Origin of the sequence: Nonomuraea thailandensis (genome assembly GCF_024172165.1) — a bacterium.
GTDB classification, from domain to species: domain Bacteria; phylum Actinomycetota; class Actinomycetes; order Streptosporangiales; family Streptosporangiaceae; genus Nonomuraea; species Nonomuraea thailandensis.
In genome coordinates this window covers 12641193-12754013 of the sequence record NZ_JAMZEB010000002.1, presented here as the reverse complement: position 1 = coordinate 12754013, position 112821 = coordinate 12641193, and the positions used below count along the sequence as shown (strand labels likewise).

The window sequence follows — 112821 nt, the reverse complement described above, 5'->3', positions numbered from 1 at the left end:
CGGGGGCGACACGGCGGCCGGTCTGGGCGGGGTGGGCGCTGAGCAGGCGGATGCCGCGAGGACGGCCAGCCCGGCGAGCGCCACCGCTATGGGTCTCATGTTCCCTCACTCGTGCAGCAGGGTCAGGGCCTGGGCCAGGGCTGGGTCGCGCCCCGCCGCCGCGTCGCGCGGGGTGGGGGCCACGTGGTGGTCGGGCGGCACGCCGATCCGGTCGACCAGCTCGCGGTTCGGGCCGAGGTGGTGCTTGGCGGGGAAGCTCAGCACGGTGTTGTTGGCCAGCAGGTACGGCTGAGACGGCCCGGAGATGACGCCGGCCGTCCTGGTGCCGACCAGGTGGCCGATCCGCAGGTCCTTCACCGCGGAGCCGACGTGCTCGCACGCCGAGGCGCAGCTGCGGTCGATCAGTACGGCCAGCGGCAGCCCCACCAGCTCGACGGTGTCGTCGGTGCGGAAGGCCTCGCACGTGCCGTCCGCGGCGCACTGGTAACCGGTGACCTTGCCGTGGGCGAACGCGCTCACCAGCCGCACCGCCTCCGTGGGGATGCCGCCGCCGTTGCCGCGCAGGTCCAGCACGACGCCGGTGAGCGTCCTGCCCTCGCGCAGCCGGGCGATGGCGGCCAGCGTGCGCTTGGCGGAGTCGGGGGCGAACCCGGCCAGCCGCACGTAGGCGACGCCGCCGTCCAGCAGCTTCGACCGCACCACCTGGAGGGCGGCGAGGTCCCGCTGGAAGAGGCCCGGTTTGAGCGTCACCGTCCAGCGGCGCCCGGTGCTCTCCCGCAGCAGCCGGAGCCGGACCGGGCGCGCCTCCGGGTAGCCGGGGTAGAGGGCGGCGATCGCGGGGGTGGGCTCGCCGTCGATGAAGGGCGCCGAGTCGTTGATCGCCTCGATGACGTCGCCGGGCCGCACCCCGGCGGCCTGCGCCGCGCCGCCCTGGACTGCGGTGACGAACAGCGGCGGGACGGCGGCCCCCGGGTTGCCCTCCACCTGGGGGCCGTTGACGTTCGCCTGGAGGCCCAGGCCGTAGCCGTCGCCGTCGTAGTAGTCGGGGTGCAGCCTGGCGTCGTGCACCCAGCGGGCGTGGTTGTCGCCGAGGGCGGCCACGACGGCTTCGAGGGTGACGACCGCCAGCCTGTCGCGCAGGTCGGGCACCTGGTCGGTGATCTTCCTGTAGACGGCCTCGAAGGCGGCCCAGTCGGCCTTCCTGTCTCCGTTCAGCGCGGGCATGGTGGCCTCGGGCACGTCGCGGCCGTTGCGGTTGAGCTCCTGGGTCAGGGCGACGAATCCCGAGGTGAGCAGCGTGCGGGCATCGAGCGTGGCGGCGCTGTAGTAGTGGGTGAGAATGCAGAGGTAGGCCTGCTCGATGACGTCGACCGTGGTGGCCGTCTCCGCTCCGGGAGCCGCTTGGGGGCTCGCGCAGACCGTCCCGGCGGCGGTGCTCGCCTGGGGGCGCGGCGGCGACGGCACGGTGCAGGCCGCCGCCAGGAGGAGGGCGAGCCCGGCTGTCACCGTCCTGATGACGGTCATGACAGGCGCCTCCTGATCCACCAGAAGGACGCCCAGGTGAGGCCGAGGGTGAGCAGGGCGTAGATCCCGGTCTCGATCCACTGCAGCGGCCAGAACCGTTCGAGGGGCTGGTAGGTCGCCTGCTGGCGGTAGCCGAGCCGGTTGATCTCGACCATGCACGCGTTGCCGCCCTGCGGCCCGGCTCCCGACAACGCGCAGGGCCCCGACGTGGTGGAGACGGGGACGACGCCCATCTCGCCGCTGGCGGCGACCGTGCGCCCTGACGGGTCGACGAGATGGCTGGACAGGACCCAGGAGCCCGTGCGCCCGGGGATCGCCGCTGTGAGGTTCACCGAGAAGACGCCCTCGCGGCTGATGCCCAGCCCGTCGATGTTCTCCCTGCCGAGCTCGAAGGTGGCCGTGACCGGCGGCATCAGGTAGGGCCTGGCCAGGAGGGGCACGGCGATCTGGACGGCGGCGAAGACGGCCAGGGTCAGTGCCATCGCGGGCAGGGTGCGGCGCACCAGCATGCCCACGGTCACACCGAGGGCGAAGGCGAAGGCCGCGTACCCGAGGGGGGCGATCCCCCGCGCGCTGAACACCAGGGGGTCCATGAGCGCGAACCCCTCGGGGGCGGACTGGTCCAGCGGCCCTGACCACCAGGTGACCGCCAGGCCGCTGATGCCGGCGGCGGCCGTGGCGACCAGGCCGGTGAACCCGAGCTTGATCATCAGCCATCGGGTCCTGGTGATGCTCTGGTTCCACACCAGCAGGTGCGTGCCCGACTCCAGCTCGCGGGTGATCAGCGGCGCTCCCCAGAAGAGCCCGACCAGGGCGGGCAGGATCAGCACGACGAGGGTGCTCGCCAGGAACGGGATCTGGTAGTCCTCGAAGAAGCGGTTGTAGAAGTTGCCGCAGTCGTCGCCCGGCGTGCAGGAGGCGATCCCGGCGGTGTAGTCGGCGGCGAGCCGCGAGCCGGTCATGAGCAGGACGGCGGCGAGCAGCACGAGCAGGGCTGCCGTCATCGTGGCCGCGGCGCGGAACTGCCGCCAGGTCAGCCAGATCATCGTGCGGCCTCCAGGTCGGCGGCGACGGAGTGGTCCATGTAGGCCAGGACGAGGTCTTCCATGCCGAGCCGGCCGACCGTCCAGGCGGGGTCGGCGGCCGGGGCGTCGCCGTGCACGACGAAGGTGCTCTGCCGGTCGGTGTGCCGGGCAGAGACGACCTGCCCGCCGGTGGGCGGGGTGCCGTCGGCGCGGCGCGGGCCGGTGAGCCGGTGGTGGGCGGCCAGCAGGTCCTCGGCCCTGCCGGCGATCCGGACGCGCGAGTCGACGAGCACGATCAGGTAGTCGCAGGTGCGTTCCAGGTCGGAGACCAGGTGGGAGGAGAGCAGCACGCTGAACCGGTGCTCGGCGGTGGCCTCCATCAGGCCCTGCAGGAAGTCGCGGCGGGCCAGCGGGTCGAGCGAGGCGACCGGCTCGTCCAGGATCAGCAGGTCCGGCCGTTTGGCCAGGCCGAGGGTGAGGGCGAGCTGGGCGCGCTGGCCGCCGGACAGCTTGCCCGCGCGGTGCGCGGGGTCGAGGCCGAGGCGCGCGATCCGCTCCCGCGCCAGCCCGGCGTCCCAGCCGGGGTTGAGCCGGGCGCCCAGCCGGAGGTGGTCGCCGACGGTCAGGGCGGCGTAGACGGGGGTGTCCTGGGCCACGAAGCCGACCCTGGCCAGCTGCTCGTGCCCGGCGGCGGGACGGCCGCCCAGCACGCCGATGCCGCCCGTGGTGGGCTCCAGCACGCCGGTGGCCAGCTTCAGCAGCGTGGTCTTGCCGGCGCCGTTGGGGCCCACCAGGCCGACGACGTGGCCCTGGGGGATGTCGATGGTGCAGTCGCGCAGGGCCCAGCGCCTGCCGTACCTCTTGCCCAGCCCCTGTGCCTCTAAGACAGAAGTCACGCGATGTCCTCCTGATCAGGCTTTATTACTTTATCTAGTGTCCTAGTACTTTAGGCAGGCAGATGTATGGGGCCGGTAAAGACGCTAGAACGGCAGCGGCGGGGCTGACGGCGGCTGCGGCGGGACCGGCAGCCGGGAGCGGGCGGGGAGCAGCGACTCGCAGGCCCGCAACGCCGCCCCGTACTTCCCGGACAGGACGTCCACGCGCTCGCCCTCGATCTCGAGGTTGATCAGGCCCTCGGAGGAGAACGTGACCTCGGGGAAGCCTGGCAGGCCGTGCGTGCGCATGCAGGCCGTGAACGCCCTGCCGTCACCGGCGGGCGCCGCTTCGGCGGTGGGGAGCGGGCTCAGCCCGGCGACGAGAATGACGCCGGCCAGGACCAACTTTCTGATCATCATGCCTCCGTTCGTTCGGGTGGCCTCAGCCAAGCCGGGCGGGGGTTACACGGCGGTGACGGCGATGGTTACCCCGCTGTGACCCCGGTGGCAGGCATCCCGGGGATCATGAGGGTGTTGGTGGTCGAGGACCACGAGGAACTGGCCCTGACGGTCGCCGCGGGGCTGCGCCGCGAGGGCATGGCCGTGGACGTGGTGCTGGACGGACCGGACGCGCTCGAACGCGCCGGCGTCCACCACTACGACGTGGTCGTGCTCGACCGGGACCTGCCCGGCCTGCACGGTGACGAGGTGTGCCGGTCGCTGGCCGCCTCGGGCAACCCCGCACGGATGTTGATGCTGACCGCCGCGGGCACGATCGACGACAGGGTGAGCGGGCTCGGCATCGGCGCCGACGACTACCTGCCCAAGCCGTTCGCCTTCGCCGAGCTGGTCGCGCGGGTCCGGGCGCTGGCCAGGCGGTCACAGCAGGCCCTGCCCACGGTGCTCGTCCACGGCGGCCTGCGGCTGGACCCGGCCACCCGGATCGCCACCCGCGACGGGCGCCGGCTGCCGCTGAGCCCCAAGGAGTTCGCCGTGCTGGAGCTGCTGCTGGCCGCGCAGGGCGCGGTGGTCTCCGCCGAGCGGCTGCTGGAGCGCGGCTGGGACGAGTTCGCCGACCCGTTCACGCACACCGTGAAGGTGACGATCAGCCGCTTACGCCGCAAGCTCGGCGACCCGCCGCTGATCGAGACGGTCCCGCAGGCCGGATACCGGATATGAGGCGGACCGTGCGCCTGCGCCTGACCGCGCTCTACGGCGGCCTGTTCCTGCTGGCCGGAGTGGTGCTGGTCGCGCTCATCCACTTCCTGGTCAGGTACTCCCCCTTCCCCGCGCCGCCCGCCGCCCCCGCGCCGTTCGGCGGCCTCGCCGTGGCCGTCCCCGCGCCTCGCGCGGCCCAGGCGGACACCCTGAGCAGGCTGCTGGTCAACTCCCTGATCGCACTGGCCGTCATGGCGTGCGCGGCGATGGCGCTGGGCTGGCTCGTGGCCGGGCGGGTGCTGCGGCCGCTGGGCGAGATGGCGGCGACCGTACGGCGCATCACGGCCGACCGGCTCGACCGGCGGCTGGCGGCGTCGGGGCCCGACGACGAGCTGAAGGGGCTGGCGGACACGTTCGACGAGCTGCTGGACCGGCTGGAGGCGGCCTTCACCGCCCAGCGGCGCTTCGTGGCCAACGCCTCGCACGAGATGCGTACGCCCCTGACGCTGCAGCGTGCCATGGCCGAGGTCGCGCTCGCCGACCCTGACGCCGACGCGGCGGCGCTGCGGGGCGTGCTGGAACGGGTCGTCGCCGCGGGCAAGCACCAGGAGCGCCTCATCGAGGCCCTGCTCGTGCTGGCCCGCAGCCAGCAGGGCCTGACCCAGCGGGAGCCCCTCGACCTGGCGGTGATCGCCGAACAGGCCCTCGACGAGCATCCGGGGATCGGCGTCTCACGCGATCTCGGCCCGGCGCCCGCGTCCGGCGACCGCGCCCTCATCGAGCGCCTGGTCACGAACCTGCTCGACAACGCCGTGCGCTACAACGTGCCCGGCGGCCGGATCGAGGTGACGACGGCCACGCGCGCCGGCCGCTCCGCGCTGAGGATCGCCAACAGCGGCCCCGTGATCACACCCGACCAGGTGCACCTGCTCGTGCAGCCGTTCCAGCGCCTGGAGGGCGGCAAGAAGGCCAGTGGCGACGGGCTGGGGCTGGGCCTGTCGATCGTGGCCGCCATCGTCGAGGCCCACCACGGCACGATGGAGGCCCGGCCCCTGCCGGGCGGCGGGCTCGGCGTCACCGTCGTCCTGGAGCAGGGGTGAGACGCCCGCCGCGGGCTCAGTTCGTGAGCGTGAGCGGGTTGACGAGGTCGGCGTAGACGAGCAGGCCCGCCATGATCATCATCACGATCGCGATCGCGTACGTCAGTGGCAGCACCTTGGCGATGTCGACGTACTTCGGCTCCGGCCGCCGCAGCATCCTGGCGAAGGCGCGCTTGACGCCCTCCCACAGGCCGCCGGCGATGTGACCGCCGTCGAGCGGCAGCAGCGGGATGAGGTTGAACATGCCGATCGCCAGGTTGAAGCCGGCCAGCAGGTTGACGAAGATGGCGATCTTCTTCTCGGTGGACAGGTCGGAGGCCAGGATCTCGCCGCCCATGCGGCCCGCGCCGACCACGCCGACCGGGCCCTCGGGGTCGCGTTCCTCGCCCGAGAAGGCGGCGTGCCAGACGCCGACCATCTTCTCCGGCAGGTTGAGCAGCGAGCTCGCCACCCGGCCCGTCAGCTCGCCCATGTAGCCGATGACCTGGCCGATGCTCTGCTGCTGCATGACCTCGGTGGGCAGCACGCCGAGGAAGCCGACGTTCTTGTCGATCTTCTGGGGGTCCTCGAGGTTGGGGCGGTCCTGGGCGATGAGCGTGACGGCGAGCGTCATCGGCTTGCCGTCGCGGACGATGCCGAGCTGCACCGGGCCGGCGCCGTGGGTGCGGATCAGCCGGGTGGCGTCCTCCCACGAGCCGATCTGCTTGCCGTTGAAGCTGACCATCCGGTCGCCGGGCTTCATGCCCGCCTGCGCGGCCGGGGTGGGCTTGTCGGTCGCCGTGCACTGGGTGCGCTGCTCCGAGATCGGGATCACGCACGTGTTGGTGTCGGGCGAGACGATCGGCGCCCAGGTCGGCAGGCCGATGCCGACCAGCAGGATGGTGAAGAAGATGAAGGCGAGCACGAAGTTCATCGCCGGGCCGCCGGACATGATGATGACCTTCTGCCACCACTTCTTGCGGTAGAAGACGCGATCCTCGTCACCCGGCCGCACCTCTTCCTGCGCGGCGTCGCGGGCCGACTCGATCAGGCCCTGCCACGGGCCGGTCGCCGTGCTCCTGAGCGTGCCCGGCTCGTCGCCGGGACGCGGCGGCAGCATGCCGATCATGCGGATGTAGCCGCCGAACGGGATCCACTTGATGCCGTACTCGGTCTCGCCCTTGCGCCGCGACCACGCCGTGGAGCCGAAGCCCACCATGTACTGGGTCACCCTGACGCCGAAGAGCTTGGCCGGCACCAGATGGCCGAGCTCGTGCAGCGCGATGGAGACCATCAGGCCGAGGAGGAACAGGATGATCCCCACGACGTAGAGCCAGTTCATCTAGGCGCGCTCCCCGGCAGACGACAAGGACAGACGAAAGGACCGACAGCCCCAGAGTAGTCGAACTCCCCACGCGTCATGGCGTACCGCTTTTCCTTGGCATTGACAGTCCGCGATCGCACGATCACCCTGGGAGACGACGGAGGGGGACGTCTTGATCCGCATACTGATCGCCGAGCATCTGCCGTTGGTGCGCCGTGGCCTGCACGCCACCCTCGGGGCCGAGCCCGACCTGCGGGTGGTCGCCGAGGCCGTACGCGCGGAGGAGGTGGTGCGCGCCGCGCTGTCGTCCGAGGCCGACGTGGCCGTGGTCGATCTCGACCTGCCGGGGCCCGCCGTGACCGGCGCCCTGGCCGAGCACGTGCCCCGGTGCGGGGTGCTGATCCTGTCGGCCACGCCCAATCCCGGGCAGGTGCGCGAGGCGCTGGCCGGGCCCGCGCTCGGGTTCATGAGCCTGTGCGTGCCGCCGGAGCGGCTGGCCGAGGGGGTGCGGCAGGTCGCGGCGGGCCGGCAGGCCATCGAGGCGGAGCTGGCCGTGGCCGCGCTGCAGTGCGCGTCCAACCCGCTGACCAGGCGGGAGCTGGACGTGCTGCGGATCGCGGCGGGCGGGGCGCGGTCGACGGAGATCGCCGACGAGTTGTTCCTGTCGGTGGGCACGGTGCGCAACCACCTGTCGCGCATCATGTGCAAGACGGGCGCGCGCAACCGGCTGGACGCCGTACGCATCGCCAGCGACTGCGGCTGGTTGTGAGGAGGATCCGGCGCTGGTGACGGGACCCGGTGGAGCCGCGCCGCTCCGCCGGGGCCCGAACACCTAGAGGATCTCAGCCGGGCCGGGCCGCTGCCAGTGACCGCCATCACGACCGGCCCATGTGAAACGTCACGGGTCCGCGGTCACTGCACGGGCTCCTGCACGCGCGCCCTCACGGGCACTTTCCCGGGCACTTTCACAGGCTCGTTCACGGGCGAATTCAAAGGCGCATTCACTGGCACCTTCAGGGGCACCTTCACGGGCGCCAGATGAGCACCAGCGCGCAGTCGTCGTTGTGGCCGGAGGCCATGGCGTTGACCAGCGCCCTGGCGCCGTCGCGGAAGCCGGAGGGCAGCAGCCGCTCCGCCTCGCCCAGCAGCCGGTCGAGGCCGGCGTCGATGTCGCGCCCCGGCTGCTCGATCAGCCCGTCGGTGAACAGCAGCAGCGCGTCGCCCTTGCGCAGGGTGCCGCTGTCGGGCTCGCAGTGCAGGTCGGGCACCACGCCGAGCACCACGCCCTTGGCCGAGGCGACCTGCCAGTTGCCGGTGCCCGCGTCGAACTTGACCACCGGCGGATGCCCGGCCGAGGTGATCGTGTAGTCGCCCGTCGCCAGGTCGAGCCGTACGTGCACCGCGGTCACGAACCCCTCGTCGCCCCGCTGCCTGTGCAGGTAGGCGTTGCACGCGGGCAGGAAGTCGTCGACCGAGCCCAGCAGCCCGCCGAACGTGCCCGACAGCAGCAGCGCCCTGGTGCCCGCGTCGACGCCCTTGCCCGACACGTCGACCAGGGCGATCTCGACGGAGTCGCCGTCGCGCATGGACACCAGGAAGTCGCCGCCGAACGACGAGCCGCCCGCCTGCTTGAGCACCACCTTGCCGCCCCAGTCCTTGGGCAGCGCGGGCAGCTCTCCCTGGCTCCTGAGCCGGTCGCGCAGCTCCAGCAGCATGGCGTCGCCGCGCAGGCCCTGCACGCCCAGCTTGCCCCTGGTACGGGCCATGAGCACGGCGAGCACGGCGGTGAAAGCGATGGTCACGGTCAGGCCCAGCCCGACCCGGCCCGCGCCGAGGTTGGCGGCGACGTAGGCGAGCGCGACCCCGACCCCCACGAGCAGCTTGACCAGGCTGGCCAGCCTGAGCTGCAGCCCGCCGACGAGCGTGACCAGGATGAGCAGGGAGGGCGAGAACCACTCGTTGGAGACCTCGGCCGCCAGGAACCCGATGACGAGCGCCACCACGACCAGCGTGCCGAGCAGGTTGCGGTCGCGGGCCAGCGCGCGCCGGACGAACCGCACGACAGGCACCAGACCAGGCACCCGCACCAGGGCCGCGCGGACCCGTGGCGGGATCAGCGGCGCCGGTCGGGAACTCATGATGCGCCTGACTGTATCGGTCTGACCCGTGTTTGGGCAGCCCACTTGACCAACGCCTTGATCATTAAGGCCGTATATTGGGTGGCCGTCCCCCTTTGCCCGCTCATACCGTGGACGGATGACGTATCCCATCCGCCCGATTGACGAGTCCGAGTGGCCGGCCTTCGCCAGGGTGAACGAAGAGGCGTTCGGCTGGACACCCCATCCCAAGCAGGCCGAGCGGTTCAAGGCGCAGACCGAGTTCGACCGGACCCTCGCCGCCTTCGACGGCGAGCAGATCGTGGGAGTCACCGGCGTCTTCAGCCTCACGATGACCGTGCCCGGCAGGCAGCTCCCCGTCGCGGGCGTGACCGCCGTCAGCGTGCTGGCCTCTCACCGGCGCCGCGGCGTGCTGTCGTCGCTGATGCGCAGGCAGCTCGCCGACATCCGCGAGCGCGGCGAGTCCGTGGCCGCCCTCTACGCCTCCGAGGCGCTCATCTACGGCCGGTACGGCTACGGCAGGGCCGCCGCGGAGCTGTCCTTCAAGGTCGACACGCACCGCTCCGCGTTCGTCCCCGGCGCGCCGCAGGACCCCTCGCTCAGGCTCAGGGTCGCCAAGCCCGCGGACGTCCGCCCGGAGCTGGAGACGCTGTTCGCCGCCGTCGTCGCACGCCGGCCCGGCCGCTACGAGCGCAAGCCCGAGTTCTGGACCTCGGTGCTGGCCGACGAGGAGTACGACCAGCACGGCGCCGGGTCGCTGCGCACGGTCCTGGCCGAGGACGACGGCGGCGTGCGCGGCTACGCCCTGTTCCGCATCAAGTCGTCCTGGGACGAGACGGGCGTCCCCGACGGGACCCTGAAGCTGCAGGAGCTGGAGGCCGCCGACCCCGCGGCCTACGCCCTGCTCTGGCGCAGCGTGCTCGACCGCGACCTGGTCTCCACGGTCGAGGCCGGCAGGCCGGTGGACGACCCGGTGATCGCGCTGCTGGCCGACCAGCGCCGGCTGCGCGCGCGGTGGGCCGACGAGCTGTGGGTACGCCTGGTCGAGGTCGACAAGGCGCTGACCGAGCGGGCGTACGCGGCGCCGGTGGACGTGGTGATCGAGGTCGAGGACGACGTGTGCCCGTGGAACGCCCGCCGCTGGCGGCTCACCGCCGACCTGACGGGCGCCGAGTGCAAGCCGGTGGAGGAGGAGCCGGACGTGACGCTGCCGGTGGCCGCGCTCGGGTCCGCGTACCTGGGTGACGGCATGCTGGGCGAGCGGCTCGACGCGGGCCTGCTGCGCGAGCACTCATCCGGCGCCGTGCGCAGGCTGGCCACCGCCATGTCGTGGAGCCCGAAGCCGTGGGCCGGGCTGACGTTCTGACGTAGGCTCGACGGTATGGCGCTGCAGAGTTTGCAGATCACGGCGGTCGTCGCCATGCGCGCCCGCGACGTGTCGAGGCCGTCGAAGGAACAGCAGGAGGCCGCCGACCGGCGGCCCCTGCGCGATGAGATGCCCAGGCGCGACTCCAAGCGCAAGGGCTGAGGGCCGGAGGGGCCCGCACCGCACGCCGGCGGGCCCTCCGGGCGCCTACTGGGGCAGCGAGGGCAGCTGGCCGATCGTCTCGTACGTGGTCAGCTGCGCGATGCGCCTGCTGTGACGCTCGCTGCCGGAGAACGACGTGCCCAGGAAGACCTCCACGAACCGGGTGGCCTCGTCGAGGGAGTGCATGCGGGCTCCGACGCTGACGACGTTGGCGTTGTTGTGCTCGCGGGCCAGGCTCGCCGTCTCCTCGCTCCACGCCAGGGCCGAGCGGATGCCGCGCACCTTGTTGGCGGCGATCTGCTCGCCGTTGCCCGACCCTCCGATGACCACCCCGAGGCTGCCGGGGTCGCCGGCGACGCCCTCGGCCGCCCGCAGGACGAACGCCGGATAGTCGTCCTCGGCGTCGTAGACGAAGGGACCGCAGTCGGTCACCTCGTGCCCGTGGTCCTTCAGCCAGGACACCAGGTGGTTCTTGAGCTCATAGCCGGCATGGTCGGCACCGATGTAGACACGCACCCGACCAGTCTTCCACAGCCCCGCCGATCAGGCTCGCCCGCTAGAGTAAGGGCCTCCAACCCAGTCCAGTCCTTACATCGCGAAAGCAGAGAGCCATGCGAGAGATCCGCGTCATCGGCGATCCCGTCCTGCGCACGCCCGCAGAGCCAGTGACGGACTTCGACCGGGAGCTGCGCCGGCTGATCGACGAGATGTTCCAGGCCATGTACGCGGTCAACGGCGTCGGTCTCGCGGGCCCGCAGATCGGCGTGTCGCGTCGGCTGTTCGTCTACGACATCGCCGGGCGCAAGGGTCACGTGATCAACCCGCTGCTGACCGTGGACGACCCCGAGGACGTGCCCGACGAGGAGGGCTGCCTGTCCGTGCCCGACCGCCGGACCCGCCAGCCGATCTACGCCACGGTCGCCCGCGCCGCCGGCGTGACCGTCGAGGGCCTGGACCGGCTGCAGCGTCCCGTACGCGTCAAGGCCCGCGGCTCGCTGGCCCGGTGCTTCCAGCACGAGACCGAGCACCTCGACGGCAAGCTGTACGTCGATCGCCTGCCGCGCGACGAGGCCCGGGAGATCATGCTCAAGGCATAGATTGACGGCATGAGCGTACTTTCCGGAAAGGGCGCAGTGGTCACCGGAGGCTCCCGGGGCATCGGCAAGGCCATCGTGGAGCGACTGACCAGCGACGGCGCGGAAGTCGTCTTCTGCTACCAGAGCTCGGCCGGGGCCGCCGAGCAGGTGGCCAAGGAGACCGGCGCGCACGCCGTGCGGGCCGACCTCGGCAGCAGGCAGGACCTGGAGCGGCTGTTCGCCGAGGCGGAGGCGCGGCTGCCCGGGGTGGACATCCTGGTCAACAACGCCGCCACCGACAAGCCGAAGAAGCTCATCACCGACCTCACCGACGAGGAGTACGAGCGGGTGTTCGCGGTGAACACCAGGGCCGTCTTCCTGTCCCTGCAGTGGGCCGGCCGGGTGATGCGCGACGGCGGGCGCATCGTCAACATCTCGTCGCTGAACACGCAGGTCCCCGCGCCGGCCCTGGCGCTCTACTGCGGCTCCAAGGGCGCGATGGAGCAGTTCACGAAGGTGGCGGCGCGGGAGCTGGGCCCGCGCGGGATCACCGTCAACACCGTCTCGTCGGGGGCCACCGACACCGACATGCTGCGGGCTGCCAACCCGCCCGAGGTGCTGGAGCGGACGCCCGCCATGACCGCGCTGCAGCGGCTGGGCAGGCCCGACGACCTCGCCGCGGTGGTGGCGTTCCTGGCCGGGCCCGACGGGCGGTGGGTCACCGGGCAGAACGTGCTGGCGACCGGCGGCCTGTTCCTCTAGGCATCGCTCCGGGGGGCCGGCCGCCCCCCGGAGGACCGGCTAGAGCTGCAGTGACTTGACCTCGAGGTACTCCTCCAGCCCGTGCTCGCCCAGCTCGCGGCCCACGCCCGACTGCTTGTAGCCGCCGAACGGGGCCAGCGGGTTGAACCGGCCGCCGTTGATCGACACCTGGCCCGTGCGCAGCCGGCGGGCGACCCCGACCGCGTGCTCCTCGGTGCCCGCCCACACGGCGCCGGCCAGGCCGTACCTGGTGTTGTTGGCGATCTCGACGGCGTTGTCCTCGGACGTGTACGGGATCAGCGACAGCACCGGGCCGAAGATCTCCTCCTGCTCGATCGTCATGCCCGGCTCCACGGCGGCGAACACCGTGGGCTCGACGTAGTAGCCGCGCTCGTGCGGCCGCTCGGTGCCGCCCGCCACGAGCCGGGCGCCCTCCTCCTGCCCGCGGTTGACGTAGCGGATCACGCGCTCGCGCTGCGTCGCGGAGACCAGGGGGCCGATCTTGGTGGACTCGTCGAAGGGGTCGCCGACCCGGTAGCCGCGCGCGGCCTCGACGGCCAGGTGCACGGCCTCGTCGTACTGGTCGCGCTGGACGATCATGCGACTCCACGCCGAGCAGGTCTGGCCGGCGTTGACGAAGCAGTTGGCCACGCCCACCTTGACGGCCAGCGCCAGGTCGGCGTCGGGCAGGATGACGTTGGCGGACTTGCCGCCCAGCTCCAGCGCCACCCGCTTGACGGACTCGGCGGCCAGCGCGGCCACCCTGCGGCCCGCGGCGGTGGAGCCGGTGAAGGAGACCATGTCCACCTCGGGGTGGGTCGCCATGGCCTCGCCCACCACCGGGCCCCTCCCGCTGACCAGGTTGAACACGCCCGGCGGCAGGCCCACCTCGGCGAAGATCCCGGCCAGCGCGTACGCGGCCAGCGGCGCCACTTCACTCGGCTTGAGCACCACGGTGCACCCGGCGGCGAGCGCGGGGGCGACCTTGCACACGATCTGGTGCAGCGGGTAGTTCCACGGCGTGATCGCGGCGACCACGCCGATGGGCTCCTTGACCACCAGGGAGTTGCCCACGCGGGCCTCGCGCGGGTGGCTCTCGGCGAGCTGGGCGAAGGAAGCCAGCACGGTCGCCGGCATGAGCGTCTGCACCTTGAGCGCGAAGCCGAGCGGCGCCCCCATGTCGGTGGCGATCGTCCTGGCTATCTCGTCGGAGCGCTGTTTCAGCAGGTCGGCCGCGCGGGCGAGGAGCTTGCCGCGCTCACCGGCGGCCGCCCGCGACCACTCGGGGAAGGCCCTTCTGGCCGCTGCCGCGGCCGCCTCGACGTCATCGGGAGAGCCCGCGGGCACCCGGTCGATGATCTCTTCGGTTGCCGGGTTGACGACCTCGATGGGCTCGTCCGATGCCGAAGCGGTCCAGGAGCCGCCGATGTACAGCTGACGCATAGGGCCATCTTGACAGTGACTCACGCCACATGCGAGGGCTCATCCTGACTGCGGGATAAGCCCTTTCCACCTTCACCGGCTTTCTTACTCCGGCGTATCAGTCGAACTGCGGACGCTTGGTACGCGTGCGCTTCAGCTCGAAGAAGTCGTCGTACTGGGTGACCATGAGCACGCCGTCCCAGAGCCTGCCCGCGTCCTCGCCCCGGAGGATCTTGGTGATCACGGGCCCGAAGAAGGCGTTCTCGCCGACGCGGATGATCGGGGTGCCGACCTCCTGGCCGACGAGGCCGATGCCCTCGTCGTGGGAGGCGCGGATGACGGCGTCGTACTCTTCGGAGTGCATGGCGTCGGCCAGGCCGCGCTCGAGGCCCGCGTCGTCCAGGGCGCCCTCGATGACCTCGCGCAGGCGCTCGGGGTCCTTGATGCCCTGGTTGTGCAGGCGGGTGCCGAGACCGGTGTAGAGCGGGCCGACGACCTGCTCGCCGTGCTTGGCGGCGGCGGCGGCGACCGTCCTGATGGACCCCATGGCCCTGGCGGCCCGTTCGAGGTAGTCCGCGGGGACGTCCTTCTCCTGGTTGAGGAAGTAGAGCGACATCATGCGCCAGCGAGGCTCGATGGGGCGGACCTGCTGCACCTCCAGCAGCCAGCGCGAGGTCACCCACGCGAACGGACAGGAGGGGTCGAACCACAGGTCCACGGGAATCTTCTCTGTCATGTCTGCCCGTAACCTGAGGTGGTTCGGGTCCTATTCCCGGCATGGCAGGATACGGACAACCCCGACGAAGTGGTGAAAAGGAGCGCAACTTGGCAGGCAACCTGACCCGGGAAGAGGCTCGTGAGCGCGCCCGGCTGTTGAAGGTCGAGTCGTACGAAGTGGCACTCGACCTGACGGAGGGAGAAGAGCGCTTCGAGAGCGTCACCAAGGTCCGCTTCACCAGCACCACGCCCGGAGCGTCGACCTTCATCGACCTCCACGGGGCGAACGTCCGCAAGGTCACGCTCAACGGCGGCGACCTCGACGTGTCGGCCTACGACGCCGACAGGGGCCGCTTCCCGCTCCCCTCGCTCGCCGCGTCCAACGAGCTGGTCGTGGACGCCGACTGCACGTACATGCGCACCGGCGAGGGGCTGCACCGCTTCGTCGACCCGGTGGACCAGAAGGTCTACCTGCACAGCCAGTTCGAGACGGCCGACGCGCACCGCATGTACGCGTGCTTCGACCAGCCCGACCTCAAGGCCACCTTCCAGCTCACGGTGCTGGCGCCGGCCGACTGGGAGGTCGTCTCCAACTCCGCCGCCACCGGCGTCGAGGAGCTCGCGGAGCAGCCCGGCAAGCACGGCACGATCCAGGCGGCCAAGCGGTGGGAGTTCGCCCCCACTCCGGTCATCTCCACGTACATCACCGCGCTGGTGGCAGGTCACTACCACAAGGTGACCTCCGAGCACGACGGCATCCCGCTGGGCATCTACTGCCGCTCCTCGCTGGCCGAGCACCTCGACGCCGACAACATCCTCGAGGTCACCCGCCAGGGCTTCGACTTCTTCCACCGCGTGTTCGGCGTGCGCTACCCGTTCGGCAAGTACGACCAGCTCTTCGTGCCCGAGTTCAACGCCGGCGCGATGGAGAACGCGGGCTGCGTCACCTTCCTGGAGGACTACGTCTTCCGCTCCCGCGTCACCGACGCCGTCGTCGAGCGCCGCGCGGAGACGATCCTGCACGAGATGGCGCACATGTGGTTCGGCGACCTCGTCACCATGCGGTGGTGGGACGACCTGTGGCTGAACGAGTCGTTCGCCACCTACATGTCCGTGCTCGCCCAGGCCGAGGCCACCCGGTGGAACAAGGCGTGGACCACGTTCGCGAACGTGGAGAAGTCCTGGGCCTACCGCCAGGACCAGCTCCCCTCCACCCACCCCATCGCCGCCGACATCCCCGACATGCAGGCGGTCGAGGTCAACTTCGACGGCATCACGTACGCCAAGGGCGCCTCGGTGCTCAAGCAGCTCGTGGCCTACGTCGGCCTCGACAACTTCCTGGCAGGCGTGCGCGACTACTTCGCCGAGCACGCCTGGGGCAACACCGAGCTCGAAGACCTGCTCAACGCTCTGGAGCGGACCTCGGGCCGCGACCTGTCCTCCTGGTCGAAGGAGTGGCTGGAGACCTCCTGGGTCAACACGCTGCGCCCCGAGTTCGAGGTGTCGGGGGGCCGCTTCACCAGCTTCGACGTGCTGCAGGAGGCGCCGGTCGAGCACCCGACGCTGCGCTCCCACCGGATCGCGATCGGCCTCTACTCGCTGGCCGACGGCAAGCTGACCCGCACCAAGCGGGTGGAGCTGGACGTCGTCGGCGCCCGTACGAGCGTGAGCCGGCTCATCGGCGAGGAGCAGCCCGACCTGGTGCTGCTCAACGACGACGACCTCACCTACGCCAAGGTCCGCCTCGACGAGGACTCGCTGCGGACCCTGGTGAACGGCGGCATCGCCGCGTTCACCGAGTCCCTGCCGCGCGCCCTGTGCTGGGCGTCGGCCTGGGACATGACCCGCGACGGCGAGATGTCCACCCGCGACTACGTCAAGCTGGTCGTCTCCGGCGTGGCCACGGTCAGCGACATCACGGTCCTGCAGACCGTGCTGCGGCAGGCGCGCCTGGCCGTCCAGCAGTACGCCGACCCCGCCTGGCGGGCCGAGGGCCTGTCCGTGCTGGCCACCGAGCTGCGCGCGCTGCTCGGCTCGGCCGAGCCGGGCTCCGACCAGCAGCTGTCGTTCCTGCAGGCGTTCGCGGCCGTGGCCACCTCCGAGCAGGAGCTGGACCTGCTGCAGGCCGTCCTCGACGGCACCTCGGTGCCCGAAGGGGTGAGCGTGGACGCCGACCTGCGCTGGACGCTCGTCCAGGCGCTCGTCTCCTGCGGCCGCCTGGCCGAGGACGGCATCCGGGCCGAGCTGGAGCGGGACCCTACGGCGAAGGGTGAGCGCTCGGCCGCGCAGTGCCGGGCCTCGATCCCGACCGCCGAGGCCAAGCAGGCGGCGTGGGCGCAGATCGTCAGCGGCACGCTGGCCAACGCCGTCGCCCGCGCCATGATCGGCGGCTTCCAGGACCCGCACCACCCCGAGCTGATGGGGCCGTACCGGGAGAAGTACTTCGCCGAGGTCGGGCGGATCTACCAGGAGTGGACGTTCGACCAGGCCTCGACGTTCGCCGTCGGGTGCTTCCCCGCGCTGCTCATCGAGCCCACCACGGTGCGGTCGGCGCACGACTTCCTGTCCACCGCGCAGCCGCCGCAGGCGCTGCGCCGGCTCATCCTGGAGGGCGCCGACGGCGTCCGCCGCGCCCTGCGCAACAGGGAGACGGACGCCGCCTCCGCCTGACGGCCCGGCCGGCCCCCGCCACGACGGCGGGGGCCGGCTGCGCCGACTTGACGCTGGCATCCGGGGCGCGGTGTTAGCCTCGAAACGTGCTAGGCCCGGGGTCCTCCCTCAACGACCGCTACGTGCTCGGCGCCCGCATCGGTGGCGGGGGCATGGGCGAGGTGTGGCGTGCCGACGACACGGTCCTCGGGCGCACGGTCGCGGTCAAGGTGCTGATGCCCGCGCTCAGCGAGGACCCCACGTTCGCCCAGCGCTTCCAGAACGAGGCCAGGGCCATGGCCACGCTCGCCCATCCCGGCGTGGTCGACGTCTACGACTACGGCATCTGCGACGTCGGGGGCCGGCGGGTGAGCTTCCTGGTCATGGAGCACATCCAGGGCGAGTCGCTCGACCGCGTGCTGCGGCGCGGGCCGCTCGGCGTCGCGACCACGATGCGGCTGGTCGCCGAGGTCGCCGACGCGCTGGCCGCCGCGCACGCGCAGGGCATCGTGCACCGCGACGTCAAGCCGGCCAACCTCATGGTCAGGCCCGGCGGCGGCGTCGTGCTCACCGACTTCGGCATCGCCCACTCGGCCTCGGCCGGCCAGCTCACGGCCACGGGGACGATGCTCTGCTCGGCCGGTTACTGCGCGCCCGAGATGGCCACCTCCAACGAGGTGACGCCCGCGGTCGACGTGTACGCACTGGGGGTGGTGGCCTACGAATGCCTGAGCGGGCGGCTGCCGTTCCAGGGCGACACTCCCATCCAGATCATCTTCAAGCACCTCAACGCACCCGCTCCTCGGCTGCCCGAGGACGTGCCCGCCGGGGTGCGGCAGGTGGTCGAGCGGGCGCTGGAGAAGGCGCCCGACGCGCGGTGGCTGACGGCCCCGCAGATGGCCGAGGCGGCGCGCGCGGCCCTGGCCGCGCCCGGCTCGCCCGTTCCCGCCTTCGACGAGACCCGGCCGGCGTCCGTGGCCGGCGCCCACGAGCCGGCGGACGCCCCTGCGGGCCCGTCGTCCATGGCCGGCGCGGCGGGGACCGCTCCCGCGAGCGGAGTGACCGGCGTGCCGCTGACCACCCCGGGCACGACGGCGACGTCGCGGCGGCGGACGCTGCGGGTGGTGGCGACCATGTCGGCCGCCGTCATCGTGTCGGCGGCCGTGGCCGGGTTCGTGTGGTTCCGGCCCACCCCGCAGGCGGTCCGCGACGAGGTGCCCCTTCCCCCGGTCAGCGTCAGCAGCCCGGCCGAGCTCGTGCCCACCACGCCGTCGGCCGTCGGCGGCAGGAGGCACACGACGGAGCCGACCAAGCGTCAGCCCACGCCGCGGGCGACGCGGGCGACGCCCGTGCCCTCCCCCAGCCCGACGGTCACCACGTCCAGCCCGGTGACCGAGAGCCCCACGGCCACGCCCACCACGTCCGAGCCGGAAGAGCCGACGCAGGAGCCGACCACGCCGGGCCCCGAGGAGCCGACGTCCGAGCCCACGATCACCGGCGAGCCCGGCGAGATCCAGTGCATCCGCTCCCCTTGCCCGTGACCACCCGCCCGCCCGCGCCCGCAGCCGCGACCCTGGCCGCGGGCGCCCTGGCCTGGGCATGACCGTGCCGCTCGCCCCGGGCCGGTCGCGCTCCGGAGGGCTCGGCCGGGTGGCGACACCCATGGGCCTCATGTCCGTAATCGCTCGCTGATCGTGAGAAAGTCATCGCGTGGACTCGACTCGTGACCTGTTCGTCGCCCTTGCCCGCCGTTACGCCTTCGCCGACCTCGGCGCGCTCGCGCCCGCCGCGGAGATCGCGGAGGTGTGCGAGTTCGGGCAGCGGCTGCTCTCGCTCGACGCCGAGGACTTCGCGGCCGAGGCTCGGGTGGTGCCCGCCGACCTGCGGCGGCGCGCCAGGGCCTGCCACATGCCGCAGACCCCGCGCGAGCAGCCACGGGGGGCGCTGGAGTCGCTGCGTCCGGCGTACGGGCTGCTGCTGGAGGTCATCGCCGTACGGTGGCACCGGCGCGAGCTGAGCCCCATGATCGCCGCGGTCCACATCGCCAGCGAGTACCTGCCGCTGCTGGCCTTCGAGCCGCAGCTCGGTCACGCCGGCGATCCGGCGAGGTGGCCGGTGGGGCTGAGCGCGGCGGGGAGCCGGTTCGGCGTGATCGGCGACCGGGAGTGCGACCACACCAAGTCCGAGCAGTCCGCCACGAACCGGACACTGCGGGTCTCGGCCGAGCCGAGCGAGGGCTGGCGGGCGTACTTCGACCGCCAGCACAGCCAGGTGGCCGGGGCGATGGGCGTCTGCGTGGCCACCTGCCGCAACCCGTGCACGGCCATGGACTGGATCGAGCCGGAGCCGCGTGCCGACCTGCAGTCGCGCGCCCGCACGGCGCTGGCCTTCGCCGAGACCCCGCTCGTCCGGCTGCGCCACGCGGCTCCGGTGGGGCACGGGTTCGGGGTGCCGTCGCCCGAGGAGGTGCTCGACGCCTGGGAACGCAGCCGTGCGGTGCTCGACAAGAACCCGATCGGCACCGCGGCGCTGAAGGAGGACGGTTTTCCGCTTCCCGGGCTGCCCTCGCTCTTCTCGGCCATCGCCGACGCGCCCATCGAGCCGGCGACCCTTCTGAACGGCGTCAGCGAGCACGTCGTCACCCTGCTCGAACGCCGGCCCTGACCGCACCCCGCCGCCCATCGCGGGTGACGGGCCCTCGGGAGAAGCGGTCGCGTGCCGGCCGGAGGACTCGCGCCATGTGCGACTCACCGCATGGCGAGGGCGCACCCCATCGCCGTCGCAGGCGACTCGCCGTGGCACACCGCATCGCCGTGGCAGGCGACTCGCCATGGCGAGCGACTCGCCGGTGGGGCCGGGGTCAGCGGCGGGCGGTGGCCTGTTCGCCGAGGGCGCCGATCCCGTACAGCAGGCCGCCGATCAGGTCGCCCACGCTGAACGCCGTGGCCATCGACATGGCCGTCAGCCGGCACGCGCTGTCGCTCAGCCGCCTGCGCGCGTTCTCGCCCGTCACGATCTCGATCGCCCGCCCGTCCGGGTCCACGAACACCACCACGGCGTCGCCGGCCTCCTCGCCCAGGGCGGCGTGCAGGCGTTCGGCGAAGTGCCTTCGCCCGCCCACCGGGTCACCGAGGAACACGCCGAACCGCAGCCCGCTGCGCCGCTCCGCGGTGTGCAGGGCCTTGCGGACGTCGTCGCCCTGGGCGGCGGTCAGTCCCTTCATGGTCACCTCACCATCCCGCCGAGGCGCCGCCGACGTGCCTGCCGGGCTCCGCCGTCTCGGCGGCGGCCACCCAGTCGTGCTCGGGCACCTCGGCCCAGTGCGCCACCCTGTCGGCCAGTACGAGGCCCGACGTGCTCACCCCACGCTCGCTCCTGGAAGGCCCTCCGAGCCACACGGGGCCCGCTTCGACGCGGCGCTGCGTCCCGCGCCCCGGCACCATGACGAGCAGGGTGATCAGCACGAACAGCCCCATGGACACGCCGATGAGAAAGAGCAGAATCTCCGCCGCGCTGTTCACACCAAGACCGTAATCCTCGTCAGCGGGCTCGGCCAGACCCGCCGCGGGTGTCGTGCTCTCACCGGGTTAAGATCTTTTACAGAGCGGGGCATCTCTAGAGAAGAACAGTAGACATACCCCGAAAACATGAGTGGAACACGATGAGCTGGGCCATAAAACTATGGACACGGCAACACTAGGAATCGATCGAATCCCCGGGCTACGGTGAGTTACGTGGACTCCGACAACCAGCGAGAAGACGGTCACAACGCGTCACCGATCTGGGTGAGCGATCGACCAGAGAGCGAGCAGACCGCCGCCGCGAAGCCTTCGGCGCCCACCTCCACGTACGCGCCGGTCGAGCGCGCGTCCGTGCGTAGCCTGCTGCAACAGCCCCGTTTCCGCCGCCTGCGCAACCGCGCGATCCTGGCGGTGGTCGTCGGCCTGGTGGTGGGCTTCCTCGTGCACGAATGGCGGATCGGCGTGACCGCGGGCGTGATCGCGGCCATCCTGGAGGCGGTCTACCGCGCCCGCTCCAACTCGTCCGTGCCGGCATGGCGGCGGACGTCCGTGGCGGAGCGCCGCACGGAGGCGCAGTTGCGCAGGTTGGAGCGCAGCGGCTACCGCACGCTGCATGCCAGGGCGATCCCGGGCAGCGAGGCCCAGATCGACCACCTCGTGGTGGGCCCGACCGGCGTGTACGCGGTCGACTCCGAGAAGTGGGACCGCAGGCTGCCCGTCCGCGTGCAGATGGGCAAGAAGCTGTTCCACGGCCCGTTCGACATGAAGCCTCGGCTGACCGAGGCCAAGTGGGAGGCGACGCAGGCCAGCGAGCTGATCAGCAAGTCGTTCGGCCGCGAGATCTCCGTCGTGCCCTCCCTGGCGATCTACGGCCCGCCGGTGCCATGGAAGATCATGAACATCCGGGGCGTGGACGTCTACCAGGGCGATCGGGCCCGCAAGTGGATCACCAAGCGGGAGCGCGCGCTGACGACCGCCGAGATCGACCGGATCTACGACATCGCCGCGCAGGTGCTGCCCGCCCGCTACGGCGAGGGCTGATCCTCCTTTCCCCAGGCCGCCAGCCTCGTGCCGAAGTCGTCGAGGCGGGCGGCCAGCTCCGTGCTCGGCGGCAGCCGGCGCGGCAGCCGCGAGTACATCGCCGCGCCGAACCCGGCCTGCCGGACGACGTGGTCGAGCAGTGCCTCCCTGTCGCGCGGCCACGGGAACGACGGTTGCGCGATGAGCAGGGAGACGCAGCCGTGCACGGCCGACCAGAGGCCGAGCGCGAGCTCCTCGGGGTCGCCTTCGAGCACCCTGGTCCGCACGCAGGCCGACACGGCGCTCACCATGTGGCGGAAGGCCTCGGCCGCGGCCGGCGGCACGCCAGGGGCCGCTGACGGCCGCATCATGAGCACCCTGTACTGCACGGGGTGGTCGAGCGCGAAGCGGGCGTAGGCGCGGGCGCACCTGCCCAGGGCGAGGAACGGGTCGCCGCCCAGGTTGGCGGTGAACAGGCGGCCCAGCTCGCCCCACACCCGCATGCAGACCGCCTCGACGAGCGCCTCCTTGTCGGCGAAGTGCAGGTAGACCGAGGGCGTGGACACGCCTGCCCGCAGCGCGACCGCGCGGACCGTCAGCGCGTCCTCGGTGCCCGACTCGGCCAGCAGCTCCTCGGCCGCGCGCAGGATCTCCTCGCGCAGCAGCGCGCCCTCTCCGCGCCTGGCGCGTACGCGTCTGGTGCTCATCCCCTCAGGTTGACGTCGTCAAGTTAACGGTGTCAAGCTGACCTTCTTGGGGAAGGGATGGCGAAAAATGGGGACTTTTCGGGAAGCGACGGCCGTGACCGCGTACGGCGAGGGCGAGTTCGGCGTCACGCTGGACCCCCAGTGGAGCGTCGGCACCCGGCTGCACGGCGGGTACCTGCTGGCGGTGCTGGCCAGGGCCGCCTGCGAGAGCCCCGCGGGCGCCGCGCACCCGCACGTGACGGCCGTCAGCGGCACGTTCGTCGAGCCTCCCGAGCCGGGCGCGGCGGTCGCGCGCGTCGAGCCGCTGCGGGTGGGCCGCAGCGTGGCGCAGGTCAGGGCCGCGCTGGTGCAGGAGGGCCGCACGCGCGTCGAGGCGCACGTCACGCTGGGCCTCCTGGACGACTCCGACCCGTGGTGGTCGGCCCACGAGCCGGTCGCCCTCCCGCCCGAGCAGGACTGCTTCCTGGCGCCCGTCGACCCGCCCGGCGCGGGCATGCACGTGCCGCTGATGGCGGTGATCGAGGAGCGCGTCGACCCCGAGCACCTGGCCTTCGCCTTCGGCGCCCCCTCCAGGCGCGGCACGATCGCCTCCTGGCAGCGGCTGGCCGACGGCTCCGACTGGGACCCGCTGAGCCTGCTGGTGGCGCTCGACCCGGTGCCGCCGGTCTCGTTCGACCTGGGCCTGTCGGGGTGGGTGCCGACGATCCAGCTCTCGGCCTACATCCGCCGCCTGCCCGCCCCCGGGCCGATCCGGGTGCGGCTGTCGGCGACGGACGTCGGCGGCGACCGGATGGACGAGGTGGCCCACGTCTGGGACGACAAGGGCCGTCTGGTGGGCCAGGCCACCCAGCTCGCCGCCGTCCGGTTGCCGAACCAGCCGTGACGCTGCGGATCGAGCCGCACCGGCCGGGCCGGCGGTAACGCTCCGGGAGCGCACGGGCCGGGCTAGCGGTAACGCTCCGGGATCGAGTCGCACCAGGGGAAGAGCTCCTCCTCGGTGGCGCCCGTGATGTTGCCGCAGGCGCCGATCTGGGTGGGCCGTTCCGCGCCCTTGACGTGCAGGATCAGCACGGCCTTGTCCAGCGGGTACTGCCGGGGGGAGTGCTCCCCGAAGTCCAGCCCGCCCGTGGCGCCCTCGATGGCGTGGCCGGCCGGGTCCGCGTTGTAGAGGGTGCTGAGCTGGCGCCAGACGGTGTAGGAGTTCACGGGCACCCGGTGACGCATGCCGCCCAGCCTGCGGATGGCGGTGATCATCGTCTCGGTGGCGTCGTACGACAGCGCGGCGTGCCCGTCCAGGGTGCGGCCGGGGCCGGGCTCCTTGCACTCGAAGGGGAACGTGGCGAAGAGCTCGGCGTAGAAGTCGTGCCGCTGCGGCTCGCCGCACTTGCTGGGCGCGACGGCGAACGACTCGTAGTAGTAGGCGATGCCGCCGACGGCCGACCTGATCTGCACGTCGGCGACGTACCGGGTGACGTCGTCGCCCCCGAGGATGACCGGCGGCGACGACGCGCACTTGTCGGCCACCCCCTTCACGAACTCGGCGAAGTCGGGGATGCCGCGGCCGGCGAAGTACACGAGCCCGTCGAAGCCGCAGGCCGACACCCCGGCGTCACGCGGGTCGCCCGCGTACGGGTCCTGGCTGCGGTCCCCCGCGCCCGGCTTGGCCGTGCCGATGGGCGTGAAGCGGTGCGCCTCGACGGCGAAGCCCTCGTCGCCCCGGAGGCTGGCCACGACGCGGGCCTTGAGGTTGGAGGCGTAGTAGTCGGTCTCGTCGTGGGAGTAGTAGACGCGGGCCCGGCGGGTCACCTCGCCCTTGCGGGCCAGCGAGTCGGCGAAGGCCGCGGCCATCCACGCCTGCCTGGAGTTCTGCGGCGCCACCTGGAAGTAGAACGGCGACTCGCCGACGAGGCGGTCGGCCGACAGCGTGGAGGCCACCATGGGCAGCCCGGCCTTGCCCAGCTCCTGGATGGCCGCGACCGTCTCCTGCCGGCTCTGGTCCAGGCCCACGACGCCCACGATGGGCGCCTGCCCATCCTGGTAGCGCAGCAGCAGCCGGGCGATGCGGGAGCCGTGCTGCATGCGCCCGCCGGCGTTGGCCAGCAGGATGCGGACGAGCGGCTCGCTGGGGCCCGCCGCGCTGTTCTGCCGCTTCTGGGCGATGGCCACGCCCGCCAGGCCCTCACGGGCGGCGGCCAGCGTGTCGTTGTCGGAGGAGGTCAGCGCCGCCAGGTAGACGATCGTCACGTACGGCCGGCCGCTGCTCTCGCTCAGCCGGGCGGCCCGCTCGTTCTCCTGCTGGAGCACCGCCTGGACCTGCCGCATCTCGGCGTTGCCCGGCGTGAACAGGTAGCCGGGCTCGGCCACGCCCACGCACTCGGTGCCGGCGAGCTGCCTGCCGCTCTCCGTCCAGGGGGTCCACAGGCCGGTCGCGCAGGCGCTGCGGTGCCAGGCGGCGGTCTGGCCCGCGTACGCGCCCACGGCGCCCGCCAGGGCCATCCAGAACAGCGTGATGGCGATCCAGGACGACCACCAGGGCGCCACGCGGGCGGGCGGCACCCAGGTGAGGTCGGCGACGTCGTACCGGGACAGGTCGGGCGGCAGCGGCGGCGCGCTGATGGCCAGCGGGTTGCGCAGCACCTGGTGCCAGGTCGCCGCGTCATCGGCGGTGACGAGCTCCCTGCGCCAGCGGATGAGCGTCCACAGCGGCTCCTCGTCGTCCTCGATCCGGACGGCGTCCTGCGTGTAGGAGACCACCACGACCGGGTCGAACCTGTCGAGGTCCGCGCGCCGTTCCGCCATCAGGTCCACGAGCTCGCCGGCGTGCTCGTTGAGCAGCAGGAGGGGGTAGAAGACGTGGGCGGCGCCGCGCACGTGGGCCGGCGAGCGCCTGTACTGGCGGGTGAGGTCGTCCATGAACGCCCGCAGCAGCAACCGCGAGACGCGCTCCTCGTCGGCCGGATCGAGGCCGGCCAGGAGGGCGGGCACGCCGGGCGCCGTGCGGTCGTCCTGCGACAGGGCCGCCCGCAACCAGCGGAACCTGCCGCCGAGGCCCGGCACGCGCCCGCTCAGCCGCAGGTCGTGCAGGAAGCCGGGCACCAGCCGCAGCATCAGGTTGAGCGGGAACGGCACGCTCTCGGCGCCCGTGTTCGCCGTGTCCACGCCCCAGCCCCAGTTGCGGTCGGCCTCGCGCAGGATGCGGCGGGCGTGCTCCTCGCTGCCGTGCGTCTCGGCGAGCTGCTCCACCAGCAGCGCGGCCAGCCGGTAGCGCGGGAAGCGGAGCCGGTTGCTGCGCAGCTCGGCCACGATGCGGGCGAGCATCCTGGGCACCGGCTCGCCGGGCTGGATGTCCGGGTGGGCGCGCGGGATGTCGGGCGAGATGACGTGCGTGACGGCCCTGTCCCGGGGATCCCTGGGGGCCAGCGCCCGCGGCCAGGAGCCGGCCTCGCTGAGCCGGACGAGCGGGATCCCCCTGCGATCCGTGTGCTGCCTGGCCTCCGCCCCCTCGCGCCATCCGGTCAGCAGCGGCCGCCTGGCGACGTGCGGGGAGTCCTGCACGCCCTCGCCCCTGGCAGGTCTGCGGCATAAGCGGTCTATCGTATGAATGAAGTTGCCGACCCTTGCGGGGTCGTCCAGCATGGCTGCCCCGTGACTCATTTGATCTCTGTAACACGAGTTCAGGTGTCAGCGGCCGCGGATTCCGGCACGATCCGGTAACCAACCGTCCGAGGCATGGACAGTCGTCTCATTTACCGGGCGGTGGCCGTAACATGTGAAGACTCGCCAACGATGGGAGATGCCCAATGCCCGCCCTCAGGTCACGCACAGTCACCCACGGCAGGAACATGGCCGGTGCCCGGGCCCTGCTCCGGGCGACCGGCGTAGCCGGGAGCGATTTCGGCAAGCCCATCATCGCGGTGGCCAACAGCTTCACCCAGTTCGTGCCGGGTCACGTGCATCTGCGCGAGGTCGGCGACGTGGTGTCCGCGGCGATCAGGGAGGCCGGGGCCATCCCCCGCGAGTTCAACACGATCGCGGTCGACGACGGCATCGCGATGGGCCACGGCGGCATGCTCTACTCGCTGCCGTCGCGCGAGCTGATCGCCGACGCCGTCGAGTACATGGTCAACGCCCACTGCGCGGACGCGCTGATCTGCGTGTCCAACTGTGACAAGATCACTCCGGGCATGCTGCTGGCCGCGTTCCGGCTGAACATCCCGACGATCTTCGTCTCCGGCGGCCCCATGGAGGCCGGCAAGACCCCGGGCAAGAAGCTCGACCTGATCGACCCGATGATCGCCGCCGCCGACGACTCCGTCTCCGACGCCGAGCTGCTGGAGATGGAGGAGAGCGCCTGCCCGACCTGCGGCTCCTGCTCCGGCATGTTCACCGCCAACTCGATGAACTGCCTGGCCGAGGCCATCGGCCTGGCGCTGCCGGGCAACGGCACGATCCTGGCCACGCACAAGGCGCGCAAGCAGCTCTTCGAGGACGCCGGCCGCCAGCTCGTCGAGATCACCCGCCGCTACTACGAGGACGGCGACGAGTCGGTGCTGCCGCGCTCGATCGCCACCCGCGAGGCGTTCGAGAACGCGATGACGCTCGACGTGGCGATGGGCGGCTCCACCAACACGATCCTGCACATCCTGGCCGCCGCCCGCGAGGCGCAGGTCGACTTCGGCCTCAAGGAGATCAACGAGATCTCGCTGCGGGTGCCCTGCCTGTGCAAGGTCGCCCCGGCCACGGCCAAGTACCACATCGAGGACGTGCACCGCGCCGGCGGCATCCCGGCCATCCTGGGCGAGCTCGACCGCGCCGGGCTGCTGCACCGCGACGTGCCCACCGTGAACGGCGGCACGCTGGCCGACCTGCTGGCCCAGTGGGACGCCATGTCCCCCACGGTCAAGCCCGAGGCCGTGGAGCTGTGGCACGCCGCGCCCGGCAACGTGCGCACGGTCAAGGCGTACTCGCAGGACAACCGCTGGGACGACCTCGACCTCGACCGCGAGGCGGGCTGCATCCGCGACCGCGAGCACGCCTACACCGCCGACGGCGGACTGGCCGTGCTCTACGGCAACATCTCGCGTGACGGCGCGGTCGTGAAGACGGCCGGCGTGGACGAGTCGATCTGGAAGTTCAGCGGGCCCGCGGTGGTGTTCGAGTCGCAGGAGCAGGCGGTCGAGGGCATCCTCGGCGGCAAGGTCAAGGCCGGCGACGTGGTCGTCATCCGCTACGAGGGCCCCAAGGGCGGCCCCGGCATGCAGGAGATGCTGTACCCGACGTCCTTCCTGAAGGGCAAGGGCCTGGGCAAGGTGTGCGCGCTGGTCACCGACGGGCGCTTCTCCGGCGGCACCTCCGGGCTGTCGATCGGCCACGCCTCCCCCGAGGCCGCCGAGGGCGGCACGATCGCGCTGGTCGAGGACGGCGACATCATCGACATCGACATCCCCGGCCGGTCGATGGAGCTGCGGGTGCCCGAGGCCGAGCTGGCCGCGCGGCGCGAGCGGCTGCTGGCCGAGCTGGGCGGGTACCGGCCGCGTGACCGCGACCGGCAGGTGAGCGTGGCGCTGCAGGCGTACGCGGCCATGACGACGTCGGCCTCGACGGGCGCCTCGCGCGACCTGTCGCAGTTGTCGCGATAGTCACCGTTCCCTGTGCGGTGGGCGAGTGGGTTCTCGCCTGCCGCACAGCCATCTGTCTTCCCGGACAGACTTTCGAAAATTGTCGGTGCTCATCCCTATTCTTGGGGTATGACGACAGTCGTGAAGCACGATACTCGCCCGCTGACGACCGCCGAGATCGCCGCACTCGCCCTCTCCCTCGCTCACCTCGGAGCGGGCCCCCAGGCCGTCACCGCCAGGCGTGGCCTGCAGCACGCATTCGAGCACCTCGACCTCGACGACGACGTCATCGCCACCACGCTCACGACCCTCACCGAGCCGCTGCCCGTCGACGTCGCCTCCCGCGCCCGGCTGATGGCCGACGCCATCACCAGCCGGCTCATGGTCCGCCTGCACTACCGCGACGCCTCGGGCGTCATCACCTCTCGCGACGTCGAGCCGGTGACGTGCCTGGTGCACCGCGAGTTCTGGTATCTGGTCGGCGTGTGCAAGCTGCGCCGGGGGATCAGGGCGTTCAGGTTCGACCGGATCATCGCGGTCGAGCCCACGCTCACGCCGTCCCGTCCGCATCTGGCCGACCGGTTCCTGCCGTTCCAGCGCCGCAAGCGCCGGGCCGTCACGGCGGCCGAGACCGGTCAGCGCAGGCTGACCGCCTAGCCACGCCGGAACTGACCGCTGTTTGACCATCGGCCCCCCGGCCGATGGCCTGGCGGATGGCAGGCTCCCGCACATGCGCGTACGGGAGTTCTCGCTCTTCGCCGTCCTGCTGCTCGCCTCGGCCGGCTCCGCGGCGCCTTCCGGCGGGGCGCCGCGCCCGGCTCCGCCCGCCAGGCGGACGCCGCCGGCCGTGAGCGTGCTGCCGGCGGCCGAGCGGCAGGCCCTCGACCGGGCGCTGGAGGCCTACCTGCGCGAGCGTCCTGGACGGGCGGCGCTGGCCGTCCACGACCGCACCACCGGCGCCAGGTACGCCTTCCGCGAGCACACCCCGTTCATGCTGGCCAGCGTGGCGAAGGTGGACATCCTGCTGGCGTTCCTGCTCGGCGAGCACGGCCGGCGGCTCAGCGCGTACGAGCGCAGGCTCACCTCGCGCATGATCCGCTACAGCGACAACGACTGCGCGCACGAGCTGTACGTGACGATCGGCGGCCGGGACGGCCTGGACCGGGCACTGCGGCGGCTGGGCGTGCACCACACGCGGCCGGGCTCCGGGCTGTCGTGGGGCGCCACCCACAGCAGGCCGTCCGACCAGGTGAAGGTCCTGGAGCGGCTCACCGACCCCGGAGGGCCGCTGCCCGCCCGCAGCCGGCGCTACGCGCTCGGCCTCATGTCGTCGGTGGCGCCGTCGCAGGCGTGGGGCGTCAGCGCGGCCGCCTCAGGGGGCGACGTGGCGCTCAAGAACGGCTGGCTGCCCGCCGAGGCGCACGACGGGCTGTGGACGGTCAACAGCGTGGGGCGGCTCGTCGTACGCGGGCACGAGCTGCTGATCGCCGTGCTGTCGGAGCGCAACCCCGCCATGGACGACGGCGTGGCCACCGTGGAGCGGATGGCCCGGCTCGTGGTCAGGACGCTGACCCGCGACGGCGCCGCCGTCGGGGTCTAGGAGCAGCACCCGCCGCCGCAGCACCCGCCGCCACCGGCGGCGGCCCTGGGGGCGGCGGCGCCGCCCGTCATGGCGACCGTGGACAGCAGCTTGACCGTGTCGCCGTGACCTTCGGGGCAGGTCGCCGGGTCGTCGGAGGCCGACATGGGGCGGGACACCTCGAAGGTGGAACCGCAGGCGCGGCACCGGAAGTCGTAACGCGGCATGGGCCAATCCTACGAGACGGGACCGGCAGGCACAGCCCGTCAGCCGTAGGTGATGTGCGCGTAGTCGGCCACGGGCTCGTAGCCGATCGCCTGGTAGATGGCGTTGCTGGTGGGGTTGGCCAGGTCGGTGAAGAGCACGACCTGCTCGCAGCGCTCGGCCAGGCCGGTCGCGGTGGCGTACGCGGTGACGGCGGCGCCGTAGCCGCGCCTGCGGCGGGACGGCGGCGTGTAGACGGGGCCGATGCGGCACACCCCGCCGGCCGCCGGGGAGAGCGCGGCCAGCGAGACCGGCGCGTCCTGCGCCTCCCACACGAACAGCTCCCGGCCCTCCAGCCGCCGCACGACCCGGTCGACGACGTCGCCCTCGCCCATGCCCGTCTCGTCGCCGAACGCCTGATACCAGCTCACCAGCAGCGGGAGGTCGCCGGGCACGGCGAGCCTGCCCCTGCCGGGCACGTCGGGGACGTCGAGCGTGCCGAGCCGGAAGAGCCGCTCGGACACGACCCGCGCCGGGGTGCCCAGCAGCCGCACGGCCTCGCCGGTCACCTCCAGCGGGCCCACGAACATGGGCAACCGGCCGTCGAGCGCCTTCACCAGCGGCGCGACGGCCTCGACGGGGACGGCGAACAGCCCGGCGGGATACGGCGGCGTCTGGAAGACCGCCCCGCGAACCTCGCCGTCCACCGTCCACCAGCCGAACACAGGGTCCTGGACGGGCATGCCCTCCCGGAGGTTGGCCAGGACGGTCAGTGGCACGGTGTTGCGCACCGGGTCGCCGAGCAGGAACGGCTCGGCGACCGCGGCGTACTCCTCGACGGATGAGGTGAAGGTCCACATGCCTGCTCATGGTGTCAGGCCCGCGGCCTCGCCCTCAACGCGGCATCAGGCTGCGGCTTCCAGGTAGGGCGCCCATTGCGGGTCACCGACGAGGGAGGCGCCGATGAGCCGCCAGTGGGCGCCCCGTGGCACCGCCGGGCTGACGCTGAGCGTCCATCCCAGCTCCTCCAGGTACTTGTCGGCCTTCCTGTGGTTGCAGGTGGTGCAGGAGGCGACGCAGTTCTCCCAGGTGTGCGTGCCGCCCCTGGACCGGGGGATGACGTGGTCGATGGTCTCGGCCTTCTGCCCGCAGTAGGCGCAGCGATAGTCGTCGCGCCGCATGAGGGCGGCCCTGGTCAGGGGGATGCGGGACCGGTAGGGGATGCGGACATATCTGCGGAGCCTGATCACCGAGGGCACGTCGAGCGTGCGGCTGGCGGACCGCAGCACAGCGCCCCGGCCGTCGCGGTGGACGACGTCGGCCTTCTCCCGCAGCACGAGCACGACGGCGCGGTGCAGCGAGAGGGTGGTCAGTGGCTCGTAAGTGGCATTCAGCAGCAGGACTTGGCGCATCATCGGGCCTCTCCCCGCTGCGCGCGTATCAAAGGGGACATGCCGCGGCATGTCCCTGCTGTCGGCCCCTCCTGGGGCACTCGTGCTTCCGTCACGTGGACCTCCGCCGGACGGTCCAGCGGATGGTCACCACGGCACCGTCCTGTCACCAAGTCTGGCGTTTGCACCGTGGTCCCCGCCACCCCAAAAACCTTCTGCCGGAATGACCAGAGGGACGCACGGTACGTTTTATGCCCGCTCTACCAGCGCTTTACGCATGCCCTTTGGCAGTAGGGTTCCTGGCATGACGCGAGAGCCGTACCCGACAGCACGTCGCGAAGACATCGTCGACATCCTGCACGAAACGCCCGTCCCCGACCCCTACCGGTGGCTGGAGGACCCTGACAGCCCCGAGACCAAGGGATGGCTGCTCGCGCAGGCCGAGTTGTTCGGCAAGGAGCAGGGCGAGCAGCGGTTCAAGGGCCGCATCGCCGAGCTGCTCAGGTCCGGCTCGGTGGGGGCTCCGGCCTGGCGCGGTGAGCGGTACTTCTTCGCGCGGCGCACCCCCGACCAGGAGCACGCGGTCTACTACGCGGTCGAGCCCGACGGCACCGAGCGGGCGCTGGTCGACCCGATGGCCATCGACCCGTCGGGGCTGACCACGCTCGACGCGGTGCAGCCCGACAAGGAGGGGCGCCTGCTGGCGTACCAGATCTCCGTGGGCGGCGACGAGGAGTCGATCCTCTACCTCATCGACGTGGCCACGGGCGAGCGGATCGAGGGGCCGATCGACCGCTGCCGCTACTCGCCGGTGGCGTGGCTGCCCGGCGGCGAGGCGTTCTACTACGTGCGCAGGCTGCCGAGCACCGAGGTGCCGGAGAACGAGAGGCAGTTCCACCGCCGCGTCTACCTGCACCGCGTCGGCACCTCCACCGAGGACGACGTGATGATCTTCGGTGACGGCCTGAAGATGACCAACTACTACGGCGTCTCGGTCTCGCGTGACGGCCGCTGGCTGCAGGTGTCGGCCCACGAGGGCACCGCGCCGCGCAACGACGTCTGGGTGGCCGACCTGACCGCCTCGCCGATCGACCAGCCGGCGCTGAAGGTCGTCCAGGAGGGCGTGGACGCGCAGGTCGGGCTGTCCTTCGGCCGCGACGGCAGGCTCTACGTGCACACCGACCGCGACGCGCCGAGGGGCCGGGTGTGCGTCACCGACCCGGCGGAGCCGGGCTACGACACCTGGCGCGAGCTGATCCCCGAGGACGCCGAGGCCGTGCTGAGCGACTTCGCGATCCTCGACGACCTGGAGCGCCCGGTCATGCTGGTGGGCTGGACCCGCCACGCGATCAGCGAGATCTCCGTGCACGACCTGGCGACCGGCGAGCGCGTCGGCGAGGTGCCGGCCCCCGGGCTCGGCTCGATCGGCGGCATCGCCGAGCGCCCCGAGGGCGGCCACGAGGCGTGGTTCGGCTACACCGACAACACCACGCCGCCCACCATCCAGCGCTACGACGCCCGCACGGGCGAGACCACGCTCTGGGCGGCCTCCCCCGGCGCGGTCGAGGTGCCCCCGGTGCGCACCGAGCAGGTGGTCTACCGCTCCAAGGACGGCACCGACGTCCGCATGCTGGTCATCTCCCCCGTCGGCGAGTCGCCGGGCCCGCGCCCGACCATCCTGTACGGCTACGGCGGCTTCGGCGTGTCCATGACCCCCGGCTACTCCGCCTCGATCCTGGCCTGGGTAGAGGCGGGCGGCGTCTACGCCATCGCCAACCTGCGCGGCGGCGGCGAGGAGGGCGAGGACTGGCACCGCGCGGGCATGCTGGCCAACAAGCAGAACGTCTTCGACGACTTCCACGCCGCGGCCGAGCACCTCATCGCCACCGGCGTGACCACGCCGCAGCAGCTCGGCATCTCCGGCGGCTCCAACGGCGGCCTGCTGGTGGGGGCCGCGCTGACGCAGCGCCCCGAGCTGTACGCGGCCGTGGTCTGCTCCGCGCCGCTGCTCGACATGATCAGGTACGAGCAGTTCGGGCTCGGCGCCACCTGGAACGTCGAGTACGGCTCGGCCGAGGACCCCGAGCAGTTCGGCTGGTTGTGGGGCTACTCGCCCTACCACCACGTCTCGGAGTCGGTGGCGTACCCGGCGACGCTGTTCACGGTCTTCCAGTCCGACACGCGGGTGCACCCGCTGCACGCGTGGAAGATGTGCGCGGCGCTGCAGCACGCCTCGACGGCCGACCGGCCGGTGCTGCTGCGCAACGAGACCGAGGTGGGCCACGGCGCCCGCTCGGTGAGCAGGTCGGTGGACCTGTCGGCCGACACGCTGACCTTCCTGGCGGCGCACACCGGTCTGTAGTCTCGACGGCATGGGCACGACGCCGGGTCTGGCCATGGTCGAGGCCGCTCCCAGCGCTGCCCTGCGCCCCTACGTGACCCGCCTGTGCGCCTACCGCGAGCACTACGCCGCGCCGGTGACCAGGTCGGAGATGGCGATGCCCGGCTCCGTGCTCATCCTGGCCTTCGGCACGCCGATGGAGGCGGGCGGGCAGCGGGTCACGGCGTTCGGCGGCGGCCTCGGCGACCGCTTCACCGTCACCCGCGTCGCCGGGCCGTCGGAGGGTGTGGAGGTGTTCCTCACGCCCTTCGGCGCCCGCCGCCTGTACGGCATGCCGATGCGGCACCTGACGAACCGGGTGGTGCCCGTCGCCGACCTGCTCGGCCCGTGGGCGGGCCTGCTGGTGGAGCGGCTGGCGGCGACCTCGTCCTGGCGGGCCAGGCTGGCGCTGGCCGACCGGCTGCTGTGCGAGCGGATCGCGGCGGGCCCCGCGCTGGGGCCCGAGCTGCCGTGGGCGTGGGCACGGCTGGTGGAGTCGGGCGGCCGGCTGGGCGTGTCGTCGCTGGCCGAGTCGCTGGGCTGGAGCCACCGCCATCTCGTCGCCCGCTTCCACGACCAGGTGGGGCTGGCGCCGAAGGCGGCGGCCCGCGTCATCCGGTTCGGGCGGGCGCTGCGGCTGCTGCGCGCGGGCACGGCCCCGGCCGAGGCGGCGGCCGAGTGCGGCTTCTACGACCAGGCGCACATGAACCGCGAGTTCCGGGTGCTGGGCGACACCACGCCGGGTCAGATTCGTCCAAGACCCGGCGGCGCGGCCGGGGCATCGTGGGCCTCATGACACGCACCGTTTACGCACTGGCCCGCTACTCCGACTGTCAGGCCGCGATCGGCTTCCTGACCGGCGCCTTCGGCTTCGGCGTGCACGAGGCCACCAAGAACGACGAGGGCGTCGTCCACCACGCCGAGCTGCTCGCCGGGGACGACCTGATCATGATCGGCCAGGGCGGGCCCGGCGGCCCCGGCATCTACGTCGCGGTCGACGACGTCGACGCCCACCACGACCGCGCGAAGGCCGCGGGCGCCACGATCACCATGGAGCTGACGGACCAGCCGTACGGCTCACGCGAGTACGCCTGCCACGACCCGGAGGGCAACCCGTGGTTCTTCGGCACCTACCGGCCGTGACGATCACCTCGGGAAGATGATGGTCTTGTGGCCGTCGAGCAGCACCCGCTGCTCGGCGTGCCACCTGACCGCCCTGGCCAGCGCCAGGCACTCGACGTCGCGCCCCATGGCCACCAGGTCCTCGGGGGAGTGGCTGTGGTTGACCCTGGCCACCTCCTGCTCGATGATCGGCCCCTCGTCGAGGTCGGCGGTCACGTAGTGGGCCGTGGCGCCGATGAGCTTGACCCCTCGGTTGTGGGCCTGGTGGTAGGGCTTGGCGCCCTTGAACGACGGCAGGAACGAGTGGTGGATGTTGATCGCCCGCCCCGCCAGCTTCTCGCACAGGTCCTCCGAGAGCACCTGCATGTAGCGGGCCAGCACGACCAGGTCGACCTGGTAGTGCTCGACCAGCGCCAGCACCTCGGCCTCCTGCTTCGGCTTGGTCTCCGGGGTGACCGGCAGGTGGTGGTAGTCGATGCCGTTGGACTGGGTGAGCGGCCGCAGGTCGGGGTGGTTGGACACGACGGCGGCGATCTCGATGTCGAGGGCCTTGGAGCGCACGCGGTAGAGCAGGTCGTTCAGGCAGTGGTCGAACTTGCTCACCATGATCAGCACGCGCGGCTTCCTGGCCACGTCGCGCAGCTTGAACTCCATGGCGAAGTCGGGCGCGAGCGCGGCGAAGGCGGCGTTGAGCTCGTCCTCCCCCAGCGCTCCCGCGAACTGCACGCGCATGAAGAAGCGCTGCCCCACCCTGTCGCCGAACTGCTGGCTCTCGATGATGTTGCATCCGTGCCCGGCGAGCAGGCCGGAGACGGCGGCCACCACACCGGGCCGGTCGGGACAGGACAGCGTCAGGATGTATTCGGCGGGGCTGGTCATGCCTTCACTCTCGCGGACGTCGACGTGCTCGAACGTTGTGGTGCTCGAAGCTTGAGACGAGAGTACCGGCGACGGGGGGCGGCGGGCGCGTGACCGAGATCGCAGACACCTTTCGTCCTTTTTGGGTAGTTATTCGGAGTCAACCCCTGAAACGCCTGTGTCCCGCCGAGACGGGGCGGGATGGAGTGCATGCCGTTGGACGCCTTCGTGCTGATCCTGGTGGCCGGCCTGTTCGCCGTCGTGGCCGGGATCAACGACGGGGGCGCGCTGCTGGCGACCGGGCTCAAGCTCCCCGCGGTGCGCCCGGTGACCGGGATCGTGGTGCTGACGGTGTTCGTGGCGGTCGTGCCGCTGGTCACGCACCAGGTGGCGCTGACGTTCGTGACCCGGCTGGGCTCCTTCCAGGGCTCCGGCGGCCGGTTCGCGATGGTCATCGCGGTGCTCTCGGCGCTCGTCGTGGTGAGCGTGCTCAGCGCGAAGGGCCGCCCGACCAGCCTGACGCTGGCCGTGGTGGGCGGGCTCACCGGGGCGGGGCTGGGCTGGGGGCTCCAGGTCTCGCCCGAGTGGGTCGCGCTGGTGCTGGCGTTCGGGCTGGCCGCGCCGTTCGCCGGCGGGCTGCTGGCTTGGGTGCTCATCCGGCTGCTGGTGGCCACGACCACGGCGCGGGGGTTGTGGCGCTGGCACTGGGCGGGCTTCCTGCTCCAGACGCTGGCGTACGCGGCCAACGACGCGCAGAAGATGCTGGCCGTGTTCATGATCGCGCTGGGCTTCACCGGAGCGCCGGTCGAGTACACGGTGCTGGCGGCCGTGCTGTTCGCGTTCGGCACCCTGTACGGGCTGCCCAAGGCGGGCCGCACGCTGAGCCGCGAGATCATCGTCTCCCGGCCCCCGCACGGCGTCGCGGCCGAGCTGGCCGCGGGCGCCGCGGTGATCGGGTGCGCGGCGGCCGGCATGCCGGTGAGCATGACGCAGGCCATCGCCGGCGGCCTCATCGGCGCGGGCGTGGCGCAGGGCGGCGGCCGGGTCCGCTGGTACGCGGCCGGCCGGATCGCCGCCGCCTGGCTGCTGACGCTGCCCGCCAGCGGCCTGCTGGGCTGGGGGCTGGCCCTGCTGGTGAAGGGGTTCGCGAGCGTGAAGGTGTCATGAAGGGAGCCGGGGTGAAGCGGCTGCGGCGGATCAGGGATCTCATGACGGGGCGCATGGACGGCGCGCTCACGGAGGCTCTGCTCGGCCAGCTCGAAGCCACCAAGGAGGGAGCGTGGCTGGCCATGGCCATGATCGGCGGCGAGGTCGGCAGGACGGGCGCGCACGAGCAGATGCGCGCGATCGAGCACCTCGGCGACGAGGAGCGCGCCCGGCTCATCGACGAGCTGAGGACCGCGCTCGTCACGCCCATCGACCGGGAGGACCTGTTCCGGCTGTCGCGCTCGATCGACGACGTGCTCGACTCGTTGCGGGACTTCGTCCGCGAGTCCCATCTGTACCGGGTGCCGGACCAGATCCGCTTCACCCCGATGCTCGACCAGGTGATCGTGGGCATCGAGGCGCTGGAGGAGGCCGTGCGCAGCCTGGCCTCGCGGCCGTCCGTGGTCTCCCACGACGCGCTGGAGGCGAAGAAGGCGGGCGGTGCCATCCGGCGGATGTACCAGTACGAGATCTCCCGCATCTTCTCCGGCGAGATCACCACGAACGCGATGAAGGAGCGGGAGCTGGTACGCCGGCTGGAGATCGTGGGCGTGGCCATCGGCGAGGCCGCGGACGCCATCGCCGACGGGGCGATGAAGCGCTGAGCTCGCGGCCGCCAAATGATCTCCTCGGGCTTGGTTGCCTGCCCGGCCTCCGTCAGGCTGCAATGGGAAGGGTGATCAACGAACCCGGGACGGCGGAGGAACAGGCGGTGCACCCCCGGGTGGCCGTCTCGGCCTGCCTCCTGGGCGAGCCGGTGAGGTACAACGGCGGGCACAGCCGCGACCGGTTCCTGACCGACGCGCTCGGCCCGTACGTCGACTGGGTCCCGGTCTGCCCCGAGATGGAGGCGGGCCTCGGCACCCCGCGCGAGACCCTGCGGCAGGAGCGCTCCGAGGACGGCCCCCGCCTGATGACGCGCACGACGCGGGTGGACCTGACCGACCGCATGACCGGCCTGGCCGCCCGCCGCGCCGCCGAGCTCGCGGAGCTCGACGTGGACGGGTACGTGTTCAAGGCCAAGAGCCCCACCTGCGGCATCCACGGCGTGCCCGTCTACCGCCCCGACGGCGCGCCGGCGGACCGGCGCAACAGGGGGCTGTTCAGCGGGGTCGTCATGGAGCGGCACCCGCTGCTGCCGGTGGAGGACGAGGGCCGCCTGCACGACCCGCTGCTGCGGGAGAGCTTCGTGGAGCGGGTGTTCGCGCACGCCAGGCTGCGGGTCCTGCTCGACGGCGACTGGCGGCCGCGCGACCTGGTCGCCTTCCACGCCCGGCACAAGATGCAGTTGCTCGCCCACGACCCCGGGCTCTACCGGGAGGCGGGCCGCGTGGTGGCCGCCGCGGGCGGAAGGCCGCGCGAGGAGGTGGCCGCCCGCTACACGGAGGCGTTCCGGCGCGCGCTGGCCACGAAGGCCACCACCGGCAAGAACGTCAACGTGCTGCAGCACTGCCTGGGCATGCTGGACCTGGACCCGGTCAGGCGGGCCGACGTGGTGGACGTCATCGACGCCTACCAGGGGGGCCTGGTGCCGCTGAGCGTGCCCACGACGCTGCTGCGCCATCACGCCCGTGGAGAGGCCGCCGCGTACGTGCGCGACCAGACCTACTTCTCCCCCTACCCCGACGCCCTGCGCCTGCGCCACCACGTCCCGAGGTAGCCTCTGCGAGCGTGACGGGCTTGGACGAACGCCCCGCCGCGCGCGTGGTCTGCCTCGACCGCGACGGGCGGGTGCTGCTGATGCACTGGTACGACCCGGTCGATGACGTGGAGGTCTGGGAGCCGCCGGGCGGCAGGCTGGAGCCCGGCGAGACCCCCTTGGAGGCCGCCAGGCGGGAGCTGACCGAGGAGACCGGGCTGCCGGGCGCGGCGGTGCTGGACCGCCGCGTCGAGGTCGATCGCGACTTCCGCTGGCTGGGCACGCGGTTCATGAAGCGGGAGCTGTTCTACCTGGCGAGGTTCGCCGGGGCACGGCCCGAGGTGGCGCCGGGGGCGCTGACGGAGGAGGAGCGCGCGGCCTTCCGCGGCTACGTGTGGGCCGAGGAACTGCCGGAGGGGGTCGAGCCGCCCGAGCTGGCGAAGGTCGTCGAGCGGCTCACCCGAGATCCACGGTGACGCCGGCCGTGGCGACCGACAGCTCGCCCGCGTACGACGCCTCCGCGGCGGCGAGCGCGGGCTCGGCGGAGGTGTCCGGCCACAGGTGGGTGAGCAGCAGGCGGGCCGCTCCCGCCGATGCCGCGGTGTGCCCGGCGTCGCGCGCGCTGGACAGGTAGGGGGCGTCCTCCTCCGGGACGCGCTCCGGATAGGTCGCCTCGGCCAGCAGCAGGTCGGCGTCCTTGGCCAGGGAGACCAGCTCGGTCGACGGGCCGGTGTCGCCGGTGTAGGCGATCACCCGGCCGGCCGCGCCCGTCAGCCGCAGCCCGGCGTTCGGCACGTGGTGGGGCAGGTCGAAGACGTCCAGGCGGAAGGGGCCGAGCTCGCACGCCAGGCCGGGCCGCAGGTCGTGGCGCGTCAGGGCGGCGGCCAGCATGCGCGGCTTGTCCAGCGCCATGACGGCGTCGAGCGCGCCGGGCGGGGCGTGGACGGGCAGCGGCGGCGCCGGCTCGCCGGCCAGCGCGCGGGCCCGCAGCAGCGGGTTGAGGTCGGCGCAGTGGTCGGGGTGGCCGTGGGTGACCAGGACCGCGTCCACCTCGGCGGCGCCCATGAGCGCCAGCAGCCTGGGCAGGGTGGCGTATCCGGGGTCGAGGAGGACGCGGAAGCCTTCATCCTCCACGAGGTAGCCACTGCACGCCTGACCGGCGCCCGGCCACGCCCCGCAACCGCCCAGCACGGTCAGCCTCACGAGCCCAGCTCCTCGCAGGTCGTCGTCATCAACCCGCGCAGCAGCGTGCCGGACACCTTCTCGTGCTCCGCCTCCACGGGCAGGCCCTTGCCCACGTGCTCGCGGTAGGCCTCGCGCTCGTGCGGGTCGGTGTAGGGCAGCGCGGTCATCGCGACGATCACGCTCACCCTGGTGCCGCCGCGCGGCTGGACGGCCACGGCGTGCGTGCGCAGGACGGTCTCGTCGGGCGCGCCGTACCAGCCGCACTTGACCGCGGACTGCGGCCAGCCCAGCGCCTCGCGCGCGCCGAACGCCTGCGGCTCGGCCACCTGCCCCATCCACTGCAGCACGGTGCCGGCCACCGGGTCGCCCGCGACGGCCGACTGGGCGAGCACGGCGTAGGCGGCGCACACCTCGCCGGCCGTGACCTCGACGGAGCCGAACCTGGACGGGTCGCCGTTCGGCAGCGCCCAGGCCACGCCCGTACGGTCGCGCAGGTCGTCGAGGATGACGCGGGGGCCGACGGCGAGCCACAGGTTGAGCGTGTCGGAGTTGGAGGAGACCACGACGGCGGGCTCCGCGTGGCGGCGCCACCGGTCGGCGTCGGGGATGCGGGCCGCGCTCACCCACGCGTACAGGGGCTTGAGCAGGGAGGCGCAGCGCAGCCGGGTCATGCCCGCGGTGAAGCTCACCGCGCGCGCGGGCGGCCCGCCATAGCCGCGTCTGATGCCCGCCGCCTGGGCGGTGGCGCTGTGATCAAGGTCGTCTAGCAGCTCGTTGAAGCCCACGCACCCCACCGTAGACCTACGGAGGGGTCCCCCAGCGCCGTTCGTACCACTCCATGGCCGGCGCCTGACCCGGCAGCTCCGTCAGGCCGGGCGCGCGCAGGCCGTCGAGGGCGATGGCCAGCAGGCGCTGCTTGACCTGCTCGTGCTCCGGGTGGGCCGGCCCGGCCGCCGGGCGGCTGAACTGCTCCATGAGCAGCGAGATGTCCAGCATGCTCACGTCGCTCCTGAGCACGCCGGCCTCGTGCGCGCGGGCCACCAGCCGCTCGGCGGCCTCGTCGGCCAGGCGGGAGGTGCGCCACATCTCGTCGGTGACCTCGATCGTGCCCGCGACCGGCGCCAGCGCGCCCGACCTGTTGGCCACGCAGGTGCGCACGTAGAGCGCCAGGCCCTGCCACGGATCGGGCTCCGCCAGCCCCGCCTGCGCCGCCTCCACCACCCGCTCCATGGCGATCAGGCACAGGCGCTGGAGCAGCTCCTCCTTGGTGCGGTAGCGGCGGTAGAGGCTGCCCATGCCGACGCCCGCCTGCTTGGCGATGGCCGACACGGGCGCGTCGAAGCCCTGCGTGGTGAACACCTCGTGCGCCGCGCGCAGCAGCCGCAGATCGTTGCGCGCCGCCTCGGCCTGCCTGCCGCGTGTGCCCATGCGGTACAGGATATTCAGGCCAGCGCGGCCTCGAACCTGGCGCGCAGCCCGGCCAGGCGCTCGACCGGCTCGTTGCTGAAGACCAGGCGGACGAAGCGCGGCGCCACCGTCTCGCCCCACGCCGTCATGGGGGTGGCGGCGACGCGCCCCCGGTCGAGCAGGCGGGCCGACAGGTCAGCGGCCGTCAGCCCCATGGCCTCGGCGTCCACCAGGCACGACCAGCCACCGCCCGCCCGCACCAGCGGCAGGCCGTCGAGCTGGGCGGCCACCGTCTCATGGCGGGCCTGGTACTCGGCCACCGCCTCCGCCACGCCCGACGGGCCGCTGAGCGCGGCCGCCGCGCCGAGCTGGTGGAAGCCGCTGGCCACGGTGGTGTTGTAGACGGTCGCCACCATGACGCGGGACATGACGTCGGCGGGGCCGGCGACCCAGCCGATCCGCCAGCCGATCATCCGGTACTCCTTGGACATCGAGCCGATGACGATCGTGCGCCCGGCCAGGCCCTCGACCTGGCACGGGTTGATCCGCGGGTGACCGTCGAAGACGATGCGCTCCATGGCGGCGTCGTAGATCAGGTACGCGCCGGTGCGCTCGCACACCTCGGCGACCTGCGCCCAGTCCTCCCGGTCCAGGACGACGCCCGACGGCATCGAAGGGCTCATCAGCAGCAGGGCCGCGGCCCGGCTCACCCCGGCGAGCGCCTCGCGGTCCAGCCGCCAGTGCCCGCCGTCCACGCGCAGCGGCACGAGGTGCGGGCGGGCGCCCGAGAGCCGTACGCGCTGGAGCAGCCCCGCGTACGTGGGGTCGGTGAGCACCACCGGGTCCCCCGGCTCCGTGGTGGCCAGCAGCACGGGCATGACGGCCGACGTGCCGCCCGAGGTGATGGCGATCTGGCGCGCCGGGTCGTAGTCGTGCCCGGTGCGGACGCGCAGGTCGGCGGCCACCGCCGCGCACAGCTCGGGCAGACCCGTGAACGGCAGCCAGCTGTTGCCCGTGCCCTCCTCCAGCGAGCGTCTGGTGGCCTCGACGGCCGCGGGCGGGGGTGGCACGTCGGTGTCGAGGTTCTCCATGCGCAGCACGTCGGGGTCGGCTCCGGCCGCGGCGGCCACCCTGTCGATGTCGAACGGCTGGACGTGCGCGAAGCGGGAGTTGGGTCGCATGACAGCACCTCCGGGCAGTGTTCCGTATATGGAACAGTCCGCCGCCGCGCCGCCGCTGTCAAGAGAGCACTGCCGCCGAGGATCCTGTGGAGAGCTGAGGCTCAGATCGTGCCTGGTGAGGGCGGTGACTCAGAGGCCGTGCCTGGTGAGGGCGGTGACGAGCGCGACCGGCAGCAGAGCGGCGACGGCGAGCGCGGTCCACATGCGCCGCCGGCGGGACGCCCCGGCCTCCGTCACGAAGGCTGCCAGCGCCCCGGCGCCCGCGAAGGCCGCCCCGGCCACGGCCGCGTCGGCGAGGGACGACGTCCAGGAGGGCAGCGACTCCCCGGCCAGCCGGAACACGACCAGCACCCCGGCCGCCGTCAGTGCCACCCGCCGCCCCGGCCGCACCGCCACCCGCTCCAGCGCGAGCGCGGACCCGGCGAGCAGGGCCAGGCTGATCACCACGACGACGCCGACGGCCGGCACCAGGCAGCCCCAGTCCTCGCAGCCGACGCCCGCCCAGGCCAGCCGTACCGTGGCCCACCACAACACGCCGAGAGCGGCGCACACCGCGGCCGCTCGCCCTGTTCGCCCCTTCATACACCAATGGTCCCATCAGCCGCCCCCGCCGCCCGATGGTCGTCCGCCTCCGCCTCGGCGTGACGGCCCAGGGCCCGCAGGGCGATCGCGCGGTTGGCGTACAGGTCGGGCTGGGGGGACAGCGCGATGGCGTGCGTCAAGTCGCCGACCGCGCCTTCCAGGTCGCCGGTCGCGTACCGGAGCACCCCCCTGCTCCCCCAGGCCGACACCAGCTCCGGCGCCCGCTCCACGGCCCGCTCCAGCGCCGCCTCGGCCTCGGCGTAGCGGCCCGCCGCCGTCTCGATCTGGCCCAGCACCGTCAGCAGGTACGGGTTCCCCGGCGCCAGCCGCAGCCCCGTCTCGACGTCGGCCCTGGCCTCCTCGTCCCGCTCGCATCCGGCCAGCAGCCCGGCGCGGTTGATGTAGGCGTCCACGTAGCCGGGGTCGAGCTCGATCACCCGCCCCAGGTCCGCCAGCGCCGCCTCGACCTCCCCCTGCACGGCGCACAGCTCCGCCCGGTTGTAGAACGCCTCGGGCAGCGGCGGCCCGGCCCGCATGGCCTGCTCGAAGTCCGCCATCGCCTCCTCGTGGCGGCCCAGCTTGAACAGCAGGTTGCCGCGTTCCACGTACTGGTCGGGAAAGCCGGGATCGATCGCGATCGCCGCCCCGTAGTCCTCCAGCGCCTCCTTGGTCCTGCCCAGCCCGGCCAGGAGCTGGGCCCGGTTGGCCAGCAGCACCATCCGGTGCGGACGGTGACGCTCTCCCAGCTCGCGCGCCAGCTCGATGGCCGACTCCACCAGCTCCAGCGCGGCGTCCAGCCGGCCCTGCCGCAGCTCGATCAGCGCCAGCCCGTTGCGGTCGAAGCCGAGCTTGAAGGCCCGTTCGGCGGGGTCGGGCAGGATGGTGGAGATCGCGATGGCCTCGTTGATCCAGGCTCTGGCCCGGGTCAGGTCGCGCCGGGCGGGGTCGGGGTGGCGGGCGTCGAGCATGGCCGTGCCGTACGCGGCGGCCGCGTGCATCGCCGGATCCTGGCTGGCCAGGCGCACCCGGTCCCAGATGGCGCGGGCGTCGTCGGTGCGCCCGAGGCCGCCGAGCGCGGTCGCGGTGCGCTGGGCGAAGCGCCACCAGCTCTGGCCGCCCGGGGCCGAGGCCGCCATGCCGAGCTCCCCCAGCTCCGCCACGGCGTGCAGGAAGCCCTCGCGGGTGCAGCGGTCGACGACGGCCCACAGCCCGTCGGCGTCACGGGTGTCGGGCGGGGGCTCGGGGCCTCCGGAGTACGTCATGATCGTCAGAGTGCCGGGAGGGATGCGCCGCATCATGACGTCCAGCAGTTCGGTGTCCGTGGGGTCGGCCGCGTCGGCGTTGCACACGACGAGCGCCCGCCCGGGCCGTACGGCGTCGCGCACGAACTCCGCGATCCCGTTGGCCAGCCGCAGCGTGCGGCGGGGCGCGGGCACGAGGATGCGCTCCTCGTCGGGCAGCTCCGCGTCGACGGCGACCCGCCTGGCGGGCACGGTCCCGGCCAGCTCGGGGGCGGCCGCCAGGATCTCGATGTCGTGCGCGGCCACCAGCTCAGGGGAGCGCCGCAGCACGGGCGGCACCAGCCGGCGCAGCAGGGCGGCGGCGAAGGTGTAGGGGCCGTGCGGCCGGCGATGCGCGTCGATCAACGGCGTCAGCAGCCGCACGGCCCCCCATCGGGCGGGTGGTTCGCCCTGGACCCTGAGGTGGGACCTCTCCTCAGTCACCCCTTGTGAATGACACTGGAGGTCCCTGCCAGCCGCGCGGTTCCGGGCTTGCGGACGACGATGCGCTTCATGACATGCCTCTCCACTTGGGGTTGAACACCCATTATTGGGTCACCCCACCGAATATCAAGGTTTATCGCGAATAAGTGGGAGACTAATGGATAAAATGCACTTGCCTTTTGTGGGGCATGTCTAACCTATTAGGACCGAAACCAACGCTGCAATCGTGTGGTATGCACCTGCTCGGATTCCTCCATCAAGTCGCACAGGCACCTGCCCAGCAGCGTGACCGACTGGCAGCAGCCGGGCCCCGGGAGGTTCTTCGCCCGCACGATGTGAGTGGCCCGCTCTATCAGCCGCTCCAGGCTCGGCTCGGCCCCTCCCTTGAGCGAGCGGGTCTGCCATGGACAGGACGCCGAGTTCGAACAGGCGCTCTTGGCGATGTACGGCGCCGCACCGCGCTGGAGGCGCAACGGGTCCTCACGCTTGACCCGGTGGCCGGCGAGCACCAGCGAGGCCCGGTGGGCGGCGAACAGCAACCGGCGCCGCTCTTTTCCCCTGGTCTCACGTCTGGTGGGCAACGCGAGCAACATCGCCCCGGCCATCAGCACCCCGCCCACGACCATGCCCCACCCCAGCCGCTCCTGGAACCAGATCACCGCGATCGCGGCCACCCAGAGCGGCTGGGACGACATGAGGATCTGGCTGGGCACCGCCGGCAGGTGCGCCTGGGCGTGGGAACGTGCCAGGAAGCCCAGCGCGCACGAGATCACGGAAAGGTGCAACAGGATCACCCAATCGGACGGCCCGACCGGAACGGAGATCCCGTCGCGTACGGCGAAGCCACCCGTGAGCACCCCGATGGTGAAGAGCTGGATCACGGTCAGCGCGTACGCGGGGAAACCGGTCGGACGCTCGGACAGCCGGCCGAGCAGGAGGGTATGGCCGGAGTAGAGCGCGGCGGCGGTGAGCGTGACCCCGAGGGCGAGCAGCGAGATGCCGTGTTCCTCCACCCCGCGCACCAGCGTGAAGACGGCCATGCCCGCCACCGCGAGCGCGACCCCGGCCCAGATGCGCCGCCGCACCGGCTCCCTGAACAGCATCAGCGACAGGATCGGCGTGATCATCACGCTGCACCCGACGGCGAACCCGGACACCGCCGACGGCAGGCTGCCGAGCGCCATGGCCTGCCCCACCTGCCCCGCCCCGAACATCACACCCAGCAGCGCCCCGTTGAGCCAGGTGTCGCGCGACAACCCCCGCAGGCAGCCGGGCTTGATGAGGAACAGCGTCAGCGCGGCCAGCAGGTAACGCTCGGCGAGCAGGTCCTCCACCGGTAACCGGTGGATGAGATCTTTCATCAGCGGGAAGGCCGACCCCCAAGCGGCGCTGACGAACAACAGAAGCACGGCTCCCAGAAGGGGGCGGGGAGCGGCCACGACTGCCATAGGAAAAGCATGGCACTACTATTCGCAGCCTTAGATGTACAGGGAGCAGCCGGTGATGGTTGCTTACACCTGGGTGGTAAGAGCCTCACCCGCGGGTTCGTACATCCTTATCCGGCGACGCCGCTTTACGGCGTCTCCGACATATCGCTCACGAGAATTTCGCGGAAGATGTCGGGTTCGGTGGCCGGGGAAGCGTCACCTACCGTGACGGCGAAGGCTCGGCGGCTACCTCACGCCGAGCGTGCCCGGGACCAGGTCACCGGGCGGCCCCAGGAGGGGGAAGGGTGGGGCGCCCCTGCTTCGATGCGCGCTCTAGTGCTCCAGAACTGCCGGCGGGACCAGGCGTTTCTCACCGTAGACGACCGTCAGGCCGCCCACCCGCTCCCTTGACAGCTCGCGCCAGCCCTGGCGTTCGTACAGCGCCAGCGCGGCTTCCTGGTTGAGTGTCGTGTCACCTCTGACGCTGTGGAATCCGAGCTCCACCGCACGCCGTTCGAGCGCGATGAGCATGGCCGCGCCGTAGCCGCGCCGCTGGAACTCGGGATGGACCCTTAACCGGCAGATCTCCGCCGTGCCCGTGTCGACGGGTCTCAGCCCGCCCATGGCCACGACCCGCGAGCCGGTCACCCCCACGAGGAAGTCGCCGCCGCAGGCCAGGTAGATCTCCTGGATGCGTGGGAAGTCGTCGTCGTAGTAGACCCCGTCACCGGGCACCAGACCCACCTCCGCGAGGCAGATCCGGTGGAGTGCGAGGATGGTGTCGAGATCCGACCACCGATAGCGCCTGATCCTCAGGCTCATCCACCGCCCCCTTTCAACTCGGGCTGCTTGGACCGCCGCAGGACGGCCGCATAGGCGTCCAGCCCTGGAGCACCGGCGTCCCGCGCGAGGATCGCCCGTTCGAGCTGGAAGGCGGGCCGCATGATGAGGTCCGTCCGGTATTCGTCGCTGACCAGGCTGAGCGCCCTCGTGGCGATGGACACCGCCTCCTGGACGTCACCGTCGATCAGCCGGCACTGGGCCTGGTCGAGCCTGATCAGCGTCTGGTCGAGGATGTGGTCCTCGTACTTCTCCAGCGCCTGGTCGAGCACGACCTCGGCCTCGATCGTCTGGCCCAGCTTGGTGAGCACGTCACCCTGGTAGAAGTAGAGCTGCTTCTCGGTGTAGCCGAAGGCGACGTCCTCCTGGTCCTCGGGGCGCATGTGCGCGAAGGCGTTCCTGGCCCGGGCCAGCGCGCGCTTGGCCTGGTCGACGATCTCCTTCTTGCTCTCGCCGTTCGACATCATGGCCAGCGCCCTGGCCTCGACGACCGGCGCCATGGCCTGGGCGGCGCACGGCATGGAACCGGCCATGTCGCGGCTCTTCTTGGCCAGGGTGAGCGCCTCGCGGGCGTCGCCGAAGTAGAGGGGCACCAGCGACTCGCGAGCCGCGATCCACGCGCGCAGCGCCCGGTCGCCGGTCTCGTCGGCGGCCGTGCGGCCCGTGCGGAAGAACGACCGGGCCAGCCGGTGATCGCCCAGGTTGATCATGATCATGCCGGCCAGCCCCGCGAGCTGGGCGGCCATCCTGCACAGGCGTTCCTGCAGGTCGATGGGCTGACGCCGGGCCATCGCGGTGCGTACGGCGCTGAGCTCCAGCAGCACGTCGCACAGCAGCCGCAGCGGGGCCGCCGTGGTGTACTGGCGGCCGAAGCTGACCGTCGACTCCTCCCACTGGTCGAGCATCGCGGCGGACACGGAGGCCGAGACCAGCGTCTCGTCCATCCGACGCCTGATCCCCTCGCACGCCCCGAGCACGGGGCCCTCCAGATCGGCGAGGTTGGCGTCGGCCTGGAGTGAGTTTAAAAGGGTGCGGCGGAGGATGTTCTCGTTCTCCTCGTCCTCCGGCTCGGTCTCCATCGGCTGGATCACCAGCTCGCGCTCCGGTGGCCGCTGCGTCCGCTCCTTGGCCTCCACCGCGCCGAGCACCCCCGGCATCCGGTGGCCGTGGCCGCAGATGCAGGGCGAGTCGTAGCCGAGCGCCACGGGCTCGACCCGATAGACCGTGCACAGGTAGTGCAGGTATTCGGGCCCGGGGCGCTTGAGCCCGCTCTCGTACGCGGACAGGAGCGTCTCGCCGATGCCGGGCATCGCCTTGCCGTCGCGCTCGAACAGGGCGCGGACCTGCTCGATGACGTCCGCCAGCGCGATGCCGTAGGCCAGCCGATGGGCTTTGATGCGACTCGTGCTGAAACCCGCGCACGCCTCGTGGATCTCGTCAGCTATCTGAGCAGACGTGCGCCCGGCGGCCAGGCCCTTGGCCCTGATCCGCCGGGCGATCTCCGTCTCCCTGTGCTGTCTGCCGGACATCCCGGCCCCTCTCACGCATGTCTCGACCGGTCCGCAACTGGTGACTCAGCGTAGCCCTCAAGTTGCCCTGCGCCTACCCATGACTATGAAGCAATGCCGAGTTGATTGGAACGCCCATGACCAACCTACGGTTAAGGAACATCCTCCCCGGGACTGTTTCTTACAACCCATGAGGAAGAAGCGACTCCCCGTGAGCGAATCCGCTCGTTGCGCGAACTCTTGACTTGGGCCATCTTTGGCCCACCAGCAACGATTCCCGAGGGAGGAACGAACGGTGGGGGACGACAACTTCGAGCACCTTGAGCGTCTCGTGGCCGAACTGGACGCGCGCGGGTTGCTCGCACGAGTGGTCCGGACCCAGAGCGGACGCACGTTCGTACGGGTCATCAACCCGAGCGCGACGAGCCTGTCCGAGAACGTCACCTGCCGGTCGGCAGCCGTCTCCGACATGCGCGACTGGTGGTACTGCTGGTCCTGGGGCGAGCGCATGCACACGGCCGACGACCCGGCCGGCGCCGCGACGAAGGTCGCCCGCGTGCTCGCCGTCGTGGGGGAGTGACGACCCGGTGAACCGGGTGGAGCGCAGCCACCGCGGCTCACCGCACCCACGACGGCCACTGGGAGCCGGCGGAGTGGCCGGTGCGGAGGGTTATCCGCACGTCGGAGCCCTGGTCACTCCGCCGGTTCCGGCCCATCGGCACACCATGCGGCGCCGCGCGCCGCGTCCACAAGCCGCCCGCCCGGATCAGCCTGGCGGGTGTTCGGGGGATCCCTCCCGGAACCGGTACGGGACACGCTTCCGGGTGCGTGTCCCGTTCCGAGCCGTCCGTCATCGGAGCGTCTGCTCTCTCCCTCCGCGGCCCAGAGAGCCGGCGACCCCGTCTTCCCCGGCGTGATGTGACGGCGGGCGGTTCGGTCAGCGGTATTTTTGGATCGAAACGGTCCAAGAACGTTGATCGAACCGCTTCCGGAGGGGGATCCACCATAGTGTTACTGCTAGGGCCATCGCCATCGCCGTCGTCCTCGTCGTCATCGGTGTTGCCCGATCCCGACAAGGTGATTTCGGATGTGGCCGTGACCTGCCAAAACGATCCGGTGTGCTCTACGCTTGCCGGGATGTTTTACAACGCGTGGTGGTCACCACTGGCGGCGAGCGCTGTCGTCGTCGTCCTGATCGTCCTGCTCGCCTTCGTGCTGCGCAACATCGCGCACCGGGTGATCACACGGGTGGTCAACCGGGCGGCCACGGGCGGCGCCATCACCAGCCGCTTCCGGAAGGGGGCGGCGACCGACGGCATCGACGCGTTGCTGCACGAGCGGCGCAAGCAGCGGGCCGAGACGATGGGGTCGGTGCTGAAGCACATCGCCTCGATCGTCATCCTCGGCACCGCCGTGCTGACCGTGCTCGACAGGCTGACGATCCCCATCGCGCCGTTGCTGACCAGCGTCGGCATCCTGGGCGTGGCGATCGGCTTCGGCGCGCAGGAGCTGGTGAAGGACTTCATCGCGGGCATGTTCATGCTGCTGGAGGACCAGTACGGCGTGGGCGACGTGATCGACGCCGGCCCGGCGGTCGGCACGGTCGAGGCGGTCACCCTGCGCGTCACGAGGCTGCGCGACGTGGACGGCCGCGTCTGGTACGTCCGCAACGGCACGATCACCCGGGTCGGCAACGAGTCGCAGGGCTGGTCGCGCGCGTTCATGGACGTGCCGGTGGCCTACGACGCCGACGTGGTCAGCGTGCGGGTGCTGCTGGAGCACGTCGCCGAGGAGACCTGGGCCGACCCCGAGCTGCGCGAGTCCAAGATCGTGGAGCCGCCGCAGGTGTTCGGCGTCGAGCAGCTCTCCGACAGCTCGCTGGTGTTCCGCATCACGGCCAAGACGCTGCCCTCCGCGCAGGCGGAGGTTTCGCGGGAGCTGAGGCTCCGGGTCAAGACGGCACTCGACAACGCGGGCATCCCCATGGTCGCCACCGCCTAAGCTAGGAAACGTGACAGAGACCTCCTTTTACGACGCCGTCGGAGGCGAGGAGACCTTCCGGCGCCTCGTGCACCGCTTCTACGAGGGGGTCGCGGAAGACCCGACCCTGCGGCCGCTCTATCCGGAGTCCGATCTGACGGGCGCCGAGGACCGGCTGCGGGGCTTCCTGATCCAGTACTGGGGCGGGCCCAACACCTACAGCCAGCAGCGCGGCCATCCCCGGCTGCGCATGCGGCACATGCCGTTCGTGATCGGCAAGCCCGAGCGGGACGCCTGGCTGAAGCACATGCGTGACGCGGTCGATTCGCTCGATCTGCCCGACGAGCTGGAGACCAGGCTTTGGGACTATCTGGTCTACGCTGCCCACAGCCTGGTGAACTCGCCCACATAACGGGGCATGACACGCCACATGGATATCCCCTGGTGGCGTGACGCAGTCGTTTACGAGATCTATGTCCGCAGCTTCGCCGACGCCTCGGGAGACGGCGTCGGCGATCTGGCAGGGGTGCGCGAGCGCCTGCCGTACCTGCGCGGGCTGGGTGTCGACGCGATCTGGCTCACCCCGTTCTACCGCTCCCCCATGGCCGACGGCGGCTACGACGTGGCCGACTACCGCGACGTGGACCCGCTGTTCGGCACGCTCGGCGACTTCGAGGCGCTGGTCGCCGACGCGCACGAGCACGATCTGCGGGTGATCGTGGACATCGTGCCCAACCACAGCTCCTCCGAGCATCCCTGGTTCCAGGCGGCGCTGCGGGGCGAGGGACGCGACCGGTACATCTTCCGCGACACCGTCAACAACTGGCAGTCCACGTTCGGCGGCCCGGCGTGGACGCGGACGCCCGACGGGCAGTACTACCTGCACCTGTTCGCGCCCGGGCAGCCCGACTTCAACTGGCGCAACCCCGAGGTGCACGCGGAGTTCCTCGACGTCCTGCGGTTCTGGCTGGACCGCGGCGTCGACGGCTTCCGCATCGACGTGGCGATGGGCCTGTACAAGGCGGAGGGACTGCCCGACGTGGGCGACCAGTCGTTCAAGTCGGTCTCGCCGGTGTGGGGGCAGCCGGAGGTGCACAACGTCTACCGCGACTGGCGGCGCGTGCTGGACGCCTATCCGGGCGAGCGGATGGCCGTGGGCGAGGTGTGGACCGACAGCCCCGAGGACCTCGCCCTGTACCTGCGGCCCGACGAGCTGCACCAGAGCTTCAACTTCGCCTGGCTGCAGGCGCCGTGGTCGCCGACGGCGTTCAAGAAGGTGATCGACGACACGGTGTCCACGGTGCCGTTCGCCACCTGGGTGCTGTCCAACCACGACGTCGTACGGCACCGCACCCGCTACGGCACGGCCGACCCGGGCACGGGCCTGGCGCGGGCCAGGGCGGCGCTGCTGGCGATGCTGGCCCTGCCCGGTTCCGCCTACCTCTACCAGGGCGAGGAGCTGGGGCTGCCCGAGGTGACGGACCTGCCGGACGAGGCCAGGCAGGACCCGGTGTTCTTCCAGTCCAAGGGCAAGCTGCCGGGGCGCGACGGGTGCCGGGTGCCGATCCCGTGGACGGTGGACCCGCCCTCCCACGGCTTCTCGCCCGGCGGGGCCGAGCCGTGGCTGCCGCAGCCGGAGTCGTTCGCGGAGCTGAGCGTCGAGAAGCAGGAGGGGGTCGCGGACTCGACGCTGGAGTTCTACCGCCGGGCCTTGGCCTGCCGCCGCGAGCTGGTGCGGAGCATTCCTTACACGCTGGAGTGGCTGAAGTCTCCCGAGGGGGCGCTGTTCTTCGCCCGGGGACCGCTGATCTGCGCGATCAACTGCGGCACCCGGCCGGTACGCCTGCCGAAGCACGAGGAGGTGCTGCTGTCGAGCGCTCCGCTGCGGCGCGGGCTGCTGCCGCCCGACACGGCGGTGTGGCTCAGGAGCGCCTCGACCGCTCCCAGCGCCGAGGAATGACGGGCAGCGAGGCCACGGCACAGGCCAGGCCCGCCGCGAAGCCGGCCCAGTAGCCGGCGCCGACGATCAGGACGCCGGCCACCGGCGTGACGGCCAGGGAGACGGTGTTCTGGATCGTGTTGTGGGTGCCGAGCACCTTGCCCGCCCAGCCGGGCCCGGCCAGCTCGCCCGCCGCGAGGTAGGCCAGCCCGTTGCCGGACACCGTCATCACCGAGGCCAGCACGAGCGCCGCCACCCCGAGCCGGGTGGCGGTGAGCGTGCCCGCGACCAGCAGCGCCAGCACCGTGAGGTTGCCGAGGGTGAGGATCAGCAGGGGCCGCATGCGCAGGCCGGTGCGGTCGGACCAGCGGCCGGCCACGACGCGGATCGCGGCCCCGCCGATCGCGGCCACGCCGAAGAGCCGGCCGGCCGCGACGTCGTCCCAGCCGTAGGTCGTGACCAGGCAGTCCACGCCGTACGTGCTGACCACGACCTGCGGCACCACGTGCAGGGCGCTGGTGGCGTGCACCCGCCACAGAGCGGGCTGCCGGTACGGCGAGCCCGCCCGCTCCGCGCCCGGCCCGGAGAGCGCGCGCGGCGGCTCGGCCATGAGCAGCGCGGCCAGCACGGCGGCCAGCAGGCTCACCCCGGAGCAGAGCAGCAGCACGCCCGGTAACCCGTGCGCCCGCGCCATGGGCGGCAGCGCGAAGGCGGCCAGGGCCATGCCGAGGGTGAAGGAGACCTGGCGCACCCCCATGGCGACACCGCGCTCCGCCGGCTCGAACCAGCGCAGCACGATGCGCCCGCCGCCCACCATCGCGGCCGAGCCGGCGGCGCCCGCCAGCGCGAGCAGCGTGATCACCGCCCAGGTGCTCCCGGCGAAGGCCGTGGCGGCCATCAGTAGGGCGGCCAGCCCCACGCCGGCGCCCAGGATCACCCGCTCGCCGTACCGGTCGGCCAGGGCGCCCCAGGCGACGAGGGCGAACATGACACCGATGGCCGGGGCGTTGGCGATGAGGCCGCCCACGGGGAGTGAGACGTTGAAATATCGCAAGATTTCGGGCATGACCAGCGGCAGGCCGAACAGGCCCAGGGTGACGCCGGCGTGCGCGTTGACGCCCAGCGCCAGCATCCACCAGCGTTTCATTCCGCCGCGTAGCGCTTCAGGTAGGCCCGTTCGTTCTCGGTCAGCCTGCGCGGCGCGGCCCGCTCGACGTCGTAGGCCGCCATGACGGACTTGGCGGTGACGTAGAGCCCCTCGTCGTCGCGGATCTCGTACTGCAGCGTGAAACGCACCGCCCTGATCTCCGTCACCCAGGTCTCGACCCGCACGGGCTGCGCCCGGAAGCCCAGCGGGCGGCGGTAGTCGATCTCGTGCCGGGTCACGACCAGGCCCTTGAACGGCTCGTCGCCCGCGACGTACGGGTCGATGCTCAGCATGCCGAAGCGGGCGTCCTCCAGGTAGTCGAGGAAGCGCACGTTGTTCACATGCCCTTGGGAGTCGATGTCGCCGAATCTCACCACTCGGGGATAGACGTGCCGTTCGGCCGGGGTGCTTTCGGACGGGGTGCGTTCAACCACGTCCGCCACCGTACCCGCCCCGGTCAGGTGGCCCTGCGCCGGGCCAGGCAGGACAGCACGGTCAGCACCGAGATGGCGGCCATGGAGCCCAGCGCCCAGCGGTAGCCGGTGACGAGCTGCTCGACCGCCCCGCCCGGCAGGTGCGCGAGCGTGCCGGCGAACACGCTCTGGTGCAGGGCGGCGGGGAGCGGCGCGGTGATGATCGACAGGACCAGGCCGGTGCCGACGACGTTGCCGGTGTTCTGCAGCATGAGGCGCATGGCGTTGACGATGCCGAGCCGGTTGGAGGGCAGGCCGTCCAGGATGGCGGTGGTGTTGGAGGGCAGGAACGCGCCCGAGCCGAGCCCGATGAGCACGAGCCCCGCCGCCACGGCCGGGTACGGCATGTCCGCCGACATCACCGAGAGCATGACGACCAGCCCGCACGTGGTCGTCGCCGCGCCGGCCACGGCGAGCGTGCGCGCGCTGGTCAGGCGCTGCAGGAAGCCCGAGCTCACCGAGCCGATCATGGCGGCGACGGCCAGCGGCAGCACCTTCAGCCCCGCCTGCACGGGGTCGTCGCCGCGCACGGCCTGGAAGTAGAGCGCCACCAGGAAGACCATGCCCATGCGCGCCACGGCGTTGAGGAACGAGGCCAGCGTGCCGAACGCGAAGGCCCGCTCCCTGAACAGGCTCAGGTCCACGACCGGATGAGCCGCCCGCGACTCCCTGAGCAGGAACAGCGGCAGCCCCGCCACGAACGCCCCCAGCCCGCCCAGCACCACCGGATGGTCCCAGCCGAGCCGGGTGAACTCCGACAGCGCCAGCAGCAGCCCACCGAGGGTGACCAGGACCAGGACGTTGCCCGGCCCGTCGAGCCCGCTCTCCCGCTCGGCCCTGGGCGGCCTGGGCAGCACGAGCACGCCCCACAGCAGGCAGAGCAGGCCGATGGGCACGTTGAACCAGAACACCCACCGCCAGCCCAGGCTCTCGGCCAGCAGCCCGCCCAGCGTCGGCCCGATCAACCCGGCGATCGAGAACGAGGCCACGTACACGCCCATGCCCTCGCCCAGCCGCTCGCGCGGGAAGGCGTCGCTGATCAGGGCGGCGCTGTTGGTGAGCAACATCGCGCCGCCCACGGCCTGCAGCACCCGCATGAACACGATCATCCAGGCGTTCGGCGCCAGGCCCGCCAGCAGGGCCGCCAGCGTGTACGTGGCCAGCCCCAGCAGGTACATCCTGCGCCTGCCGAACAAATCGGCCAGCCGGCCGAATACCACCATGAGCACGGTCGTGGTCAACTGGTAGCCCAGGAGGATCCAGCTCGCGGCCGTGGCGCCGGCCCCGGTGTGCCTGGCGATCTCGGGCAGCGCGACGTTGATGGCGCTGCCGCTGAGGCCGGTCAGCACGCTCGCCAGGCTCACGACCGACAACGTTCGCCAGGCGTCGCGGGTGGGGGTGGTCGTCGCCAGCAAGGGCCCTGTCCTTTCTAGATTTTAATACTAGAATCCAATTCAAATCGTCAGCCGGTCAAGGATCGAGGTGTCGGATGAGCGGGATCGTCGAAGGCCGCGTGGTGATCGTCACCGGTGCGGCCAGGGGCATCGGACGGGGACACGCACTGGAATTCGCCAGGCAGGGGGCCAAGGTGGTGGTCAACGACCTGGGCGCGGAGGTGGACGGCACCGGCTCGTCCGGCGCGGCCGCCGAGGTGGTGGCGGAGATCGAGGCCATGGGCGGGCAGGCCATCGTCAACGGCGAGGACGTCTCCGACTTCGACGGCGCCGAGCGGCTCGTCCGCGCCGCCATCGACCACTTCGGCGACCTGCACGTGCTGGTCAACAACGCCGGCATCCTGCGCGACCGGATGCTCGTCAACATGACCGCCGACGAGTGGGACGCCGTCATCAAGGTGCACCTGCGCGGCACCTTCGCCCCGCTGCGCCACGCCGCGGCCTACTGGCGGAACAAGGCCAAGGCGGGCGAGCCGGTGGACGCCCGGATCATCAACACCACCTCGTCCTCGGGCATCTACGGCAACCCGGGGCAGGGCAACTACGGCGCCGCCAAGGCCGGCATCGCGAGCCTGACGATCATCGCGGCCAAGGAGCTGGAGCGGTACGGCGTCACCGTGAACGCCGTCGCCCCCGCCGCGCTCACCCGCATGACGGAGAACCTCATGCCCGCCGGCGCCACCGGCGCCGACCCCGACGACATCGCGCCGCTGGTCGTCTGGCTCTCCAGCGCGGAGGCGCGCGGGATCACCGGGCGCGTCTTCAACGTGCGGGCCGGCAAGATCAGCGTGGCCGAGGGCTGGCACGCCGGGCCGGAGGCCGACAAGGGCAGCCGGTGGGACCCGGCCGAGCTGGGCTCGGTCATCCCCGCCCTGGTCGAGAAGGCCGCGCCCAACGCGCTGACGAACGGCCGCATCCCCGGACGGGAGGACTGATCCGCCATGGCACTCGACCACTCGCTGATCGGGATCGACGGGCCCGCGTACGAGCGCACGTGGAGCGAGAAGGACACCATGCTGTACGCGCTCGGCGTCGGCGCGGGCACCTCTGAGCTGGAGTTCACCACCGAGAAGGGGCAGCGCGTGCTGCCCACCTTCGCCGTCCTGGCCGCCCAGGCCCCGGGGCGGCGGCTCGGCGACTACGACCCTGCCCTGCTCGTCCACGCCGAACAGGGCTTCGAGCTGCACCGCGAGCTGCCCGCGGCCGGTGGCGTGCGGACCACGTCACGGGTGACCGGGATCTACGACAAGGGCTCGGGCGCGCTGGTCACCTCGGAGGCGCGCGCCGTCGACCTGGCCACCGGGGAGCTCGTCATCGCCTCGCGGAGCTCGGTGTTCATCCGGGGCGAAGGCGGCTTCGGCGGGGACCGGGGGCCGCGCGACACGTGGACGCCGCCCGACCGGGCGCCCGACCACAAGGTCACCTACTCGACGCTGCCCGAGCAGGCGCTGATCTACCGGCTGTCGGGCGACTACAACCCGCTGCACAGCGACCCGTCGTTCGCGGCCAGGGCCGGGTTCGACCGGCCCATCCTGCACGGGCTGTGCACGTACGGGGTGACGGGGCGGGCGCTGCTGCACACGGTCGCGGGCTCCGACCCGGGGCGGTTCAAGGCCATGTCGGGGCGGTTCTCCAGCCCGGTGTTCCCCGGCGAGTCGCTCACGGTGTCGATCTGGGTGGACGGCGCCGACGTGCTGTTCAGGACGGCCAAGGACGACGGGACCGTGGTGATCGACCGGGGACGCGCCACCATCACCTGACCCTCCGCCTCCCCGCGGGCCGGTGACCCCTCCCCCGCCACCGGCCCGCCGGTGTGCCTCACCACGGGTCACGGCCGGCGGGGGCGCGCCCGTGTGCGGCGTGCCCGCCCCACTGCCGCGCTGCTCGCCATCCCCGCAACGCGCTGCTCGCCATCCCCCCGCGCCGTCCACCAGCGCCCTACGTCCGGCGTCCCGGCGTCCCGGTGTCTCGGCGTCCCGGTGTCTCGGCGCCCGTAAGGCGGGGAGGTGCGGGAAGGGGTCAGGTTTCGTCGAGGGCGCGGAGGGGGTCGAGGCGGTGGATCAGGGTCATGGCGGCCTCGATGACCTCCCGGGCCTCCTCCTCGGTGTCGGAGGTGGCGACCTCCCGGGCGGCCTCGCCGATGATGCTGGTCAGCACGGCCACGGTGAAGCGGTCGAGAGGGTCGCCCCCCGCGCCCAGCAGCACCGCGTTCTGGCGGACCCACTCGCGCCCCCGCGTGCGGCGGATGAGCTCGAAGCCCGGCGGGCCGTCGCCGTCGATGAAGAGCCGAACCAGATCGCGCCGCTCCCACGCCCCCGCGAGGTACGCCCGCGCCCCCGCGATCAGCAGCTCCACCGGATCGGAGACCCCCGCCTTCCTGGCCTTGGCCACGCTGGAGGCGGACGCCTGCTCGTGGGCGGCCTGGTGGTCCTCGTACAGGGCGAGGAAGAGCTCGGTCTTGCCGCCGAAGTGGTGGTAGAGGCTGCCGACGCTGGAGCCGGCGCGGGCGACGACCTCCGAGACGTTGGCCTCGGCGAAGCCGTGCTCGCTGAAGACCTCGCGCGCCGCCTGCAACATGCTCTGGCGGGTCTGCGCCGTACGGCTCCACTCCCACGAGGACTTGCGTGCCATGCCGACATCCTAGCCGCCGAAATTCTAGAATCAGATTCTTGACACAGAGCCGTAACGGTTGGAATGTCTTCCTAGAGAAAGATTCTAGAAATAGCACCAGGGAGACGGCTGTGGACTTCTCGCTCACCCCGGAGGAACGCCAGATCCGCGACACCGTCCGCGCCTTCATCGAGAAGGAGGTCATGCCGCTGGAGCCCGAGGTCCTGCGCAACGAGCGCGAGGGCCGCCCGGGCTTGGAGCCCGACATCCTGCGCGACCTGCGCGCCAAGGCCAGGAAGTCCGGCTTCTGGGGGATCAACACCCCCGAGGAGTACGGCGGAGCCGCCCTCGGCCCGATCATGTCCGCGATCATCGCCATGGAGATCGGCCGCACGTTCGTGCCGTTCTCGTTCGGCGGCAGCGCCGACAACATCCTCTACGCAGGCACCGAGGAGCAGCAGCAGCGCTACCTGCTCCCCACCATCGAGGGCGAGCGGCGCTCCTGCTTCGCGATCACCGAGCCCGGCGCCGGCTCCGACGCCCGCAACATCCGCACCAAGGCCGTGCGTGACGGCTCCGAGTGGGTGATCAGCGGCGAGAAGACGTTCATCACGGGCGGGAACGAGGCGGACTTCGTCATGGTCTTCGCCGTGGCCGAGGAGCACGGCGTCACCTGCTTCCTGGTGGACCGCGAGATGGGCTGGAAGTCCGAGCCCATCCCCACCATGGGCCAGTGGGGCCCGGCCTCGCTCGTGTTCGAGGACGTGCGGGTGCCGGAGGAGAACATCCTCGGCGAGCTCGGCAAGGGCTTCGAGCTGGCCATGCAGTGGATCGGCCAGGGCCGCTACATGATCCCGGCGCGCGCCATCGGGTCGGCCGAGCGCATGGTGCAGATGGCCATCGACTACGCCAAGATCCGCAAGTCCATGGGCCAGACCATCTCCAACTACCAGGCCATCCAGTGGATGATCGCCGACTCGCAGGTGGAGATCGAGGCGGCCAAGTGGCTGACGCTGTACGCGGCCTGGCGGGTGGGGCAGGGCCTGGACGCCCGGCACGCCTCCTCGATCGCCAAGCTGAACGGCGCCGTCATGGCCAACCAGGTCGTGGACCGGGTGCTGCAGATCCACGGGGGCATGGGCTACACCAAGGAACTGCCGATCGAGCGGTGGTACCGCGAGCTGCGCCTGCTGCGCATCTTCGAGGGGACCGACGAGATCCAGCGCCGTACGATCGCCCGCAACCTCATCAAGGGTCACGCGCGGCTCGGACTCATCGGGGAATGACGCACATGTCGGTTGGGGAGCTGTTCAACCCGCGCTCGATCGCCCTGGTCGGGGCCACCGACAAGTCGGGGTGGTCGATCAGCACGCTGGCCAACCTGCGTGCGCACGGCTTCCCCGGGCCCGTTCACCTGGTCAATCCGCGGGGTGGCGTGGTGCACGGCCAGGCCGCCCACCGGAGCCTGACGGAGATCCCCGAGCGGGTGGACCTGGCGTACGTGATGGTGCCGACCGCCGCCGTGCTCGGTGTGCTGCGGGAGGGGGCCAAGCTGGGGATCCGGTGTTACGTGATCCTCACGGCCGGGTTCGGGGAGGCCGGCGAGGAGGGCGCGCGGCTGGAGGCCGAGATCACGGCCTTCGCCGCGGAGCACGGGCTGACGATCCTCGGGCCGAACGGCAACGGTTACATCAACGCGGCCGCCGGCGTGACACCGTACGGGCTGCCCATCCCCTCGCCGTTGCTGCGCGGCGCGGTCGGCGTGGTGTTGCAGAGCGGGGCGCTGGCCAGCTCCGTGCTGGGGTTCGCGCAGGCCCGCAACGTGGGGATCAGCCTGCTGACGTCGATGGGCAACGAGTCGGTCGTGACCGTCACGGACGTCATCGACCATCTGGTGGACGATCCGGCGACCAGGGTCGTGGCGCTCTTCCTGGAGACGATCAGGAACCCGGCCGAGTTCTCGCGCGTGGCGCGGCGGGCGCTGGAGGCGGGCAAGCCGATCGTGGCGCTCAAGATCGGCCGTAGCAGGCTGGCCTCGCACACCGCGCAGGCGCACACGGGCGCGCTGGTGGGCGACGACGACGTCATCGACGCGGCGCTGCGGCAGCTCGGCGTGATCAGGGTGCGTTCGCTGGAGGATCTGATCATCACGGCGGGGCTGCTCGCGTCCTCGGGGCCGCTGCCGGGGCGGCGGGTCGGGGTCGTCACCCCGTCCGGCGGCGCCTCGGAGATCATCGCGGACCGGGCCGAGGACGAAGGGCTGGAGCTGCCGCCGTTCGCGCCGGAGACGGTGGCGCGGCTGGCGGAGATCGTCCCGTCCTTCGGCACCGTGCAGAACCCGCTCGACGTCACCGGGTACGTGCTCATCGACCGGACCCTGCTCGGCCGGGCGCTGGAGGCGGTGTCCGCGGACCCCGGGATCGACCTGATCATGCTGCTGTCGGAGCCGCCCAAGGTGGCACCGCCCGATCCGGCTCCGGTGCTGGCCATGTACACGGCCAGCGCCGGGCGGATCGCCTCCTCGCCGGTGCCGGTCGTGGTGGTGAGCAACGTGCTGACCGACGTGACCGAGTTCGGGCGGCGGGTGCAGGCGGAGACCGGGTTCCCGTACGTGGCGGGCGGCATCGAGCACGGGCTGCAGGCCATCGGGGCGGCCGTGCGCTGGTCGGAGCAGCGCGAGCGGGCCCTGTCCCGGACCGCCCCGCTCCCCCGCGCCGTCGCGCCGCCCGAGGGGGCGAGCGGGATGTGGGCCGAGCACCGGGCCGCCGGGCTGCTGGCCTCCGCCGGGCTGCCGGTGGTGCCGTCGGAGATGGCCGCCGACGAGTCAGGGGCGGTCGCGGCGGCTGAGCGGTTCGGCCATCCCGTGGTGCTCAAGGCGGCGGCCGAGGGCCTCGGGCACAAGAGCGACGTCGGCGGGGTGCGGCTCGGGCTCGGCGGGGCGGAGGAGGTGCGGCAGGCGTACCGGGAGATCGTCGCCGCGGTGCCGTCGCTGGACGGCGTGCTCGTCCAGCCGCAGCGCCGTGGCGGGATCGAGCTGCTGGTCGGCGTCGTACGGGATCCGGCCTGGGGCCTGACGCTGGCCGTGGGGCTGGGCGGGGTGTGGGTGGAGGTGCTGCGCGACACGGCGCTGCGCGTGCTGCCGGTGGACGCCGGCGAGGTGCGTACGGCGCTCACGGAGCTGCGCGGGGCGGCACTGCTGGACGGGGTCAGGGGCGGCGAGCCCGCCGACCTGGACGCGGTGGCGGACGTGGTGGCGCGGGTCGCGGCGTTCGCCGAGTCGCTGGGTGACGGGCTGGAGTCCCTGGAGATCAACCCGCTGCTGGTCAGCGGCTCCCGCGTCGAGGCCCTCGACGCGCTGATCACTTGGCGCTGAGCCGATTCGAGCGGGACCGATCGGTGCGGAACGGGCGGCTCTGGGGCCGCCCGTTCCCCTTTCCGGTGACTACTCCACCTCGATCGGCAGCTCGTAGATCTCCGTCGTCGGGTGCCCGGCCTTCTCGTGCACCCGCAGCACCGCCTCCTTCGACGGCCCCGACGACAGGCAGAACACCTTCCCCGAATCCGGGTCGAGCCAGGCACGCTCGAAGTGCACGCCCTCCGCCTCCTCGATCGCGAGGTCACGCTCGTGCGCGGCGCGAAGCTGCTCCTCGGTGGCGCCGACGAATCCACTGTGCACGTCCATGAACTTCGGCATGGCGCATCCCTCCTCCGGGTCAGAGTGTCCCTCTACCCAGGAAGGCGTTCCATCCCGTGCCACCGGCTCAGGGCAGGCGGTTGGCCAGCACCAGGGTCGCGGCCGAGGCGAACATGCCGCCGTTGCCCAGCACCACGCTCACCTCCACGTCCGGCACCTGGGCCGCCGCCTCGCCGCGGAGCTGGCGTACCGACTCCTGGATGGCGAACATGCCGTACATGCCGGTGTGCGTGTACGACAGGCCGCCGCCGTTGGTGTTCAGCGGCAACCGGCCGCCGGGCGAGGTGTGCCCCTCCGCGATGAACGCGCCGGCCTCGCCCCGGCCGACGAAGCCCAGGTCCTCCAGGCCGTAGATGGGCACGTGGGCGAAGGCGTCGTACACCATGAGGTGGTCGACGTCCTCGTGCGTGATCTTGGCCTCGGCGAACGCGGCCTCGCCCGACAGGCGGAAGCCCTTGGAGGTGGTGAAGTCCTCCATCTGCGAGATGATCGGCGACTCGGCGGCCTCGCCCGAGCCGAGCAGGTGGACCGGGGAGCGGCGGGCGCGTTCGGCGGAGGTGACGATCAGCGCGCCGCCGCCGTCGGTCACCAGGCAGCACTCCAGCAGGTGGAACGGGTAGGCGACCAGCCGTGACGCGAGCACGTCCTCGACGGTGACGAGGTCGCGGTACATGGCCCGCGGGTTGCGGTGCGCCCACCGCCGCTGCGCCACCGCGACCTCGGCGAGCTGCTCGTGCGTGAGGCCGGTCTCCTTCATGTAGCGCAGCGCCGTGATGGTGAACGAGGTGGGCGGCCCGACCACCCCGTACGGCAGCTCGAACTGCCCCAGCAGCGAGTCGGCCCCCAGTCCGAACCGCCCGGCCCCGACCCGCGACCGCCCCGACTCCCCATGGGTGATCAGCACGGTGTGACACAGCCCCGCCTTGACGGCGGCGGCCGCGTGGCGGACGTGGAAGAGGAACGACGAGCCGCCCACTCCCGTGCCGTCCAGCCACGCGGGCGTGATGCCGAGGGCGTGGGCGATCTGGATCGGGCCGGGGGTGCCGACCGTGGCGACTCCGTCGATGTCGTGGATGGTCATGCCGGCGTCGGCCAGGGCGTTCCTGGCGGCCTCCAGGTGCAGTTGCATCGTGGAGTGACCGGGCAGGCGGCCCACCTCGTCGGTCTCGGCGGCGCCGGCGATCACGATGTTCATGCTGCGCCTCCGGCGGGCTCGAAGAGCGGCACGCTGACGTCCCCGCGCCGCTCGAACACCACCTGGAGCTCCATGTCCAGCTCCAGGTGTTCGGGGGTGTTCGGCACGCCGACGAGGTTCGTCATCATGCGCACGCCTTCCTCCAGCTCGACGACGGCGATGGCGTACGGGGCCTCGTCCTCGAAGCCGGGCGCCGGACGGTGGTTGATCACGTAGGAGTACAGGGTGGCGCGACCGCTGGCGCGCACCCATTCGACCTCGTCGCCGCCGCAGCGGGGGCAGCTCGGCCGCGGGTAGAAGTAGTGCCGCGCGCACGGTTTGCAGCGCTGGATCCCGAGCTCGCCCGCGGCCGTGCCGTCCCAGAACGGCTGGGTCTCCGGTGTGGGCTTAGGTGCCGGCTTCATCGGCCTCCCCAATCCTAGTTCTAGAATCACACTCTAGATCTAGGTTCTGCCGGGGCTCAAGGGCTGGGGATGCCGTTGCCGTTCCTGCCTCGCCCGGCCAGCACCTCCTCCAGGCTCGGACGCGGCTCCCCCGGGTCGCGCGACCCCGGCTGGGCGAGCTGGATCAGCACGCCGTGCGCCTCCTTGGGGTGCAGGAACACCTCCTGCCAGCGCACGTCGGAGCGGTTGAGGCCGTGCAGGCGGAAGCCGCGCCCGGTCAGCCTGGCCACGGCCGCGCCCAGGTCGTCGACGTGGAAGTTCAGGTGGTGCACGCCGCCGCGGCCCCTCGTGAGCTCGAAGAAGCTGTCGAAGAACGTGGATCCGGCCAGCGGCTCCATGAGCTCGACCTTGTTGCCGTTGCCGTAGGTGAGCTGGAAGGTCCGGTAGCCGGCGATCCGGTTGTCGCCACCGCCGCCCAGGTGACGGCCGCCGAGCAGGTCACGGTAGATCGGCAGCAGATCCCTGATCCGGGGCGCGGCCACCGCCGTGTGGTCGAAGTGCACTTCCAGCCCGTCCAGTTCCAGGTCCACGCGGGGGCTCCTCACACATTCGGAATCCTAGAATTTCATTCTAGCCACTCACCCTGACGGGTACTCGATGTGAGGAGCAGCGTCGCAGAAAGGAATTCTAGAGTGCACTTCTAGAACGTAGGGGGCCCGGCCCGAGCGGAAAGGTTGGCCATGAGGCTGTCCTACGTCCGCGAGCTCGACGAGCACCCGACCGGCGCCCGCCGCATGAAGATCCTCGCGATGGCCGTGCCGGCCATCCTCATCGGCTTCTACGAGGGGCAGATCGCGCCCGTCGTCCCCCTGCTCCTCAAGGACCTCGACATGACGCTGACCACGTACGGCGCCGTGTCAGGCACCGCCGCCGTGGCCGGCGCGATCGCCTCCGTCCTCGGCGGCCGGCTCACCGACCGGCTCGGCCGGGTCCGGCTGCTCATTCCGCTCATGGCGCTGACGGCCGTCTGCTGCTTCGCCATGACGCTCGTGCACAGCCCCCGCGACCTGCTGATCGCCAGGATCGTGCTGGCGTTCGTGGACGGCGTGGCCATGGCCAGCACCGCACCACTGATCCGCGACTTCTCCCCGCGCCTGGGACGGGCCCAGGCGTTCGGCTTCTGGACCTGGGGCCCCGTCGGAGCGAACTTCCTGGCCGCCGCCGTCGCCGGATGGACGCTGCCGATCTTCAACGACTCGTGGCGCTCGCAGTTCGTCATCATGGGCTGCTTCTCGCTGGTCATCTCGGCGGTCATCGCGTTCAACATCGCCGACCTCTCCCCCGAGCTGCGCGCCAGGATCCAGCACACCGAGCGGGCCGGCGCCGACGTGGTGGACCTGACGCAGCCGGCCCGCGTGCGCTCGCTGTTCGTGCCCGTCGTGGGGTACTACATCGCGCTGCTCGTCCTCACGCTCGGGTCCGTGGTCGCGCTCGCTCGCCGCACCGGGCACGATCAGCACCCTGCCGCAGCGCAGCCCGCTCTGACCAATCCCTGAACAGCCATTTCAGCCCACCCACCAGCAACCCAGCCGTTCAGGTTCGCAGCCGTCCAGTCTGCACAGCCCACGCAGCACGCACCGCCACCGTCCAACCGCACAGCTCTCTGCGCTGTCATCCAGCAGCACAGCCGTACATGCGGACAACCCGTGGACCATGCCGCCGAGGGCATGATCCACGGGTTGTCAGCCGGCCTCAGCCGATCAGTCGCGGTGCAGCTTCCGGTAGGTCACCCGGTGCGGACGCGCCGCGTCGGCACCCAGCCGCTCGATCTTGTTCTTCTCGTAGTCCGCGTAGTTGCCCTCGAACCAGAACCAGTTCGACCCTTCCTCCCAGGCCAGGATGTGGGTCGCGATGCGGTCGAGGAACCACCGGTCGTGCGAGGTGATCACGGCGCAGCCCGGGAAGTCGAGCAGCGCGTTCTCCAGCGACGACAGGGTCTCGGTGTCGAGGTCGTTGGTGGGCTCGTCCAGCAGCAGCACGTTGCCGCCCTGCTTGAGCGTGAGCGCCAGGTTGAGGCGGTTGCGCTCGCCGCCGGACAGCACGCCGGCCTTCTTCTGCTGGTCGGGGCCCTTGAACCCGAACGCCGCGATGTACGCCCGCGACGGCATCTCCACGTTGCCGACCTTGATGTGGTCGAGCCCGTCGGAGACGACCTCCCAGACGTTCTTGGTCGGGTCGATGCCGCCCCGGCTCTGGTCGGCGTAGGAGATCTTCACGGTGTCGCCGATGACGATCGAGCCCGTGTCGGGGGTCTCCCCGCCGGTGATCATGCGGAACAGCGTGGTCTTGCCGACGCCGTTCGGGCCGATGACGCCGACGATGCCGTTACGCGGCAGGTCGAACGTCAGGTTCTCCATGAGCAGCCGCTCGCCGAAGCCCTTGGTGAGATCGTCGGCCTTGATCACCGTGGTGCCCAGGCGCGGGCCCGGCGGGATCTGGATCTCCTCGAAGTCCAGCTTGCGGAACTTGTCGGCCTCGGCCGCCATCTCCTCGTACCGCTGGAGTCGGGCCTTGCTCTTGGTCTGGCGAGCCTTCGGGTTCGACCGGACCCACTCCAGCTCCTCCTCCAGGCGCTTCTTGCGCTTGGCGTCCTTCTGGCCCTCGACCTTGAGCCGCTGCGCCTTCATGTCGAGGTAGGTGGAGTAGTTGCCCTCGTACGGGTAGCACCGGCCCCGGTCGAGCTCGAGGATCCAGGTGGCGACGTTGTCGAGGAAGTACCGGTCGTGGGTGACGGCCAGCACCGTGCCCGCGTACTTCTCCAGGTGCGACTCCAGCCACTGCACGCTCTCGGCGTCGAGGTGGTTGGTGGGCTCGTCGAGCAGCAGCAGGTCGGGCGCCTCCAGCAGCAGCTTGCACAGCGCGACCCGGCGGCGCTCACCACCGGACAGCTTGCTCACCTCGGCGTCGGGCGGCGGGCAGCGCAGCGCGTCCATGGCCTGCTCGAGCTGGCTGTCGAGATCCCACGCGTTGCGGTGCTCGAGCTGCTCCTGCAGCTTGCCCATCTCGTTCAGCAACTCGTCGCTGTAGTCGGTGGCCATCTGCTCGGCGATGTCGTTGTAGCGCTGGAGCATCGCCATCGTCTCGGCGACGCCCTCCTGCACGTTGCCGAGGACGGTCTTCTCCTCGTTGAGCGGCGGCTCCTGCTGGAGCATGCCCACCGTGAAGCCAGGCATGAGCTTGGCATCACCGTTGGACGGCTGCTCCAGGCCGGCCATCATCCGGAGCAGCGTCGACTTTCCGGTGCCGTTCGGCCCCAGGACACCGATCTTGGCCCCGGGCAGGAACGACAGCGTCACGTTGTCAAGCACAACCTTGTCGCCGTGCGCCTTGCGCACGCGCTGCAGCGTGTAGATGTACTCCGGCATGCCCTCTAGCTTAGGGGCTCACAACCCAGGCTTCCGCCGCTCCTCCCCGGTCGCCCCCCATCCACGTCGGCGAGACCCCGCTCCCACCGCAGAAGCACTCTCTGCGACTCGCCGCGTCGAAGAACCGGCCAGCATACGGATCCGCCGCATCGACCATGCCGGGCAGGCGGTGGCACGAACAGGGGCTGCCTGCGACGTAGCGAGCGATGGAACGATGCCGCCGGTCCAGCCAGACGGCACACACCGGCGAAGCGGCGGCGGCAACCCTGGGGGTCAACAGGGCGCAGGCGTCGAAGCGAAGGACGCCGAGACGCGGCTCCGGGACAGAGCATCGCCGAGAAGGGGCATGAAAGGCAGCTACGGGGTGGAGGGGTCGTTGGGGAGGGGGCGGGGTGGGGGTTGGACGGCGGGGATGCAGACGCGGTCCCGGCCCAGCTCCTTGGCACGGTAGAGAGCCAGGTCGGCTGCCGTCAGCAGGTCGATGAGGTCGTCACCGTGGACGCTCATCAGCGCCACCCCGGCCGAGATCGTGACCCTGACCAGGGTGTCGTCCACGGGGATGGCCATGTGGCCGATGCGGACGCGCAGGCGTTCGGCCACCTGGCAGGCCTCGTCGATGTCGGCCCCCGGCAGCAGGACCACGAACTCCTCACCGCCGAACCGGCCCACCACGTCATAGTCACGCAGTTGGCTGCGCAGCATGGAGGCCACCCCGACCAGCACCTGATCGCCGACGAGGTGGCCGTAGGCGTCGTTGACGCGTTTGAAGTGGTCGATGTCGATGATCAGGAGGGCCAGGGTGTCGCCGGTGCGGCGGGCCCGGACGATCTCGGTGTCGGCCTCGCGCTGCCAGGCCGCCGCGTTGAGCAGCCCGGTCTTGGCGTCGGTACGGGCCGCGGCCTGGAGCTGCGCGTGCAGGAGGCTGCGCTGCAGCAGCACCACCGGCGGCAGCGCGAGAATGAGCAGGCCCAGGTTGAGGCCGCAGCCGATGGAGACGATGACACCCAGGCAGAGCTCCACGACGTCGAGCATCACGCTCTCCCTGTCCCACAACACCTCCCGCCAGGCGGTGTCGGGGTTGGCGATGTACGCGGCGATGGCGATCAGCGCGATGTTGAGCAGGGAGAACAGCACGGCGGCCAGCACCGCGTAGAGGATCGGCGGCCCGCTGCCCTGCGACAGCACCCATGGATCCTCCACGAGCCCGTGGAACACGATGGATGCCGTACACCCGGCCAGCCCGATGGCCGCGGAGCTGAACACCCGGCGGTAGAGCACCGTCGCCCGCACGCGCACCTGAAGCAGTATCTGCAGCACGACAGGCGCGAACAGGGCATACATCGGAGGCAGGAGCAGCGCCACCGGCAACCACCAAGCCGACAACAGGTCACGCGACACACCGGCGGGCATGCCCAGCCGCCTGCTCGCCTCGATGCACACCGCGCCGCAGCCCATGAGCGCGGCGAACGTGAGCACGTCGCGCCACTGGAAGACGGTGGACAGCGAGAGCGCCACGATCGCCACAAGATCGAGAGCGACAATCGCGCACAAATAGACAACAAGTGGCCGACGTTGCCCTAGCAACGGAAAGCGGTCGGCCAGAGTTGACACACCGTCGCGAGACTTGATCGATGCGTGACTGGTCACCGCCATCTTGTCCCCTCTCCGACTAACGATGTGTAACACAATAATTGCGGAGTGTGCGATGTGCGATGGGAACCGATACGTTGGCAGTGACCACACCTGCTCGCTTTTATGAGCGGGCCGTGACAAGGAGCCGTGCTGGAAAGGAGCAGCCATGGTGCGGGGCGTGACCTGGACCTGACAGATGCTCTAGCCATCTGACGCGGGCAACACCCATCGGCCGCCCCTCGGGGTGTCATCGGGACCCGGCCGGTGCCCCCCTCCCCCCTCCATCCCAACTGTTCCCCGCGCCCCTCCTCTACAGCTTCCCTGCGCTCTCTCCCGCTTCCCCGCTTCCCCGCTTCTCCCCGTGCCCGCTTCTCCCCGTGCCCGCTTCTCCCCGTGCCCGCTTCTCCCCGTGCCCGCTTCCCCGCTTCTCCGACGTGCTCCCTTCTCGTCTCTCCCGCGCGGCCCTTCCCGCTTCTCCCTGCCTCCTCTTCCAGCGTCTCCCGCGCGCCTCTCCCACTTCTTCGTCGCGACCTGCCGGTTTCTCCGCATCCCCCTCACCAACCCGCAACGCGGCGGACCACCCAACGGCTCAGCACCGCACTGGCCTGCTGCCTCGCTGATGGCCGCCCAACGCGTGGAGGCACCTCACTGGCGGAGGCGCCCACTGGCGCATGGGGCACCTCACCGAGGAAGGCGCTCACTGACGGAGGCGGCCACTGAGGGAGGCGCCTACCGGCGTGGGGGCACCGCGGTGGCGGGCGGTGCCCCCTGTGCGTGCTCGCTGCTAAGCCGCTGCCTTCTCCGGCATCGTCAGCTGCTTGCCATCCCTGCCGGACTTCCTGCCTCCCGCATCGCGTCCCTTCCCGCCCGCGTCGCTGCCCAGGTTGCGGGCCGTGCCGCCCTCCGCGCCCGCTGCTCGGACAGCTGCGCCCTTCGGCCCCCGCTTCCGTACCGGGCTGCCCTCGGAGTGCAGAGCTCGGGTCGCCTCTGCGTTCGGGCTCAGCGCTCGCCTCATCTCGCCGTCGGAGGTCGGCGCCGGCGTGGCCTGGTCATTCGGGCCCACCGTCTGGTTGGTGTTGTCGTCCGGGTCGAGCGCCCGCACGGCATTCTCGGCCGATGCCGATGCCGATGCCGAGGCCGGTGACGGCGCTCGCACGCCCACGTCGCCGTCAGCCGACCGCAGCTCGCGTGCGGCCTCCTCGCCCGATCGACCGGTGCCTTCCTCCTGCGTGAGCGATCGCACGGTGCCGCCAGCCGAGGCCGGCACACGGGTTGTGTCGTCACCCGGCCCCAACGGACGGGCCGGGTCCCCACCCGGTCCCAGCGGGCGCGCCGGGCCGGAGCCCGAGGCCGAGGCGTGGGACATGTCGGCGCCCGAGACTGAGAAGTGAGGGGTGTCGGCGCCCGGAGCCGAGAGGTGGGGTGTGTCGGCGCCCGGGGCCGAGGCGGGGGCGGTTGCCGGGTTGAGTGTGCTCGCCGTTCCGTCGAACGGCTCAGGGGCGAGTGCGGAGCCGTCGTTGGGGAGGAACGTGGGAGGCAGGCCGTCGTCGGCGGTCGCAGGACGCATCCTGTCCGCACCGGCGTCGGTGGTGTGGAACGGGTTGGGCTCTTCGCGGGAGCCGGAGCGGGTCAGGGAGCGCTGGGCGCGGGGGCCCATGGCCCAGTCGCGGGTCTCCTCGTCCAGGCGGTCACGCATCTCCTTGCTCACCGACCCGCCCCCGGCCCGCTCCGGCTTGGTGAAGGCGCCGGTACCCCAGCGCAGGTCGTGGCCTACCGCGCTCGCCTCGATCTCCGGCATGAAGCGGCGGTCCCCCTCGGCGCCGAACTCACGGATGCGCAGCTTGCCCGACACCACCACGGGCTGGCCCGCCCGTACGGATGCCGCGACGTTCTCCCCCAGCGCGCGCCAGCAGCGGACCGCGAAGCAGACCTTCTCCCCGTCCACCCACTGGCCTGTCTTCCTGTCGAAGTAGCGGTGTGTGGTGAGCACCCTCAGCGAAGTGACCTTGACGCCCTCGTCGAAGCTGTACTGCCTCGGCTCTGCCGCGACGTTGCCGGTGAGCGTGATGTAGATGTCGTTCATCCCGTGCCTCCCATGTGGCGGGCCGGCTGCCCGCGGTCTGGGGAACACGGTGCCGCGGAGGGAGGGGGACGGGGACGGCCGAACGCGGTTCTGTGGATGAGGGGGCGAGGGGTGGTGGCGGCTGTGGGTGGCCTCGCGAGGGGGCGGTCGAGGTTGTGGAAAAGGCGCCCCCACTGCCGCGATCGCGGATCACGGGGCGACGGGGCTCCCGCGTCCGACGAGGTCGACTTCCTGGTGGTCGACACGGTGCCACGTCGTCGAGTGCGCGATCGACCGGCTCAAGGGCTCAAGCGTCACCGCGGTGCGGCCACGCGCCATGACGGCATCGCCTCCGACCTGGACCGCGCCGATGTCGACGCCACCGTTCGGACCGCTCAGACATCTCGAACACACGAGAGCTCCCAGCCGAGACGACCGAAGCAGGTCCGCGGGGAGGTGGCGGCGCGTTGCGCCGCCCCCACGTCATCTCAGACCGAGAGGTCCCGCATGGCCGTGTAGAAGGCGTGGTGACGGGTCAGCTCCCGCTCCACCGGCTCCACCACCATCGTGCCCGCCACCGCCGCGACCCTGCGGCGCATCTCGCGTTCCAGCCGCTCCCGCTCCCGGGACGCACCGAGCTCCACGAAGTTGCGGGACGCGATGCCGGACAGCGCGCCGAGCCCGAGCACCGAGGCCATCATCAGCCCCACCCACGGCAGCGTGGCCGTGTCGCCCAGGAGCTCCAGGGACGGCGGGAGCTGGCCGGGCATGAGGAGGCCGACCGCCAGCCAGGCCAGCCCGGCCACGAACGCCACCACCAGGAAGTACTGCCACACCTTGAGCGCCCGCCACCAGCCCGGCACGCGGTCGAGCTGCGGCGCGACCTCCGCGAGGTCCTCCGTGAGAGCCTGCGGGAGCTGGGCGGCGCGGGATCTGGCCGCCTGGTGCACGGACGTGCGCCACACCGGGTGCATGCCCATGGACAGGCCGTCGGCCAGCGCCTGGACCGCGTTGGTGACCTCGGCCGACTGGGCGCTCACCGAGGTGGTGGAGATGCCGCGGATCTCGTCGCTCACGTCGTCGAGCCGCAGGCTCTTCAGCGGGTCGCCGCGCAGCTTGCCGATCCAGCGCGGGTACGGCCAGCCGACCCACCGGCTCGACCGCTCCGCGTACACGTTCTCCATGGCCTCGCCCACGGCCGGCACGCCGACCGCGTCGCACAGCGCGTCCGTCAGCCCCATCCTGCGGGCCTCGTCGACCGCCGAGGGCGCCGACAGCGCCTCCCCCAGGGGCATGGCCTGGCTGAGCTTCTGCTCCAGCCGCTGCAGGTCGGCCTCCAGCTTCTGGAGGGCGGCGCGCCGCCGGGCGACCGAGGTGGCGATGACGCTCTTGAGGCTCTCGATGCCGCGGCCGGTGACCGCGGAGGTCGGTACGACGCTCGGATGCTCGACGCCCTCCCTGCGCAGGAGGTCGTTGAGGTCGATGACCAGCTCGGCCAGCTCCTCGGTGGTCAGCCTGTCGGCCTGGTTGAGCGCGAACACGGTGACCGCCTCGTGCCCGGCCAGCTCCGTCACGTAGCGCCGGTGCGTGGAGGCGTCGGCGTACTTCTGCGGGTCCAGCACCCACACCACCAGGTCGGCCAGCCCGATGAGCCGGTCGGCCTCCGTGTCGGTGAGCGCCCTGATCGAGTCGTGGTCGGGCAGGTCGAGCAGGATCAGCCCGTGGAGCTGGCTGTCGGCCTTGTCGAGCGCGCTGGCGCGGGAGAAACGGTGACGCCATTGGATCTGCAGCCAGTCGAGCAGCGGGGCCGCGCCCTCCAGACCCCACACGCAGGCGTGGGTACGGGCGGTGGTCGGCCTGCGTACGCCGGTCGGCGACAGCTCCAGCCCCGACAGGGCGTTGAACAGCGACGACTTGCCGCTGCCGGTGCCGCCCGCGAGGGCGACGACGGTGTGCTCGGAGGAGAGCTTGAGCCGGTTGCCTGCCCGCTGGAGCAGCGCGCCGGCCTCGGTGAGCAGCTTCTTGTCCAGCCGCCCGGGGCCCAGCTCCACCACCTTGGTGAGCGCGGTCAGCCGCGGGGCGAGCCCCGGCCTGGTGGTCGTGGTGGTCATCGCGCGACCTCGAGGTTGTACGTTGCCTGGTAGAGCCGGGTCGCGACGGACTCGTCGGGAATGCCGGCGGAGTCGAGCGCGTGCACGTAACGCATGGCCTCCTCGTCGAACAGCATGCCGATCCTGGCCCGCAGATCGCTGAGCGCCTTGGCCCCGATGCCGCGCAGCGACTCGGCGCCGAGCAGGGCGTTGACCAGCCGGTGCGGCACCCCTTCGCCGTTGCCGCCGCTGAACATGGCGACCATGAAGATCAGGGCGAGCGACTCGGGATCGAACGAGACCAGCTTCGACACCGACCGCTTGGCCACGCCTTCCGTGCGTACGAGCTCGCCCAGGTGCTCCTGCCAGGACGCGATGGCCCGCCCGGTGTGCCGGATGAGGTCGTCGGACGGCCGGTCGAGGTCCTCCCCGAGCTTGGCGCCCAGCTCCGCGCGGTGCCGCCAGCGCGCCACCACCTCCTCGGAGGCGCGGTTCGCGGCGGCGACGATGACCGACTCCAGGCCGGTGCGGATCGCCGCCTTGAACGCCAGCACCCGCTCCGGGGCCTGCTTGGCGGCCCGGCCGCGCTTGCGCAGCTGCAGCGAGCGTACGAGGTCGCCGGACCCGGCGAAGTCCTGCCACCGGGCGAGCACCTCGCCGTGCAGCAGAGAGCCGTTCCTGGAGGCCTTGTCGATCTCGCTGAGCGCGCTCAGGAAGGCCGCCTCCACGTCGCTGCGCAGCTCGGCCCTGAACGCGACCTGCGTCTCCAGGTGCTTGGCCAGCGCGGGCACGCGGGTGCGGAAGCTGTTGAGCACGCCGTTGAGCGTCTCGCGCACGGCCTGCGCCCGGCGCTCCTCGTCCACCGACAGCTCGGCCAGCCAGAGCCGCAGGTCGGTCACCTCGGCGTCGGGGAGCCTGCCGTCGGTCACCTTCGCCTCGTGGACGACGAACCGGTCGATGTCGCCCAGGCCGTACTCGGTGAGCATGCGGACGAAGTGCTTGAGCACCACGTCCGCGGAACGCTGCTGCACCCGCGACAGGACGATGGCCAGGCGGGCGCCGCGCTCCTTGGCCAGGCGCAGCAGGTTCCACGCGGGGGCGTCGGCGTAGCGGGCGGCCGTGGTCACGAAGATCCACAGGTCGGCGGCGTCGAGCATGCGGTGGGCGATCTCGTGGTGCTCCTCGACCACCGAGTCGATGTCGGGGGTGTCGAGCAGCGCGACGCCCTGCGGGAGCTTCTCGGTCGCGACGATGACCAGGCTGCCCATCCCGGCCTCGGGGGACGGCTTGTCGAGGCGCTGGAGGCCGCCGAGCAGCTCGCCGTCCGCGAACCACTCGCGGTCCTCCGGGTGGCAGACCAGGACGGGGGTGCCGGTCGTCGGGCGGCGTACGCCGGTGCGCGAGACGTTCTTCTCGGCGAGGCTGTTGACCAGGGTGGACTTGCCCGCGCCCGTTGAGCCTGCGATCACGATGAGGGCCGGGGCCGTGCGGGTGCGTACGCGGGGCAGGACGTAGTTCTCGAGCTGGGCCAGCAGGTCGGCCTTGGCCTGTCTCGCCTCCTCTGAGCCGGGCAGGTCGAGGCCGAAGCGCAGGTCGGCGACGCTTTCGCGGAGGGCGTCGAGGGCCGCCATGAGCGCCTCCGCGGCCTCGGCCGGCAGCTCCTCCAGGCTCTCCCCCGGCTGGGCCTGCTCCTCGCCCTGCTGCCGCTGCTCCTCGCCCTGCTCTGCCCGCTCCTCGCCCTGTTCTTCGGCTTCGGGCTCCGGCTCGGAGGTCGGGCCGAGGTCGGCCGCGTGGGCGCTGTCTGACTCCGCCTCCGGGTCGGGACTGGGGTCGCTGTCGAACCGCGACTCGGGATCGGTGTCGGGGTGGCCGCCGGTGCCGGACCGCGGCTCCAGGTCGGTGTCGGGGTGGCCGTCGGTGTCGGATCGCGGCTCGGGGTCGGTGTCGAGCTCCGGATCGCGGACGGTGTCCGGCTCCGACTCGGGGTCGGACGCGAGCTCCACCCCGGAGACGAGGTCAGGCGTGGGCCCCGGCTGGAAGGCGGAATCGGACTCGCCGGTGAAGTCGGAGTCGCCGAAGGCGTCGGGCTCGGGCTCGGGCTCGGGCTCGGGCTCGGGCTCGGGCTCGGCCGCAGTCTCCGGCTCAGATGCGGCTTCGGCGCCGGAGGTGGCCTTGGCATCGGAGGTGGCTTCGGCGCGAAACATGGCTTCAGCGTCGGAAGCGGCCTCAGCGTCGGACGTGGCCTTGGGGCTGGACGCGGCGTCGGGATCGAGATGGGGTCGGGGGCCGGGATCGGCTGTGGTCTCCGGCTCGGACGCGGCCTCGTCACGGACGTCCGGTGACGGTGCGGCCTCTGCCTCCTTCGCGACCTGCGCCGCGCCGGGCCCACCCAGCGCGGCCGGCTTCACGAAGAGAGAGGGCCGCTCGGGTGAGGGCCGCTCGGGTGAGGACTCGTCGGAGGCGGGCCGCGACGGCTGGAACATCGAGGACGGCCGCTCGCCGGACGGGGGCTGCCGCAGGATCGCCGGCTTCTCGAAGAGTGAGGGCCGGCGAGCGGGCGGCTCCTCGCGGGTGTCCCGGCCTCCCCGCGGATCTCCGGCCTCGTCGCGCACGCCCCACACCGACGTTCCGTCTCCGGGGTCGCCGCCGAGGCGTTCAGAGCCGCCGTGGAGGCCGTCGGGGCCGCCGCCGGAAGGCATGTCGGAGTGGCCACCGGGAGCCGCGTCGGCGGCGGTCTCTGAACGACCGCCCGGAGCGGCGTCGGATCGGCCGCCGGGGGCGGTGTCGGCGGCGGTGTCGGAGTGGCCGCCGGGGGCGGCGTCGAGGACGCCGTCAGGCCCGTCGTCGCCCCGGGCCTCGGCGTCGAGGTCCTCGTCCGTCACCGCCCGGAAGCTCAACGTCTGCTCCCCGGGTGACTCCTGCCGCCCGTCATCCATGGCCGTGTTCACGGCAAGCGCTCCGCTCGTACCATCTCGACCTCCTGGCCGACCCGCACGACGTCTCCGACGATGACGATCGCCGGCGGCCGTATCCCAGCCGCGGACACGCGGTCGGCCACGGTGGAAAGCGAAGCGATGACCGCCCGCTGGGTCGGAAGGGTACCGTCCTGTACCACCATTACGGGAGTCTCCGGCGAACGTCCGTCGCGTACGAGGGTCTCGGCCACCTTCGCCAGGCGCTCGACGGCCATCATGAGCACCAGCGTGCCCTGGGAACGGGCCAGGCCGGGCCAGTCGACGGTGGACTTGGGGTCGTCGGGGGCCACGTGCACGGAGATGACGTGGAACTCCTGGCTGACGCCCCGGTGGGTCACCGGCACCCCGGCCGCGGCGGGCACCGCGACGGCGCTGGTGATGCCGGGCACGACCAGCACGGGGATGCCGGCCTCCGCGCAGGCGATCATCTCCTCGCCGCCCCGCCCGAACACGAACGAGTCTCCGCCCTTGAGCCGGACCACGAACTTGCCCTGCCTGGCGCGGTCCACGAGCAGCTCGTTGATCGTCTCCTGGGACAGGGACCGGCCGTAGGGCACCTTGGCGGCGTCGATGAGCTCGACGTCGGGGGCCAGCTCGTCGAGCAGGGCGCGGGGCGCGAGGCGGTCGGCGACGACCACGTCGGCCTGGGCGAGGAGCTGGCGCCCGCGCACGGTGATGAGGCCGGGGTCGCCGGGGCCGCCGCCGACGAGGGCGACGCCGACCGGCTTGGTGCGGTTGCGCCGGGCGTCGACGGTGCCGTCGCGCAGGGCCTCGACCACGGCGTCCCTGATGCCGGCGGCCCGGCGTGGGTCGCCGCCGGCGGTGACGGCCACGCTGATCTCGTCGACGCGCCCGGTGGCGGGTGTCCAGGCGGCCGAGGCGTCCTTGTCGTCGGCGCGCACGCACCACACGCGCTTGGCCTCCGCCTCGGCGGCGACCGCGGTGTTGACGGCCCTGTCGTCGGTGCAGGCCTGTACGAGCCAGGCCCCGTCGCAGTCGCCGACCTCGTAAGGCCGGGCGTGCCACGTGACCCTTCCGGCGGCGATCAGATCGTCGAGGGCCGGCGTGACCGACGGCGACACGACGGTGACCTCCGCACCGGCCTCTAGCAGCGCGGGCACCCGTCGCTGCGCGACGCGGCCGCCGCCCACGACGAGGACCCGGCGGCCGGAAAGCCGCAGGCCGAGGAGGTAGGGACCCATGGGGGGAATCTCCCGTTCGCGAAGGTTGTGTTAGGAGGTAAACCTACCGGCTCCGCATGTGTCATTTGCTGCGCACGGGTCAACGCCCGTCAAGAAGGGGCTGCCGCGGATCCCAGCGAGGCCCGCCCTCATCGTCCTTGCGGCGTCTGGCCATCGCTGACAAGGCTTCAAGGATAACCCGGTTGCCGAGGAACGCGGTGATGTCCGCGTGGTCGTACGGCGGCGCCACCTCGACCACCTCCATGCCGGCCACCGGCATCTCGTAGCAGATCCGGCGCACCGCATCCAGGAGCTGCCGGGCTGTCAGGCCGCCCGGCTCGGGTGTGCCGGTGCCGGGGGCGTGGCCGGGGTCGCAGACGTCGATGTCCACGGACAGGAAGATCTGGTCGCACTCGTCGAGCGCGATCCGGAACGACTCGGTCAGGCATTCGTCCAGCCCGCGAGCCACGATTTCCGTCATCTCATAGGAACGCATGTTTTGCTGAGCCATCCAGCCGAGCGTCTCCGGCTCGGGCCAGTAGCCGCGCAGGCCGATCTGCAGGAACCGATCGCCCCTGATGGCGCCGGACTCGATGAGCCGCCGCATGGGCTGGCCGTGCCCGTACAGGTGGCCGAAGGTGATGTCGCCCGTGTCGGCGTGCGCGTCGAAGTGGATCATCGAGGTGCGCCCGGCCGCGTACGCCCTGGCGGTCCCCCGCGCGTCCGGCAGCGCCACCGTGTGGTCGCCCCCGAGCACCAGCGGGATCGCCCCGGACGAGGCCACCCGGTGCACCGCCTCCTCGATGGCCGCCAGCGAGCCCTCGACGTCCCCGGAGTAGCACTCCACGTCACCGGCGTCCAGGACCCGCAGGTCGCGCAGGGCGTCCACGCGCAGCGCGAGGCTGGGCCTGGAGCCGTCGTGCGGCAGGTAGCAGGCCTGGCGCAGCGCCATGGGCCCGAACCTCGCGCCGGGCCGGTTGGACGTGCCGCCGTCGAACGGGGCGCCGATGATCACCACGTCGGCGCCCGCGTAGCTGGCGGAGTCGTTCACGTCGCAGCGGTCCACCCCGAGGAACGTGATGTCGGGGCCGAACATGGGTCCATAACGAGACACTGTGCCTTACCTCCAGTGCCCCATCATCACACGGGCTTTTCCGTCACTCCTGCCCAGTCGGGGCATCGCCACGTCCATCGCACAGGCCCTGTCGGGCCGGACGTCGTCACGTCTGTCACACGGGCTTCTCGGTTACTCCCGCCGAGTCGAACGTCGCCACGTCGTGCATCACGCGTACCGCCGCGCACACCATCGGGTGCGCCAGCAGGCCGCCCGTGCCCTCGCCGAGCCGGAGCTCCAGCTCCACGAGCGGGCGCAGCCCCAGGTGGGCCAGCGCGGCGGCGTGGCCGGGCTCGGCGGAGCGGTGGCCCGCCACGCAGTGGTCGAGCGCGGCCGGGTCGAGCGCGGCGGCCACCAGGGCGGCGGCTCCGGCGATGACGCCGTCGAGGATCACCGGCACGCGCAGCGCCGCACCGGCCAGGATGAAGCCGGCGATGGCCGCGTGCTCGAACCCGCCGACGGCCGCCAGCGCCCGCAACGCCTCGCTGGGCGAGGAGGAGGCGTCGGTCACCGCGTTCGCGCGCAGGGCCGCGCGCACGATGCCGACCTTGTGCGCGTGCGTGTCGTCGTCGATGCCCGTGCCCCGGCCGGTCACCTCGGCCGGGTCCCTGCCGGTGAAGGCGGAGACGAGGGCGGCGGAGGCGGTGGTGTTGGCGATGCCCATGTCGCCGGTGATCAGGCAGCGCGCGCCCTTGGCGACCAGGTCCCTGGCCACGACGATGCCGGCCTCCAGCGCCTGGACGGCCTGGTCGACGGTCATGGCGGGGCCCTGCGAGAGGTCGGCGGTGCCGTACGCGATCTTGTGGTTGACCAGGTTCGGGGCGTCGGGCAGGTCGGCGGCGACGCCCACGTCCACCACGGTCACGGACGCCCCGGCCTGGGCGGCGAAGGCGTTGGCGACGGCGCCGCCGGACAGGAAGTTGGCCACCATCTGCACCGTGACCTCCTGCGGCCACGGGCTGACGCCGCGCGCGTGCACGCCGTGGTCGGCGGCGAAGATGGCCAGCGCCGCCGGCTCGGGCATGGGCGGCGGGCTGACGCCGGCCGCGCCCGCCAGGCGGACCGCGACCTCCTCCAGCACGCCCAGCGAGCCGCGCGGCTTGGTGAGGCGGTCCTGGTGGGCGCGGGCCTCGGCGAGCGCCTCCGGGTCGGCGGGACGGATCGCCGCCAGCGTCTCAGCGAACACGGAACCTCCAAGAGCCAAGCGTCACGATCCGAACCTCCAAGAGCCGAGCGTCACGATCCGAACATCCAAGGGCCGAACGATCACGGTCCGAACCTCCAAGAGCCGCACGACCAAGAGCCGCACGAGCCGTAGACGTCAGTGGACGAGCTGGAGCGCTTCCTCGTACCGGTCGATCACGACGTCGGCCAGGGTCTCGCAGTCGCCGATCACCTCGGCGCAGCGGATGTCGAGGTCGGGGTGGCCGGCGCCGTACGCCAGCGCCTGCGCCCACACCCGCTCCAGCAGGCCCCCCGCGAACAGCAGGTACGGCACCACGATCACCCGCTTGGCCCCCAGCCGGCGGCAGCGCTCCAGCCCGCCGGGCACCCCGGGCGGGGTGACGGAGACGAACGCGGTCTCGACGGTCATGAAGTCGTAGGCGTGCGTCTCCCAGAACAGCCGGGAGACGCGGTGGACCTCGGCGTTGGCGGTGGCGTCGGTGGAGCCCTCGCCGACCAGCACGACGGCGGTCTCCCCCGGCTCGATGTGCTGGTGGAGGTCCTCGGCCGGCGGGGAGTCGACGGCGCGCAGCCGGGGCCTGGCGCCCGCCAGCTCCAGCGCGCGCGGCCTGGCCAGCTCGGTGGCGGCCTCGTTGAGCCGCTCGGCCAGCAGCGCCAGCACCCGCGGGTCGGGGCCGAGCGGGCGGCCGTAGTCGTACATCAGCGTGGGGTGGCGCTGCTGCTCCAGCGCCATCGCGGCGGGGAACTCCTCGCCCAGCCTGCTCAGGCTGAGCGGCAGCGCCACGAGCCGGTGATGCCCGCGCGCGACCAGGGAGGCGACGGACTCGCTCAGCCGCGGCGTGGCCCGCTCCAGGTAACCCCCCGAGACGTCGGCGCCGGACTGGTCGAGTCGGCAGCGCAGGCGGTGTACGAACCTGCCGAACTCGGCTGCGTAGGCGTCATCCTGGGAGCCCTGCCCGATCAGCAGGAGCGGCGGCTTCATCGTGAGGGTTCTCCGGTGCGGTGGACAAAGACACGCGAGGATAACCGATGCGCCCCTGTGCGGAACAGGTCACCCTGTGTGCGCGGGCGTCGCGTGCACCACGAAGACCGGGTCGCGGGCGGCCAGGCTGTGGGTGCCGTCGGGGTCGAGCACCAGCTTGGAGACCAGGATCTGGGTGCCCTCGCCGCGGTACCCCTGCTCGCGCAGCCGCCCGAGCACGGCGGCGACCTGCTCGACCTTGCGCAGCGCGCACACGAGCACGCGCGGGCCCCTGGCGGCGCACGCGACGATCACGTCGAGGCCGCCGCCGCCCACGAAGACGGCGTCGGGGTCGGGCAGCGGCTCCAGCGCGGGCGGCGCCTGCCCCCTGGTCAGGGCCACTTTGACGCCGTGTTCGAGCACGTTGGCACGCAGCTTCGCGCAGCGTTCCTCGTCGCGCTCGACGGCCACGACGGCCGCGCCGAGCCGGGCGCACTCGACGGCGATCTGGCCGGTGCCCGCGCCGACGTCCCACACCAGGTCGCCGAGGCGGGGCCCCAGCTTGGCCAGCACGTACGCCCGCGCCTCCGGCGGCATCCCGCCCTCGAACGGCAGCGCCCACTCCGACGGGCCCGGCTGCGCCCCGGCGACCCAGCCCGGCTCCTTGGGCTGGTGCAGCGGGTCGATGACGAGCACCACGTCGGGGTCCTTCCACGGCCTGGTCGTGGCCTCGCCCATGCGGCTGTGCGTGACGCGCTCGTCGGGCCCGCCGAGGTCCTCGCAGACGATCAGCGCGCGCGGCGTGGTGGGCGCCAGCTCCCTGGCGAGCTCGCCGGGGCCGACGCCGGGCGCGACCAGCAGCGCGACCTTGGGGTGGGCGCGGCAGGCGTTGACCGCCCTGTTGAGCTGGCGCGGGCCGGACGGGGCGACGACGAGCGCGTCCTCCCAGTTGAGCCCGGCGCAGGCGAAGGCGCGGGTGACGAGCGAGGTGGCGGGCAGCACCTCGGGCTTGAGCCCGTGCGCGCGCAGCCTGCGCACGGCGCCGAAGAAGCCGGGATCGCCGTCCGCGAGCACGACGGCGGGGCCCTCACCGTGCTCCAAGTGGTCGTCGAGCGCCTCCAGCAGCGCCCCGTCGGCCGCGGTCGCCGCGGTCAGCTGGAGCTGCCCGAGAACGGCGTCGGGGCCCACGACGAGCCTGGCCTCCCGCAGCCTGCCCACCGCCTTGGCCGAGAGCTCGGATCCGTCCCAGCCGACAACCGTGATCATTGCGCCTCACCGTCCTCACCTCAAGGGTGACGGCTGCGGGGTGGTTTCACAAAGGGTGCCGGGGTCAGTCCGGTGTCCCCTCAGGCCAGGTCCGAGGGGATGAGGCTGTAGACGACCAGGTCCTGGCCGCCGAGCGAGGCGCGGGCGACGCCCTCGCGGACGAATCCGGCCTTCTCCGCCACCCGCTGGGAGGCGGTGTTGGCGGGGGCGGCGCGGAGCTGGAGCCGGCTGAAGCCGTGCTGCTCGAACAGCCAGCGTGCGATCTTCCGCACGGCCTCGCCCGCGTACCCGTTGCCCCTGGCCCAGGGGGCGGTCATGTAGCCGACCTCGGCGGTCCTGCTGCTCCAGTTGACGTCGCGCAGGTCCACGTTGAGCGCGAAGCGGCCGGTGGCCAGCTCCTCGCCCGTCCAGGCGGCGCCCAGGCCCCTCAGTTGCGTGCGCTCGGCGTGGGCGACGTAGCCGCGCGCGTGCTCCTCGTCGTAGCCGCGCGGCACCCCCGTGTACGCCTGGGTCAGCGGGTCCGCCCCGGTGACGGCCAGGTCGGGGACGTCCGCGAGCGTCTGCGGGCGCAGGAGCAGCCGCTGGGTACGCAGCTCCGTCCTCGGCAGGGTGACGGCGGGCAGGCGCCTGTCATGGCGCAGCAGGCCGAGGATGACGAGGTCGTGCGCCCCGTCCTCGTCCAGCACCGCGTCACGCAGCACGCCTTCCCAGGTGAAGCCCGCCTTGGCGGCGACGCGGAGCGAGGCGAGGTTGTCCAGCCTGGCGGTCAGGTCGATCCTGCGCAGCCCCATGGTGTCGAGTGCCCAGGCCGTCAGGCCGCGCACCGCCTCGGTGGCGAAGCCGCGGCTCCGGTAGAGGGGGTGGACGCCGTACCCGACCTCGGTCGTGCCCGCGCTCCACGAGGTCCTGAACAGGCTGATCGCTCCCACGATGATCCCCTCGGCGTCCGTCATGGCCAGGTGGACGCCCTGGCCCGAGCGGCGCAGCTCGTGCACGCCGTGCATCAGCCAGGGGGCGATCCCCGAGACCCTGTCGGGCGCGCCCGGCGGGAGGAAGCGGGCGCCGGACTGCACGATGGAGCGGATGCGGAGGGTGTCCTTGGGGCCGAACGGCCGGAGCGTAAGCCGTTCCGTGGCGATGCTCACGTCGGGATCGAACACGCTGTGGAGGGTACACAGTCGCGATGTTTGCCCACGAAAGCGGGGGTAGGGGCGCATTGAGGGGAGTGAGGCTGATTATGGAACGTGGGAGCGACAAGCACGGGCCCCGCCTGGACGACGAGCAGAAGCACGAGACCGAGGGCATGGTCCGCGGCGGCGGCACGACGCATGCCGAGGAGTGGAAGGAACCCGAGGCCATGCCGGCGCCCGGTGAGGAAACGCGTAGCTCCTACCCGCCGGGACACGAGCCAGGCGTGCCCGAAGGCATGACGCAGCGGGACGTCAACGTCCGCAGCGACCTCGCCAAGTGGCTGAGCGACACCCACTGGCCCTCGTCCAAGCGCGAGCTGCTGGCCCGCGCCCGCCGCGAGGGCGCGCCCGACCCGGTGATCGACATGGTCGAGTCCCTGCCCGAGCGCGACTACACGAACATGGCCGACGTCGCCAAGGCGCTCGGCATCGGCGTGGAGAAGCGGAGGTGGTGACCGGTGCGGCTCGACTTCATCAGGCCGCTGTACGAGCGGCGCGGCCCGTACGCCTCGGTGTACCTGGGCGCGCTCACCGGGCCCGAGCGCCGCAGCCACTGGCGCGGCGTGCGCGACCGGCTCAACGGGCACTCCGGCCAGGCCGACAAGGCGACGCTGGACGCCCTGGAGGACGAGGCGCTGAGCGCCGCCGCCGGGCGGGCGCTGTTCGCCACGCACGGTGACGTGGTGCTGGCCGAGTCGCTGCGCGAGGCGCCGTACGAGCTGGCCACCTGGACGACGCTGCCGCACGTCACGCCCCTGCTCATGCGGCGCGGCGAGAACGTGCCGCACATCAGGGTCATCGTGGACCACGCGGGGGCGGAGCTCACGGTGTTCGGCGGCGGCTCGCCGCGCAAGGCGACCGTCGAGGCCGCCTCGTGGCCGCTGCAGAAGACCGCCCAGGGCGGCTGGTCGCAGAAGCGGTACGAGCGCGCCGTGGACGAGGTCTGGGAGAAGAACGCCCAGGCCGTGGCCCGGGAGATCGACGAGCAGGTACGCAGGATCGGCGCCGAGCTCGTCCTGGTCGCGGGCGAGCCGAAGTCACGCTCGTACCTGCTGCACCACCTCGGCACCAAGTCGGCCGACCGGGTGACGATGGTGGAGCACGGCAGCCGCGACGACCACGGCCAGTTCGAGCAGGACGTGGAGCAGGCGCTCGACGAATGGCTCGACCGCAGGCGCGCCGAGCTGCTCGAACGCCACCAGGAGGCCTCGGGCCCCACCGGGATGGCGCGGGTGTCGCAGGCGCTGCGCGAGGGCCGGGTGCACGCGGTGCTGCTGCCCGGCGAGCGGCCCGGCCCCGTGTGGATCGGCGAGGGCGGCACGCAGCTCGCCACCGACCGGGGCGAGCTGCAGCGGTGGGGCGTGGACGAGCCCGTTCAGGAGCGCTCGGACTCCGCGCTGGCCAGGGCGGCCGCGATGACGGACGCCGAGCTGTGGTTCACCGACTCGGTGACGGACGTCGCCGCGGTGCTCAGGTACTGATGATCACTTCGAGGGTGCGGGGGCCGTGCACGCCCTCGACCCGGTTCAGCTCGATGTCGCTGGTGGCCGAGGGGCCGCTGATCCAGGTGAGGGGTCGGGCCGGGTCGAGCCGGGCGACGGCCTCCGGCACGCCCGGCACGATCTGGTCGGCCCGCACCACGCACAGGTGGTAGTCGGGGACCAGCGTCTGCGCCCTCGTGCCCTGGCCGGGGCCGTGGTCGAGGACGATGGTGCCGGTCTCGGCGATGGCCACGGCGCAGTTCGTGACCACGCCGTCGGCGGTGTTCACGTCGTCCCAGCCGCCCGCCCGGTCGAAGCCGTCGGGGACGATCATGCGACGCTCGCCGAGGCATTCGTCGATCTTGCCGGGGACCTCGGCCGCCGGGACGACGTGCACGATCGCCCGGTAGTCGTCCACCCGCTCGGCGAACAGCCCGACGATGTCGTCGAGCCGCCGTTCCGTCCGGTAGGCGCGGGGGATCTCGACGTCCTCCGCCCCGGCGACGGCCTTGCGGACCCTGGCGAGGATCTCCTCACGCGCGCTCATTCCGCTCCCACCAGTCTCTGAAGGATTCTTCGGGAATCTCGGGCAGGTCCCGGGTGTCCGTCCAGGCCGCCAGCGGCCCGGGCAGCCGCTTCGGGACCAGCTTGCGTACGCGGGTGGCCGCGCGCTGCGCCTTGGCCAGCCGCTCGTGGTCGTTGAGTATCCAGCCGGCCACCTTCATGCCGGCCTTCTCCGCCGCCGCGTGCGGCGCCTTGGCCCGCAGGTCCACCAGGACCTCGGGGATGTCGATGGCCACCGGGCAGGCCTCGTAGCAGGCGCCGCAGAGGCTGGAGGCGAACGGCAGCGAGGCGTCCAGCTCGGAGGACATGCCTCTGAGCTGCGGGGTGAGGATCGCGCCGATGGGGCCCGGATAGACCGAGCCGTACGCGTGGCCGCCCGCCCGCTCGTACACGGGGCACACGTTCAGGCAGGCCGAGCAGCGGATGCAGCGCAGCGCCTGGCGGCCCACCTCGTCGGCGAGCACGTCGGTGCGGCCGTTGTCGAGCAGCACCAGGTGGAACTCCTGGCCCTCGACGGCGCCGGTCCACATGCTGGTGTAGGGGTTCATCCGCTCGCCCGTGGAGCTTCTCGGCAGGAGCTGGAGGAACACCTCCAGATCCCGCCAGGAGGGCAGCAGCTTCTCGATCCCGACGACGCTGATGAGGGTCTCGGGCAGGGTCAGGCACATGCGGCCGTTGCCCTCGGACTCCAGCACCACCAGCGTGCCGGTCTCGGCCACCATGAAGTTGGCGCCGGAGATCGCGACCTTGCTCCTGAGGAACCGTTCGCGCAGGTGAAGCCGGGCGGCCTCGGTGAGGGCGGGCGGATCGTCGCTCAGGTCGGGGGTGACGTGCGGCATCTTGTCGAGGAAGATCTCGCGGATCTCCGACCGGTTGCGGTGGATCGCGGGGACCAGGATGTGGCTGGGGAAGTCGTCGCCGAGCTGCACGATGAGCTCGGCCAGGTCCGTCTCGTACGCGGTGATGCCGTGCGCGGCCAGCGCCTGGTTGAGCTCGATCTCCTGGGTGGCCATCGACTTGACCTTGACCACCTCGGTCTCGCCGGTGGCCTTGACCAGGTCCGTCACGATGCGGTTGGCCTCGGCGGCGTCCCTGGCCCAGTGGACGGTGCCGCCCGCCCGCGTCACGGCCGCTTCGAGCTGGAGCAGGTAGCGATCGAGGTTGCGCAGGGTGTGGTCCTTGATGGCCTTGCCCGCCGCGCGCAGCTCCGGCCAGTCGGGCAGCTCGCCGACGACGCCCGCCCGCTTGCCGCGGATGGTGTGGGTGGCCTTGCGGAGGTTGAAGCGAAGCTGCGAGTTCTGTACGGCCTCCCGGGAGTTCTCCGGGAAGCTCCCCGGCATGCCGAGGAACGTCGCGCTCATTGGGCCTCCTCCGTCGATGCGAGGATCTCCGCCAGGTGCATGGTCCTGACGCCGGTCTGCTGGCGGCTCAGCGTGCCGCCGATGTGCATGAGGCAGGAGTTGTCGGCCGCGCACAGCACCTCGGCGCCCGTGTCCATGATGTTGCGGGTCTTGTCGGCGCCCATCGCGGCGGAGACGGCCGGGTTCTTGACCGCGAACGTGCCGCCGAAGCCGCAGCACTCCTCGGCGCCCGGCAGCGGCACGAGCTCCAGGCCGCGTACGCTCCGCAGCAGCCTGGTGGGCCGGTCTCCGAGGTGGAGGCCGCGCAGCGAGTGGCACGTCGGGTGATATGTCACCCGGTGCGGGAAATATGCGCCGACGTCCTCGACCTTCAGCACGTCGATCAGGAACTCCGACAGCTCGTACACCCTGGGCGCGACCTCCGCGATCGCCACCGCTCCCCTGCTGCCCGGCTTGGCCAGCTTCGGGTACTGCTCGCGCACCATGGCCGCGCACGACCCCGACGGCGCGACGACCGCGTCGTACCCGGCGAACACCTCCGTGAAGTGCCGGGCCAGCCGCACGCCCTCCTCCCGGTAGCCGGTGTTGACGTGCATCTGCCCGCAGCACGTCTGGGCGGCGGGGAAGTCCACGTCACAGCCGAGCCTGCGCAGGAGCGACACCACGGCCTTGCCGGTGCCCGGGAAGAGCGTGTCGTTCACGCACGTGATGAACAGGGCGACTCGCACGCCTCTCCTTCCGAAGTATGGTCCGACCACAGTATGGTCAGACCATATCGAACCACAACGTTTCCGGCCAGCATGAGGAGGCTCCGGGTGGAGGACACCGGCTGGCGTCCCGTCAAGCGGACGCGGACGTTCGAGGACGTGCTCGCCCAGATCGAGCGGCGCATCACCGAGGACGGCCTCACCGTGGGCGACCGCCTGCCCGCCGAGCGCCAGCTCGCCGAGCAGCTCGGCGTCAGCCGCTCCTCGGTACGCGAGGCGATGCGCGTGCTGGAGACCCTCGGCGTGGTCTCCTCCCAGGTCGGCCGGGGCCCCGACGCGGGCGCGGTGCTCACCTCGCGCCCCGACTCCGCGCTGACCGACCTGCTGCGCCTCCACCTCGGCCTGGCCAGCCTGGAGATGCGCGAGGTCATCGACACCCGGCACATGATCGAGCAGTGGGCCGCCGCGCAGGCCGCCACGGCCGGCGCCGACACCTCCGCCCTGGCCGCCGCCCTGGCGGGGATGGACGGGGCGCGGACGGCCGAGGAGTTCGTCGAGCACGACACGGCCTTCCACTGCGCGATCGCGGACGCCTCGGGCAACCGGCTCATCGCCGCCATCATGCGCTCGCTGCGCGACTCGATGCGCAGGTACTCGGTCGAAGCGGTGCAACGCCTCGGGGACACGTCCGTCCTGCGCGCGGACCACGTACGGATCCTGGAGGCCATCGGACGCGGCGAGGCGGGCGAGGCGACCCGGGCCGTGTCGGAGCATCTCGCGCACGCCTACCCGTCACTGTTCCGCTAGCCCTGCCTGTCGGCCTGGCGGCAGGCCGCTCCCGCGCACCCGGCCATCGCCGCCAGCCGCTGGTCCAGCCGCGCCACCAGCGCCGGGTCGGCGGTCTCCGCCAGGTTGGTGAGCTGGTAGGGGTCGGTGTTCAGGTCGTAGAGCTGCCGCTCCCCCGTCTCGTACCGGACGTAGGTGTACTGCTCGGTGCGCAACGCCCGGTAGGCGGGCACGGGCGTCTGGGCCGCCGACGAACGGTCGGCGGGCCGGGTGAACTCCACCAGCACGTGCTTGCGCCATTCGGCGGGCGGCGTGCCGCGCAGCAGCGGCACCAGCGAGCGGCCCTCCGCGAACGACGGCACCGTGGCCCCGCCCAGCTCGGCGAAGGTCGGGGCGAGGTCGATCGTCGCGCCCATGTGGGTGATCGTCGAGCCGGCCGCGATGCCGGGGCCGCGCACGACGAGCGGGATCCTGATCGCCTCCTCGAACGGGGTGGTCTTGCCCTGCTTGAGGCGATGCGTGCCGAGGTGGAAGCCGTTGTCCGAGGTGAAGAAGATGTAGGTGTCGTCCAGCTTCCCGGCCTCGCGCAGGGCGTCGACCACCGAGCCGACGAGGTCGTCCACGCCGAGCATGGCCCGCAGCCGCCTGCGGTAGTTCTCGTCCACGTCGGCCTGGGCCTCCAGCGTGAGCGGGGGCCTGTCGCGCAGCCAGAGCGGCTCGGCGCTCACGTCCTCCTGGTTGAACGAAGGCGTGCGCGGCGCCATGGCCAGCGGGAAGGCGTGCGCGTGCCGGTGGGCGGGGTTGGCCGGGTTGTGCGGGCCGATCGGGGACAGGTGGAGGAAGAACGGCTGGTCCGCGCCGGCGATGAAGTCGCGGGCCTTGCGGGCCAGCACGTCGGACAGGTAGTCCTGCTCCTCCCAGCCGTAGTCGCGCGGCACGCCGTTCTCGTTGAGCCGGTAGCCGTACTCCTCGTAGAGCTTGCGCACCGGCACGTCCCACTCGTTCCAGCCCGGCGGCACGTACGCGCCCCCGGCCGTCGCGCCGGGATAGTGGTTGAGGAACTTGCCCATCAGGCCGGTGCGGTAGCCGGCCTGCTGCATCCAGGTGCCGATCGTGGAGCGTTCCAGACCCAGGGTGTGGAAGCGGTCGAAGCCCCCTTCCGGGGCGGTGTTGGTCAGCACGCCGTGGCTGTGGACGTGCTGGGAGCGCAGGATCGACGCCCTGGAGGGGCAGCACCAGGAGTTCGTCACGAAGAAGCGGTCGAACGAGGCGCCCTGGTGGACGAGATGCCGCGTGATGTTCGGGAAGAGCGGCAGGGTGCCGGCCTCGAGGTCGTCGGCCAGGATGAGGACGACGTTGGGCCGCGAGTCGCCCGCCGCGATCGTCGGCTCGGCTGCCGGCAGGAGCAGCAGCAGCAGGCAGGCGAGTCGACAGAGAGCCTTGAGCACAGATGGTGACTACCCCGGGAGATCCTCCATTGACACTTGGGACATCCCCGGCCGTAATAGAACTTAATTCCGGAGGTGGTCTCATGAAGCTCGGCTTGAACCTCGGTTACTGGCAGCGCGACGCCGACGACGCGACCGAATCGGTCCTGGCGGCCGAGCGGCTCGGCTACGACTCGGTGTGGACGGCGGAGGCGTACGGGAGCGACGTCTTCACGCCGCTGGCCTGGTACGGCGCGCGGACGTCCCGCATCAAGCTGGGCACCTCGATCGCCCAGATCTCCGCCAGACCCCCCGTCACGACCGCGATGACCGCCATGACCCTCGACCATCTCACGGGCGGCAGGCTGCTGCTGGGCGTGGGCGCCTCGGGGCCGCAGGTGGTGGAGGGCTGGTACGGCCAGCCGTTCGCCAGGCCGCTGGCCAGGACCCGCGAGTACGTCGAGATCATGCGCAAGGTGTGGCGCCGCGAGGAGCCGGTGACCGGCGACGGCGAGCACTACCCGCTGCCGCTGCCCGGCGGCCTGGGCAAACCGCTCAAGTCCATCACCCATCCGCTCCGCCCCGACATCCCCCTCTACCTCGGGGCGGAGGGGCCGAAGAACGTGGCGCTGGCCGCCGAGGTGGCGCAGGGGTGGCTGCCGCTGTTCGCCTTCCCCGAGAAGATCGAGGAGATGTACGGCGAGGCGCTGTCGGGCGCCGAGCCGGGCTTCGACGTGGCCGCCATGGTGATGGTGCTGATCTCCGACGACCTGCGGGGCGCGCTCGACGTGGTCAAGACGATGCTGACGCTCTACATCGGCGGCATGGGCGCCAGGCAGCGCAACTTCCACGCCGACATCATCGGCCGGATGGGCTACGCCGAGGCGGCCGAGCACATCCAGGCGCTGTACCTGGCGGGGCGCAAGGACGAGGCTTTCCGGGCGATCCCGGACGAGCTGGCCGACGGCATCTCGCTCGTCGGCCCGCCCGGCCGGATCAAGGAGCGGCTGGAGCTGTGGCACCGCAGCCCGGTCACGAGCCTGCTCGTCATGGGGGTGCGGGACGAGCCCTCGCTGAAGCTCGTCCGCGACCTCGTGCTCGGTTAGTCGGGGCGGGGCGCCGGGTCGGCGGTGACCGAGCGGAGCAGCGGGCGGCTCAGCGCGCCCGCCGCGATCACCCCGGCGAAGCCCGCCACGACGCAGCCCGCCAGCGTGAGCGTGCCGACCACGTTCATGCCGCCGATCATGAACGGCACCGCGCAGAACGCCCCCACGAGGATCGCCCCGCCGCCCATGACCGTCAGCGGGACGAGCGTCTCGGTGCGGCGGGCCCGGTCGAGCACCTCCAGCGGCGTGCCCGCCAGGCGCAGCAGCCCGTACGTCTGCCGCCGGTCCAGGATCGACGACGTGGCCGTGATCCCCGAGCTGGCGATGGCCACCAGGAACGACACCGACAGCACCACGATCGTGCCCACCCGGACGTCGGCCAGGATGTCGATGCCGAAGCGCCGGTCGTCACGCTCGGTGGTCGGCGTGCGGCCGGGCACGAGGCCGGCCAGCGCGGTGCGGGCCCGGTCCAGGGTGGCCGCGTCGGCGGAGCTGCCCAGGGCCGTGACCACGACGTCCTCGACGGGCTTCACCGTGGCCGTCACCCCCGCCGCGCGCAGCCGTTCGCGGGCCTGCGTGGCCACCTGCGCGGCCTGTCCCGCCGGGGCGGTGACGCGGAGCTGGGGCGGGCCGGTCACCTCGGCGCCGAACCCCGTCGGGCTGAGCAGGCCGAGGAAGCCCGCCACGAATCCGGTCAGCGCCACGCCGCTCACCGTGCGCCAGGCGGAGCGCGGGTCGTCCACGAGCCGGCGGCCGGCCAGCAGCCGGGCGGGACCCCGTGCGGTCGCCGCCGTGATCCGGCCGATCAGGCCGACCACCCACGGCCCGGCCAGGTTGATGCACAGGAACGCCAGGGCCAGCGCCACCGCCACGACCGCCACGCTGGTGCCCCTGGTGACGATCGGGAACGCGACCAGCACCGCCAGCAGGGCGAGCACCCTGACGAACCGCATGGCGGGCGGCGTCTCCCGCTTGGCCACGCCGAGCGGGCTCACCACGACCCGGCGCAGGCCGGCCACCGCCGACAGCCCCACCAGCAGCGGCACCGCGACCAGCACCCCCGCCAGCACGAGCGGCCCGGGGAACAGGTCGGCGGCGAACCACGGCCCGCCCTGCATCTCGATCCCGGCCAGCAGCGGCACGGCCAGGGCGAAGACGACGGCCCCCGCCAGCGCGCCCGCCAGCGCGACGATCACCGCCTCCGCCACGGTCATCGCGACGACCTGCCCGGGCGTGGCCCCGATCAGCCGCAGCGCCGCCAGCCGCTGGTCACGCCTGGCCACCGTGAGCCGGGCCGCCGCGCCCCCGAACACCAGCAGCGGCACGACCATGAGCACGCTGGCGACGAGCGAGAGCGCCTGGTACGCCTCCGCGTCCTCGCTCGGCTCGCCCGCCAGGTTCGCGACCTTGACGGGCGGCTTGGCGATGATCCAGTCGCCGGACCGCTGGGCGGTCATGGCCGGGGCGTCCGCCTCCTGGCCGACGACCGCGACCAGCTCGTCCGGATGGACGAGGGCCTCGTCGCCGAGCACGCCCTTCAGCCCCGGATAACGCTCGGCCAGCTCGCCGGCGGGCAGCTCCTCGGCCAGCTCCGCCAGGGCGGGTGACAGCCACACCTCGCCGGGCGCGGGGAAGCGGGGCAGGCCCGGCGGCGGCTCCGGCGCCTTGCCGGGAAGCGCGGCCAGGTCGACGACGGTGATGGTCCGGTCGCGGACGAAGTCGAAGCGCGACGCCTCGACGGCCACGGCGGCGCCGGACGCGGCCGGCACCGGGTTGCGCCAGGCGCCGCGCTCGGCCCTGGCCTGGAAGGCGGAGTTCGCGGCCACGGCGAACAGCAGCAGCGCCGTGGCCACCGCGACGGCGCCCAGCGTGAGCCAGGTGCCCAGCATGCCCTTGCGCCCGCCGCCCCTGAGCAGCCGCCAGGTCAGGTCGAGGTTCACGCGTAGGCTCCGCTCACCAGCAGCCGGCCGTCGCGGACCTCGACCGTGCGGTCGCACCAGGCGGCCACGTTCGGGTCGTGGGTGACGACGATGAGGCTGGCGTCGTTGTGCTTGGTGGCCTCCACCAGCAGCCGCATCGTCTCCTGCCCCGTCTGCTGGTCGAGCGCCCCCGTGGGCTCGTCGGCGAAGACCACGGCCGGCCTGGTGACCAGCGCCCTGGCGATGGCCACCCGCTGCGCCTGGCCGCCGGACAGCTCGCCCGGCCGCCTGGACTCCATGGAGTGCAGGCCGAGCGGGCCGAACCACTCGCGGGCCTGCCGTACGGCCTGGGTCCTCGGCACGCCGCCCAGCATGAGCGGGAGCGCCACGTTCTCCTCGGCGGGCAGCTCGGGCAGGAGCTGGCCGAACTGGAAGACGAAGCCGAAGCGGGTGCGGCGCAGCGCGCTGCGCTTGCGCTCGCCCAGCGCGTCGATGCGCCGGCCGAGCAGGTGCACCTCGCCACCGTCCGGCTTCATGATGCCGGCCAGGCAGTGCAGCAGCGTCGACTTGCCGGAACCGCTCGGCCCCATGATCGCCACGGCCTCGCCCGCCCGTACCGCGATGTCCACGCCGCCCAGGGCGACCGTCTGCCCGAACCGCTTGGCCAGGGCTCGTCCAACAAGCACGTCGTTCATGCCGTCCAGGCTCCCGCCGGAGGGGGTGCCGGCGGATCGGCCGTGCGACCATATCCGCCTCGGCCGAACGGCTGATCCCTAGAGTTGAGGCCGTGACTATTCGGGTTCTCATCGCAGACGACCAGCAACTGGTGCGCACCGGCTTCCAGATGATTCTGGACGCCCAACCGGACATGGAGGTCGTGGCCGCCGTCTCCGACGGGGCCGAGGCCGTCTCGGAGGCCAGGCGGCTGCGTCCGGACGTGTGCCTGCTCGACATCAGGATGCCCAAGCTAGACGGGCTCGAGGTGACCCGCGTGCTGGCGGGCCCGGGCGTGGAGAACCCGATGCGGGTCGTCATCGTCACCACCTTCGACCTGGACGAGTACGTGTACGGAGCCCTGCGCTCCGGCGCCACCGGCTTCCTGCTCAAGGACAGCGGGCCCACGCTGCTGATCGAGGCGGTCAGGGCCGCGGCGGCGGGCGACGCGCTGGTGTCGCCGTCGATCACGGTGCGGCTGCTGCAGCACCTGGCCCAGCCCCGCCGCCGGGCCGCGCCGCCGTCGAACGACCCGCTGACGGACCGCGAGCTGGACGTCGTGCGCCTGGTGGCCAGGGGGCGGACGAACCAGGAGGTGGCCGGAGAGCTGTTCGTCTCCCTGTCGACGGTGAAGACGCACCTGGGCAGCATCCAGGCCAAGCTCGGTGTCCGCAATCGGGTTGAAATCGCAGCTTGGGCGTGGGAATCCGGCGTGGTGAGCTGATTAACAGCGGGGCTGCCGGGATACAAGTGAATCAGAACCTCAGCGCATGGCCCGGGGGGAGATCAACGTGCGCTACACCCAGGCATCGCCCGCCAGAGCCGCCTCTGCCGTCTACGTGACGCTCACCGCCCAGATCCTCTCCCTCGGCGCTCTCGTGAGCTTCGAGCTGTCGCGCGGGCGCCGGCTCGCCGCCGAGCTGGCCGCCTTCGGCGGACGTCCGCAGGGCGCCGACGCCGAGGCCGTGGTGGGGGCGGTGACGATGTTCGCGGTGCTGATGATGCTGGTGGCGGGCACCACGATCGCCGCCGCTGCCGCCTACGCGACCTGGCTCGTACGCGCCAGGCAGGCCAACGACCGCTCGGCCGCGACCGGCCCCGTCGCGGCGGCCTGGCTGCTTCCCGGCGTCAACCTGCTCGCGCCGGCCGTGCTGGTCGACGAGGTCTGGCGCGGCACCCGCCCGCCTGCCGGACGCCGCGGGCGGTGGCTGGCGCTGCTGGCGGGGTGGTGGGCGGCCTGGCTGGCCACGCTCGCCCTGGTGACGATCCGGCTCCCGCTCGACGCGTCCGCGGGCGACCTGACGGGGGTGGGGGTGCCGGAGCTGGCCTGCGCCTCGGTGGCCGCTCTGCTGTGCGCCTGCACCGTACGGGAGCTGACCCGGCTGCAGCGGGCGGCCCGCTCGGCCCGCACCGCCGAGCCCGGCACCATGCGCACGTTCTCGCCCCAGCCGCCGCAGCCCGCCCCGGGCTCCACGGCGGTGGGGCGCACCGGCTGACCCGGCGCTAGGCCGCCGTGGGGCCGGAGCTGCCCGGGCTGGCGTGCCAGAGCTGCCTGGGCGGGTTGGCGGTGATGGCCGGGCCGAGGTCGGAGTAGGGCGACAGGCGGAAGCCGTTGGCGTACTCGATCTTGCGCCCGCCGACCCCCGCCAGCTCCTCCGGCGCCCGCTCGATGACGGCGCGCACCGCCTCGATGCCCCGCGACCGCCACAGCGCGTCGAGGTCGGCGAGGTTCCAGCAGTCGACCGCCCGCAGCGACACCGCCCGGGTCCCCGTGCGCCGGACCACCCCCCTGGCCAGCATGAGCCACGAGCCGAACACGATCGACGCGCACCGCCCCTGCACCGACTCGAAGAACGTCAGGTCGACCGGCCCCGTCGAGTCGTCGAGCGTGGTGAAGATGACGCGCTGGCCCGAGCGCACGGCCGGTGTCTGGGTGGCCACCTTGACCCCGGCGACCAGGATCTCCGCCCCGTTGCGCTGGGCGAGCAGGTCTCTGGAACGCACCACCCCCAGCGCGTCGAGCAGCTCGTCGTGGAAGCTGATGACGTGCCGGCTGACGTCGATGCCGAGGATCTCCAGCTCGGCCTCGACCATCTCCGTCTCCGTCATCTCGGGCAGCTCCCCCGGCGACAGCCTCTCGCCGAACCCGAGCGGAAGCTGGACCGCCGGGGGAGCCGCGTTCCTGGAGAGATCCATGTGGGAGTGGTAGCGCTTGGACTTGCGCGGGCCCGCCTGCACGCCGATCGCCGAGGCCCGGTCGAGCACGCCGACCTGGGCGATCAGGTCGCGCCTGGTCAGCTCGCCCGGACGCCAGCGCCGGCGCCCGCCCGGGTGCAGGTCGTGCAGCGCGTCGAGGCCGCCGACCTGGACGATCCGCTCGATCGTGGGCCGCGAGGGCCTGGCGCGGTCCCAGAAGTCGGCCAGCGACGTGTACGGCTGCCCCGCCACCATCCGCTCGACCTCGGCCTCGCTCACGCCCTTGATCGCCGAGAACGGCACCCGCAGTGCGTACCCCTTGCCGATGTCGCCGGCCTTGAAGTCCCTGACCCGCCGCCGCGCGTCGTCGGGAGAGCCCAGCTCAGCAGGCCGCACGCGGAGCTGGACGCGCGGCCCGAGCCGCTCCACCTGCCAGTCCTTGCCCGACTTGTTGATGTCCAGCGGCAGGATCTTCACCCCGCACTGCCTGGCCTCGTCGATGATGACCCGCGGCGGGTACATGCCGGGCTCGTGCGTGAGCACCCCGGCGAAGAACGCCGCCGCGTGGTGCCGCTTGAGCCAGGCCGACTGGTACGTGGGCAGCGCGAACGCCGCCGCGTGCGCCTTGCAGAACCCGAACGAGCCGAACGCGTCCAGCACCTGCCAGGCCCGCTCGACCGACGCGTCGTCGAACCCGTTGGCCTTGGACAGGGGGACGAACGCCCGGCGCACCCTGGCCCGCCCCTCGGGGATGTCGAGCGTGCGCCGCAACATCTCGGCGTAGGACAGGTCACGCCCCGTCATCACCGAGATGATCTTCAGCACCTGCTCGTGGAAGACGACGACGCCGTGCGTCTCGCTCAGCGCCCCCCGCAACCGCTCGTGCGGATAGTACGGCTGCCGCCACCCGTGCCTGGCCTCCAGGTAGGGGGTGACCATGTCGGAGTTGACCGGCCCCGGCCGGAACAGCGAGATGTCCACGATCAGGTCGTGCATCCTGCGCGGCTCCAGCTTGGCCACCAGCTCGCGCTGCCCCGGCGACTCGATCTGGAAGCAGCCGAGGGTGCGGGAGGCGCAGATCATGTCGTAGGTGTCCTGGTCGTCGTGCGGCACGTACTGGACGTCGGGGTCGTCGCCCTGCTGGGTGTCCAGCTCGATCACGACGTCGTCCACGCGCTTGACCTCGCTCAGCGCGTACGCCAGGGCCGACTGCATCCGCACGCCCAGCACGTCGAGCTTGAGCAGCCCGGCCTCCTCCACGTCGTCCTTGTCGAACTGCGACATCGGGAACTCCAGCAGGCTGCGCTCCACCGGCGTGCGGTCGTGCAGCCCGGCGTTGCCGATCAGCACGCCGCACGGGTGCAGCGCGATGTGCCTGGGCAGGCCGTCGAGCTTCTCCGCCAGCCGGAACACCCGGTCGAGCCCGGCCTCGCCGAGCCGGCTCTCGCGCAGCTCGGGCAGGTCCTCCAGGGACGCGGTGATCTGCCTGGCCCTGATGTGCGGGAACGCCTTGGCGATGGCGTCGATCTCGTGCGGCGGCAGGCCCATCGCCCCGGCGACGTCGCGGATGGCGCTGCGTGCCCGGTAGGTCTCCATCATCGACACGCAGGCCACGCGGGACTCGCCGTAGCGGTCGAAGATGGCCTGGTAGCAGTCGAGGCGGCGGGCCGACTCGACGTCCACGTCGATGTCGGGCAGCCCGATGCGGCCCTCCGACAGGAAGCGCTCCATGAGCAGGCCGTGGTCGAGCGGGTTCACCTCGCCGATGCCGATGAGGTAGTTGACCAGGCTGCCGGCGCCGGAGCCGCGGATGGCGCAGCGGATGCCCATGCCGCGGATCATGTCCGTGATGCCGGCCACGGCGATGAAGTAGCCGGACAGGCGCTTGCGCTCGATGATGGCCATCTCGTCCGCGAGCCGGCCCCTGGCGTCGGCGGAGCGGTCGAGGCCGCGCCTGAACAGGCCGTCCTCGACCCGGTGGCGCAGCAGCGGCACGGGGTCGCGGCCGATCTCCGGCAGGTGCAGATCGGGCGGGTCGTTGCGGAGCGCGAGCAGGTCGAGCGGGTCCATCGCGCACGCCTCGGCCAGCCGCCGGGTGGTGAACAGCAGCCTGGCCACCCGCTCCTCGTCCGCGCCGCACACCTTGGCCGCCACCTGCCGCATCTCCTTGGTGCTCTTGAGGTAGGCGTGGGAGGTGGTGCGCTCCAGGTGGCGCGGGTGCAGCGGGACGAGCTGGCGGGCCGCGTCGAGCACGTCGCCGACCTGGTGGTCGGCGGGGTCGAGGTAGCGTACGGCGTTGGTCAGGACCGCCGGAACCCCCGCGGACTCGGCCAGGCCCAGCATGCGCACGGCCGTGGTGGCGTCGCGGAAGCCGTACTGGTCGACCAGCTCGATCACCACGCCGGGCACCGCGGCCCGCCACAGGCCGAGCAGCGCCCTGGCGTGCTCGTCGCGCCGCGCGGCCACCGCGCGGCCCACGTCGGACCTGGGGCCGAGCAGCACCACGAGCCCTTCCTCCGCGCCGAACCCGTGATCTCCGCCCTGACCGCCCGCCCACTCGCCGATCAGCTCGCGGGTCACCCTGGGCGCGCCGCGCTCCCCCGCGCGGTGGGCGGCCGTGACCAGGCGGCACAGGCGCGACCAGCCCTTGCCGCGGGCCAGCACGGTGACGCGGTCCTCGGCGTCGGGGCCGGTGCGCGGGCGTGGCGCGCGGACCCCCGGCACCGGCGTGAAGGCCGGGGCGGGGGCGTCGAGCGCCAGGTTCACGCCGAGCACCGGCGCGATGCCGGCCTCGGCGCACGCCTGGGCGTGCTTGATCGCGCCGTAGAGGCCGTCGCGGTCGGTCAGCGCGAGGATGTCCATCCCGTGCTCCACCGCCCGGTTCACCAGCGCTCGCGGGAACGCGGTGCCGTAGCGCATGGAGTAGGCGGAGCATACGTCGAGGTGCGGGAACGGGGGCGCCATCAGTCCCACGCCCTCAGCAGCAGCCAGCCGTTGCCGGCGGTGTCGTACCGCAGCTCGTAGGAGCCCACCTCGCGGCCCGGGCTGGCCTCCACCCGCCAGAACTGGCGCTCGCCCGGGTCGCCCTCGCCGGTCTTCCACCACTCGCGCGCGACCACCCACTGGTCGAGGACGCGGCGAACGAGGTAGAGCCGGTCGCGCCAGACGAACTGGGTGGGCTCCCCGTCCCTGGTCCACACCTCTATCGGATCGCCATAGAGTCTGCTCAAGATCGCTTCTCCCCGCGGCTCTGGTCCGTATGCTGAGCCACCCGGGGGAAGACGGGCGCTTATGACTCGAACATATGTTCTCCGGCGCCGAAACGCAAGTCGCCCGCCTGCCGTACGAGCGGGTTGGCGCCGATCGAGTTGCGGATGCTGAAGGCCACGCTGCCTGCGCGGTAACGGTCGTCGGAGGTCTCCACGGGGCGGCCCTCATGGGTGGTGGTGGTCCTGCGCTGGCGCAGCAGCGGGCTGCCGCGGCGCACCCCCAGCAGGCGGGCGTCCTGGGCGCCGGCGGGCACCGCGTCGATGAGATGCTCGCCGTAGGCGAACACCAGGCCGATGGACTCGTACAGCGCCTCGGTGACCGACTCGCAGTCGGCGGGCAGCTTCTCGACGGCGCCGGCCACCCACTCCGCGTACACCGTCCGCTCCAGCAGCACGGGCTCGCTCTCCAGCGTGCGCACCCGCAGCACCTCCAGCACCTGCGCCGAGCCCAGCCTGGCGGGCTCGGGGCCGCGGGCGGCCCGGCGGCGCTGGGCGATCACCTGACCGCCGTAGCGGTAGCCGTTCGCGCGCGCCCACTGCGCGAAGCTGTGCAACTCGGCGAAGCTCTGGCTGCGCGTCCTGCCGAGCACGATCCGCCTGGCGCCCTGCCGGGAGCCGACCAGCCCCTCGGCGGCCAGCACGGCGATGGCCTGGCGCACGGTGCCGCGGGCCGCGCCGTGCCGTTCGGCCAGCTCCGCCTCGCTGGGCAGCTGGGAACCGACCGGATGCGCGCCGGACAGGATCTCGTCCCGCAGCTCATCGGCTATCCGTTCATAGCGCGCAACCATCCCCGATCCTTCCCATTCATGAAAGTGCAACATTGATGCGACTTACTGGGGCTCGCTTGTTTGTACAAGTTCTCCTAGGTTCTTGACATACCCCCTGGAAAGTGGAGGCGTCGTGTTCACACCTCGCGCCCGAGCGGCCGGCGTTGTCGCAGCCCTAACCGTAGTCACCGCGGCGTGCGGCGCCGCCCCGAGCACCCAGCAGACCACCCAGGCCTCGCAAGGCGGGGTGAACGCCGCCACCGCCACCTCCGCCGCGGACTTCGGCGGGTTCGACAAGCTGGTCGAGGCGGCCAAGAAGGAGGGCGCCCTGCACGTCATCGCCCTGCCGCCCGACTGGGCCAACTACGGCGAGATCATCGAGAAGTTCCAGGCCAAGTACGGCATCAAGATCGAGAGCGAGACCCCCGACGCGGCCAGCGCCGACGAGATCAACGCCGTCAAGACGCGCAAGGGCCAGGACCGCGCCCCCGACGTGCTCGACCTCGGCCAGTCGTTCGCGATCAGCGGGGCCAAGGAGGGGCTGTTCGCGCCGTACAAGGTGCAGACGTTCGACAAGATCCCCGAGGGCCAGAAGGAGCCGACGGGCCTCTGGGTCAACGACTACGGCGGCTACGTGTCCATCGGCTGCGACGCCAAGAAGATCAAGACCTGCCCGACGAGCTTCGCCGACCTGCTCAAGCCCGAGTACAAGGGGCAGGTCGCGATGAACGGCAACCCGACCGAGTCCGGCTCGGCCTTCGCCGGCGTGTACGCCGCCGCGATCGCCAGCGGCGGCTCCTTCGACGACATCCAGCCCGGCATCGACTTCTTCAAGAAGCTCAGGGACGCCGGCAACTACAACCCGGTCGAGACCACGCCCGCCACCATCGAGAACGGCGAGACCAAGATCAGCATCGACTGGGACTACAACAACGCCGCCTACGCGCCCCAGCTCACCGCCAAGGGCATCGACTGGAAGGTGAACGTGCCGTCCGACGGCAAGTACTTCCAGATGTACGCCCAGGCCATCAACAAGGACGCCCCGCACCCGGCCGCCGCCCGCCTGTGGCAGGAGTACCTCTACAGCGCCGAGGGCCAGAACCTCTACCTCAAGGGCTTCGCCCGGCCCGTCCTGCTGCCCTCGATGACCGCCGACGGCAGCGTGGACCAGGCGCTGGCCGCCAACCTGCCCAAGGTGGACGGCGAGCCCGCGTTCCCGACGACCGAGCAGGTGGACGCCGCCAAGGCCAAGCTGGCCGCCGGCTGGGACACCGCGATCTCGGGATGAGCCGCACCGGTGCAGAGGCGGGGCCGGGCGCCGTCGCGAAGGTGCGGCGGCCTGGCCCCGGTTGGCGGGGCTGGGTGGGGGCGCTGCCGCTGCTGGCGTTCTTCGCGCTCGTGTTCGGCGTTCCCGCCGTCGTGCTGGTGGCGGGGGCGTTCACCGCGCAGGGGCGGCCCAGCCTGGCCAACCTGGCGCAGAGCCTTCAGGGCGGCTACCTCACGGCCATGCTGGGCAGCGTGCGGCTGTCGGCCGTGGTGGCGCTGCTGGGGGCCGTCCTCGGCACATTCCTCGCCCACGCCGTCGTCACCTCGCGCAGCACGATGCTGCGCGAGGCCGTGCTGACCGCGTCCGGCGTGCTGGCCAACTTCGGCGGGGTGCCGCTGGCCTTCTTCTGGATCGCCACGCTCGGCAACTCCGGCGTGGTCAGCGGCCTGGTCGGGCTGCCCTCCGGCTCCCTGTACACGTTCTGGGGGCTGGTGGTGGTCTACCTGTACTTCTCCGTCCCGCTCATGGTGCTGGCCATGGCGCCGGCGCTGGACGGGCTGCGCCCGCAGTGGCGCGAGGCCGCGGCGAGCAGCGGGGCCACCTCCTGGCACTACTGGCGCTTCGTCGCGCTGCCCGTGCTGGCCCCGGCCATGCTGGGCGGGGTGGTGCTGCTGTTCGGCGGGGCCTTCTCCGCCTACGCCACCGCCAACGCCATGGTGGGCACCGTCGTCCCGCTCGTCACGCTGAAGATCGCCAGCGCGCTGACCGGCGACGTGCTGGTCGGCTACGAGAACATCGCGCTGGCGCTCAGCCTCGACATGGTCGTGGTGGCCGGGCTGGTCATGGCGATCTACCTGCCGCTGCAGAGGAGGACCTCCCGATGGCTGCACTGACCGGCCTGGAACGGGTCTCGGGCGCCGCGCCGCGGCGGCCCGGGGCGTGGTGGCGCGGGCTGGTGTTCCTGCTGGCCGTGATCTACTTCCTGGTCCCCCTGGGCACCGCCTTCTGGTACACGGTCCACACGCCCACCGCCGGCGTGTCGCTGTCGGCGTACGGCGAGCTGCTCACGGCCGACGGCTTCGTCCGGTCGCTGTCGCTCTCGCTCGGGCTGGCCCTGGCCACGATCGTGGTCGTGCTGCTGCTGGCGCTGCCGGCGATGCTGGCCGTCCGGCTCTTCGCGCCCCGGCTGCGGCCCGTCATGGAGGTGCTGTGCACGTTGCCGCTGGTGGTGCCGCCGATCACGTTCGTGGCGGGGATCGGCACGGCGCTGCGCGGCGGGACCGACCTGCTGGCGCCCACCCCGTTCTGGGCCACGCTGATCGCCGTGCAGGACCCGGCGTTCCCCGTGGTGCTGGTGCTGGCGTACGTGGTGCTGGTGCTGCCGTTCGTCTACCGGTCGCTGGACGCCGGGCTGCGCACCATGGACGTGCGGACGCTGGTCGAGGCGGCCCGCAACCTCGGCGCGTCGTGGCCGTACGTGCTGGCCCGGGTCATCGTGCCCAACCTGCGCCCGGCCCTGGCCAGCGCGTCGTTCCTGACGCTGGCGCTGGTGCTGGGCGAGTACACCGTGGCCAGCCTGCTCGGCTACGAGCCGTTCGCCGTGTGGATCGTGACGGTGTCGGGCTCCAGGGGACAGCTCTCGGTCGCGGTGTCGATCCTGAGCCTGCTGCTCATCTGGCTGCTGCTGCTCGCGGTGTCCACCATCTTCAGCAAGGAGAAAGGGAAATGACCGCATCGGTGGAGTTCCGCGCGCTGCGGCGGACGTTCGGCAGGACGGTCGCGCTGGACGGCCTGGACCTGGTCGTCGCGCCCGGCGAGCTCGTCGCCCTGCTCGGCCCCTCGGGCTGCGGCAAGACGACGGCGCTGCGCTGCGTGGCCGGGTTCGAGCGGCCCGACTCGGGGGCCGTGCTGGTGGACGGCAAGGACGTCACGAACGTCCCCGCCAACAAGCGGGACGCGGGCATGGTCTTCCAGTCCTACTCCCTCTTCCCCAACCTGAACGCCCGCGACAACGTCGCCTTCGGCCTGCGCGTGCGCAAGGTCCCGGTGGCCACCAGGCGGGCCAGGGCGGACGAGCTCCTCGAACTCGTCGGCCTGCCCACCCACGCCGACCGCTACCCGCACCAGCTCTCCGGCGGCCAGCAGCAGCGCGTCGCGCTGGCCCGCGCGCTCGCCCTGGAGCCGCGCGTGCTGCTGCTGGACGAGCCTCTGTCGGCACTGGACGCCAAGGTACGGGTCGCGCTGCGCGAGGAGATCCGCCGTCTCCAGCTCGACCTCGGCATCACCACCATCTTCGTCACCCACGACCAGGAGGAGGCCCTGTCGGTCGCGGACCGGGTCGCGGTGCTGCGCGACGGGCGCCTCGAACAGGTCGGCGCGCCCGCCGAGGTGTACGACCGGCCGGCCACGCCGTTCGTGGCGGAGTTCGTCGGCACCATGAACCACCTGGCCGGGCGGGTCTCCGGCGACCAGGTGACGGTGCTCGGCCAGCTCCTCCCGGTGGACGGCCCCGTTCCTGCGGATCCGTCCGTGGACGTGCTGATCCGTCCGGAGGCGGTGCAGGTCGTCCCGGCCGAGGACGGGCCCGCCGAGGTGCTGGCGGCCTCGTTCCGCGGCGCCTCCGTACGGCTCAGGCTCGCCGTGGAGGGCGGCGAGGTGCTCGCGGACGTGCCCGGCCACGAGGCCGCCAGGCTCGGCCCCGGCGCGCGCGTCTCGGTGCGCCTGGTGGAGCGGCCCGTCCTCGTGGCGGCCCGCACCGTCACCGCCCCCGCACCCGTCGTGGCCGCCGATGCGGTCTGACCCGGCGGCCGTCCTGCTCGACATGGACGGCACCCTGGTGGACACCGAAGGGCTGTGGTGGCAGGCCGTCGCGTCCGTCGCGGGGCGCCCGCTCACGGCCGGGGACCTGCCCTTCGTCCACGGCCGCACCATCGAGGACGTGGCCGCCTACCTCGGCTCGCCCGAGCTGGCCGGCCCTCTCACCGACGCCTTCGCCGACCGCGTACGGCGGGACCTGACGGTGGTGCGGGGAGCGCCCGAGCTCCTGGCCGGCCTGGCCGCCGGCGCCGTCCCCACCGCCCTGGTCAGCGCCTCCCCCCGGAGCATCGTGGAGCTGGTGCTGCCCCGGCTGGGGCACACGTTCGACCTGGTGATCGCGAACGAGGACACGGAGCGGGGCAAGCCGTGGCCGGACCCGTACCTGGAGGCCGCCCGGCGTCTCGGGGCCGAGCCCTCACGGTGCGTGGCCATCGAGGACAGCCCGGCGGGGATCGCGGCGGCCAGGGCGGCGGGGTGCCGGGTGATGGTGGCGTCGCCGGAGAAGGGGCTGCCGTCGGTGCGTGCCGTACGCGGCTGGGAGGAGGGGTGAGGCCCGCCGTTGTGCCAGGCCGTACGCGTGTCTTGGCGCTGGATCTGCGGCGGGAAGCCCCGCATCGGTAAGCTAGCGCGCCGTGAGCGGTGAAACCTCCCACATCGGGCGCTACAGGCTGCTTGGCGTGCTCGGGCGCGGCGGGATGGGCACGGTCCATCTCGCCGAGGACCCCACTGGGCAACGAGTCGCCGTCAAGGTGATCAATCCGGAGCTCAGCCAGCACGAGCAGTTCCGCATGCGCTTCCGCAGGGAGGCGGACTCGGCTCAGCGGGTGCGCAGGTTCTGCACGGCCGCCGTGATCGAGGCCGCGCTCGCCGGCGACCAGCTCTACGTGGTCACCGAGTACGTGCCGGGCCCCAACCTCGAAGAGGCCGTACGCCAGTCCGGCCCCCTGCGCGGCTCCAGCCTCGACGCGCTGGCCGTGAGCGTGGCCACCGCGCTCACCGCCATCCACGCCGCCGGGGTCGTGCACCGCGACCTCAAGCCGTCGAACGTGCTGCTGTCACCCGTCGGCCCTCGCGTGATCGACTTCGGCATCGCGCGGGCGCTCGACACGCTCGGCGGCGTCACCGGCACCGGCGAGATCGTCGGCACGCCCCGGTACATGGCCCCCGAGGTGCTGCGGGGCGACCCGGTCTCCCCCGCCTGCGACGTGTTCTCGTGGGGCTGCCTGGTGGCGTTCGCGGCCAGCGGGCGGGCGCCGTTCGGCGGCGACACCCTGCCCTCCATCGTCTACCAGGTGCTCAACAGCGAGCCGAACCTCGACGCCGTCGAGCCCGGCCTGCGCGAGCTGGTCGCGGCGGCGCTGCGCAAGGACCCGGCCACGCGGCCCACCGCGCAGCAGCTGCTCGACCACCTCGTGGGCCGGGCGGCGGCGCCGGAGCAGGCCGCGCACACCGTGCAGGTGGCCTGGCAGACCACTCCCTACACGTCCTCCTCCCCGGCGGTCGCGGGGCGGCGTCCTCGCCGCGGGCGGCTGTACGGAGCGCTGGCTGCGGCCGTCGCGGTCCTGGTGGCCGGGGGCGTGGCCGCGTGGGCGGTGCTCGTGCCCGGCGGGCCGCCCGACGACATGGGCGTGCTCTACCGGGAGGACTTCACGCAGACCTCCGGCGGCTGGAACGGCGTGTACGACCCCGAGGACACCACCAGCCAGGGATACCGGGCGGACGGGACGTACGGGCTGGACGCGGAGTGGGACGACGGCCTCGACGAACGCTGGGCCAAGGCGCCCGTCCCCTTCCTGACCAGCACGCCCACGGGCACGCCCGACCCGTCGGCCACGCCCACGCCGATGTTGCCCTCGTCCGTGGTCATCGCGGTCACCGCCAACGTCACGAAAACCGTCGGGTCCGGTGAGTACGGCATCTACTGCCACAACTTCGACGAGGACGACTACTACGAGTTCGGGCTGGACACGAAGGGCAGCGCCAGGATCCGGCGCATCGTGGACGGGGCGGGCGGGACGCTGGCCCAGCCGGTGCAGGTGAGCGATCTGCGGGGCAAGGCGCGGCTGGTGGCGGCGTGCGAGCAGTCGGGGGCCACCGTGCGGCTGCGGATGTGGGTGAACGACGAGCTGGTGCAGGACGTGGAGGATCCGAACGGGATCGGGAACGGGTCCCTGGGATTGTTCGCCCGTACGCCGGAGGATGGGCGGTCGTTGCTGAAGACCACGTTCGACGACTTCGAGCTGCGGGGGAACAAGGAGCCCTGACGCCCGTTCGCCGGGGCTCGAACGGCCGCGTTTCGCATCGGGGGGCGGCGGCGCTCAGAGGACGCCTGCGCGGGCGGCGGCGCTCAGAGGACGCCTGCGCGGGCGGCGGCCAGGGCGGCGTCGGCGGCGCGGTCGGCGTCGCGCTCCGTCACCGGCTCGTGGGCGACGAACAGCCGGTAGTAGACGGGCGCGACCGCCACCCTGATCACCTCGCTCGGGTCCACGACGTCGGGCAGCTCACCGCGCGCGACCGCCCGCCGCACCACCACGGCCGACTGCTCGTGCCTGGCCGCGAAGAACCCGTGCAGCGCCCGCGCCGCGGCGGCATCCTGTACGGCCGCCGCCACGAACGCCGTCGACACCGGCCCCAGCTCCGGATCGGCGAACCCGCTGCGTACGAGCTGCACCACCCCCCGCAGATCCCCCTCGACGGACCCGGTGTCGGGAATCGGCCAGGGCTCGTCCCCGGCCAGCTCCAGCGCGTCGGAGACCAGCCCCTCGACCCCGCCCCAGCGCCGGTAGACGGTCGTCTTGTGCACGCCTGACCGCTCGGCGACGTTCTCCACCGTCAAGCCCTGGTAGCCCCGCTCGGCCAGCTCGGCGAGCGTGGCCTGCCGCACGGCGTCACGGACCCGCGCGCTCCGTCCTCCAGGGCGCTTGCTCGTTTCCAAAAACTACTCCAGTTGCATTAGCTTTGCCCGCATGGCACACTAACGCTACCTCAGTTGCGATTGGAGTTCCATCCTGATCAGTCTCCGCAGAGTCTTCAAGTCCTACGGCGAGCGCGCCGTCCTCACCGGCGTCTCCCTGTCCGCGGGGCCGGGCGAGCGCGTCGGCATCGTCGGCGAGAACGGCTCGGGCAAGTCCACGCTGATGCGCCTGCTGGCCGGGGTGGAGCGGCCCGACGACGGCGAGGTGCGGGTGTCCGGCGACGTCGGCTATCTCGGCCAGACGCTCGGCCTGCCGCCCACCCACACCGTCCAGCAGGCCGTCGACGCCGCGCTGGCCGGTCTGCGGGCCATGGAGCGCAGGATGCGGGAGCTGGAGTCCGCGCTGACCGAGGAGGTCATGGACGAGTACGGCGAGCTGCTCACGGCGTACGAGCTGCGCGGCGGCTACGAGGCGGACGCCCGCGTGGACCGGGCGTTCCACGGCCTCGGGCTGGCCCACGTGGGCCGCGAGCGGCGGCTGTCCAGCCTGTCGGGCGGCGAGCAGGCGCGGCTCGGCCTGGCCTGCGTGCTGGCCGCCGCGCCACGCGTGCTGCTGCTCGACGAGCCGACCAACCACCTCGACGAGCCGGCGCTGACCTGGCTGGAGGGCCGGCTGCGCGAGCACAGGGGCGCGGTCGCCGTGGTCTCGCACGACCGCGTCTTCCTCGATCGGGTCGCCACGGCGGTCGTCGAGGTCGAGCACGGCTCCGCCACCCGCTTCGGAGGCGGCTACACCGGCTTCCTCGCGGCCAAGGCGGCGGCCAGGGCGCGCTGGGAGCAGGCCTACGCGGCATGGCGCGAGGAGGTGCGGCAGGTCCGCGAACACGCCTCCACCACCGCGCACCGGGTGGCCGCCGGCCGGCTGATGCGAGACAACAACAAGATGGCCTACGACCGCAACGCCGGGCGCGTGCAGAGCTCGGTGGCCGCCCGCGTCCGTAACGCACACGAGCGGCTGCGCCGCCTGGAGGCCGACCCGGTGCCCCGCCCACCTGCCCCGCTCCGCTTCCACGGCACCTTCGGCACGGCCTCGGCACCTGGAGGGCCGGACGAGGCGGCAGCCGCCGCCGAACCCGCAACCCCACACGGCGGCGCTGCGGGGCACGCTGCTGACGGCACGAGCGAGGGCATGGCGGCGCGCGGCGTGAGCGGAGGCGCGGCGGCTCGCGTGCTCGTGGAACTGCGCGACCTTCGGGTCGGCGACCGGCTGCGGATCGAGTCGCTGACGATCAGGCAGGGCGAGCGGCTCCTGGTCCGGGGCGCCAACGGGGCGGGCAAGTCCACGCTGCTCCAGGCCCTGGCCGACCGGGCCGATTGCAGGGTCGGCCACCTGCCGCAGGAGGTGACGTTCGATCCCGGGCAGAGCGTGCTGGAGGCGTACGGGGAGGGTTACGCGGACGAGCGCCGCGCCATGCTGCTGAACACCGGCCTGTTCAGGGCGCACACCCTCGACCAGAAGGTGAGCGAGCTGTCGGTCGGGCAGCGGCGCAGGCTGGCGCTGGCCCGGCTGCTGGCGCGCGAGCACGACCTGCTGCTGCTCGACGAGCCGACCAACCACCTGTCACCGGTCCTGGCCGAGGAGCTGGAGCGGGCCCTCGACGCGTACCGGGGCGCACTCGTCCTGGTCTCGCACGACCGCGCGCTCGTCCGGCGCTTCCGCGGGGCGGAGATCGAGCTGGCGGGAGGCCGCCTACGTTGACCGACACCCCGGCCACCGCCGACCGGCACTCATCGAGACCGACCACCACCATCGGGGGGCATCCATGTTGACCATGATCGAAGCAGGCGCGCCGTACGGCATCGCGACCGCGGCCGACGGGGCCATCTGGTTCACACTCGCCCACCAGGGCTGCGTCGGCAGGCTCGTCCCCGGCGAGGAGCCCGTGATCCACCGGCTCGACCCGGCCGACGGCCTGCCGACGGTGATCACGCCGGGGCCCGGCGGGGCGATGTGGTTCACCGAGTACAAGGGCGGGCGCATCAGCCGCATCACCACCGACGGGCAGCTCACGGTCCACGAGGCGACCACCCCGTACGGCATCACGGCCGGGCCGGACGGGGCGATGTGGTTCACCCAGATCGAGGCCGGAAAGATCGGGCGAATCGGGGCCGATGGGGCGTTGACCGCGTTCGAGGTGCCGGTGGAGGGCGGCATGCCGTCGTTCATCACGGCGGGGCCCGACGACGCCCTCTGGTTCACCCTCAACCAGGGCAACGCCATCGGGCGCATCTCACTCGCTGGCGAGATCACCGTACATCCGCTGCCCACCGAGGGGGCTGCCCCGGTGGGGATCACGCTCGGGCCCGACGACGCCCTCTGGTTCGTCGAGATCGGGGCAGGCCAGGTCGGGCGCATCGACACCACCGGCAAGATCACCGAGCATCCGCTCCCCGACCGCGCCGCCCGCCCGCACGCCATCATCACCGGGCCCGGCGGAGCCCTCTGGTTCACGCAGTGGGCCGCCGACCGCGTCGGCCGCATCACCGTGGACGGCACCATCGAGGAGCACGCGCTGCCCAGCGTGCCGGGCAGGGATGGGGACCAGGGCAAGGGCGAACCTCACGGGCTGACCGTCGGGCCGGACGGGGCAGTCTGGGTCGCGCTGGAGGCAGGCGCCCTGGCCCGCCTCGGCTGACGACCACTACGCTGCACGCTCCGTTGTGGGCTGCGCCGGATGCGCCCGCGCGCCGCCGCGGGCTGCGCTGAGTGCGCCCACCCACCACGGCAGGCTGGGCCGGGTGCGGCCCACACACCACCGCGGGCCGAGCCGGATGCCCCACACACCACCGCGGGCCGAGCCGGGCGCGCTCAGACACCACCGAGGGCGAGCCGGGTGCGCCCACACGCCGCCGCGGGCCGAGCCGGGTGCGCCCCACACGCACCCGGCCCAGCCCAACGCCACAGCCCTGCGACCGCACGTCCCTCCGGCCCTCCGGCCCTACGCCCTACGAAGCCACGCCCCACGGCCTCACAGCCCGCCGCCTCACGGCCACACAACCCGCACAGCCGCCGTCTCACGGCCCCGCCGCTCCACGGCCTCTACGGCCCCGCAACCCTGCGACCCCGCAATCCCACGACCTCACGACCCCGCAGACCCACGGCCTCGCAGCCGCACGGCGTCTGCCCTCTTCGGCGGTGGTCAGGGAATCAGGAGCAGCTTTCCGGTGGTGCGGCGGGCGGCCAGGTCCTCGTGCGCCTGCCGGGCGTCAGCCAGCGGATACCGGTGCGAGATGTTGATCGCGAGCTCTCCCCGGGTGATCCACCCGAACAGGTCGGAGGCGCGCTGCAGCAGCTCCTGCCGCTCGGCGATGTAGTGGACGAGCGTGGGCCTGGTGAGGAAGAGCGAGCCCTGCTTGTTGAGCGTCTGGGGGTCGAACGGCGGGACGGGCCCGCTGGCGGCGCCGTACAGGGCCATGAGGCCGCGCGGACGCAGCGCCTCCAGCCCGCCGTCGAACGTGGACCTGCCGACACCGTCGTACACCACGTCGATCTGGCCGCGCAGCGCCTCGGCGAAGTCGTCGTAGCGCAACACCTCGTCCGCCCCCGCCTCCCTGGCCAGCTTCTCCTTCTCGCTGGTGGAGACCGTGGTGTACACCTTGGCACCCTTGAGCTTGGCCAGCTGGACCAGCAACTGCCCCATGCCGCCCGCCCCGGCGTGCACGAGAACCTGGTCGCCCTCCTTGACCTCGTGCGTGGAGTGGGTCAGGTAGTGGGCCGTCATCCCCTGCAACATCGCCGCAGCCGCCACCTCGGCCGACACCCCGTCCGGCACCGGCACCACCCGGTGCGCCGGCACGACGGCCTTGTCGGCGTAGCTGCCGAGCACGTTCGCCCAGGCGACGGTGTCGCCCACGGCCACGTCCCGCACACCGGCCCCGACGGCCGACACCGTGCCCGCGCCCTCGGAGCCGATGGGGGTGGGCAGGGGGAGGGGGTACGCGCCTGAGCGGTGGTAGATGTCGATGAAGTTCACGCCACTGGCGGCGACGTCGACCACGACCTCCCCGTCACCGGGGACAGGGTCGGGCCGCTCGACGTATTCGAGAGCCTCTGGGCCGCCTGGGGCGGAGACGATGATGGCATGCATGCTCCTAGTCAACCCCTCCCCTCGATCCCGACGCCACCCGGGGCCAGCCCCACCGCGCACCCCCATGAGGACTCCCGCCTGACCACGATCCCCGCCTGAGCCGGACTCCCGTCGGCCGTGTTCCCCGCCGTGCCAAGTTCCCCTTGGCCGTGGTCCCGCCGTGCCAGGGTTCCCGTCGTACCTTGGTTCCTGCCGTGCCATGGTTCCCACCCGCCGTGGCATGGTTCCCGCCCGGGACAGGCCGCTCGCCCGGACAGGACGCTCGCCCGGACAGGGCGCTCGCCCGGACAGGGCGCTCGCTCGGACGGCACCGGACGGGCACCGCTGTGGCCGGCGGATCTGGTCGCTGGAACGGGCCGACGGGAGCGCTGCCCGGCCACGACGCTCATTCAGCCACGATTCCTGCCTGGCCACGCCGTTCGGGCGCACTCCGCAGTGAACGTCACCAGGGTGTGGCGAGTGCCTGTTGTAGCCTCACTTGCGTGGACATCGCAGGATCTATCTGGTCATTCGCCGCCGTGGTCGCGCTGCTCACGCTGACGCCCGGCCTCGACACCGCCCTGATCCTGCGTACGTCCGTGCTGGCCGGGCGGCGGCCCGCCTGGGGTGTGACGCTAGGCATCCAGCTCGGCACGCTCTGCTGGGGCGTGCTCACCGCCGCCGGGCTGTCGGCGCTGCTGGCCGCCTCTCAGGTGGCCTACGACGTGCTGCGCTGGGCCGGAGCGGCGTACCTGGTGTGGATGGGGCTGCGCATGCTGCTGGCCAGGCACGAGCAACAGCCTGATGGGCAGCAGCAGGAGGAGATGCGCTTCGGCAAGGGGTTGCGGCGGGGGCTGCTGACGAACCTGCTCAATCCGAAGGTGGGCGCGTTCTACGTGGCCATGTTGCCGCAGTTCATCCCCGCGGAGGCGCCGCACGTGCTGATGGGGCTGACGCTGGCCGGGGTGCACGTGGTGGAGGGGCTGGTGTGGAGCGCACTGCTGATCGGGTTCGCGTCGTGGATGGGCGGGATCCTGCGCTCGGCTGCTGTCCGGCGGTTCCTCGACCGGCTGACCGGCGTGGTGATCGTGGGGTTCGGGATACGGCTCGCCGTGAGCGACTGAGCCAGGGTGAGCGATCCGGCGCCCTCGGAGCGACCGAGCCGGACACGACTGACTGAGCCGAACGTTTCCGGCCCGACCCCGCCGAAGCGGCTGAGCGCCGCATGTCATGAGATGTCAGCCGTGGGCGGGCCAGCCCATGAGGCGGGCGCCGAGGACGGCCGTTTCCAGGGTGAAGCGCTGGGTCGGGTCGTCGGGTGAGAAGCCGGTCAGGCGGCGGATGCGTTCCAGCCGGTACGTCACCGCCCGCGGGCTGACCCCCAGCCGTCGCGCCGCGGCCGTCTGGTTGCCATGGGAGGCGAAGATCGCTTCCAGGGTCTCCAGCAGCGGCTCGTGCCCGCCCCGCGCCTCCAGCAACGGGCTGAGCACGCTGTCCACGAGGTCCTCGATGGCGCTCCTGTCGCGCAGCAGCACGGGAAAGACCAGCAGGTCGGCGGCCTTGACCACGTCGATCTTGAGGCGGAGCCCGTCGGCCAGATCCAGGGCCTGCGCCGCTTCCCGGTAGGAGGTCACCACTCCCCCGGGCCCCCGATGTGCGCGGCCGACGCCGACGCGCCAGCCGGGCGGGAAGCGAGCGCGTACGTGATGGGTGAACTCCCCCACGGCGGCGGGCAGGGCGGCGGGGGCGACGCACACCAGTAAGCCGTCGCGTACGGCGACGAGCACGTTGTGGGAGCCGAACCGGGCGATCAGGTCGCGCTCGATGCGGTCCCGATCGCCCTCGACACGGTCCCGATCGCCCTCGGCACGGCCCTGGCCACGCGCCACCCGCGCCGCCCGTCCCACCCGGCCAGGGTCAGGCTCCACCTGGCCGGCCTCACGCCCCACCAGGTCAGCGTCGGACCGGTCCTGGGGAGAGGAGCGCGGGCCACGGGCCACCGTCACCACGTACGACTCGGCCAGCCGCAGCCCGAAGTGCTCGGCCCGTTCCGCCAGCCGCTCCGCCCGCCCCTGCAGCAGATCGTCCACGAACTCCCTGCGTGCCCCCTCCTCGCTCCGGATGGCCGCGAGCTGCGCCCCCTCGTACCCCTCCATCAGCGCGAAGACCGCCTTGCGCAGCGCGGGCAGCACCCCCGGCAGCTCCTCCCCTGCGGCGAGCGCGGCGTCGACCAGGGCCCGCAGCGACAGCCCCAGCTCGGCGGCCCTGGCGCCGGCGGCGCGGTAGGCGTCCAGCGCCTCCCGGTCGGGTGACCGGCCGGTCGCCGCGTGGTCCGCCAGCCGCTGCCAGTGCCCCTTGAGCAGGTCGGCGGGCAGCTCGGAGATCGCCATCAGACTCCTACGTCACGCCTGTCGAAGGCGAGCACCGCGGTGAGGGCGAGCACGGCCGTCGCCCCCGCGAGGACAAGGTAGTCCCCGACCGGCAGCCCTTCGAACAGGGGCCTGCCGTCGGCGTAGTAGTGGAACGGCGAGACCCACTTCAGCCAGGCGATGGCGTCCACGGACCGGCCCACGGTGACCACGGTGTAGCCGGCCGCCGCCCACACGCCCACGACGGCGGAGGCGACGAGCCTGCGCCCGGTGGCGGCGCCGACGGCGAGGGCCACGGTGCCGGCGAACAGGCCGAGCAGGAGCACCCCGGTGTGCCCGGCGAGGATCCGGTCGAACGGCACCCCGGTCTCCATGAGCGCGCTCATCCCCACGGCCGCGACGAACGTCACGGCGGCCACCAGGAGCAGCCCGAGGGCCAGCGCGGCGAACTTGTCGAGCACGAGCCGCCGCCGGTCCACCGGCAGCGTGACGACCAGTTCGAGCGTGCCGGTCTCCTCGGGCCCGGCCAGGGCCCGGTTGGCCAGCAAGGTCGCGCAGGCGATGAACAGCATGGGGACGAAGAGCTGGTAGACGACCGTCTGGAGGAAGCCGGCGCCGGACACCATGTCGGTCATGCCGCCCATGAGATCGCGCAGCGCGCCGGGGAACTTGGCGACGGCGGCCGGCCCGTACGTCTCCGGGCTCTCCTTGATGCTGCC

105 protein-coding genes (2 of these 105 running past the window's edge) are annotated in these 112821 nt (G+C 72.1%); 46 read left to right on the top strand and 59 right to left on the bottom strand.

All coding sequences use genetic code 11. The features are described 5' to 3' along the window. From HD597_RS63285 to HD597_RS63265, 5 genes are all read right to left on the bottom strand, one after another. Positions 1 to 99, bottom strand: partial view of an alpha/beta hydrolase family protein gene (locus HD597_RS63285; protein ID WP_253759185.1) — the 5' portion only. It extends 1050 nt beyond the left edge of the window; only the first 99 of its 1149 coding nucleotides appear in the window; it begins with the start codon at positions 97 to 99; its stop codon lies off the left edge, out of view. A gap of 6 nt (positions 100 to 105) precedes the next feature. After that, positions 106 to 1524, bottom strand: a complete 1419-nt coding sequence (locus tag HD597_RS63280; RefSeq protein WP_253759184.1) for a S41 family peptidase — start codon at positions 1522 to 1524, stop codon at positions 106 to 108. After that, positions 1521 to 2570 carry an ABC-2 membrane transporter-related protein gene (locus HD597_RS63275; RefSeq protein ID WP_253759183.1) on the bottom strand — a complete coding sequence of 350 codons (1050 nt, stop codon included), beginning with the start codon at positions 2568 to 2570 and terminating at the stop codon, positions 1521 to 1523. Before HD597_RS63275 ends, HD597_RS63280 begins: the two co-directional genes overlap by 4 nt. After that, complete coding sequence (locus HD597_RS63270) at positions 2567 to 3445, bottom strand: ABC transporter ATP-binding protein (RefSeq protein ID WP_253759181.1); 879 nt, start codon at positions 3443 to 3445, stop codon at positions 2567 to 2569. The genes HD597_RS63275 and HD597_RS63270 overlap by 4 nt, the downstream gene beginning before the upstream one ends. An 84-nt stretch (positions 3446 to 3529) precedes the next feature. Next, a complete protein-coding gene (locus HD597_RS63265) occupies positions 3530 to 3841 on the bottom strand; it encodes a hypothetical protein (protein WP_253759179.1) in 312 nt (103 codons plus the stop codon). 108 nt (positions 3842 to 3949) lie between these two features. On the opposite strand from HD597_RS63265, the gene HD597_RS63260 reads away from it, so the two are divergent. After that, positions 3950 to 4603 carry a response regulator transcription factor gene (locus tag HD597_RS63260; RefSeq protein ID WP_253759177.1) on the top strand — a complete coding sequence of 218 codons (654 nt, stop codon included), beginning with the start codon at positions 3950 to 3952 and terminating at the stop codon, positions 4601 to 4603. Next, the gene (locus tag HD597_RS63255; protein ID WP_253759175.1) at positions 4600 to 5682 is read left to right on the top strand and encodes a sensor histidine kinase; all 1083 of its coding nucleotides are present in this window, start codon (positions 4600 to 4602) and stop codon (positions 5680 to 5682) included. Before HD597_RS63260 ends, HD597_RS63255 begins: the two co-directional genes overlap by 4 nt. Positions 5683 to 5698: 16 nt before the next feature. Here HD597_RS63255 and HD597_RS63250 read toward each other — a convergent pair whose 3' ends face one another. Further along, positions 5699 to 7003 carry a M50 family metallopeptidase gene (locus HD597_RS63250; protein WP_253759173.1) on the bottom strand — a complete coding sequence of 435 codons (1305 nt, stop codon included), beginning with the start codon at positions 7001 to 7003 and terminating at the stop codon, positions 5699 to 5701. Positions 7004 to 7157: 154 nt separating this feature from the next. Between HD597_RS63250 and HD597_RS63245 the strand changes: the two genes are divergently transcribed. Next, positions 7158 to 7754, top strand: a complete 597-nt coding sequence (locus HD597_RS63245; RefSeq protein WP_253759171.1) for a response regulator transcription factor — start codon at positions 7158 to 7160, stop codon at positions 7752 to 7754. A 256-nt stretch (positions 7755 to 8010) separates the two neighbouring features. On the opposite strand, the gene HD597_RS63240 is transcribed toward HD597_RS63245, so the two are convergent. Further along, positions 8011 to 9123, bottom strand: coding sequence for a PP2C family protein-serine/threonine phosphatase (locus HD597_RS63240; protein WP_253759169.1), 1113 nt, complete (start codon positions 9121 to 9123; stop codon positions 8011 to 8013). Between the two features lie 118 nt (positions 9124 to 9241). Here HD597_RS63240 and HD597_RS63235 point away from each other — a divergent pair, with 118 nt between their 5' ends. After that, on the top strand, positions 9242 to 10468 hold the full coding sequence (locus tag HD597_RS63235) for a GNAT family N-acetyltransferase (RefSeq protein WP_253759167.1): 1227 nt from the start codon (positions 9242 to 9244) through the stop codon (positions 10466 to 10468). Positions 10469 to 10483: 15 nt separating this feature from the next. Next, positions 10484 to 10630 (top strand): hypothetical protein, encoded by a 147-nt coding sequence (locus tag HD597_RS63230; RefSeq protein ID WP_187414810.1) that lies wholly within the window; start codon positions 10484 to 10486, stop codon positions 10628 to 10630. Positions 10631 to 10675: 45 nt separating this feature from the next. Here HD597_RS63230 and HD597_RS63225 read toward each other — a convergent pair whose 3' ends face one another. Continuing rightward, on the bottom strand, positions 10676 to 11146 hold the full coding sequence (locus tag HD597_RS63225; RefSeq protein ID WP_253759165.1) for a ribose-5-phosphate isomerase: 471 nt from the start codon (positions 11144 to 11146) through the stop codon (positions 10676 to 10678). Between the two features lie 95 nt (positions 11147 to 11241). Between HD597_RS63225 and def the strand changes: the two genes are divergently transcribed. Together def and HD597_RS63215 are read left to right on the top strand one after the other, a co-directional pair. Further along, complete coding sequence (def, locus tag HD597_RS63220) at positions 11242 to 11727, top strand: peptide deformylase (RefSeq protein ID WP_253759163.1); 486 nt, start codon at positions 11242 to 11244, stop codon at positions 11725 to 11727. A 9-nt stretch (positions 11728 to 11736) separates the two neighbouring features. Continuing rightward, complete coding sequence (locus HD597_RS63215; RefSeq protein ID WP_253759162.1) at positions 11737 to 12468, top strand: SDR family oxidoreductase; 732 nt, start codon at positions 11737 to 11739, stop codon at positions 12466 to 12468. Between the two features lie 39 nt (positions 12469 to 12507). On the opposite strand, the gene HD597_RS63210 is transcribed toward HD597_RS63215, so the two are convergent. Together HD597_RS63210 and HD597_RS63205 are read right to left on the bottom strand one after the other, a co-directional pair. Further along, positions 12508 to 13911: an aldehyde dehydrogenase family protein gene (locus tag HD597_RS63210; protein ID WP_253759160.1), complete on the bottom strand. Its 1404-nt coding sequence runs from the start codon at positions 13909 to 13911 to the stop codon at positions 12508 to 12510. 97 nt (positions 13912 to 14008) lie between these two features. Then, positions 14009 to 14626, bottom strand: coding sequence for a mycothiol-dependent nitroreductase Rv2466c family protein (locus HD597_RS63205; protein ID WP_253759158.1), 618 nt, complete (start codon positions 14624 to 14626; stop codon positions 14009 to 14011). Positions 14627 to 14715: 89 nt separating this feature from the next. Here HD597_RS63205 and pepN point away from each other — a divergent pair, with 89 nt between their 5' ends. The 3 genes from pepN to HD597_RS63190 all read left to right on the top strand — a co-directional run bounded on the left by pepN (position 14716) and on the right by HD597_RS63190 (position 19920). Beyond that, positions 14716 to 17277, top strand: coding sequence for an aminopeptidase N (gene pepN / locus HD597_RS63200; RefSeq protein ID WP_253759156.1), 2562 nt, complete (start codon positions 14716 to 14718; stop codon positions 17275 to 17277). An 86-nt stretch (positions 17278 to 17363) separates the two neighbouring features. Next, positions 17364 to 18797 (top strand): serine/threonine-protein kinase, encoded by a 1434-nt coding sequence (locus tag HD597_RS65615; RefSeq protein ID WP_308210952.1) that lies wholly within the window; start codon positions 17364 to 17366, stop codon positions 18795 to 18797. Between the two features lie 169 nt (positions 18798 to 18966). After that, entirely contained in the window at positions 18967 to 19920 is a 954-nt protein-coding gene (locus tag HD597_RS63190) for a hypothetical protein (RefSeq protein WP_253759154.1), read from the top strand. Between the two features lie 196 nt (positions 19921 to 20116). On the opposite strand, the gene HD597_RS63185 is transcribed toward HD597_RS63190, so the two are convergent. Both HD597_RS63185 and HD597_RS63180 read right to left on the bottom strand, forming a co-directional pair. Beyond that, positions 20117 to 20479, bottom strand: a complete 363-nt coding sequence (locus HD597_RS63185; protein WP_253759152.1) for a DUF5130 family protein — start codon at positions 20477 to 20479, stop codon at positions 20117 to 20119. Positions 20480 to 20486: 7 nt separating this feature from the next. Then, positions 20487 to 20777 carry a hypothetical protein gene (locus HD597_RS63180; RefSeq protein WP_253759150.1) on the bottom strand — a complete coding sequence of 97 codons (291 nt, stop codon included), beginning with the start codon at positions 20775 to 20777 and terminating at the stop codon, positions 20487 to 20489. A gap of 213 nt (positions 20778 to 20990) precedes the next feature. Between HD597_RS63180 and HD597_RS66425 the strand changes: the two genes are divergently transcribed. Further along, a complete protein-coding gene (locus HD597_RS66425; RefSeq protein WP_253759148.1) occupies positions 20991 to 21818 on the top strand; it encodes a nuclease-related domain-containing protein in 828 nt (275 codons plus the stop codon). On the opposite strand, the gene HD597_RS63170 is transcribed toward HD597_RS66425, so the two are convergent. Then, complete coding sequence (locus HD597_RS63170; protein ID WP_253759146.1) at positions 21803 to 22504, bottom strand: TetR/AcrR family transcriptional regulator; 702 nt, start codon at positions 22502 to 22504, stop codon at positions 21803 to 21805. The genes HD597_RS66425 and HD597_RS63170 overlap by 16 nt on opposite strands. 67 nt (positions 22505 to 22571) lie before the next feature. Here HD597_RS63170 and HD597_RS63165 point away from each other — a divergent pair, with 67 nt between their 5' ends. Next, positions 22572 to 23387 carry a thioesterase family protein gene (locus HD597_RS63165; RefSeq protein ID WP_253759145.1) on the top strand — a complete coding sequence of 272 codons (816 nt, stop codon included), beginning with the start codon at positions 22572 to 22574 and terminating at the stop codon, positions 23385 to 23387. Between the two features lie 62 nt (positions 23388 to 23449). On the opposite strand, the gene HD597_RS63160 is transcribed toward HD597_RS63165, so the two are convergent. Continuing rightward, on the bottom strand, positions 23450 to 26059 hold the full coding sequence (locus tag HD597_RS63160; RefSeq protein WP_253759143.1) for an ABC transporter substrate-binding protein: 2610 nt from the start codon (positions 26057 to 26059) through the stop codon (positions 23450 to 23452). A gap of 245 nt (positions 26060 to 26304) precedes the next feature. Here HD597_RS63160 and ilvD point away from each other — a divergent pair, with 245 nt between their 5' ends. The 3 genes from ilvD (at position 26305) to HD597_RS63145 (ending at position 29722) form a co-directional block, all read left to right on the top strand. Beyond that, the gene (ilvD, locus tag HD597_RS63155) at positions 26305 to 28143 is read left to right on the top strand and encodes a dihydroxy-acid dehydratase (protein WP_253759141.1); all 1839 of its coding nucleotides are present in this window, start codon (positions 26305 to 26307) and stop codon (positions 28141 to 28143) included. A 108-nt stretch (positions 28144 to 28251) separates the two neighbouring features. Next, entirely contained in the window at positions 28252 to 28779 is a 528-nt protein-coding gene (locus HD597_RS63150; RefSeq protein ID WP_253759139.1) for a helix-turn-helix transcriptional regulator, read from the top strand. 73 nt (positions 28780 to 28852) lie between these two features. Beyond that, the gene (locus HD597_RS63145) at positions 28853 to 29722 is read left to right on the top strand and encodes a serine hydrolase (protein WP_253759137.1); all 870 of its coding nucleotides are present in this window, start codon (positions 28853 to 28855) and stop codon (positions 29720 to 29722) included. On the opposite strand, the gene HD597_RS63140 is transcribed toward HD597_RS63145, so the two are convergent. Genes HD597_RS63140 through HD597_RS63130 form a run of 3 tightly spaced genes read right to left on the bottom strand, consistent with a single transcriptional unit; the run spans position 29719 to position 31317 of the window. After that, positions 29719 to 29928: an FmdB family zinc ribbon protein gene (locus HD597_RS63140; protein ID WP_253759135.1), complete on the bottom strand. Its 210-nt coding sequence runs from the start codon at positions 29926 to 29928 to the stop codon at positions 29719 to 29721. The two genes, HD597_RS63145 and HD597_RS63140, sit on opposite strands and share 4 nt — an antisense overlap. A 39-nt stretch (positions 29929 to 29967) precedes the next feature. Continuing rightward, entirely contained in the window at positions 29968 to 30765 is a 798-nt protein-coding gene (locus tag HD597_RS63135) for a GNAT family N-acetyltransferase (RefSeq protein WP_253759133.1), read from the bottom strand. Positions 30766 to 30810: 45 nt separating this feature from the next. Continuing rightward, on the bottom strand, positions 30811 to 31317 hold the full coding sequence (locus HD597_RS63130; RefSeq protein ID WP_253759993.1) for an HNH endonuclease: 507 nt from the start codon (positions 31315 to 31317) through the stop codon (positions 30811 to 30813). Positions 31318 to 31600: 283 nt separating this feature from the next. Here HD597_RS63130 and HD597_RS63125 point away from each other — a divergent pair, with 283 nt between their 5' ends. Genes HD597_RS63125 through HD597_RS63115 form a run of 3 tightly spaced genes read left to right on the top strand, consistent with a single transcriptional unit; the run spans position 31601 to position 34819 of the window. Further along, positions 31601 to 33658 (top strand): prolyl oligopeptidase family serine peptidase, encoded by a 2058-nt coding sequence (locus tag HD597_RS63125; protein ID WP_253759131.1) that lies wholly within the window; start codon positions 31601 to 31603, stop codon positions 33656 to 33658. Positions 33659 to 33668: 10 nt separating this feature from the next. Beyond that, on the top strand, positions 33669 to 34472 hold the full coding sequence (locus tag HD597_RS63120) for a helix-turn-helix domain-containing protein (protein ID WP_253759129.1): 804 nt from the start codon (positions 33669 to 33671) through the stop codon (positions 34470 to 34472). Further along, on the top strand, positions 34469 to 34819 hold the full coding sequence (locus HD597_RS63115) for a VOC family protein (RefSeq protein ID WP_253759127.1): 351 nt from the start codon (positions 34469 to 34471) through the stop codon (positions 34817 to 34819). Before HD597_RS63120 ends, HD597_RS63115 begins: the two co-directional genes overlap by 4 nt. 3 nt (positions 34820 to 34822) lie before the next feature. Here the strand turns inward: HD597_RS63115 and purU are convergent, their stop codons facing one another. After that, a complete protein-coding gene (purU, locus tag HD597_RS63110; RefSeq protein ID WP_253759125.1) occupies positions 34823 to 35677 on the bottom strand; it encodes a formyltetrahydrofolate deformylase in 855 nt (284 codons plus the stop codon). Between the two features lie 189 nt (positions 35678 to 35866). Between purU and HD597_RS63105 the strand changes: the two genes are divergently transcribed. From HD597_RS63105 to HD597_RS63090, 4 genes are all read left to right on the top strand, one after another. Then, a complete protein-coding gene (locus HD597_RS63105) occupies positions 35867 to 36823 on the top strand; it encodes an inorganic phosphate transporter (RefSeq protein ID WP_253759124.1) in 957 nt (318 codons plus the stop codon). Continuing rightward, positions 36820 to 37467, top strand: coding sequence for a DUF47 domain-containing protein (locus HD597_RS63100; RefSeq protein WP_253759122.1), 648 nt, complete (start codon positions 36820 to 36822; stop codon positions 37465 to 37467). Before HD597_RS63105 ends, HD597_RS63100 begins: the two co-directional genes overlap by 4 nt. Positions 37468 to 37538: 71 nt before the next feature. Next, on the top strand, positions 37539 to 38522 hold the full coding sequence (locus tag HD597_RS63095) for a YbgA family protein (protein ID WP_253759120.1): 984 nt from the start codon (positions 37539 to 37541) through the stop codon (positions 38520 to 38522). Between the two features lie 11 nt (positions 38523 to 38533). Continuing rightward, positions 38534 to 38977, top strand: coding sequence for an NUDIX domain-containing protein (locus HD597_RS63090; RefSeq protein WP_308210950.1), 444 nt, complete (start codon positions 38534 to 38536; stop codon positions 38975 to 38977). On the opposite strand, the gene HD597_RS63085 is transcribed toward HD597_RS63090, so the two are convergent. From HD597_RS63085 to HD597_RS63045, 9 genes are all read right to left on the bottom strand, one after another. Continuing rightward, positions 38958 to 39704, bottom strand: a complete 747-nt coding sequence (locus HD597_RS63085; protein WP_253759118.1) for an MBL fold metallo-hydrolase — start codon at positions 39702 to 39704, stop codon at positions 38958 to 38960. The genes HD597_RS63090 and HD597_RS63085 overlap by 20 nt on opposite strands. Beyond that, entirely contained in the window at positions 39701 to 40471 is a 771-nt protein-coding gene (locus HD597_RS63080; protein WP_253759116.1) for a hypothetical protein, read from the bottom strand. The genes HD597_RS63085 and HD597_RS63080 overlap by 4 nt, the downstream gene beginning before the upstream one ends. A 16-nt stretch (positions 40472 to 40487) precedes the next feature. Next, entirely contained in the window at positions 40488 to 41114 is a 627-nt protein-coding gene (locus tag HD597_RS63075) for a TetR/AcrR family transcriptional regulator (RefSeq protein ID WP_253759114.1), read from the bottom strand. 14 nt (positions 41115 to 41128) lie between these two features. Then, complete coding sequence (locus tag HD597_RS63070; protein ID WP_253759113.1) at positions 41129 to 42274, bottom strand: pyridoxal phosphate-dependent aminotransferase; 1146 nt, start codon at positions 42272 to 42274, stop codon at positions 41129 to 41131. Positions 42275 to 42403: 129 nt separating this feature from the next. Then, positions 42404 to 42856: a hypothetical protein gene (locus HD597_RS63065; protein WP_253759110.1), complete on the bottom strand. Its 453-nt coding sequence runs from the start codon at positions 42854 to 42856 to the stop codon at positions 42404 to 42406. Beyond that, positions 42853 to 44580, bottom strand: coding sequence for a tetratricopeptide repeat protein (locus HD597_RS63060; RefSeq protein WP_253759108.1), 1728 nt, complete (start codon positions 44578 to 44580; stop codon positions 42853 to 42855). The genes HD597_RS63065 and HD597_RS63060 overlap by 4 nt, the downstream gene beginning before the upstream one ends. Positions 44581 to 44780: 200 nt before the next feature. Continuing rightward, positions 44781 to 46028, bottom strand: a complete 1248-nt coding sequence (locus HD597_RS63055) for a DMT family transporter (RefSeq protein WP_276083337.1) — start codon at positions 46026 to 46028, stop codon at positions 44781 to 44783. A 312-nt stretch (positions 46029 to 46340) separates the two neighbouring features. Then, complete coding sequence (locus tag HD597_RS63050; RefSeq protein ID WP_253759104.1) at positions 46341 to 46829, bottom strand: GNAT family N-acetyltransferase; 489 nt, start codon at positions 46827 to 46829, stop codon at positions 46341 to 46343. After that, entirely contained in the window at positions 46826 to 48376 is a 1551-nt protein-coding gene (locus HD597_RS63045) for an NsdA family TPR-like regulatory protein (protein ID WP_253759102.1), read from the bottom strand. Before HD597_RS63045 ends, HD597_RS63050 begins: the two co-directional genes overlap by 4 nt. Before the next feature lie 274 nt (positions 48377 to 48650). Between HD597_RS63045 and HD597_RS63040 the strand changes: the two genes are divergently transcribed. From HD597_RS63040 to HD597_RS63025, 4 genes are all read left to right on the top strand, one after another. Then, positions 48651 to 48935, top strand: coding sequence for a hypothetical protein (locus HD597_RS63040; RefSeq protein WP_253759101.1), 285 nt, complete (start codon positions 48651 to 48653; stop codon positions 48933 to 48935). Positions 48936 to 49492: 557 nt separating this feature from the next. After that, on the top strand, positions 49493 to 50356 hold the full coding sequence (locus tag HD597_RS63035; protein WP_253759099.1) for a mechanosensitive ion channel family protein: 864 nt from the start codon (positions 49493 to 49495) through the stop codon (positions 50354 to 50356). A 10-nt stretch (positions 50357 to 50366) separates the two neighbouring features. After that, positions 50367 to 50747, top strand: coding sequence for a globin (locus HD597_RS63030; RefSeq protein ID WP_253759097.1), 381 nt, complete (start codon positions 50367 to 50369; stop codon positions 50745 to 50747). Between the two features lie 18 nt (positions 50748 to 50765). After that, positions 50766 to 52295 carry a glycoside hydrolase family 13 protein gene (locus HD597_RS63025; protein WP_253759096.1) on the top strand — a complete coding sequence of 510 codons (1530 nt, stop codon included), beginning with the start codon at positions 50766 to 50768 and terminating at the stop codon, positions 52293 to 52295. On the opposite strand, the gene HD597_RS63020 is transcribed toward HD597_RS63025, so the two are convergent. The 3 genes from HD597_RS63020 to HD597_RS63010 are packed head-to-tail and all read right to left on the bottom strand — an operon-like array spanning position 52258 to position 55309. Further along, entirely contained in the window at positions 52258 to 53421 is a 1164-nt protein-coding gene (locus HD597_RS63020) for an MFS transporter (protein WP_253759095.1), read from the bottom strand. The genes HD597_RS63025 and HD597_RS63020 overlap by 38 nt on opposite strands. Then, positions 53418 to 53855: an acyl-CoA thioesterase gene (locus HD597_RS63015; protein ID WP_253759094.1), complete on the bottom strand. Its 438-nt coding sequence runs from the start codon at positions 53853 to 53855 to the stop codon at positions 53418 to 53420. The genes HD597_RS63020 and HD597_RS63015 overlap by 4 nt, the downstream gene beginning before the upstream one ends. A 23-nt stretch (positions 53856 to 53878) precedes the next feature. Beyond that, the gene (locus HD597_RS63010) at positions 53879 to 55309 is read right to left on the bottom strand and encodes an MFS transporter (RefSeq protein ID WP_253759093.1); all 1431 of its coding nucleotides are present in this window, start codon (positions 55307 to 55309) and stop codon (positions 53879 to 53881) included. Positions 55310 to 55383: 74 nt separating this feature from the next. On the opposite strand from HD597_RS63010, the gene HD597_RS63005 reads away from it, so the two are divergent. Continuing rightward, positions 55384 to 56283 (top strand): SDR family oxidoreductase, encoded by a 900-nt coding sequence (locus HD597_RS63005; protein ID WP_253759092.1) that lies wholly within the window; start codon positions 55384 to 55386, stop codon positions 56281 to 56283. A 6-nt stretch (positions 56284 to 56289) separates the two neighbouring features. Further along, on the top strand, positions 56290 to 57108 hold the full coding sequence (locus HD597_RS63000; RefSeq protein ID WP_253759091.1) for a MaoC/PaaZ C-terminal domain-containing protein: 819 nt from the start codon (positions 56290 to 56292) through the stop codon (positions 57106 to 57108). A gap of 259 nt (positions 57109 to 57367) precedes the next feature. Here the strand turns inward: HD597_RS63000 and HD597_RS62995 are convergent, their stop codons facing one another. Continuing rightward, positions 57368 to 57979 (bottom strand): TetR/AcrR family transcriptional regulator, encoded by a 612-nt coding sequence (locus HD597_RS62995; RefSeq protein WP_253759089.1) that lies wholly within the window; start codon positions 57977 to 57979, stop codon positions 57368 to 57370. A gap of 110 nt (positions 57980 to 58089) precedes the next feature. Between HD597_RS62995 and HD597_RS62990 the strand changes: the two genes are divergently transcribed. Together HD597_RS62990 and HD597_RS62985 are read left to right on the top strand one after the other, a co-directional pair. After that, complete coding sequence (locus HD597_RS62990; RefSeq protein ID WP_253759087.1) at positions 58090 to 59244, top strand: acyl-CoA dehydrogenase family protein; 1155 nt, start codon at positions 58090 to 58092, stop codon at positions 59242 to 59244. 5 nt (positions 59245 to 59249) lie between these two features. Further along, on the top strand, positions 59250 to 61331 hold the full coding sequence (locus HD597_RS62985) for an acetate--CoA ligase family protein (protein WP_253759085.1): 2082 nt from the start codon (positions 59250 to 59252) through the stop codon (positions 61329 to 61331). A gap of 69 nt (positions 61332 to 61400) precedes the next feature. Here HD597_RS62985 and HD597_RS62980 read toward each other — a convergent pair whose 3' ends face one another. The 4 genes from HD597_RS62980 to HD597_RS62965 form a co-directional block, all read right to left on the bottom strand. Beyond that, a complete protein-coding gene (locus HD597_RS62980) occupies positions 61401 to 61652 on the bottom strand; it encodes an SCO4226 family nickel-binding protein (protein WP_253759082.1) in 252 nt (83 codons plus the stop codon). 67 nt (positions 61653 to 61719) lie between these two features. Continuing rightward, on the bottom strand, positions 61720 to 62847 hold the full coding sequence (locus tag HD597_RS62975) for a thiolase C-terminal domain-containing protein (protein ID WP_253759080.1): 1128 nt from the start codon (positions 62845 to 62847) through the stop codon (positions 61720 to 61722). Next, positions 62844 to 63251, bottom strand: a complete 408-nt coding sequence (locus HD597_RS62970) for a Zn-ribbon domain-containing OB-fold protein (RefSeq protein ID WP_253759078.1) — start codon at positions 63249 to 63251, stop codon at positions 62844 to 62846. Before HD597_RS62970 ends, HD597_RS62975 begins: the two co-directional genes overlap by 4 nt. Before the next feature lie 56 nt (positions 63252 to 63307). Further along, complete coding sequence (locus HD597_RS62965) at positions 63308 to 63820, bottom strand: VOC family protein (protein WP_253759076.1); 513 nt, start codon at positions 63818 to 63820, stop codon at positions 63308 to 63310. A 150-nt stretch (positions 63821 to 63970) separates the two neighbouring features. Here HD597_RS62965 and HD597_RS62960 point away from each other — a divergent pair, with 150 nt between their 5' ends. After that, a complete protein-coding gene (locus HD597_RS62960) occupies positions 63971 to 64786 on the top strand; it encodes an MFS transporter (protein WP_253759075.1) in 816 nt (271 codons plus the stop codon). 204 nt (positions 64787 to 64990) lie between these two features. Here HD597_RS62960 and ettA read toward each other — a convergent pair whose 3' ends face one another. The 11 genes from ettA to HD597_RS62900 all read right to left on the bottom strand — a co-directional run bounded on the left by ettA (position 64991) and on the right by HD597_RS62900 (position 82281). Further along, a complete protein-coding gene (ettA, locus tag HD597_RS62955) occupies positions 64991 to 66655 on the bottom strand; it encodes an energy-dependent translational throttle protein EttA (protein WP_253759073.1) in 1665 nt (554 codons plus the stop codon). A gap of 357 nt (positions 66656 to 67012) precedes the next feature. After that, the gene (locus tag HD597_RS62950) at positions 67013 to 68179 is read right to left on the bottom strand and encodes a GGDEF domain-containing protein (RefSeq protein ID WP_253759071.1); all 1167 of its coding nucleotides are present in this window, start codon (positions 68177 to 68179) and stop codon (positions 67013 to 67015) included. Between the two features lie 892 nt (positions 68180 to 69071). Further along, the gene (locus HD597_RS62945) at positions 69072 to 70370 is read right to left on the bottom strand and encodes a single-stranded DNA-binding protein (RefSeq protein ID WP_253759069.1); all 1299 of its coding nucleotides are present in this window, start codon (positions 70368 to 70370) and stop codon (positions 69072 to 69074) included. Between the two features lie 467 nt (positions 70371 to 70837). Next, entirely contained in the window at positions 70838 to 72460 is a 1623-nt protein-coding gene (locus HD597_RS62940) for a GTP-binding protein (RefSeq protein WP_253759067.1), read from the bottom strand. Next, entirely contained in the window at positions 72457 to 75387 is a 2931-nt protein-coding gene (locus HD597_RS66420) for a dynamin family protein (RefSeq protein WP_308210949.1), read from the bottom strand. Before HD597_RS66420 ends, HD597_RS62940 begins: the two co-directional genes overlap by 4 nt. Further along, positions 75384 to 76616, bottom strand: a complete 1233-nt coding sequence (gene cobA, locus HD597_RS62925; protein WP_253759064.1) for a uroporphyrinogen-III C-methyltransferase — start codon at positions 76614 to 76616, stop codon at positions 75384 to 75386. The genes HD597_RS66420 and cobA overlap by 4 nt, the downstream gene beginning before the upstream one ends. A gap of 79 nt (positions 76617 to 76695) precedes the next feature. After that, positions 76696 to 77691 (bottom strand): agmatinase, encoded by a 996-nt coding sequence (gene speB / locus HD597_RS62920; RefSeq protein ID WP_253759062.1) that lies wholly within the window; start codon positions 77689 to 77691, stop codon positions 76696 to 76698. 133 nt (positions 77692 to 77824) lie between these two features. Then, the gene (gene cobT / locus HD597_RS62915; RefSeq protein ID WP_253759060.1) at positions 77825 to 78895 is read right to left on the bottom strand and encodes a nicotinate-nucleotide--dimethylbenzimidazole phosphoribosyltransferase; all 1071 of its coding nucleotides are present in this window, start codon (positions 78893 to 78895) and stop codon (positions 77825 to 77827) included. A gap of 135 nt (positions 78896 to 79030) precedes the next feature. Next, positions 79031 to 79876 (bottom strand): sirohydrochlorin chelatase, encoded by an 846-nt coding sequence (locus tag HD597_RS62910; RefSeq protein ID WP_253759058.1) that lies wholly within the window; start codon positions 79874 to 79876, stop codon positions 79031 to 79033. A 69-nt stretch (positions 79877 to 79945) separates the two neighbouring features. After that, positions 79946 to 81121: a bifunctional cobalt-precorrin-7 (C(5))-methyltransferase/cobalt-precorrin-6B (C(15))-methyltransferase gene (locus tag HD597_RS62905; protein ID WP_253759056.1), complete on the bottom strand. Its 1176-nt coding sequence runs from the start codon at positions 81119 to 81121 to the stop codon at positions 79946 to 79948. Positions 81122 to 81201: 80 nt separating this feature from the next. Next, on the bottom strand, positions 81202 to 82281 hold the full coding sequence (locus HD597_RS62900) for a GNAT family N-acetyltransferase (protein ID WP_253759054.1): 1080 nt from the start codon (positions 82279 to 82281) through the stop codon (positions 81202 to 81204). A gap of 77 nt (positions 82282 to 82358) precedes the next feature. Between HD597_RS62900 and HD597_RS62895 the strand changes: the two genes are divergently transcribed. Together HD597_RS62895 and HD597_RS62890 are read left to right on the top strand one after the other, a co-directional pair. Next, a complete protein-coding gene (locus tag HD597_RS62895) occupies positions 82359 to 82766 on the top strand; it encodes a DUF2795 domain-containing protein (RefSeq protein ID WP_253759052.1) in 408 nt (135 codons plus the stop codon). Between the two features lie 3 nt (positions 82767 to 82769). Beyond that, positions 82770 to 83792 (top strand): baeRF2 domain-containing protein, encoded by a 1023-nt coding sequence (locus HD597_RS62890; protein ID WP_253759050.1) that lies wholly within the window; start codon positions 82770 to 82772, stop codon positions 83790 to 83792. On the opposite strand, the gene HD597_RS62885 is transcribed toward HD597_RS62890, so the two are convergent. Genes HD597_RS62885 through HD597_RS62875 form a run of 3 tightly spaced genes read right to left on the bottom strand, consistent with a single transcriptional unit; the run spans position 83782 to position 86445 of the window. Further along, on the bottom strand, positions 83782 to 84339 hold the full coding sequence (locus HD597_RS62885) for a LutC/YkgG family protein (protein WP_253759048.1): 558 nt from the start codon (positions 84337 to 84339) through the stop codon (positions 83782 to 83784). The genes HD597_RS62890 and HD597_RS62885 overlap by 11 nt on opposite strands. Then, entirely contained in the window at positions 84326 to 85717 is a 1392-nt protein-coding gene (locus tag HD597_RS62880) for a lactate utilization protein B (RefSeq protein ID WP_253759046.1), read from the bottom strand. The genes HD597_RS62885 and HD597_RS62880 overlap by 14 nt, the downstream gene beginning before the upstream one ends. Then, complete coding sequence (locus HD597_RS62875) at positions 85714 to 86445, bottom strand: (Fe-S)-binding protein (RefSeq protein ID WP_253759044.1); 732 nt, start codon at positions 86443 to 86445, stop codon at positions 85714 to 85716. Before HD597_RS62875 ends, HD597_RS62880 begins: the two co-directional genes overlap by 4 nt. Positions 86446 to 86532: 87 nt before the next feature. On the opposite strand from HD597_RS62875, the gene HD597_RS62870 reads away from it, so the two are divergent. Then, on the top strand, positions 86533 to 87231 hold the full coding sequence (locus HD597_RS62870; RefSeq protein WP_253759041.1) for a FadR/GntR family transcriptional regulator: 699 nt from the start codon (positions 86533 to 86535) through the stop codon (positions 87229 to 87231). On the opposite strand, the gene HD597_RS62865 is transcribed toward HD597_RS62870, so the two are convergent. After that, complete coding sequence (locus HD597_RS62865; RefSeq protein WP_253759039.1) at positions 87228 to 88658, bottom strand: sulfatase family protein; 1431 nt, start codon at positions 88656 to 88658, stop codon at positions 87228 to 87230. The two genes, HD597_RS62870 and HD597_RS62865, sit on opposite strands and share 4 nt — an antisense overlap. A gap of 83 nt (positions 88659 to 88741) precedes the next feature. Between HD597_RS62865 and HD597_RS62860 the strand changes: the two genes are divergently transcribed. Then, entirely contained in the window at positions 88742 to 89743 is a 1002-nt protein-coding gene (locus HD597_RS62860; protein WP_253759038.1) for an LLM class F420-dependent oxidoreductase, read from the top strand. Here the strand turns inward: HD597_RS62860 and HD597_RS62855 are convergent. Together HD597_RS62855 and HD597_RS62850 are read right to left on the bottom strand one after the other, a co-directional pair. Continuing rightward, positions 89740 to 91683, bottom strand: a complete 1944-nt coding sequence (locus tag HD597_RS62855) for an FtsX-like permease family protein (protein ID WP_253759036.1) — start codon at positions 91681 to 91683, stop codon at positions 89740 to 89742. The genes HD597_RS62860 and HD597_RS62855 overlap by 4 nt on opposite strands. After that, entirely contained in the window at positions 91680 to 92357 is a 678-nt protein-coding gene (locus HD597_RS62850) for an ABC transporter ATP-binding protein (protein ID WP_253759034.1), read from the bottom strand. The genes HD597_RS62855 and HD597_RS62850 overlap by 4 nt, the downstream gene beginning before the upstream one ends. Positions 92358 to 92449: 92 nt before the next feature. Between HD597_RS62850 and HD597_RS62845 the strand changes: the two genes are divergently transcribed. Beyond that, on the top strand, positions 92450 to 93100 hold the full coding sequence (locus tag HD597_RS62845; RefSeq protein ID WP_253759032.1) for a response regulator: 651 nt from the start codon (positions 92450 to 92452) through the stop codon (positions 93098 to 93100). A 46-nt stretch (positions 93101 to 93146) separates the two neighbouring features. Beyond that, positions 93147 to 93872 (top strand): DUF4328 domain-containing protein, encoded by a 726-nt coding sequence (locus HD597_RS62840; RefSeq protein WP_253759029.1) that lies wholly within the window; start codon positions 93147 to 93149, stop codon positions 93870 to 93872. 7 nt (positions 93873 to 93879) lie between these two features. Here HD597_RS62840 and HD597_RS62835 read toward each other — a convergent pair whose 3' ends face one another. Genes HD597_RS62835 through HD597_RS62825 form a run of 3 tightly spaced genes read right to left on the bottom strand, consistent with a single transcriptional unit; the run spans position 93880 to position 98629 of the window. Continuing rightward, entirely contained in the window at positions 93880 to 97536 is a 3657-nt protein-coding gene (locus HD597_RS62835) for a DNA polymerase III subunit alpha (RefSeq protein WP_253759027.1), read from the bottom strand. Next, positions 97536 to 97802: a DUF6504 family protein gene (locus tag HD597_RS62830; RefSeq protein ID WP_253759025.1), complete on the bottom strand. Its 267-nt coding sequence runs from the start codon at positions 97800 to 97802 to the stop codon at positions 97536 to 97538. The genes HD597_RS62835 and HD597_RS62830 overlap by 1 nt, the downstream gene beginning before the upstream one ends. A 59-nt stretch (positions 97803 to 97861) precedes the next feature. Continuing rightward, on the bottom strand, positions 97862 to 98629 hold the full coding sequence (locus tag HD597_RS62825; RefSeq protein WP_253759023.1) for a GntR family transcriptional regulator: 768 nt from the start codon (positions 98627 to 98629) through the stop codon (positions 97862 to 97864). Positions 98630 to 98855: 226 nt separating this feature from the next. On the opposite strand from HD597_RS62825, the gene HD597_RS62820 reads away from it, so the two are divergent. The 6 genes from HD597_RS62820 to HD597_RS62795 all read left to right on the top strand — a co-directional run bounded on the left by HD597_RS62820 (position 98856) and on the right by HD597_RS62795 (position 104956). After that, positions 98856 to 99896 carry an ABC transporter substrate-binding protein gene (locus HD597_RS62820; RefSeq protein WP_253759021.1) on the top strand — a complete coding sequence of 347 codons (1041 nt, stop codon included), beginning with the start codon at positions 98856 to 98858 and terminating at the stop codon, positions 99894 to 99896. Next, positions 99893 to 100768, top strand: a complete 876-nt coding sequence (locus HD597_RS62815) for an ABC transporter permease (protein ID WP_253759018.1) — start codon at positions 99893 to 99895, stop codon at positions 100766 to 100768. Before HD597_RS62820 ends, HD597_RS62815 begins: the two co-directional genes overlap by 4 nt. Continuing rightward, positions 100756 to 101604 carry an ABC transporter permease gene (locus HD597_RS62810; protein WP_253759016.1) on the top strand — a complete coding sequence of 283 codons (849 nt, stop codon included), beginning with the start codon at positions 100756 to 100758 and terminating at the stop codon, positions 101602 to 101604. Before HD597_RS62815 ends, HD597_RS62810 begins: the two co-directional genes overlap by 13 nt. Beyond that, complete coding sequence (locus HD597_RS62805; RefSeq protein WP_253759014.1) at positions 101601 to 102674, top strand: ABC transporter ATP-binding protein; 1074 nt, start codon at positions 101601 to 101603, stop codon at positions 102672 to 102674. Before HD597_RS62810 ends, HD597_RS62805 begins: the two co-directional genes overlap by 4 nt. Then, the gene (locus tag HD597_RS62800) at positions 102664 to 103242 is read left to right on the top strand and encodes an HAD family hydrolase (protein ID WP_253759012.1); all 579 of its coding nucleotides are present in this window, start codon (positions 102664 to 102666) and stop codon (positions 103240 to 103242) included. The genes HD597_RS62805 and HD597_RS62800 overlap by 11 nt, the downstream gene beginning before the upstream one ends. Before the next feature lie 82 nt (positions 103243 to 103324). Further along, entirely contained in the window at positions 103325 to 104956 is a 1632-nt protein-coding gene (locus HD597_RS62795; protein ID WP_253759010.1) for a serine/threonine-protein kinase, read from the top strand. An 83-nt stretch (positions 104957 to 105039) separates the two neighbouring features. Here HD597_RS62795 and HD597_RS62790 read toward each other — a convergent pair whose 3' ends face one another. Beyond that, complete coding sequence (locus tag HD597_RS62790; RefSeq protein WP_253759008.1) at positions 105040 to 105627, bottom strand: TetR/AcrR family transcriptional regulator; 588 nt, start codon at positions 105625 to 105627, stop codon at positions 105040 to 105042. 70 nt (positions 105628 to 105697) lie between these two features. Here HD597_RS62790 and HD597_RS62785 point away from each other — a divergent pair, with 70 nt between their 5' ends. Both HD597_RS62785 and HD597_RS62780 read left to right on the top strand, forming a co-directional pair. Next, positions 105698 to 107365, top strand: coding sequence for an ABC-F family ATP-binding cassette domain-containing protein (locus HD597_RS62785; protein WP_253759987.1), 1668 nt, complete (start codon positions 105698 to 105700; stop codon positions 107363 to 107365). Between the two features lie 73 nt (positions 107366 to 107438). Next, complete coding sequence (locus HD597_RS62780; RefSeq protein WP_253759006.1) at positions 107439 to 108302, top strand: Vgb family protein; 864 nt, start codon at positions 107439 to 107441, stop codon at positions 108300 to 108302. A 504-nt stretch (positions 108303 to 108806) separates the two neighbouring features. On the opposite strand, the gene HD597_RS62775 is transcribed toward HD597_RS62780, so the two are convergent. After that, positions 108807 to 109754, bottom strand: coding sequence for a quinone oxidoreductase family protein (locus HD597_RS62775; RefSeq protein ID WP_253759004.1), 948 nt, complete (start codon positions 109752 to 109754; stop codon positions 108807 to 108809). A gap of 482 nt (positions 109755 to 110236) precedes the next feature. On the opposite strand from HD597_RS62775, the gene HD597_RS62770 reads away from it, so the two are divergent. Continuing rightward, the gene (locus HD597_RS62770) at positions 110237 to 110857 is read left to right on the top strand and encodes a LysE family translocator (RefSeq protein WP_253759003.1); all 621 of its coding nucleotides are present in this window, start codon (positions 110237 to 110239) and stop codon (positions 110855 to 110857) included. A 114-nt stretch (positions 110858 to 110971) separates the two neighbouring features. On the opposite strand, the gene HD597_RS62765 is transcribed toward HD597_RS62770, so the two are convergent. Both HD597_RS62765 and HD597_RS62760 read right to left on the bottom strand, forming a co-directional pair. Then, on the bottom strand, positions 110972 to 112123 hold the full coding sequence (locus HD597_RS62765; RefSeq protein ID WP_253759001.1) for a PucR family transcriptional regulator: 1152 nt from the start codon (positions 112121 to 112123) through the stop codon (positions 110972 to 110974). After that, positions 112123 to 112821 carry the 3' portion of an ABC transporter permease subunit gene (locus HD597_RS62760; protein WP_253758999.1) on the bottom strand. The gene runs 93 nt beyond the window's last position, so only the last 699 of its 792 coding nucleotides appear in the window; its start codon lies off the right edge, out of view; it ends in the stop codon at positions 112123 to 112125. Before HD597_RS62760 ends, HD597_RS62765 begins: the two co-directional genes overlap by 1 nt.

Bases quoted from the DNA above. Each gene is read 5' to 3' on its own strand.
- HD597_RS63280 (WP_253759184.1), bottom strand. From the start codon at position 1,524: ATGACCGTCATCAGGACGGTGACAGCCGGGCTCGCCCTCCTCCTGGCG.
- HD597_RS63275 (WP_253759183.1), bottom strand. From the start codon at position 2,570: ATGATCTGGCTGACCTGGCGGCAGTTCCGCGCCGCGGCCACGATGACG.
- HD597_RS63265 (WP_253759179.1), bottom strand. From the start codon at position 3,841: ATGATCAGAAAGTTGGTCCTGGCCGGCGTCATTCTCGTCGCCGGGCTG.
- HD597_RS63260 (WP_253759177.1), top strand. From the start codon at position 3,950: ATGAGGGTGTTGGTGGTCGAGGACCACGAGGAACTGGCCCTGACGGTC.
- HD597_RS63255 (WP_253759175.1), top strand. From the start codon at position 4,600: ATGAGGCGGACCGTGCGCCTGCGCCTGACCGCGCTCTACGGCGGCCTG.
- HD597_RS63250 (WP_253759173.1), bottom strand. From the start codon at position 7,003: ATGAACTGGCTCTACGTCGTGGGGATCATCCTGTTCCTCCTCGGCCTG.
- HD597_RS63240 (WP_253759169.1), bottom strand. From the start codon at position 9,123: ATGAGTTCCCGACCGGCGCCGCTGATCCCGCCACGGGTCCGCGCGGCC.
- HD597_RS63235 (WP_253759167.1), top strand. From the start codon at position 9,242: ATGACGTATCCCATCCGCCCGATTGACGAGTCCGAGTGGCCGGCCTTC.
- HD597_RS63230 (WP_187414810.1), top strand. From the start codon at position 10,484: ATGGCGCTGCAGAGTTTGCAGATCACGGCGGTCGTCGCCATGCGCGCC.
- def (WP_253759163.1), top strand. From the start codon at position 11,242: ATGCGAGAGATCCGCGTCATCGGCGATCCCGTCCTGCGCACGCCCGCA.
- HD597_RS63215 (WP_253759162.1), top strand. From the start codon at position 11,737: ATGAGCGTACTTTCCGGAAAGGGCGCAGTGGTCACCGGAGGCTCCCGG.
- HD597_RS63210 (WP_253759160.1), bottom strand. From the start codon at position 13,911: ATGCGTCAGCTGTACATCGGCGGCTCCTGGACCGCTTCGGCATCGGAC.
- HD597_RS63205 (WP_253759158.1), bottom strand. From the start codon at position 14,626: ATGACAGAGAAGATTCCCGTGGACCTGTGGTTCGACCCCTCCTGTCCG.
- HD597_RS63185 (WP_253759152.1), bottom strand. From the start codon at position 20,479: ATGAAGGGACTGACCGCCGCCCAGGGCGACGACGTCCGCAAGGCCCTG.
- HD597_RS63170 (WP_253759146.1), bottom strand. From the start codon at position 22,504: ATGAGCACCAGACGCGTACGCGCCAGGCGCGGAGAGGGCGCGCTGCTG.
- HD597_RS63165 (WP_253759145.1), top strand. From the start codon at position 22,572: ATGGGGACTTTTCGGGAAGCGACGGCCGTGACCGCGTACGGCGAGGGC.
- ilvD (WP_253759141.1), top strand. From the start codon at position 26,305: ATGCCCGCCCTCAGGTCACGCACAGTCACCCACGGCAGGAACATGGCC.
- HD597_RS63150 (WP_253759139.1), top strand. From the start codon at position 28,252: ATGACGACAGTCGTGAAGCACGATACTCGCCCGCTGACGACCGCCGAG.
- HD597_RS63145 (WP_253759137.1), top strand. From the start codon at position 28,853: ATGCGCGTACGGGAGTTCTCGCTCTTCGCCGTCCTGCTGCTCGCCTCG.
- HD597_RS63140 (WP_253759135.1), bottom strand. From the start codon at position 29,928: ATGCCGCGTTACGACTTCCGGTGCCGCGCCTGCGGTTCCACCTTCGAG.
- HD597_RS63135 (WP_253759133.1), bottom strand. From the start codon at position 30,765: ATGTGGACCTTCACCTCATCCGTCGAGGAGTACGCCGCGGTCGCCGAG.
- HD597_RS63130 (WP_253759993.1), bottom strand. From the start codon at position 31,317: ATGCGCCAAGTCCTGCTGCTGAATGCCACTTACGAGCCACTGACCACC.
- HD597_RS63125 (WP_253759131.1), top strand. From the start codon at position 31,601: ATGACGCGAGAGCCGTACCCGACAGCACGTCGCGAAGACATCGTCGAC.
- HD597_RS63120 (WP_253759129.1), top strand. From the start codon at position 33,669: ATGGGCACGACGCCGGGTCTGGCCATGGTCGAGGCCGCTCCCAGCGCT.
- HD597_RS63115 (WP_253759127.1), top strand. From the start codon at position 34,469: ATGACACGCACCGTTTACGCACTGGCCCGCTACTCCGACTGTCAGGCC.
- purU (WP_253759125.1), bottom strand. From the start codon at position 35,677: ATGACCAGCCCCGCCGAATACATCCTGACGCTGTCCTGTCCCGACCGG.
- HD597_RS63105 (WP_253759124.1), top strand. From the start codon at position 35,867: ATGCCGTTGGACGCCTTCGTGCTGATCCTGGTGGCCGGCCTGTTCGCC.
- HD597_RS63100 (WP_253759122.1), top strand. From the start codon at position 36,820: ATGAAGGGAGCCGGGGTGAAGCGGCTGCGGCGGATCAGGGATCTCATG.
- HD597_RS63075 (WP_253759114.1), bottom strand. From the start codon at position 41,114: ATGGGCACACGCGGCAGGCAGGCCGAGGCGGCGCGCAACGATCTGCGG.
- HD597_RS63070 (WP_253759113.1), bottom strand. From the start codon at position 42,274: ATGCGACCCAACTCCCGCTTCGCGCACGTCCAGCCGTTCGACATCGAC.
- HD597_RS63065 (WP_253759110.1), bottom strand. From the start codon at position 42,856: ATGAAGGGGCGAACAGGGCGAGCGGCCGCGGTGTGCGCCGCTCTCGGC.
- HD597_RS63055 (WP_276083337.1), bottom strand. From the start codon at position 46,028: ATGGCAGTCGTGGCCGCTCCCCGCCCCCTTCTGGGAGCCGTGCTTCTG.
- HD597_RS63050 (WP_253759104.1), bottom strand. From the start codon at position 46,829: ATGAGCCTGAGGATCAGGCGCTATCGGTGGTCGGATCTCGACACCATC.
- HD597_RS63045 (WP_253759102.1), bottom strand. From the start codon at position 48,376: ATGTCCGGCAGACAGCACAGGGAGACGGAGATCGCCCGGCGGATCAGG.
- HD597_RS63035 (WP_253759099.1), top strand. From the start codon at position 49,493: ATGTTTTACAACGCGTGGTGGTCACCACTGGCGGCGAGCGCTGTCGTC.
- HD597_RS63025 (WP_253759096.1), top strand. From the start codon at position 50,766: ATGGATATCCCCTGGTGGCGTGACGCAGTCGTTTACGAGATCTATGTC.
- HD597_RS63020 (WP_253759095.1), bottom strand. From the start codon at position 53,421: ATGAAACGCTGGTGGATGCTGGCGCTGGGCGTCAACGCGCACGCCGGC.
- HD597_RS63005 (WP_253759092.1), top strand. From the start codon at position 55,384: ATGAGCGGGATCGTCGAAGGCCGCGTGGTGATCGTCACCGGTGCGGCC.
- HD597_RS63000 (WP_253759091.1), top strand. From the start codon at position 56,290: ATGGCACTCGACCACTCGCTGATCGGGATCGACGGGCCCGCGTACGAG.
- HD597_RS62995 (WP_253759089.1), bottom strand. From the start codon at position 57,979: ATGGCACGCAAGTCCTCGTGGGAGTGGAGCCGTACGGCGCAGACCCGC.
- HD597_RS62985 (WP_253759085.1), top strand. From the start codon at position 59,250: ATGTCGGTTGGGGAGCTGTTCAACCCGCGCTCGATCGCCCTGGTCGGG.
- HD597_RS62980 (WP_253759082.1), bottom strand. From the start codon at position 61,652: ATGCCGAAGTTCATGGACGTGCACAGTGGATTCGTCGGCGCCACCGAG.
- HD597_RS62975 (WP_253759080.1), bottom strand. From the start codon at position 62,847: ATGAACATCGTGATCGCCGGCGCCGCCGAGACCGACGAGGTGGGCCGC.
- HD597_RS62970 (WP_253759078.1), bottom strand. From the start codon at position 63,251: ATGAAGCCGGCACCTAAGCCCACACCGGAGACCCAGCCGTTCTGGGAC.
- HD597_RS62960 (WP_253759075.1), top strand. From the start codon at position 63,971: ATGAGGCTGTCCTACGTCCGCGAGCTCGACGAGCACCCGACCGGCGCC.
- ettA (WP_253759073.1), bottom strand. From the start codon at position 66,655: ATGCCGGAGTACATCTACACGCTGCAGCGCGTGCGCAAGGCGCACGGC.
- HD597_RS62945 (WP_253759069.1), bottom strand. From the start codon at position 70,370: ATGAACGACATCTACATCACGCTCACCGGCAACGTCGCGGCAGAGCCG.
- HD597_RS62940 (WP_253759067.1), bottom strand. From the start codon at position 72,460: ATGACCACCACGACCACCAGGCCGGGGCTCGCCCCGCGGCTGACCGCG.
- cobA (WP_253759064.1), bottom strand. From the start codon at position 76,616: ATGGGTCCCTACCTCCTCGGCCTGCGGCTTTCCGGCCGCCGGGTCCTC.
- speB (WP_253759062.1), bottom strand. From the start codon at position 77,691: ATGTTCGGCCCCGACATCACGTTCCTCGGGGTGGACCGCTGCGACGTG.
- HD597_RS62910 (WP_253759058.1), bottom strand. From the start codon at position 79,876: ATGAAGCCGCCGCTCCTGCTGATCGGGCAGGGCTCCCAGGATGACGCC.
- HD597_RS62905 (WP_253759056.1), bottom strand. From the start codon at position 81,121: ATGATCACGGTTGTCGGCTGGGACGGATCCGAGCTCTCGGCCAAGGCG.
- HD597_RS62895 (WP_253759052.1), top strand. From the start codon at position 82,359: ATGGAACGTGGGAGCGACAAGCACGGGCCCCGCCTGGACGACGAGCAG.
- HD597_RS62885 (WP_253759048.1), bottom strand. From the start codon at position 84,339: ATGAGCGCGCGTGAGGAGATCCTCGCCAGGGTCCGCAAGGCCGTCGCC.
- HD597_RS62880 (WP_253759046.1), bottom strand. From the start codon at position 85,717: ATGAGCGCGACGTTCCTCGGCATGCCGGGGAGCTTCCCGGAGAACTCC.
- HD597_RS62860 (WP_253759038.1), top strand. From the start codon at position 88,742: ATGAAGCTCGGCTTGAACCTCGGTTACTGGCAGCGCGACGCCGACGAC.
- HD597_RS62850 (WP_253759034.1), bottom strand. From the start codon at position 92,357: ATGAACGACGTGCTTGTTGGACGAGCCCTGGCCAAGCGGTTCGGGCAG.
- HD597_RS62840 (WP_253759029.1), top strand. From the start codon at position 93,147: ATGGCCCGGGGGGAGATCAACGTGCGCTACACCCAGGCATCGCCCGCC.
- HD597_RS62835 (WP_253759027.1), bottom strand. From the start codon at position 97,536: ATGGCGCCCCCGTTCCCGCACCTCGACGTATGCTCCGCCTACTCCATG.
- HD597_RS62825 (WP_253759023.1), bottom strand. From the start codon at position 98,629: ATGGTTGCGCGCTATGAACGGATAGCCGATGAGCTGCGGGACGAGATC.
- HD597_RS62815 (WP_253759018.1), top strand. From the start codon at position 99,893: ATGAGCCGCACCGGTGCAGAGGCGGGGCCGGGCGCCGTCGCGAAGGTG.
- HD597_RS62810 (WP_253759016.1), top strand. From the start codon at position 100,756: ATGGCTGCACTGACCGGCCTGGAACGGGTCTCGGGCGCCGCGCCGCGG.
- HD597_RS62805 (WP_253759014.1), top strand. From the start codon at position 101,601: ATGACCGCATCGGTGGAGTTCCGCGCGCTGCGGCGGACGTTCGGCAGG.
- HD597_RS62800 (WP_253759012.1), top strand. From the start codon at position 102,664: ATGCGGTCTGACCCGGCGGCCGTCCTGCTCGACATGGACGGCACCCTG.
- HD597_RS62780 (WP_253759006.1), top strand. From the start codon at position 107,439: ATGATCGAAGCAGGCGCGCCGTACGGCATCGCGACCGCGGCCGACGGG.
- HD597_RS62775 (WP_253759004.1), bottom strand. From the start codon at position 109,754: ATGCATGCCATCATCGTCTCCGCCCCAGGCGGCCCAGAGGCTCTCGAA.
- HD597_RS62765 (WP_253759001.1), bottom strand. From the start codon at position 112,123: ATGGCGATCTCCGAGCTGCCCGCCGACCTGCTCAAGGGGCACTGGCAG.